The following is a 109,081-nucleotide window of genomic DNA, read 5'->3' on the forward strand; positions in this document are numbered from 1 at the left end:
CGTCCGCGGCGGCTTCGGCCCCGGCCTCAGTTCCGGCGACGACGGCGGCCGCGTCCCCGACGGTGGCGGCGACGCCGGTGGCCACGCCGGCCGCGACGAACGTGATCGCCTACACCGTGGTGCAGCCGAAGACGTTGCTCGGGCGGGCGCCCGCCACCGAGGCCGGCATCAAGGAGCAGGGTGCCAAGGTCGGCAATGCCTGGGACGCCGGGCCGAGCGCGACCAAGGTCTCCGGCGCCTACGGTACGACCGGCAAGAAGAACGTGATTCTCTTCGCCGCGGCGACGTCCGACGTCACCGACCCCGCCGCGTTCGTGGAGCAGGTGGCGACGCAGGGCTTCAGCCGGTACACCTTCCGGCCCGTCGACACGGGAGCGAAGCGCGGCGCGGCGCGGTGCGCGGACGCGTCCAGCGCGGCGACGCCGACCACGCTGTGCCTGTGGTCCGACCAGTATGACTCCGGCATCATCTACTTCTTCTTCAGCGCCGCGGCGGACGCGGAGAAGCTGCTGCCCCAGGCCTGGGGCGAGATCGAGGTCGACAAGAACAAGTAGCCGGATATTTCAATGCTGCACACCGTCGAGTGGACCGACGGGGCGGACGATGATGCGGTCCACCGGGAGGCGGGCGAGATCGTTGTGCACCAGCCCAGCGGCGGTTCCCGGATGAGAGCCTGGCGTTGCGACGGGAGCGAGATCTACATCGGTCCGGACTCTGGGCCCGAGGCGAACTGAGCACCGGAGTGGCGCGCTGCAGCGCCGGCGCGGGGCCGGCCCGCCTTCTCGGACGCCTGCGCGCAGATGGCCACGGCTATCCCCGGCGGTCCATCGTGGATTCCCCATCTGCGCGGACGCCGATCCGCGATCATGAACGACCTCACACCCCGGTGTCAGTGCCATCGGTGTCGCGCCCGACCTGGTGACTTAGGCCGACCCTCGCCCGCCATGGCGGCGTCCAGGTCACGTCAGGGAGCTCGCCCGGGACGCCGAGGCCGGCCCGTGCCGCCTGGTAGAACTGATGCCGAGACTGCTCGAATTCGCGCCATGCCAAGCGGAACTCGTCGCGATCATTGAGTTCGCCGCGCGCAAAGTGCTCCAGTTCCCAGAGGCACTGATGCCACGTCCTCGCGGCCAGGATCGTCTGGGGGTCGCCCAGGAGCAGGACCGATTCCCAGCGGGCGGTGCGCTCTGCGATGGCCGCGTTGAGTTCTGGCAGGAACTCCTCCGCTGGCAGCGGTGGCGTCAGATGTTGGAATCCGCGGGCCGCCGCCAGGCCGGTTGCCAGGTAGGCCACGCGTTTCACCGCGTAGCCACACCACCGACGATTACGCCGACCAGCGTCGAGAAGAGTTGAAGGACGACCGTCACCGTGCCCACCACCTTGGCTTCGTCGGCGCCTTGGCGCTCCCACGCTGGATGGTGGGAGCAGCGCCAGGGTAGGTGCCGTGTCAATCGGGAGAGGTTCTGCAACCTGGCTCGAGGACCGGTTTAGCGCCGGGTGCCGGCGCTGCATCGGCGATGACGATCGGATCGGTCTCGGGTCAGGCCGGCAGCCGCTGCGGCCAGCGTTCTTGGCGGTGTCACGGTCGTAGGTGAGCGTGAAGGACGGCGCCGAGGGCCATGATGCCGGGCGGCATGGCCCGGTCCCGCAGTTCGGCGGCAGTCCGGGACGGCGCTGCCGCTGAGGGCGAGGGCGACGCGGAGGTCGTGCGCGATGGCTGCTCCTCGCCGCGAGTCGGACCCGGTGCGGTCTTGAGGGGGCGTGGGTGGAGCGAAGCTCCCCCGCCTCTTTTGGGAGAAACAGTCTCGTCCGGGTAGCTCCCCTCGATGGGTACGTCCACGTTGCCGGAGAGGCAGGAAGCTCCGCCGTTCCATGCACTCTCCGTGGCCGAGGCGCTAGCCGCCGAGCACGTCGAGGCGCAGCAAGGGCTGGCCGCGGATGAGGTCGACAGGCGGAGGGCGCAGTACGGGCCCAACCGGTTCGCCGAGGCGCGCCGGGAGCCGCGGTTCAAGGCCTTTCTGCGCCAGTACGCCGACCTCATGCAGATCGTGCTGCTTGTCGCCGGCATCGGGAGCATCTATCCGCTCAAGCAGTACGGTACCGGGCTCCTCCTCATCGCGCTCACCCTGCTCAACGCCGTCCTCGGGCTGCGGCAGGAGGGCAAGGCGGCGGCCGCCGTCAGTGCGCTGCAGCAGGCGATGATCACCAAGGCGCGGGTCAGAAGAAACGAGACGACGGCTGAAGTTGCGGCCGAGGAACTGGTGCCCGGGGACGTGGTGCTCGTCGAGGCCGGGGACCGGGTGCCCGCCGACGGGCGGCTGGTGCGCAGCGCGCGGCTCGAGGTCGACGAGTCGGCGCTGACCGGGGAGAGTGTGCCGGCCGGGAAGGATGCCGGGGCCGTCGCGGCCGACAACGCCGCGCTCGGGGACCGGACCGACATGGCGTACATGCACACGAACGTCACCCGGGGGAGCGGGGAGCTGCTGGTCACCGCGACCGGCATGGACACCGAGGTCGGGCGGATCTCGGGGATGCTCGCCACCGGCAAGGAGGCGCCCACTCCGCTCACCCGGCAGCTGAGCCGGCTCACCAACCAGATCCTGCTCGTCGCCGGCATCGCGCTGCTGCTGTCGGTCGTGCTGAGCCTGGCCCGGGGCAACACGTTCCAGGTCGTGTTCACGGCCGCGATCGCGTTTGCCATCTCGGCCATTCCGACCGGGTTGCCGGCCGTCGTCACCACCATTCTGTCGCTCGGCACGCAGCTGCTCGCCCGGTCCAACGCGATCGTGAAGCGGCTGCGGTCGACCGAGACGCTCGGGTCCACGTCGGCCATCAACTCCGACAAGACCGGGACGCTGACACTCAATCAGATGACCGTGGCCGAGCTGGCGATTCCGGGGCGGCGGTACACGGTGACCGGCTCGGGCTACTCGTCCGAGGGTGACATCAAGCGGGTGGCGGGCGATCCCGACGTACCACTGGAGCCTTTTCTTCTGCCCATGGCCCTTGCCGGCGATGCGGTGGTGACCGATGGGCGGCTCGTCGGTGACCCGACCGAGGGTGCGCTCGTGGTGCTGGCCGAGAAGGGGCACCTCGACGTGGCGGCGACCCGGCAGCGGTATCCGCGCGTGGCCGAGATTCCGTTCGACGCCGCGTACAAGCTGATGGCGACCTATCACCGGATGACCGACGAGTCCGGCCGTGACGTGGTGCGCTGCTTCGTCAAGGGGGCGCCCGATCAGCTCCTCGCGCGGGGTGAGCTCGACGACGACAAGCGCGCGCGGTACCTGGCCGAGAACGAGCGGATGGCCGGGCAGGGGCTGCGGGTCATGGCGACCGCGCGGCGGGACTACGACCCCGCCACCTTCGATCCGAAGGGCGATCTGCTGGCGGAGCTGGACGGGCTGACGCTGCTCGCCCTCGCCGGCATCGTCGATCCGCCGCGGCCGCAGGCCAAGGACGCGATCGCCACCGCGCACAAGGCCGGGATCCAGGTGCGCATGATCACCGGCGATCACGCGGTCACCGCGGGGGCCATCGCCAAGCAGCTCGGCATCACCGGGCGGGCGATCACCGGGGCCGAGTTCGCGGCCATGGACGACGAGCAGGCGCTGCGCGAGGTCGACGACATCGGGGTGATCGCCCGGGTCACGCCCGAGCACAAGGTGCGGCTGGTCGAGATCCTCCGCCGGCGCGGCCACATCGTGGCCATGACCGGGGACGGGGTCAACGACGCGCCGGCGCTGAAGCGGGCCGACATCGGCATCGCGATGGGCATCACGGGCACCGATGTGTCCAAGGAAGCCGCGGCGATGATCCTCACCGACGACGACTTCGCGACCATCGTCAAGGCCGTGGCCATCGGGCGGGCGCTGTACGCGAACCTGAAGCGGTACGTCTACTTCCAGATGGGCGTGCTCATCGGCTTCATCGTCACGTTCCTCGGCGCGGGAATCTTCGGCGTGGCGGCGGGAGTGCCGCTGCTGCCGCTGCAGTCGCTGTGGGTCAACTTCTCCGTGCACCTGTCGCAGTCGATCGGGCTCGGCTACGGCCGCCCCGAGCCGGACCTCATGGACCGGCCGCCGCGCGCCGCCGACGAGCCGCTGCTGGCCGGGCGGACCCTCGCCTGGCTGGGCGTGCTCGGCGTGGTCATCGGCGCGATCACGCTCGCGGTGATCGCCTGGTCGGACGCCCGCCACGACCTCGACACCGCCCGCACCATGGGCCTCACGACATTTTCCCTGCTCAGCTTGTACCTCTCAGCCACCGTCCGCAGCGCCACCCGCTCGGTGTTCAGCCTCGACACGTTCGACGATCGCCGGTTCGTCATCACCAGCGGCATCTCGCTGCTCGCGATCATCCTGGCCACCGAGCTCGGCATCCTGCAGCGGCTCCTGCACACCGTCCAACTCGACCTGGGCCAGTGGGCCATCTGTGCCGTGGCGGCGGCCCCGGTCCTGCTCGTCACCGAACTGCAGAAGGCGCACCGGCGCCGGAAGGGAGCGCGCGATGGCCGAGCCACAGCCTGACCGCATCGCGGAGCTGATCGCCCCGCTGCGTATCGAACCGGGGGAGCGCGTGCGGCTGCGGCGCGACCACGATCCGGGGTACACCGCCGGGCTGGACCGCCACCGCGACGGCGAGGACCTGCTGCAGCGCGGGGTGGCGCTGCTCGCCGACCACCAGGCGCGGCTGGCCGCGCAGAGCACCCGCGGGGTCCTCGTGGTGCTGCAGGCCCTCGACGCGGCCGGCAAGGACGGCACCATCCGGCACGTGATGAGCGGGGTCAACCCGCAGGGCGTGCGGGTGCACAGCTTCAAGGTGCCCAGCGCCGAGGAGCGGGCGCACGACTTCCTGTGGCGGTACGGCAGCCACCTCCCCGCCCGCGGCGAGATCGCCATCTTCAACCGCTCGCACTACGAGGAGGTGCTCGTCGTCCGGGTGCACCCGCACCTGCTCGACGACGAGCACGTGCCGGCCGTACCGCGCGGGAAGGAGCTGTGGCAGCGCCGGTTCAAGGCCATCAACGAGTGGGAGCGGCACCTGACCGAGGACGGCTTCCACATCGTGAAGCTGTTCCTCAACGTCAGCAAGGACGAGCAGCGCAAGCGGCTGCTGTCGCGGATCGACGAGCCGGCCAAGAACTGGAAGTTCTCCGCCTCCGACCTCGCCGAGCGCCAGCACTGGGCCGACTACCAGCGCGCGTACGCCGACATGCTCGCCCACACCAGCACCGAGCACGCGCCCTGGTACGTCATCCCGGCCGACCACAAGTGGTTCGCCCGCATCGCCGCGGCGGCCGTCATCGCCGACACGCTCATCGGCATCGACCCGCAGTACCCGACCCTGGACCGCAAGGGCCGCCGGGAGCTGCGGCAGTTCCGCGGCGCGCTGGAGAAGGGCTGAGCATGCGCGGCCTGCAGCGGCTCGGGCGGGCCGGCTGGTCGGTGGCGGGCGTCATCGGCGGGGCGGCCCTCGCCGCGTTCGCCGCCGGCGTGCTGGTCCCGCTGCTCATGCCGCTGCTGCTCATGGTGGTCATCGCGGTCACCGTCCAGCCGCTCGTGGCCCGGCTGCGCCGCCTCGGCCTCAAGGCCGGCCCGGCGTCGCTGCTGGGTGCCCTCATGGTGCCGCTCGGCCTGGCCGCCGTCGCCGCGCTGCTGCTGTGGGTGGTCATGCTGCAGGCGGCCGACTGGCGGCCCGCCCTCGTCGCGGCCGGCAAGAAGCTGCGCGCGACGCTGGGCGCCGACCCGGTGCAGACGGTGCTGCACTCGGAGGTGTGGCGCACCGCGCTGCTCGGGGCCGGGTCCGCGGTCTCGCACGGCGTGATCGTCGCCGGCGAGGTCGCGATCGGGCTGCTGATCGGCGCGTACCTGCTGTACTACCTCCTGCGCGACGGCCCCCGCGTGGTCGCCGCGGTGGAGCCGCACGTGCCGGGCTGGATGGACTTCCCGCGGGCGGCGGTGCAGCTGCGGCGGTACATGGTCGGCACCGCGGTCGTCGCGGCCATGGACGCCGCCGTCATCACGTTCGGCGCGGCCGTGCTCGGGGTGCCGTTCCTGCTCACGATCGCCGTCGTCACCTTCGTGTCGGCGTTCGTGCCGTACCTCGGCGCCTGGGTCTCGGCCATCTTCGCGATCCTGCTGGCGCTGGGCTCGGGCGGGGTCGACACGGCCGTGTGGATGGTGGTGATCGTGCTGATCACCCAGAACGTGCTCGAGGGCATCCTGCGCCCGCTCGTCTTCGGCCGCGCGCTCAACCTGCACCCGGTCGTGGTCCTCGCCGCGACCGTGGTCGGCGCGGCCGTCGGCGGGCTGTGCGGCGTGTTCCTCGCCCCGCCGCTGGCCGCCATCGCCCGATCGTGGTGGGTCGCCCGGCGCGCGCACGGCACGGGCACCACGGTGACGGCGACCCCGAACGGGTGATGGCGCGGTCACCCCGCGGGGTCACGTTCGGGGGTATGGATGACCGGAACGCCTCCCCGATCGAGTGCCACGGCCTCATCGGCGACCTGCAGACCGCCGCGCTCGTCGCGCAGGACGGGACCATCGACTGGTTCTGCTCGCCGCGCTTCGACTCGCCGAGCGTCTTCGCCGCGCTGCTCGACCCCGAGCGGGGCGGGGAGTGCCGGCTGCGCTCGGAGCGCGGCGACGCCGTCACGCGGCAGCTGTACCTGCCGGGCACCGCCATGCTCATCACGCGCTCGATGACCCCCGAGGGCGTCGGCGAGGTGATCGACTTCATGCCGATCGCCGGGGACGAGCAGACCGACCGGCACCGCATCGTGCGGATGATGCGCGTGGTGCGCGGCCACGGCCGGTTCGTCTTCGACTGCCGGCCCGCCTTCGACTACGGGCGGGCCGAGACCACCGTCGACCTGCGCGGCCCGGGCGCCGTGTTCACCAGCGGCGACGGCGGACACGGCCAGGCGCTGACCCTGCATCCCGTGGGCGGCGACCTGCAGGGCCCGTTCGAGCGGGTCGGCGGCGGTGTCCGGCTCGTGGTCGACGCGGTCGAGGGGGCGGTGGGCGGGGTCGTGCTCACCACCGGGGAACCCGGGGAACCGCATGCCATTTCGATGCACGAGATGTGGCGGTTGTACCACCAGACGCGCGACTACTGGCGCACGTGGGCCGGGCAGTCGCAGTACACCGGACGCTGGCGGGAACAGGTCGAGCGCTCGGCCATCACGTTGAAGCTGCTCACCCACGCCCCGACCGGTGCGCCGATCGCGGCCGCCACCGCCGGGCTGCCGGAGCTCGTCGGCGGCGAGCGCAACTGGGACTACCGCTACACCTGGATCCGCGACGGGTCGCTGTCCGTGCACGCGCTGCTGGGCCTGGGCTACTGCGACGAGGCCGAGGCGTTCCTCAACTGGATGCGCACCCGGATCATCTCCGGCCAGCAGCGGATCATGTACCGCGTCGACGGCACCACGGACCTGCCCGAGTGCGACCTGGCGCACCTGCGCGGCTACCGCGACTCCAGCCCCGTGCGCATCGGCAACGACGCCAACGGACAGCTGCAGCTCGACATCTACGGCGAGGCCATGGACGCCGTGTACCGCGGCCACAAGGCCGGCCTGCGCCCGGCGTACGAGGGCTGGGTCCGCCTCGCCGAGGGTGTCGACCGGCTGTGCAGCACCTGGGACCAGCCCGACGACGGGATCTGGGAGTCCCGCTCGGGCCGGCACGACAACACGTACGGGCGGGTCATGTGCTGGGTCGCCTTCGACCGCGCCATCCGGGTGGCCCGCGAGCTCGGCCTGCCCGCCGACATCGCCTGCTGGACGGCGTCCCGCGACCAGGTCTACGAGCAGGTGATGACCCGCGGCTGGAACGAGGCCGCGCAGACCTTCACCCAGCACTACGACACCGACGTCGTGGACGCGGCCCTGCTCTACATGCCGATCGTGGGCTTCATCAGCCCGGACGACCCGCGCTGGCGCTCGACCCTGCGCGCGATCGACCAGCATCTCGTTTCGGACAGCCTCGTGTACCGCTACGACCCCCTCAAGTCCCCGGACGGCCTCGCCGGCGCGGAGGGCACCTTCTCGATGTGCACCTTCTGGTACGTCGACGCGCTCACCCGCTCCGGCCGGGTCGACGAGGCCCAGCTCACGTTCGAGAAGATGCTCACCTACAGCAACCACGTCGGCCTCTACGCCGAGGAGATCGGCCCGACGGGGGAGCAGCTGGGCAACTTCCCGCAGGCGTTCTCCCACCTCGGCCTGATCAACGCGGCGATCCGGCTGGACGCGGCCCTGGGCTGACCGCCGGCTGACTGGGAATGCCGGTACCACCCTGAGCGGCCCCGGCCGGGGAAGAATGATCCCATGCACGATTCCCCGGCCGAGCTCGGCGCCACCCTGCGGGCCTGGCGGGACCGGCTCACCCCGGCCGCGGTCGGGCTGCCCAGCGGCCGGGTCCGCCGCGCGCCGGGCCTGCGCCGCGAGGAGCTGGCCCAGCTCGCCGGGCTGTCGGTCGACTACGTGGTGCGCCTCGAACAGGGCCGCTCGACCACCCCGTCGCCGCAGGTGGTGGCCGCGCTGGCCCGGGCACTGCAGCTCGGCGACGGCGAGCGGGATCACCTGTACCGCCTGTCGGGCCTGGCCCCGCCCGCGGAGGGCGAGATCTCGGACCACATCACGCCGGGCCTGCACCGGGTGCTGAACCGGCTCGGCGACACCGCGGTGGCGCTGTTCGCCGCCGACTGGCAGCTGATCTGGTGGAACCGCTGCTGGGCGGCGCTGCTCGGGGACCCGTCGGCGGCCCCGGCCGAGCGGCGCAACTTCGCCCGCGCCACCTTCCCGGTCAACGGCGAGACGCCGGCCCTGAGCGACCGCGAGGTGCGCTCGAGCCGGCCCGACGCCGTGGCCGCGGCGATCGTGTCCGACCTGCGCCAGGCCACCGGACGGTTCCCGCACAGCCGGCGCCTGCTGCGGCTGATCCGGACCCTGGAGGAGGGCAACGAGCGGTTCGCGGCGCTGTGGGCGGAGGGTGCGGTCGGCGCGCACCGCGAGGACCACAAGGTCATCCACCACCCGTCGATCGGCCCGATCGAGCTGGACTGCGACGTGGTGACCGAGGGCGACGCCGACCGGAAGATCGTCATCCTGACCGCGGCACCGGACTCGGAGGACGAGATCAAGCTGCGGCTGGCCCTCCTCGCGGACGCGGCGGCGGGCTGAGTCCGCGTATAGCATTTGCCGCGTGACGTACCCGGGGGGACCAACCGATCCGCAGCAGCCCTACGGACAGCAGCCATATCCGCCTGTTCCGTGGTCGACGGAGCCGCCGAACACCGGCAGCACGCAGAAGGGCCTGAAGGGCGCCCTCATCGCGATCGGGGCGCTGCTCGCGGTCATCGTGCTCGTCGTCGGCGGGTACTTCGCGTTCCAGAAGGTGTTCACCGACTCGCCCAGCGAGGTGGTCTCGGCCTACATCGACGAGGCCCGCAAGGACCACCCCGACCGGCTGAAGATCGCCGGCATGCTGTGCCAGACCGAGGCCGACAAGCTGCGCAACCAGGTCGCCGGCGACGGTGACGCGGACAACGACTCGCTCGTCGACTGGCACGTGACCGGCGAGAAGATCACCGGCGACACCGCGACGGTCACCACGGAGTACACCGTGAAGACGATCGGCACCCAGACCAAGACCAGCAACCTCAGCCTGGCCCTGGTCAAGGAGCACCAGGAGTGGAAGATCTGCTCGTTCGCCGACTGATTCGACGCCACCCCGCCGGGTAGATCCGGCCGCATGCTTGCCACGATGCTCGGCCTGCGGCCGCCCGTGCCCGGCGAGGACCGCCGCCAGGGGGTGACGGTCGCCGCGCAGGCCCGGCCGGACCGGTGGTGGTTCGGGATGGGCCGGCCCACCCGCCCGATCGAGGACGGCGGGAGCGCCCCGGACGGGGGACGCCCGCAGACCACGCAGGGGTACGTGTGGGCGTTCACCGCCGACGAGGCCCAGCGGCACCTGTGGTGGGGGACCGCGTCCAACGCCACCGGCGGCGGGATGGCCACCCTGGCGACCGAGTTCGCCGGGGCCGGGCTCGGGGTGCCGGTCCGGCCCTGGGACGACCCGGGCAACGTCACCTGCGAGTTCGCCGAGTCCTACAACGCCGCGCAGGGAGTCGGCCCCGCCGAGGGGGTCGCGGGGGATGCGGTGGCGGCGCAGATCTGGCAGTACGACATCGGCAGCGGCACGACCGTGGAGCGGACGCCGACCGAGGACGAGTGTCCCGGCTTCGCGCGGCTGGCCGGGGTGCGGGCGGCCGGCTCGATCGGCGACGTGGTGCTGCTCGGCGGGATCGAGACCAGCCTCACGGCGGGCGCGCAGGCGGGCGGCACCGTGGTGCTGCTGGCCTATCACGTCGACGGGACGTTCCTGGGCTGGCGGCGCTTCGAGGACTGGGACAACATCAAGAACTTCGTCGTTGCCGGCGGGCAGCTCTACTTCGGCGTCGGGCTCGCCGGAGGGGCGGGCGGGAGCGTGCAGCGCTTCAGCGGTACCGCGAAACACCCCTTCCGCTTCGAGGAGGTCGGGCGGCTCGGGAACCAGCCGAGCTACTTCACCGTCCACGAGAACCGGATCGTCACGGGCACCTGGCGGGCCACCGGCAGCACCGAGCCGGCCGGGGTCTACCTCAGCCCGCCGCTGCACGAGCTCGGCCCGAAGTCCGTGCACGGCTGGCGGCTGGTGTTCAGCGCGGCCCAGCTGTTCCCGGACCCGCTGACCGCCGACGCGATGGTGTCCTTCGCGGTCACCTCCTACGAGGGCTGGGTGTACGCCACGTTCGGCATCCCGTCGGTCGCGCCCGCGCTCACCCACCACCTCGCGGCGTACCCGCAGATCCCGCGCGGGACGGTGCCGGAGCTGGCGCTGGCGTACCTGCGCAGCTCGCCGGGCGGTGTGGTGTACCGGATCAAGGACCCGGGCGCCCTGAACCAGCAGGTCGAGCTCCTCTACGGCGAGCGGCGGTACTGGTGCTTCGAGCCGGACACGGGGGAGTGGGCGCAGCGCGACAACCTGCTGCACCAGGACCCGAAGTTCGGCGGGGGCGGCTTCGGCACCCGGTTCAACGACTACGTCGGCTGGGGCGCGGGCGTGTTCCGGGGCAAGCTGTACGTCGGGACGTTCAACACGGAGAAGGTGCTGCGGGACATCACGCTGAACCCGGAGACCGGCGTGCTCACCCAGGTGCTGGGGCGGCCCGTGCCGGCCGTGGAGACCGCGGTGTGGCGGGAGCTGGCCTCGCGCCTGGTGTTCCGCGACCGCCGCACGGCCGGGCAGGTGTGGGTCTTCGACGACGCCGACAGTCCCGCCCGGCCGCTGACGACCACCGGGTTCAACAACGCGTGCAACTGGGGAATCCGGGGCATCCTCCCGGTCGGGGACGAGCACCTGTTCTTCGGGACGAATCAGGGCTGGCAGTACCCGACCGAGCCGCGCGACGACCCGCCGCGCCGCGCGGGGTGGCAGGTGCTCAGTATTCGGACGCGGAGCTCTGCATGACCCAGAGCGAGCCGCCGTTGGGCGACATGCCGTTGCCCTCGGTGGTGCTCTTGGGCTTCGCGTTGTATGCCAGCGTCAGGTAGTTGCCACCGGACGTCTCGACGCTCGACGGGTTGGCCTGGTCCGACGTGCCGGAGTTGTAGATGAGCACCTTCTTCGGCGACGTCGGCCACAGCGCGAGCGGGTTCTGGATGAGCACGCCGTAGGTCGGGCGCAGCGCCACCCCCTTGTCGCCGAACGTGAACAGCACCCGGTCGCCGTTCGGGCCGGACACCTTGGCCAGGTGATGGGAGCTCGCCCACACGTTGTCCAGCGCCTGCACGTCGTAGTAGCTGCCCGTGCCGGTGAACGTGTACGGGTTCCACTTCATGACCTTGACCGGCCGGCCGTTGGAGACGGTGCCGTTGTTCTGCTCGTGCCGGACCACGGCGATGACCGTACCGGCGACCTGGACGAAACTCGGCTCGGTGTAGGTGTCGGTGAACCCGTTGCCGGCCGCGGCGTTCGTGGCGAGCGGGAACGCGTCGGCGACCAGCAGCCGCGGGTCGGAGACCGGGCGCCAGGTGGCCCGGATGAACCACGCGCCGGCGCTGTTGTAGACCGGGATCAGCACCTGGCTGGTCTGGCCGCCCTGGTCGGCGAGGGCGAGCACGCCGCCGTGCTCGGCGAGCGCGCCACCCGTGATCTGGGCGGGGACCGGCAGCTTCACCGGGTCGGTGAAGGTGGTCCAGCCCGGCTTCCAGACCGAGTAGTACACCCCGTCACCCGGCACGAAGAACGTCAGCACCACGCTGCCGTCCTGCATCTTGCCGAGCTTCGGGTCGCGCATGTCCTTGTTCGCCATGGTGGCGGGGTGGGCGAGCGCCGGGTGCGGCGCATCCCAGTCCGTGCCGCTCTGGGCGCCGAAGGAGAGCTGGACCGTGCCGTCGGGGCCGGTGTGGCCCGTCGCGCGGTACCAGACGGCCATCAACCGGCCGTCGTCGAGCTTCACGATGTCGGGGAACCGGGCCTCGAAGTCGCCGGGCTCCTGGTAGAGCTTGTGCAACTGGCTGACCGCGGCGGCCGGGGACGCGAGGAGTCCCACTGCGACCGCCACGGAGGCCAGGACTGCGGCCATCCGTCGCATGGTGAACATGCTCGATATTCGTATTTGGAATATCGTTCCATGTCAACGGTGAGTGCGGTCTATTCGTCGGCGAAGTCGCCCGTCTCGGCGGCCGGGCCGCTGGCGTCGCTGGTTGAGCCCGAGGCGGGGGAGCGCATGCCGCCGGTCGTCGCGTCCCCGGTGGTCGTCGGGGCGGCGCCCGGGTTGGGGGCCCGGTGCGGGGCGCGTCCGGCACCGCCCGGCCCCGCGCTGGAGCCGGTCGTGGTGCGGATGCCGCCGCTCGCCGTCGGCCCGCCGTTGCGCCAGGTCTCGGCGGCGGCCTCCTCGTCGGCCTCGCGGTCGGCCCGTTCCTCAGGTGACATAAGGAGTGCTTACCCGGGGCGCAAGCCGCCTAACGCGCGAAACGGTTCTTTCGCCGCACACGGGGTAGGTGCGAGTCATGAACGTCTCCTTCCTGCGCCCGTTGTACGGGCGTCCCGGGCCGTGGGCGTCGGTCTACCTCGACGGGACGCGCAACAACGAAGACCCCGCCGGCACCGTGGAGCGGCGCTGGCGGGCGGCCCGCACGACCCTCGAGAAGGCCCTGTGCGAGCCGGAGAACCTCGACGCGCTCGAGCGCGCGCTGCTCGGGCACACGGAGGAGGACGGGCTCTACGGCCTGGCCGCCTTCGCCACCGGCGGCGAGGTGGCGCTGCTGCGGGTGCTGCCCGCGCCGCCGCGCCGGGACATCGCCGCGTACGGCCCGCTGCCGCACGCCATGCCGCTGCTCGCGCAGATGGGGGCGTCGATCCCGTACGTGCGGGTGCTCGTCGACCGCACCGGCGGCGACCTCGAGGCCGTGGACGCCGCCCAGCTCGTGCACGCCGAGCACGTGGAGGGGGCCGAGCAGTGGCCGCTGCACCGGGTCAAGCCGGGTGGGTGGGCGCAGCCGCGGTACCAGCGGGCGGCCCAGGTGACGTGGGAGCGCAACGCCGGGACGGTGGCCGCGGCGGTCGCCGACGCCGCCGAGCGCTGCGGGGCCGAGATCGTGCTGGTGGCCGGCGATCCGCAGGCCCGGCCGATGCTCATCGCGCAGCTGCCGGAGCACTGGCGGGAGCGGGTCGTGGAGACCAGCGGCACCACCGGCGAGGCGGTCCTCGAGGACGCCACGGTGCAGGCGATCGCGGATCTCGCCGCTGATCGCGTGCGGGACGTCCTCGACCGCTACCAGAGCCAGCGGGGGCGAGGTGCCGCCGCGGGGGACGGGTTGCCGGCGGTCGTCACCGCGTTGCAGCGCGAGCAGGTGAGCACGGTGGTGCTCGTGGACGATCCGACCTCGAACGAGGAGCTGTGGATCGGGCCGGAGCCCTCCCAGCTCTCGTTCGACCGGGCCGAGCTGCAGGCGATGGGCGTGCGCGACACCCGCCGCGTTCGGGCCGATGCGGCACTTGTACGGGCGATCGCCTGCTCGGACGCCGACCTGGTGTTCGCGACGGCGGACGAGGTGCCGGTCGAAGGGGGTGTTGGGGCGCTCCTGCGGTACGCCGATGCGGGGACCCGCCGGCGCTGACGGCTCGCTCGTTCGGTGCTCGGGTGTGATGTAAACCGCTGTTGACTTGGCCGTGGATCTCCGTCTACGGTCAAAGTCAACAGTCGTTTACATTATGAGAGGTACTCGTGACCACTACCGTCACGGAGTCGGTACGCACCGGCCGGCACTCCAACAGCACGCTCGTGGTGCTGTTCCTGTCGCTGGGCGGCCTGGCGTTCGCGGTGCTGCAGTCGCTCGTCGCACCCGCGCTGCCGATCATCGCGCAGGACCTGCACGCGTCGACGGGCGACATCAGCTGGATTCTCACGGCGTACCTGCTGTCGGCCTCGGTCCTGACGCCGATCCTGGGCCGCCTCGGCGACATGGTGGGCAAGCGCCGCGTGATGCTGGTGGTGCTGCTGATCCTGGCCGCGGGTACCCTCCTGGCCGCCCTCGCCCCGAACCTGGCCACCCTGATCGTGGCCCGGGCGCTGCAGGGCGCGGCCGGCGCGATCATGCCGCTGTCGATCGGCATCGTCCGCGACGAGCTGCCGCGCGAGCGCGTCGGCGTCACCGTCGGGCTGCTCTCGGCCATCTTCGGCATCGGCGCCGGCGTCGGCATCGTGGCCGCCGGCCCGATCGTCGACCACCTGTCCTGGCACTGGCTGTTCTGGCTGCCGCTGGTGGTCGTGGGGATCGCGCTGCTCGGCGTGTTCTTCGGCGTGCCCGAGTCGCCGGTCCGCGCGCCCGGCCGCCTCGACGTGCTCGGCGCCGCGATCCTGTCGGTGTCCCTGGTGTCGCTGCTGCTGGCCATCTCCAAGGGCCGCGAGTGGGGCTGGACCAGCGCGTCGACCCTCGGCCTGCTGCTCGGCGGGGTCGTGCTGCTCGCCGTGTTCGTGGTGGTCGAGCTGAAGGTCCGCGAGCCGCTGGTCGACATGCGGCTGATGGCCCTGCGCGGGGTGTGGGCGACCAACCTCGTCGCGCTCATCTTCGGCTTCGCCATGTTCGGCACGTTCGTGCTCGTGCCCACGCTGCTGGAGCTCCCGGCCGCGACCGGCTACGGCTTCGGCAAGTCGGTCTCCGAGGCGGGCCTGTTCCTGCTCCCGACCGTGCTCATGATGCTCGTGTTCGGCCCCCTCGCCGGGCTGCTCGACCGGCGCTTCGGCCCGAAGGTGCCGATGACCCTCGGCGCGATCGCGGTGACCGCGGCCTTCGCCCTGCCCGCGGTGGGCCATGGCGAGATCTGGCAGATCCTGGTCTCCGGCCTGTTCACCGGCGCCGGCATCGGCCTCGCGTTCGCCGCGATGTCCAACGCCATCATCGAGAGCGTCCCCGCGACCCACACGGGCGAGGCGGCGAGCGTCAACGCGATCGCCAGGACCATCGGATCCAGCATCGGTACCGCGGTGATCGCGGCCGTGATCGCCTCGAACACGACCGCGCGGGGGCTGCCGACCGACTCGGCGTTCACCGAGGGCTTCTGGCTCTGCACCGGGGTGGCCGTGATCGGCATCGTCGCCGCGCTGATCCTGCCCTCGGCCAAGCGCCGCCACGAGCAGGCCGTGCGCGTCGGCGTCGAGGACCTACCGGCGGATGCGGAGCGTTCGCTGACCTGAGTGGTGCGAGGGGGCCCGGCGCGGCCGGACCCCCTCGTGCGTTACGCGGTGCAGGTGAGCGTGGGCGCGGCGTTGGTGCCGCTCCACGTACCGGTGAAGCCGAAGTCGGTCGAGCCGTTGGCCGGGATCGTGCCGTTGTAGGCGGCGTTCGTCACCGTCACCGCGGAACCCGACGTGCTCAGCGTGCCGTTCCACAGCTGGGTGATCGTCTGGCCGTTCGCGAACGTCCACTTGACCGTCCACTTGGAGATGGCCGACGTGCCGGCCTTCACCGTCACCGCGCCCTGGAACCCGCCCGGCGAGCCGGGCCACTGGCTGGTGACCGAGTACGTCGCGGAGCAGGCCCCGGTGGCCGGCGGCGGGGAGCTGCTGGTCGGCGGCTGCGAGCTGCGCGGCGGCTGCGAACTGGTCGGCGGGCGGGAGCTGACCGGCGGCTGCGAGGTCGGGCCGCCGCCACCGACGGGCGGGTTCAGGTACGGGCCGATGATGTTCATCTTGGTCTGGTTGACGGTGTTCCAGTCGTCGCCGACGATGCCGCCGGTGTCGCCCGAGTCCGGGTTCCAGGACCAGTAGGTGAACGAGATGCCGTTGGTGCCCTGACCCATGTACGCCATCAGCTTGTTCAGCCACTGCGTGTCCAGCGGGTTCTGCAGCGTGCTGCCGAACTCACCGACGAGCACCGGGGCGATGTTCTGCTTGTACAGGTAGCCCCAGAAGTGGTCCCAGACGTCGGGCAGGTTGTTCGGGAAGTTCGGGTCGTTGAACCACGGCTGCCGGTCGTACACCGAGATGCCGTAGTCGTGCGCGGAGTACACGAGCCGGTTGGCCACGTTGAGGCGCACCGGGTAGGTGCCCGCCTTCGACAGGTTGCCACCCCACCAGTCGCACGCCATCGGATCGTCGGGCACGTTGTCGTACGGGTTCGGCGAGCCGCCGTTGCCGTCGCAGCTCACGCCCTCGACGAAGATCAGCCAGTTGGAGTTCGTCCCGAGGATCGCGTTGCCGATCCGCTCGGCCGCGAGCCGCCAGTCCTTGGCCGAGTCGCCGCAGCCCCAGCAGGACCCGGTCCCGTTGGGCTCGTTGCCCTCGGCGTGCGGCTCGTTGAACAGGTCGGCGCCGATCACCGTCGGGTTGTTCGCGTACCGCGACGCGAGGCTCTTCCAGTCCGCGATCTCGCTGGCCTCGCTGGCCGACGCGGTGTACCAGAGCGCGGTCTGTCCCGAAGCGGTCGGCCGGTGCCGGTCGAGGATGATGCGCATCCCCTTGCCCCCGGCGTAGTTGACCACCTTGTCGAGAATCTGCAACGGCGACAGCCCGACGAGATCCGGGTTGGTGTCGGTGTTGATACTCGTGGCGGTCGCCCCGGAGCGCAGCGAGTCCCCTGTGTATGGCACCCGGATCGTGTTGAACCCGAGCTGCGCCATGTGGTCGATCTGCTGCGTCCAGCTGGCCGGCTTCCCCGCCCACAGCCCATGGAAGGTGTGGTTGTCGGTCTCCATGCCGAACCAGTTGATGCCGGTGAGCCTTACGGTGGCCCCGGTCGAGTCGACAATCTTGTTACCGTTGGTGTGCAGATACCCGGTCCCGGTCCCCGCCGACGCGGTCCCGGCATTGAGCGTGACGGCGACAATCACGGTGGCCGCGGCGGCGACCAGCGCGACGGCCCCGCCGACGGCCCTTCTCGCTCTTGCTGTCATGCCCGCATCGTGGCGCCGCGAACACGCCCGCCGTCAATGGATGGTCGCCGCCCACGCTCCCGACCTTGGCTTTTGACCTGAAACTTTCCGGTCAGCGGTAGAGCGCCATCGCCGGCGCGGCGGCCACGACCAGGATCAGCCCAACCGCGGCTATTTGCTCAGCAGCAGGAGGAGCCGCGCCCGGCGGCGTTTGCGGTCGGCCTCGTCCTGTTGCTGGGCCACCACCGCGGCGATCGGGACCGTGGTGCCCGGGATGTGCATGCCCGGGACGTGCCCGGCGGGGTTCATGACTCCGCCGGGCGTTTGAACCAGAAGCACCGTTCGACGATGTACGCCCGGTCGTGGTAGGTCTCGTTCGCCGCCTGGTAGGTGTAGACGGCGTTGAGGTCGCTCGGGGTGCCGACCAGTTCCCAGCCCTCGCGGCCGAGGTCGTTGAGCGTCGCGGTGATGCTGCCCAGGATGCCCAGGTCGTGCCAGGAGGTCGTGCCCGGCAGGCCCAGCTGGCCGTGGAACTCGTACGGGTTCTTGCCGGGGTCACAGGTCAGTTGCAGGCGGGCGTACTCCCACGTCGTTCGCATCCGACCAACCTAGGAAACGGTGATCGACTGCGGCATCGGCCGGAACGGTGTCAGGAGGTGTACCGCAGGCCGTGGCCGAAGCGGAACGTCGGGTCCGGAGTGTCGAACGGGACGTCCGGGCGGCTCGCCTCCACCGCCGCCATCGAGGACGGGATGTCGAAGGGCAGCTTGCCCTGCGGCGCGGCCTCGCCGAAGAGGACCTGGACGCACGCCGACGGGGCGGCGCCGAAGTTCGCGGTCGCCGAAGCCGCCGCGCCCAGCACGTCGGCGAGGATGGCGGGGCGGTCGAGGTACACGTCGAGGATCGTCGGGACCGCCGCGCCGATCGCGGCGATGCGCTCCACCTCGGACGCCGGGAACGCGAGCGAGCCGGCACGGAAGAACGACTCGATCGAGCCGGCCTCGCCGCGCTGCTCGAATGGGGCCTGCAGGCGCAGGACGGCCACGTCGGCCTCCTCCGGCGTCGCGACGAGGGTGCCGCGGTCGCCCAGGTCGTCCGCCGTCAGGCCCTCCGCGTAGATGCGCAGCCCGCGGGCCAGCGGCAGCCGTGCGGAGCCGTCCGAAGCGTTCACCAGCAAGGTGTACGAAGCCGCCTGAACAGCGACGCCGAAAGCAAGGGCGTCCGGAGCGCCGACGACGGCGTCCGCGCGCGACGCGTCGACGTAGGGCTGGTCGAACAGGCCCAGGCGGAACTTCTCGCGCAGCAGGCGGCGGATCGACACGTCCAGGCGGGCCTCGCCGACCGCGCCCGACTTCACCAGGCCGACCAGGACGTCGGTGCGGAACTCGCCGCCGAACTGGTCCACGCCCGCGTCCAGGGCCTTGAGCATGCGCTGCTCGAAGGTCAGGTCCTCCACGCCCCAGCAGGTGTTCGACAGGATGCCCCAGTCGGTGCAGACGATGCCGTCGAAGCCCAGCTGCTCGCGGAGCAGGCCGGTGATGATCTGCTTGTTGAAGCCGAAGCCGACCTCCTCGTACTCGGTGCCGGCGGGCATCCCGTAGTACGGCATCATCTGGGCCGCACCGGCCGCGATGGCCGCCCGGAACGGCTCCAGGTGCAGGTCGAACCGGCCGCCCGGGTAGACCTGCTCGCGGCCGTAGGCGAAGTGCGGGTCCTCGCCGTCCAGCTGCGGGCCGCCGCCGGGGAAGTGCTTGACCATGGCCGCGACCGAGTCCGGGCCCAGCGTCTCGCCCTGCAGGCCGCGGATGTACGCCACGACGAGCGCGGCCGTCAGCGCGGCGTCCTCGCCGAAGGTGGAGCTCTGCCGGGCCCAGCGCGGCTCGGTGGCCAGGTCGATCTGCGGGTGCAGGGCGACCCGGATGCCGGCCGCGAGATACTCCCGGCGCACCAGGTCCGCGAACCGCTCGACCAGCTCCGGCGAGCGCAGCGCGGCCAGGCCGAGCGGCTCCGGGAACTGGGCGAACGGCCCGGCCAGCATCGCGGTCGCCGGGTTGTCGGTGAAGTGGTGCCGCGGGTCGGTGGAGATGGTGACCGGGATGCCGAGCGGGTGCCGGCGCGCCTCGTCCTGCAGCCGGTTCGCCCACTCGGCGATCTCCCGGGCGCCGGCGGCGAACAGGATGTTCATGTGGCTGATGCGCCGGTCGAGCAGGGACCGGGTCGACGGGGAGCCGAACAGGCCCGGAGCCGTGAGGTCGCCGACGCTGGCCATCGGCTGGAACATGAGGCCGGCCTTGTCCTCCAGGTCGAGGCGGGCGAGGAGGTCCTCGACGCGCTGGTCGACGGGGAGCGCGGGGTCCTGGTACGGAAACGTCATGAGCGGGTGCCTTTCTAGCGGACGGCCTTGATCGGGGCGACGGCCAGGCCGCCGAGGAGCATGAGCGCGATGGCGGCCGGGAACAGCGCGCTGTACCCGGCCGCGACGACCACCGCGCCGGCCACGGCGGGCGCCATGACCTGCGGCAGGGTGGCCGCGATGTTGACCACGCCGAGGTCCTTGGCGAAGTCCTCCCGGGCCGGGAGCACCTCGCTGACCAGGGCGGTGTCGACCGACTGGAACAGGCCGAAGCCGAGGCCGGTGACGACCGCGAAGAGCACCATGCCGGCCTTGGTGGGCAGCAGCCACGGGCCGAGGAGCCCGGCGGCGCACAGGACGGCGCCGGCGTAGATGAACGGCTTGCGGCGCGCGGCGCGGTCGGACAGCGGGCCGCTGACCGCGGTCGCCACCAGCGTGGCCAGCAGGGTCGCGACGCCGACCACCGGCACGAACGAGACGGCGTCGTCGCCGAGGCCGATGTAGTCCTGCAGGATGTAGAGCTGGTAGTTGGTGACCAGGAAGTAGCCCAGGTACAGCAGCAGCCGGCCGAGGAAGGCCCAGCCGAGGTCGGGGTGCCGGCGGGGGTTGAACCAGTAGCTGCGCAGGAGCCCGGCGGCGGAGAAGGCCGGCCGGGGCTCGCCGCGGTTGTCGCGGTCCGGGTTGAGCGCGACCAGCAGGCCGATCGCGACGAGCGCGAGCCCGGCGAACGTGAGGTAGCCGCCCCCGAGGTGATCGGCGAAGGCGGTGCCGACGACCTGGCCGCCGAGCGCGCCCGCCATCACCGCGAAGCCCGTGACGGCCGAGAACAGGCCGCGCCGGGCGGCCGGGACACGGTCGGGCATGACCGCGCTCAAGGGCCCCTGGACGAAGTTGTACGCGATCTGCACGATCGTCCACGCGACCGCGATCTGCACCAGGGTGTTCGCGGCGGCGATCCCGAGCAGCGCCAGCCCGCCGGCGAGGGCGCCGCCGACCATCCACTGGGCGCGCCGGCCGTAGCGGGAGCGGGTCCGGTCGGACAGGGTCCCGGCGAGCGGCTGGGCCAGCATCGCCGCGAACGCGCCGATCGTGGTCACCACGGCCAGGTTGGCCGCCTTGTCCGCCTCGTTGATCCGGGCGACCTGCAGCGGCAGCAGGATGCCGGGGACCGCTCCCCACAGCGCGAAGATGCTGAGGTTGGCGGGGAAGAGCGAGACCAGCAGCCGGCGCAGCGGGCCGCGCATCGGCGGCTTGGCCACGGCAAGGCGCACATCGTCGTCGACGGCCGTTGCAGTCATGGGAGGCTCCCTTCGCGGACAATTTCCCCCCGAGGGGAAAAATGTAAACCCGTGATTTCCGGCGCGTCAACGTTTATTTCCCACAAGGGGAAAAGGTTGGTACCGTCTGATGCGTGCGAGAGCCGAGTGCCAGCGGAGACGGCCGCCGGGGCAGGGGCCGCCCCCCGCGGATCTCCCGGGAGCGGATCGTGGCGGCGGCCCGGGAGCTCGACCCCGGTGCGCTGACCATGCGGGCCGTGGCCGAGCGGCTGGGCGTGGACCGCAAGGCGCTCAACTACCACGTCAGCGACCGCGACGGGCTGCTGGAACTGGTCGCGATCGACGTACTGCAGGACGAGATGCAGCAGGTCGCGCTGCCGGCCGGCGACTGGCGGGCCGCGGTGCGCCGCTTCGCCCGGGCCATGCGCGACGGGATGGCCCGCACCGGCGCCCTGTTCGACTACGTGAAGATGCCGATCGCCGGCGGCCGCACCGCCCTCGAGCCCGCCGAGCGCCTGCTGGGCATCCTGGTCGGGGCGGGATTCCGGCCCGAGGACGCGAGCCGGGTCCTCACCCTGGTCGCCGAGCTGATCGTCTCCAGCGCCCGCGACGTCGTGCTGACCGAGCGCCACGGCGTGCACCCGCAGGTCGCCGAGATCCAGCGGCTGCTCGACGACGAGCCCGCCGACGAGCTGCCGTGGCTGCGCCGCAGCGTGGCCGCCGGCCCGGCGCGGCTCTCCGGCGACCAGCTCGACTTCGACCTCGACCTCATCCTGGCGGGCATGGACACGCTGCTCGACCGGTCCGCCGAACCGCGATGAGCACCGCCAAGCCGACGAGCGCCGCCAAGCCGACGATCAGCGACGTGGCCGCGCGGGCCGGCGTCTCCCGCTCGACGGTCTCGCGGGTCATGAACAACGTGCCCGGCGCCGCGCCCGCCGTCCGCGAGCGGGTGCACCGGGCGATGGCCGAGCTCGGGTACGTGCCGGACCAGACCGCCCGCGCCCTCGCCTCCGGGCGGCAGCCGGCGATCGACGTCGTCGCGGTCACCGACGGCCCGGTCATCGGCTGGCTGGGCTCGCACCCGTACTACAGCCGGGTCCTGGCCGGGGTCACCTCGGCCGTGGAGGGCACCGACGTGCAGGTGCGCATCCAGGCCATCACCCGGCCCGGCGACTTCGCGGCGGTCGAGGCGATCGCGGCCCGGGCCAGCATGGGCCTCGTGCTGACCGACGTACCCGCCGCGATGACCCTGCGGTTCCAGCAGCTGTGCCGCCGGGTGGTCTCGCTCGCCGCCACCACGCGCTCGGTCGCCTCCATCGACGCCGACAACACCGGCGGCGCCTATGCGGCCGTCGAGCACCTGCACGGGCTGGGCCGCCGGCACATCGCCGAGATCCACGGCCCCGAGTTCAGCGCCGACGCCCGCGACCGGCGCACCGGCGTCCGGCAGGCAATACACGACCTGAACCTTCCCGTGTACTGCGACGGCGGCGACTTCCGCCGCGAGGTCGGGCACGCGGCGGCGGTGCGGCTGCTGGAGCGGTACCCCCAGATCGACGCGATGTTCGTCGCCTGCGATCTCATGGCCGCGGGCGCCGTGCAGGCCATCACCGCGACCGGCCGGACGGTGCCCGGGGACGTGAGCGTGGTCGGCTTCGACGACAGCATCGCCGCGGTGTGCGCCAACCCGCCGCTCACCACGATGCGCATGCCGGTCGAGGAGATGGCGGCGGCCGCGGCCCGGCTACTGCTCGAGGGCGGGGTCGGCAGCGAGTACCGGCGCTGCCTTCCGGTCGAGCTGGTCGCGCGGGGCAGCACGGCGGGCCATGACGGCCAGCCCGGCCACGGCGGCCAGCGCGAGCCCGGCCGGGATCAGGAACACCCGCGGTAGCCCGATCGCGGCCGCGCCGACGCCACCGGCCGCGCCGCCGAGGGCCGAGCTGATCGCGGTCGAGCTGAGGAAGATCGCGGAGGCGGTCGCGACCGCCGTGGGCAGCAGCCGCTGGGCCACGATGATGCCGAGCGCGGCGAACACGCCCCACACCCCGCCCATCAGGATCTGTCCGGTGAACAAGCCCGCGGTGGTACCCGTCGTGGCGAAGCAGATGTTCGCCGCCACCCCGAAGCCGGCGCCGAGCACCATCAGCCAGAGCATGCCGGTGCGGCGGGCCACGAGCACGGCCACCGGCATGAGCACGATCTCGACGAGCGGCTGGATGCCGATGACCGCGCCGCTCACCCCGGCCGGCAGCCCGAGCTGCGAGGTCATGTAGATCGGCAGGTACGCGTATTTGACCGACTCTCCGGCGTACACGAGCACGTACAGCCCGGTGAACGCGAGCAGCGGGAGCATCGCGCGCACATGCGGTACCGAATCCGCGGTCCTGGCAGGAAGGGCGGGCGGGGTCCGCAGCGTGCCGAGGGGGGCGATCTGGGCCAGCGTGCACAGCGCCGTGGCCAGCAGCATGACCCGCAGCGACGTGTGCGCCGCGAGGAACGCGCCGGCGACGGGCCCGACCACCCAGCCGCCGGTGAGCGCCATCCGCACCACTGCGACGACCCCGTCGCTGTCCGGGTCCGGGCGCGCGCTCAGCTCGTCGTGCAGCGCCGCGAACAGCTGCGAGCCGGCCGCACCGGCGAACCCGAGGGCGATCGCGCTGAGCACGAAGGGCATCCACAGCTGGGTCGAGCCGGCGATCCCGGCCCAGCCCAGGAAGCCGATCGCCGCGCAGATCCGGAACAGGCCCAGCCGCCGGCCGGTGCGGTCCGAGCGGGCGCCGACCAGGTAGCCGGCGATCGGCGCGGTCAGGTTGGTCAGGTAGAACAGCCCGGCCGCGGTGAGCGAGGCGCCGAGGTCGCGCACCAGGAACGAGGCGATCTGCGGCGCGGCGGCCGAGAAACCCAGGCCGGACAGGAACATGGCGATGGTCGCGCCCCGGTACAGCGGGTTCGCCAGCGTCAGCCGCAAAGCTCTCATGGCCCGGGGACGGTAGGGGCGGGAGCGGTTCCAGGGGAAGCATCTGAACGCTGAGTAACGAACTGGTGAGCGCCAAAATTCGCCCTTGGAGTGGCGGCGCCGGGCATTGATGATGGACGGCGTGACCCAGGTGGCACCGGGAATTCCGGCTGACACGGTCGGATCCCTCGCGCGGCCGGTCGCGGTGGTCGAGGCCACCATGCGCTGCGTCGAGCTGGACCTGCGCTTCCGCGGCGATCCGTCGCTACCGTGCGTAGCCGTCATGTACCTCGACGGCGGGCTCGGGCTGATCAGCCGCGAGCGGTTCGGGCAGCTGATGTCCGGGCCGTTCGGGTACGGCCGCGCGCTGTGGGAGAAGACGCCCGTCGGGCGGACCGCGGACCCGGCCCCGATGATCGTCGACGAGCACGCCCTCGTCGTCGACGTCTGCGAGCAGGTGAGCCGGCGCGACCGGGTGCGCCGCTACGACGACGTGCTGGTGCGCCGGGGCGACGGGCGGCTGGCGCGGGTGTCGGCGGCGCGGCTGTACGAGTCCCTCGCGGACCTGATGGCCATGCAGGCCGTCGTCGACCCGCTCAGCGGCCTGGCCAACCGGGCCCGCTTCCTCAACCGGCTCGCCACCGCCTGCCGCGACGCCGCCCACCCCGGCGTCGCCGTGGTCTTCATCGACCTGGACCGCATGAAGCAGGTCAACGACACGCTCGGGCACGCCGCCGGGGACCGGCTCATCGTCTCGGCCGCGCGCCGGCTGGCCGCCGCGGCCACCGAGGACGACGTCGTGGCCCGCCTCGGCGGGGACGAGTTCGCGGTGCTGACCCGGGTCGTCGGCGGGTACCAGCCGGAGCTCTCGGCGGCCGCGCTCGGCGAGCGCTTCCGGCTCGCCGTCGCCACCCCCGACGCGTCGCTCCCCGCGGGTGCGCACAGCTCGGCCAGCGTCGGGGTGGCGATCGGGGCCGCCGCGGCCGACCCGGAGACGCTGCTGCGGGAGGCGGACGCGGCGATGTACCGGGCCAAGCAGGCCGGCGGCGACAAGGTCCGGGTGGTCGTCGACGCCGGCGCCGCGGCCGCGCCCCGCCCCGGTGCCGGCGACGGGCTGCTGGCCGCCATCGACCGCGGCGAGCTGCGGCTGTTCTACCAGCCGATCGTCGGCGTCGACGACGGCCGGGTGTGGGCGGTCGAGGCGCTCATCCGTTGGCAGCACCCGCAGCACGGGCTGCTGACCCCGGGCCGGTTCCTGGCCGACGCGGCCCGGGCCGGGCAGACGCCGGCCGTGGACCGCTGGGTGCTCGAGCGGGCCTGCGCCGACCTGGCCGCCTGGGACCGCGTGCTCGGCGACAGCGCGCCCCGCAGCGTCAACGTGAACCTCACCGTCGAGACGCTGCGCGGCCCCGGCCTGGCCGGCGACTTGCTCGCCGCGATCCGCCGGGCCGGGCTGGGACCGGAGCGGATCCGGGTGGAGCTGCCGGAGTCGGCCGACCTGGCGCAACTGCAGGAGGCGGTCCAGCAGCTCGGCGAGCTGCGCGCGCACGGCGTCGGGATCGTTCTGGACGACATGGGCGCGGGCTCGGCCACCCTGCGCCACCTCTCGGCGCTGCCGGTCTCCGGCATCAAGATCGACCGCTCGTTCGTCGCGGGCATGCTCGACAACCGCAACGACCACGCGGTGGTGAAGCTGCTCGGCGAGCTGGGCCGCAGCACCGGGGTCAGCGTGACCGCCGAGGGCATCGAGGACGACGAGCAGCTGGCGGTGCTGCGGGAGCTGCAGGTGCCGTACGCGCAGGGCTACCACCTCGGCCTGCCCGCCCCCGCCGACCACCTCACCGCGCTGCTGCGCACGGGCCGCCCGCGTGGCGTGGCGGCGGTACCCTTGCAGGCGCTGGAACTTCCCGTCGAGGTGGGTCGGCACAGGGTGTGAGGGCATGGCCAGATATTCGCTCCGGCCGAGTCGCTCGCAGGCGGTCATCACCGCGGCGGCGCTGCTCTTCGCGGCCGTGTACTGGGCGGCGCTGGACGGCTCCGGGGTCTTCGCGGTGCTCGCGGTGCTGCTCGCCGGGGTCTGGCTGTGGAACGGCTTCCGCCCCCGCGCCGGTTTCCGGATGGAGGTCGACGACCGGACCGACCCGCCGACCGCCTGGGGCCTCCTGCTGGGCATGCGCAGCGAGCGGGTCGCGGACGGACGGTACCGGCTGCGCTCCGGCCGCACCGCCGCGGTCGTCACGGCGATCCTGACGGCGGGCGCCCTCGCGTTCGGCGCGTTCGTCGCGCACGCATGGGTGTTCCTGCCGTTCGCCGTGCTGCTGGTCGTCAACGCCGGGCTGCGGCTGTGGTCGGCGTTCGGGCGCGGCGCGGCCGGCCTGTCCACGCTTGAACGTTACAGCCGGGAAACGCATCGAAGCACACCGTAACGTCCGCGCCCCGTGCAATCCGCGCCGAGCAAAATGTAACGTCGGCGTTCCCGTTGGGGTAGGAGGCGCCCATGTCCGGCGATGTCGCTCGATGCACATGAATGCCGACCGGCTCGTCCTCCTCCTGGCCGAGCGGGACTACCTCTACGGGAGCGGCACCTTGACGCTCCGGGTCAGCGCCGTCGAACGCGACGCGCCCATCAACTACGACCACGAACTGTGGTACTACGTACACGGTATGCAGCTGGGCTTCGACGGCCGCGAGCTGGGCGACCGCGTGGTCGTCGTGCGCGGCCGGCGGCTGGTGGGCACCGGCGCCCTCAACTGAGCTCACCGCGGCCATGGGGCGATCATGGCGGGGTGAGCAGACTGCAGCGGGTACGCCTGGCACTGGTGCTCGGATCGCTCAGCGGCTTCGCCCCGCTCACGATCGACATGTACCTCCCGGCGATGCCCGGCATGGCCCGCGACCTGCACACCAGCGCGCCGGTCGTGCAGCTGTCGCTGACCGTGTTCGTGGTCGGGCTGGCGGTCGGTCAGGTCCTGGCCGGCCCGCTGTCCGACTCCTGGGGCCGGCGGCGGCCGCTGCTGGGCGGGCTGCTGCTGTACGTGCTCGGATCGGTCGGCTGCGCGCTCGCCCCGAACGCCGGCCTGCTCATCACCGCCCGCGCCGTGGAGTCCCTCGGCGCCGCGGCCGGCGTGGTGCTGGCCCGCGCGATCGTCCGCGACCTGTTCGAGGGCCCGGCCATGACCCGGTTCTTCTCCACGATCATGCTCGTCAACGGCCTGGCCCCGATCCTGGCCCCGGTCGCCGGCGGCCAGCTGCTCACCGTCGCCTCCTGGCGGGCCGTGTTCGTGGTCCTCGCCGCGATCGGCGCCATCCTGATCGCCGCGGTGACGTTCGCGCTGCCGGAGTCCCTGCCCGCCGAGCGCCGCCGCCCGGCCCACCTCGGCACCACCCTGCGGTCCATGGGCGCGCTGCTCGTCGACCGCTCCTACCTGCGCTACGTCCTCGCCGCCGCGCTCATGTTCGCCGCCGTCTTCGCCTACATCTCGGGCTCCTCGTTCGTCCTGCAGAACGTGTACGGCCTGAGCGCCCAGCAGTTCAGCCTCGTCTTCGGCGGCAACGGCCTCGGCATCGTCCTCCTCGCGCAGGTGAACGGCTTCCTGATCGGCCGCGGCGCCGCGGCGCACACCCTGCTGCGCGCGGCCCTCGCGGTCGCGGTGGCGGCCGCGGCCGGCGTCCTGGCGTGCACGGCGACCGGCGCCCCGCTGCCCCTGCTGCTCGGCTGCCTGTTCGCGGTCGTGTCGATGCTCGGCGTCATCCTGGCCGACGCCACCTCCCTCGCCCTGGGCCCGCACGGCGCCAACGCGGGTGCGGCCTCGTCCCTGCAGGGCCTGCTGCAGTTCCTGGTCGGCGGCGTGGCCACGTCGGTGATGGGCCTGGCCGGTCCCGGCTCGGCGGTCGCCATGGGCGCGACCATGTTCGTGTGCGCGGCCACAGCGCTGGGGACGCTGCGCCTCCTACGCTGAGCGCATGCTGTCGATCCGCCCGGCCGAACCCGCCGACCTGCCGGCGGTGGCCGCCATCTACGGGCACTACGCCACCGAGTCGCTCGTCACCTTCGACGAGGCGCCCCTGCCCCTCGACGCCTGGCAGACGCGACTGGCCGACCTGCGCGAGCGGGGCCTGCCGTTCCTGGTCGGCGAGGCCGACGGCACCGTTGCCGGGTATGCGTTCGCGGGGCCGTGGAAGCCGAAGCCCGCGTACCGGCACACGGTCGAGAACTCGGTGTACCTGGCCCCGCCGTGGGCCGGCCGCGGCTTCGGCACGCAGCTGCTGCAGGCCCTGCTGGACGAGTGCGCGCAGGCGGGCCTGCACCAGGTCATCGCGGTCATCACCGACACCGGCAGCGACGCCTCGGCCGCCCTGCACCGCCGGCTGGGCTTCACCGAGGCGGGGCGGCTGACGGGGGTCGGCTTCAAGCACGGCCGCTGGATCGACACCGTCCTCATGCAGCGCGCGCTCAGCTGAAGTCGACCCGCATGACGGCGCGGCGGGGGGTCGGGCGGCTCACTTCGGCGAAGCCGGCGGCGGCGAACATGCCGTGCGTGCCCACGTACAGTTCGGCGGTCGAGGCCGGCGGCTGCCCCGGCTCCGTCACGAGCGGATAGCCCTCGACCGCGCGGGCGCCCCGATCCCGCGCGTAATCGACCGCCGCGCTCGCCAGGGCCCGGCCCACGCCCCGGCGGCGGAAGCCGGTGCGGGTCACGAAGCACGGGACCGCCCACACGTCCTCGTCGTCGCGGTCCTCGGCGCGGCCGGTCCAGGGGATGCGCGCGGCGAGCAGCCGCCGGTACGCGGGCCGCGGCTCCACCGCGCACCACCCGGCCGGCTCGCCGTCGACCAGCGCGACCAGGCCGTTCGGCTCCGCGCGCAGGCGGGCCCGGCGCTCCTCGACGGGGCCGGCCGCCCAGCCGCGGCCGGTGGTCTTGAAGTACTGGCACTGGCAGCGGTGCGGTTCGCCGCGCTCGCCGAAGACCGCCTGCAGGTCCGCCCACGGCACCTCGGCGGCGGGCAGCACGGAAATGCTCACGCCCCAACTTCTACCATCCGGGTCAGGTATCCAGCGCGATGAACTCCAGCTGGTTGTTGTCGAGGTCGCGGAAGACCAGCGTGGAGTACACGAACGGCTCCTTGACGCTCTGGATCCCGGAGTGCGCGATGCCCAGGCTGTCCAGCCAGTCGGCCCACTCCTGCAGGCCCTGGCGGCCCTCGACGCGCAGGGACAGGTGGTCGAGGCCGGTGTGCGCCTCGTCCATCTCCTCGCCCAGGTTGTTGGTGTTGTGGTGCAGGCCGATCGCGAGGCCGGAGCGCGGCTCGACGACGAGCTCGGCGAAGCCGGTCCACTCCCGCCCGTAGTGGGGGAGCTTGCCGTTCACCAGGTCGCCGCGGAACACCTTCTTGTACCAGGCGATGCTCTGGTCGAGGTCGCGGACGGTGAGCCCGATGTGGTGCACGCCCTCGAACGACGGGGCCATGGTCTGGGTCATGGCGCGGCTCTACCCCCGCAGAAGCCGGTTACGCGAGGCGCAGCCTGGGATCCGACAGCTCCGCGACGCATCCGTTCCGGCGGTTGTCGCATGCGCGATCTTGGGGCTTCGCGGGGGCGGTACCGCCCCGACCATGGCTGGCATGCGTCGCTTGTTCACCGCCTCGGGCGGGTTGGTCATAGTCCTGTCGATTGTCGCGCTGCTCGGGTGGTGGGACCCGTGGAACCTGGTGCATCTGCGCTCGGCCGGGAGGTGGGCGCTGTGGCTCCTGCCGCTCGCGGTGGGCTTGCTGCTGCTGCGGCGCGCGATGTGGAGACTGCTGCTCGCCGTGGTGGTGCTGTGCGGTGCCGGTCTGGCGTGGCTGTTCGACGAGCCGGGGAAGCGCACCGTGGTGGGGAGTTCGACCGACGGGCAGTACCAGATCGTCGTGGTGAGAAGCGGTGACGGGCTGGGGGAGCGGCAGGAGGTGAAGGTGGTGCGCCCCGCCGGGTGGAACACGCGCGAGTCGCGGCGGCCGCTGCTGTGCGCGCGGGCGGAGTTCAACGATGCGCCGCCGATGCAGTACTCCTCCGTGGCGTTCACCGGCCCGCACGAGGTCGAGCTGACGCTGACCGACGGGGCGAGACACCGCATCGGGTTCGACCCCGGCACGGCCGAGCCGAGGCTGACCCTCGACGTGTGGTGTCACCTGAAGGGGGCAGGCGTGCGCACCCTCGCGTAAGGCGGGCCGCGCCGGGAAGAGGGCCGTGTGTCGTTCGAGGCCGGCCGGGTGCGGCTGCGGCAGCTGGAGATCATCGCCGTCATCGCCGGGCAGTGCGGGCTGGCCGCGGCGATCTCGTGGGAGGTGGCGCACCGGCTGTTCGACGTGGCGGCGCCGGTGTTCGCCCCCACGGCGGCGGTCGGGACCATCGTGGCCGCGCTCGGGCAGCGGGCGCGGCGCACGGTGGAGCTGCTCGTCGGGGTGGCGGGCGGCGTCCTGCTCAGCGACGCGCTGCTGTGGCTGATCGGGTTCGGGCCGTGGCAGACCGGGCTGGTCGTCGCGCTCGCGGTCGGGCTGTCGCTGTTCGCGGTCGGCAGCAGCAGCGCGCTGGTCGCGCAGGCCGGCAGCACGGCGGTGCTCATCGCGACGCTGTGGCCGGCGCAGCCGTCGGTGCAGTGGGTCCGGATCGAGGAGGCGGCGGTCGGCGGCGTCGTCGGGCTGCTCGTCGTCGCGCTGCTGCTGCCGGTGAACCCGATGCGCGTGCTGGACCGGGCGGCGGCGCCGCTCGTCGAGACGGTCGCCGGCGAGCTGGACAACGTGGCCCGGGCGCTCGCCGAGCGCGACGCCGACCTCGCGGCGCGGGCCCTCGACCGGCTGCGGGCGACCGAGCCGGACCTGGCCCGGGTGCACGAGGCGATGCACGGGGCGGAGGAGGTGGTGACGATCGCGCCGGCGCGGTGGGCGCGGCGGGGGGACGTGGAGCGGTACCGCCAGGCGGTCGACCACGTCGACGTCATCGTGCTGGAGTGCCGGGAGCTGGCCCGCTGGGCGACCGACGGGCTGCGCCGGGGCGAGCCGCTCCCGGAGCCGCTGCTGGGCGCCGTGGCCGGGCTGGCGGTGACGATCCGCGGGGCGCGGCGGGCCGGGCGGCGCGGCGAGCAGCTCGGCGCGGCCCGGGAGGCGGCGCTGGAGGTGGCGCGGCTGGCCGGGCAGGCGACGCACTGGGGGCTCGGGCAGTACGGCGAGGGCATGGTCACCCAGCTGCTGACCCTGTCCAGCGACCTCATCCAGGCCACGGGCGAGCGGTGGGAGAAGGCCGACCGGATGGTCCGCCACGCGGCGCGATGAGCCGGCCCAGCCGTGGTCCAGGGCTGGGCCGGGCGGGGGTCAGTCCCGCTCTTCGTCGCGGACGGGCTGCTCGCTGAGCAGGGTGAACTCGAACTCGACCTGGTTGGTGTCGGGCGCGTCCTCCGGGGTGACCAGGTACGACTCGACCCGGAAGCCCAGGTTCAGCGTCTCGGCCGCGCGGACGTGCTCGACGAGCTCGTCGACGGCGGAGAAGTACGCGGTGTAGATGATCGACGGTCCGGCGCCCGGCTCCTCGGCCTGCTCGACCGGCTCCACCGTCTCGGGGGTCTCAGCTGCGTAGTCAATGCTCACGAGCGGCGAGCCTACGACAGCCACCCAAGATCCGCGAGCGGAGCCGGGGGTGCGGGGTGGCGTACCGGTCCGGGGATGGGGTACTGCTGTGGGATGGCTCTGCGGTGGATCGCGCCGACGTTCGGCGGACCGGAAGTGCTCGAGCTCGTCGAGGCCGAGGTGCGGCCACCCGCGGCGGGCGAGGTGACGATCGACGTGCGGGCGGCGGGCGTGAACCCGGCCGACTACAAGCACATCGCGATGCACCGGGGCCAGGAGCCGCCGCTGCCGATCGGCTACGAGGTCGCGGGCGTGCTCTCCGCGCTCGGCCCGGACACCGAGATCGCCTCCGGCGGCGGGGCGGTCGGCGACGCCGTCGTGTCGTTCCGGATCGTCGGCGGCTGGGCCACGCAGATCACCGTGCCGGCCAGGGACGTGTTCGCCAAGCCCGCCGCCGTCGACTTCCCGGTCGCCGCCAACCTGCTGCTGGCCGGGACGACGGCCGCGGAGTGCCTGCACGTGACCCGGGTGTCGCCCGGCGAGACGGTGCTCGTGCACGGGGCGTCCGGAGCGGTCGGCATCAGCGTCCTGCAGCAGGCTCGCCTCAAAGGCGCCACCGTCATCGGTACCTCCAGTGCCCGCAACTTCGAGCTCCTCCGCCGCGCCGGGGCGCAGGCCGTCGAGTACGGTCCCGGCCTGCTGGACCGGGTGCGGGCGGCGGCGCCGGAGGGCATCGCGGCGGTGATCGACACTGTCGGTACCGGCGAGGCCATCGATGCTGTCGAGCAGCTGCTGCCGAACCCGGCGCGGGCCGTCACCATCGTCGCCTCGGACCGCTCGCGGGCCGTCGGCATCAAGGCGGTGGCCGGGAACCTGCCCGAGAGCGCCGCCTACCGCGACAGCGTCCGGGCCCGCCTGCTGGGCTGGGCCGGCGAGGGCAAGCTGTTCGTGCCGATGGCCCGGACCTTCCCGCTGGCCGCGGCCCTGGACGCGATCGAGCTGGTCCGCGGCGGCCACCCCGGCGGCAAGGTGGCGCTCATTCCCTAGCGTTCCTGTGGCCGGTACAGTGCGCGCGTGTCTCTGCTGCGTCTCTTCTGGTCGCTCGCGGCGGTCGCGGCGATCACCGCCTACGCCATCGGCGCGGACCACGCCGCGACCGGCGCCCCGCCGTCGGCCGCCAAGCTCGCCGCCCTGGCCGGCTGCCCCGATCCCGCGCCCCTGCACGCAACCGGCGCGTACGAGGCGCTGGGGTGCAAGGAGAGCGGCTACGACGTCGTCGTGGTCACGTTCGAGGACAACGCCCAGCGCGACCGCTGGTTCGACGAGCAGCGGACCACGATCTTCATGGCCCAGATGCAGGGCCTGCCGGCCGCCGTCGTGGCCGGCGACCGCTGGGGCATCCTGACCGACGACGTGGACCGCGCGACCGAGCTGAAGGCCGTGGCCAACGGGTGGTGGGTGTGAGCACCGCGGCCGCTCCCGCGCCGTTCCGCCGCGCGGCGGGTGGAGTGGCGGCCCGCGTGGAGTACGCCGCCTGGGTCCTCGCCGCCGTGGGCGCCGTCTACGTCCTGGTCACCGCGCTCGACCTGGCCGCCGTCGTGCGGGTCCGGGCCGCGCTGCCCACCCCGGACCTGGACGCGCTGAAGTCGGGCCAGGGCCTCGGCGTCGCCGAGGTCGTCCTCTTCATCGCCCTGCTGCTGACCGCCGTGGCCTGGCGCCTGCTGGCCGCCCGCACCGTCGACGAACTCCGGCTCGGTGAGGCGGCCGGCGACGTGCTGCGGTCGGGTTTCCTGCTCGTCTTCCAGATCGGCGTGGCCGCCACCGTCATCGCGGGCGGCGTCCTGCCCAGCGCCGACCTCATGGCCACCGGCGACTTCGACGTCCGGCTCCGGTGGATGATCCCGATCCTGGCGGCGCGGCTGCTGCTGGCCGTGGTCCTGGGCGTGGCCGTGTGGCGCGTGCGGGGCCGCATCTACGCGGCGCTGCTGCGCTCGGGCGTGGCCGCGGTACCGCGCGGTGGCGAGCAGCGGATGACGCTGCTGGAGCTGTCGAAGCGCGCGTCGGCCATCACGGTCCCGCCGCCGATGGCGGGCGACGACTGGTGGTCTTCGGTCTCCGAACGGCTGTCGTCGTCCTCGTCGTCGCGTGCCCTGCTCGAGGCGGTCGGCGACGAGCGGCACTGGCATGTGCTGGAACCGGGCGCGGACCTGGCGGCGGTGCGCGCCGCCCTGCGCCCGGGCGCGACGGTGACCCTGTTGGACGCGGTGGACGCGGACCCGTCCGACGATCCGGACGCGTTGAGCGCCGTCGTGCCGGGCTGATGTCTGCGCCGCCCCACGCCCGGCCCGCCCGCATCGTCTCGGCGCGCGACCCCGACTTCAGCGTGCGGGTGGCTGAGTTCGACGATCTCGTCGGTCTGCAGCGTGAGGCGGAGGAACTGGGGCTGAGCGCGCGCTGGAGCTCGCGGGCGGCGCTGGAGCGGCAGGTCGCCCCGGGCACGACGGTGATCCTGGCGCCGGCGCTGCGGCACACCCTGGAGTCGTACCGCTGCTTCATCTGGTTCGTCCCACGCGCCGCCGACCACGCGAGTGCGGTCTCGCTGTTCGACGTGACCGTGACGTCTTTTGATGCCCTGCGCGAGGTGACGGACCCGGCCAGGCTGCGGATGGTCGTCCATATGCTGCTGGATCGGATGCCGCTCTCGCCCATCGAGTAGCCAGTCGCCGCGCCGCATGTGTGCGGTCGGCCGTTGGCGCGATCGGGACGCCGGCAGCCAACGGCAGGGCATTGGTTACCGCGTTTCGTCCACAGTGGTCATCACTTCGGCCGCAGTCGGGCGCGGAACAGCAGGACCTGATCGTCCGCTCACGTGGCCAGGCGACCTCAACAGGTTGTTGACAAACAAGTTGTTGAAAGTCAGGCTGGCCGCATGGACGAGCAGGCCGCGCGCGAGCGGCTTCACGGGCGGGAGTTGCCGCGCCTGCCGTGGCTGGCCGAGTCCCAGCCGCACGACGCGTACACGCTCATCCGCCACGCCCTCTGGCGGGCGAATACCGATCCCGACGCGCTCGACCTCCCGGGTGACCTGCTCGCCGCGATCGCGCTGCTCGCTGCCGCCCGGGCTGAGCTCGATCAGGTCGAGGCCGGGCTGCTGTTCGTGGCCCGGGCCGAGGGGCTCACCTGGTCGCAGATCGCCCCCGCGCTCGGGCTCCGGACCGCGCAGGCCGCCCAGCAGCGCCACGAGCGGGTCCTGGGCCGGCTGGCGTGACCACAGAGCCGATCGTCGCCGGTGTGCCATGCAGCCCGGGACGAGCCCGCGGGCCGGCCCGCACGCTGCGCTCCCCGGACGAGTTCCACCGGTTTCAGCGCGGCGACGTGCTGGTCTGCCGCACCACCGACCCGGCCTGGACGCCGCTGTTCCGGCTCGCGGCCGCCGTCGTGACCGAGACCGGCGGGGTCCTCAGCCACGCCGCCATCGTCGCCCGTGAGTTCGGCATTCCGGCCGTCGCCGGGGCGCGCGATGCCACGGTGAAGCTGGCCGACGGCGTTGTTGTGACCGTCGACGGTACCGCCGGGGAGGTCCTGCCGTGATGCTGGTGCTGCACGCCGTACGACTGAAGGGCTTTGCCGACACGGAAGCCATCGCCGCGCGGTTCAACCTCGACCCCGGGCAGACCGCCGAGGACCTGCTCGACGCCGAGGCGTTCGGCTGGGTGGCCCGCGCCGAGTTCGCCAGGCTCGGCGGGTGGTCGCTCACCGAGCGCGGCCGCAGGCAGAACGAGGACCTGCTCCGCGCGGATCTCGGTGACGCCCGCGCGGCGGTCAGCGCCGTCCACGACCGGTTCGTGCCGCTCAACGCCGAGGCCAGCGCCGCGTTCACGGAATGGCAACTGGGCCGGGCCACCAGCACGGAGCCCCTCGAACGGCTCGCGGAAGCACTGCGCCAGATCGAAGCGGACCTGGCGCGGCAGCGAGCGCGCTTCACGGGGTACCACAGCCGCTTCACCAAAGCACAGCAAAATGGCGGGGCGTGGATCACCGGGGTCGAGGTCGACTCGTGCCATCGGGTGTGGTTCGAGTTACACGAGGACCTCATCGCCACGCTGGGGATTTCGCGCCAATAGGATCGCCGGGTGCGTATCGGAGTCCTGCTGCTGCCCGCCGACCCTTGGCAACAGACCCTCGAACGGGTGCGGCACCTGGAGGAGCTCGGCTACGCGCACCTGTGGACCTACGACCATCTCTCCTGGCGCCGGTACCGCGACCTGCCCTGGCACGCCACCATCCCCTGGCTCACCGGGGTCGCCGCGGCCACCTCGCGCATCCGGATCGGCACCATGGTCACGTCGCCGAACTTCCGGCATCCGGTCACGCTCGCCAAGGACGCGATGACCCTCGACCACATCTCGGACGGGCGGCTCACGCTCGGGATCGGGGCCGGTGGCACCGGGTTCGACGCGACCGCGCTGGGTGGCGACCCGCCCACGCCCCGCGAGCGCACGGCCCGGTTCACGGAGTTCGTCGAGCTGCTCGACGCGGTGCTGCGCGAGCCCGCGCACAGTCACCGCGGCCGGTACTACACCGCCGACGAGGCGCGCACGATCCCCGGCTGCGTCCAGCACCCCCGGGTGCCGCTGGCCATCGCCGCCGCCGGCCCGAAGGCGCTCGACCTGACCGCGCGGGTGGGTGACGCCTGGATCACGTACGGCGAGCCGAACGCCGCCGACCAGTCCGCCGCCGCCACCGAGGCCGCCGTCCGGGCCCAGGCCGCGCTGCTGGACGAGCGGTGCGCCGCGCACGGCCGCGACCCGGGCGAGCTGCGGCGGTACTTCCTGGTCGGCAACACCGACGAGCGGCCGCTCGCGAGCGCGGGCGCGTTCGAGGACTTCGTCGGGCGGTACGAGCGCATGGGTTTCACCGACATCGTCTTCCACGACCCGCGCCCGGGCGATCCGGTGTTCACCGACGACCCGAAGGTGGTCGACGCGATCGCGGAGCGTTTCTTCTAGAACACGCCGGGTTCGTGGCCTGACGTGGTCGGCGAGTTCGCGCCCAGGACCGGCTACGATTCGCGGCGTGCACGTGCTCGACCAGGCCACCTGGGCCGCGCTCACCGGCCCGCACGCCCGCCTCGCGGAGGGCACGGGCCTGGCCCGCCGCTACCCCGCCGACGTCTCGACGTTCGCCGCCCTCCCGCCGGACCCGGACGTGCGCGCCTGGGCCGACCTGGCGGCGCTGGCCGGCCCGGGCGGCACGGTCCTGCTGGCCGGCGACCGGCTCCCGGTCCCGCCCGGCTGGACGGCGATCGCCCAGGTCGACGGCGTGCAGCTGGTCGCGGCCGACGCGCTCAAGACCGAGCCGGACGTGGAGCTGGTCCCGCTCGGCGACGCCGACGTGCCGGAGATGCTGGACCTGGTCGCACGCACGCGCCCGGGCCCGTTCCTGCCCAAGACCCACCGCATGGGTGCCTATTCCGGTGTACGGCACGACGGCGCCCTCGTCGCCATGGCCGGCGAGCGGCTGCACCCGCCGGGGTACACGGAGATCAGCGCCGTGTGCACCGATCCCGCCTTCCGCGGCCGGGGCCTCGCGACGCGCCTGGTACGCGCGATCGCGCACGGCATCCGCGAGCGCGGCGAGACGCCGTTCCTGCATGCCTCGGCGGACAATGTTGGTGCGATCAGGCTGTACGAGACGATGGGTTTCGAACTGCGCCGGAAGGTCTGCTTCAACGTGCTGCGCGCGGCCGCCTGACCCACGCCTGCGGGGCGCGCCAGTGGCGGACCATGGCCACGACGCGGAACGCGAACACGAAGACCGCCGCGGCCGGTGCGGCCACCGTCATCGGCAGGTGCATCTTGTAGGCGGCGGCGACGAGGGCCGCGCCCACCATGGCCGGGATCGAGTACAGGTCGGTCTCGGGCCGGACCAGCGCGGGCGTCTGGCGGGCGATGATGTCGCGCAGCAGGCCGCCGCCGACCGCCGTCGTCACGCCGAGCACCGCCGCCTGGACCGCGCCGAGGCCGTGGTCGAGGGCCTTGAGCGTGCCGGTGACGCAGAACAGCCCGAGGCCGGCCGCGTCGAACAGCAGCACGCCGAAGTTGAGCCGCTCCACCACGGGGTGCAGGAAGAACGCGACACCGGCGGCGGCGAGGGGCACCAGGAGGTACCACACCTGCCGGAACGCGCCGGGTGGCGTCTCGCCGATGACGAGGTCGCGGACCACGCCGCCGCCGAGGGCCGTCACCTCGGCCAGCACCACGATGCCGACGGCGTCGAAGCCCTTCTGGATGGCCGTCAGCGCACCGGACACGGCGAAGACGAAGATGCCGGTGAGCTCCAGGGCGGCGAGGGCGGCGTGACTCGACATGCCCTCAGTCTCCATGATCGCTCCCGTTGTCCACGCGGCCGACGGGCGGCGCTCACCGGGGTGTACTCGCTGTGCTCACCGGCCTCTGGCTCCTCCACCGGCACGTTCGAAAGGCCCACGAGCACCCTCACCACGATCACGAGTCCTCCGGCAAGCGGCCCGCGGTCACGATGCTTCGCAGGGTCCACACATGGCAACATGTGTGGCCCGAACAGTCGTTGATGCCGACGGCCTCGAAATGGGTTTACACGGCTCTCGCCGCAGCCTCGCGTTGCGGCGGAGCGACAGGCGAGCGATGAGCCGGCCCATGCGCAGGTCACGCTCGTGCTGCTGACGTCTGGTCCGCGGGGTTGTCAGCTCCAGACCGAAAAGGTATGGCATCACGTTCGTCGCTCCTAGTCATCTGATGACCCCACTCAGGGTGCCGCCATCTGAACGTCGAAGCGGATCCCGCGTTTCTCGACATCACCGGAGGATGAGCACTCGCCGCACGGCCGGCGGCGACCTGGGGGTTACGCGATTTCGGCGTGGTCGTCGCTGGAGTGCTCCAGTGTCACCTGGACGCCTTCGGCGGTCAGGTGTTCGGCGAGGACCGTCATCTCTGCGGGCGTTCCGGTGAGTCCCGGGCCGGTGAGGGCTGCGTACGCGTCGGCGACCTCGGCGATCGTTGCGCCCTGCCTGCGGAACACTGTGAGCGTTCTGCGCCGTCGGTCGCGGTTTTCGCCTGGATCTGCGCGTAGCCGGGTCAGGCCGACCCGGGCCAGGAGGGTCCGCCGGGTGATGGCGGCGACGCGGTCGAACAGGGCCGGCGAGGCACGGTCCTGGCTGACGTAGTTGCAGTGAGTGCACCGTGATGTGGTCGTCCAGACGACTCGACCGGCTTCGATCGCCTCCGCAACATGGAATGCGGCCGCGGCGCCACACATCGGGCACGGGCCGCCTGGGTCGCCGCAGATCACCATCACCATGTTCACGGCACGGACGGTACGGCCTGCCGTCGATGAGGGCACGTCCGATTCTCGGTGGCCGCGCACTCCACGGCGATGACCTCAGCTCGTGGGCGCGCCGGATCGGGGTTCCGCTCATGCCGCGGCAAGCATCGCCGACCTCGGCGAAGAACACGGCCACCCAGGCAAGACGCCGATCCCGGAGGCACACGCCGGCCTTCGGCTCATGCCACGGGCAGGGCCGGCTCGCTGGTCTTCGCGGGTGCCGGTGCCTGGCCCGGCCGGAAGAAGGTCCGAGCCGAGGGGCTCCACAGGTAGACCAGCGCGGCGATCTCGAACAGGAAGGACAGGGCCTGCACGGCGATGATCCAGCCGCCGTAGCCGGGTAGCTCGCGGGTCACCATCGGCAGGGTGGCGTGTGCGGCGATCTGCAGTGTCAGTACCGCGGTCAGCACGGTCCGGCCGCTGCGGCGACCGCGGGTCAGGCGCAGCGCCCGTAGGGGCAGCAGGACGGCGAAGATCACGTGGGGCACCAGCGACTGCAGGAGGGCGGCCTTGGTCAGGGCGTCGATGTCGCCGCCGGGGTGCAGGGCGAGTTGGCCGGCGTGCATCGCGTCCCGGTGGGTCAGCAGCAGCACGATGGCGGCGACGTGGACCGTGGCGACCCCGAACACGGCGTACTGGCTACGGCGGATCGCGGTCGGAAGTGCGTTCGTCGTCATGTCTCAGGACGTTATGGGTTCTGCGGGCGGTGGGCCTTGCTCAAACCTCATCGATACGCCATGACGGATGTCATCCCGCCACGGTTCCACGGCGACGTCGGTGGAGCGTCAGGCGGGCGTGAGGAGGGTGACCCGGTAGCCGACGCGGACCGCTACCAGGGTCGTCACCGTGAAGGTGAGCTGCAGCCAGCGCATCTGGCCGCCGCGGGGGTCGGGGACGTAGGTGGCGGCGGCGTCGCCCACGCCGTAGCCGGCCTGTTTCTGGACGTTGCCGTCGATCACGATGCCGCACAGGTAGGCCTCGGCCTGGGCGACGACCGGGTTCTCGTGCGGTTCGATCGGGCGGGCGTCCGGGACGAACAGGGCGCACGGCTCGCGGGGGAGCATGCCGGTGATGATCCGCAGACCCGTTGACTGGGTGGCCAGGACCGCCTCGCCGGTGTGCACGCTCATCCGGCGGGGCTCGCCGGTGTCCGCGTCGGCTACCCGCAGTGCGAGCAGGGGTTTTGCCTTGACCTCCGCTACCTGGTACGGCATGGGCGTGATGGTAGCCGTCACCCGCCAGCCCGGGGGGCGGCGGCGGTGCGGTGGCGGCCGGGAGTCGTGCCCACCACGGCGGTGAAGGACGCGATGAAGCCGCTCGGGTTCGACCAGCCGCACGCGTGCGCCACGTGCGTCGTGGTGTGGCCCGCGGCCAGGAGTACCAGCGCATGGGCGATCCGGACCTGGGTGCGCCACTCGTAGAAGGTCATGCCCAGCTCGTCGTGGAACAGCCGGCTCAGGGTCCGTCCGCTCGCGCCCACCCGCCGGCCCAGGTCGGCCAGGCCCGAGGCGTCGGCCGGGTCGGTGTCCAGGATCCCGGCCACCGCGCGCAGCCGGTCGTCCCGCGGCTCCGGCAGGTGCAGCGGCTGCTCCGGCGCCGCCACCAGCTCATCCATCAGGACATGGCGCAGCCGGGAACTGGCGGCCGCGGAGAACCGGCGCTCGCCGGTCAGGGCCAGCAGCACCTCCCGCGCCAGGCCCGAGGCCAGGAACACCGCCGGACGCTCAGGTGCCCGCCGGGCCAGGGACGGCGGCAGGAAGACGATCCGCATGTCGGTCTCGCCGTGCGCGCGGTGATGGTGCCGCGACCCAGCCGGTACCCACGCCATCCGGTTCGCGGGGACGATCCAGATTCCGCTGCCGGTGTGGACGGTGAGGACGCCGCGGGCCGCGTACACCAGGTGGCCGCGCGCATGTGCGTGCGCCGGACTGGTCGCGCCGGACGGCCACAGGTGGACGCCGCCGCCCGGCCAGATCCGGGATTGGCGGGCTATGGGCATGACTTGGCATCGTACCGGTGGGCCGCCGCACCTACCGGCGGCAAGAGTGAAGACCATGAACACGACGATGCGAGCGGTGGTCTGCACGAAAGCCGGCGGGCCCGAGGTCCTGGAACTCCGCGAACTGCCCGTGCCCGAGGTGCGCGCCGGCTGGACCCTGGTGCAGGTCATGGGGGCGGGGCTGAACCGGGCTGAACTCCGTACCAGACAAGGCTTCTCACCCAATGTGCGCTTCCCCCGCGTGCTGGGGATCGAGTGCGTCGGCGTGGTCGCCGCCTCCAGCGATCCGGCGCTGGCCGAGGGCGCGACCGTCGCCGCCGTGATGGGGGAGATGGGGCGGGCGTTCGACGGGAGCTATGCCGAATATGTGCTGCTGCCCAACGAGCTGATCATGCCGGTCGCGACCACGCTGCCGTGGGCGGAGCTGGCGGCGCTGCCGGAGTCGTACCTGACCGCGCAGGGCGCCCTGGACGCGCTCGGGATCCGGGCGGGGGAGCGGCTGCTGATCCGGGGTGGGACGTCGTCGGTCGGGCTGGCCGCCGCGTCCATCGCGCACGCGCACGGGATCGAGGTCGCCGCCACCACCAGGCGGGCGGAAAGGAGCCGCGATCACGTAATTACGGACGATGGCGGGACGCTGCGCCTGCCGTGGGCGGACGGGCCCACGCACGTGCTCGATCTCGTCGGCGCGCGGACGGTCGCCGACTCGCTGCGGATCGTGCGGCGGGGCGGGACGGTGTGCGTGGCCGGGTCGCTCAGCGGGTGGCTGATCCCGGACTTCGAGCCGATCGCGATGATCCCCTCCGGGACGCGGCTCACCGCGTTCCACAGCGACGACGCCAAGGGCCGCGCGGGCGCCGCCGTCCTGCAGCGGGTGATCGAGGGCGTCGAGGCGGGCCTGTACAAGCCGAACCTCGACTCGGTCGTCGCGCTGGACGGCCTCGCCGCCGCCCACCGCCACATGGAGGCGGATCGGGCCGCCGGGAAGGTCGTGATGCTGCCGGGGCTAGTCTCGGGCGCGTGAAGCTGCTGCTGACCTCGAGCGGGCTGCGCAACCCGACCCTGACCGGCGCGCTGCGCGAGATGGTCGGCCGGCCCACCGCGGCGGCGAACGTCGTCTACGTGCCGACCGCGTCGCTCGCCGAGTCCGGGGACCACGGGTGGCTGCTCGCCGACATGGCCCGGGTGCACGGTCTGGGCTGGCGGGAGTTCGACGTGCTCGAACTCAACGGCCTGCCGCCGCGGGTGGTGCTCGACCGGCTCGCCCGGGCCGACGTCATCTACGCCGGCGGGGGCAACCACTACCACCTCGCGCGCAGCATCACCGGCAACGGGCTGGCCGCCGGCGTGCTGGAGCTGCTGGAGCGCCGGGTCTGGGTCGGGATGAGCGCCGGGTCGATGGTGTTCAGCCGGCACCTGACCCACGGTACGGCCGACATCTTCGACGACGCGGACGACCTGCACATGCTCGGGGCGACCACCGTCGAGCCGCCGTTCGGGTTGTTCGACTGGTATCTGAAGCCCCACCTGGACTCGCCCGACTTCCCGCAGCGCGACGACGCCTGGGCCGACCGGATCGCCGCGCGGGCGGACTTTCCGATCTACTTCATCGACGACGACACCGCCCTGCGCGTTGACGGTGCCGCGGTCGACGTCCTGACCGAGGGACGGTGGCGGTTGCACAACAGTCCTGGTCCCGACAGTCCGTGGCAATCGGATCGGCGGGCGCCTATCCAGTGACCCATGACACATACCAATGTGCGACATCCGCGAATTCGGACGGCGATCGTGGCCGTTCTGGTCCTGGTCGCGGGCGGTCTGGCCGCCGCGGGCAAGGCGACGGCGGCGACGGTGAGCGAGGAGGCGGCGTCCTTCGCCCGCGAGCGGGGGATCTCCGTGGCCGAGGCCGAGCGGCGGCTGGGCTGGCAGGTCAACGCGCCCGACCTGCTCGAGCGCCTCCCGGCCGAGCTCGGCGAGCGGTTCGGCGGCGTGTGGATCGACGGCCAGGATGGCGACCGGATCAAGGTCGGTGTCCTGGCGGCCGATCCCGCGACGACCGCGGCCGTCGATCAAGCCGCAAGAACGCTGGCCCTCACCGGCGCGTACGACCTCAAGGTCGTGGCCCGGTCGGCGGCGGCCCTCGACCGCAGCATGGACCGGCTCGGGCCCGAGATCGCCAGGGTCAACGCCGGCGCGCGCAACGGCCTCGCCGGGGGAGTCAGGCCCGATCTCAACGCGGTCTGGCTCGGCGTACCGGCCGAGGCGTCCCCGGACCAGCTCGCGCTCGTCGAGCAGGCAAGGCGCGACCTCGGCGCCGGGCTCGTGGTCGGGGCCGCCCCGGCCGGCGTGCACGCGCTGGCCTGCACCGGGCCGGAGTGCGACCCGCCGCTGCGGGGCGGCATCAAGATCACCCACACCGGCGCGTGGTGCACCGGCGGGTTCCTGGCCAAGTCCAAGGTGGACAGTGAGCTGTACCAGGTGACCGCCGGGCATTGCGGCGAGAACCGGACCGGCAACTGGAGCACGAAGTTCGCCGACGGCTCGTCGCACGTGATCGGGAAGGTGCACCACTGGGAGTACAACGGCAACGGTGACGCGGCGATCGTGAGTATCGTCAACGAGTCCGGCTGGTCACCGGCGCCCCGGGTGCGGGTCAGCTCCGGCGTGTTCACCACGCAGAACGACCTCTACGGCATCGCCGCCGACAAGCTCAGCGTCATGGGCCAGCGGGTGTGCACGACCGGGTCGAGGCAGTTCATGAGCTGGTGCGGGTTCGTGCTGCTGACCAACGTCAGCATGGACTACGACGGGCCGACCGTGCACCACCTGGCCTGGACCAACCTGTGCGCGGTGCCGGGCGACAGCGGCGCGCCGATCTACAGCATGCACAACGCGTACGGCATCCTCGTGGCCGGGGCCGACGACGGCTGCATCACGCTGTACCAGGAGATCCGGCGCGCGGAGACGCTGCTCAACGTCAACGTCCTGCACACCTGATCGAACGGGTCAGACGCGGGTCCAGGCGGTCCGCCCGACGGCCCGGTCGAACGCCGCGACCGGTGACGTGGCGGGCTCGTCCTGGCCCGCGCGCAGCAGGTCCCGATCGGGCCGGGTGGCCCGCCGGTGCAGCGCCGAGCGCAGCAGTGAAACGCCCGATACCACCCCGACCAGCAGCGTGGCGAGCAGCAATCCGAGCAACATGCCACCAGGGTACCGCCGGAGAAACTTTGCCGGCAGCCCGCGCGTGTAGTCATGTGCAGGCACTTCCGACCCACGACGGCAGGGCAGATGACGGCGGAGATGTTCGACGCGTTCTACCGCGGCACCGTGTCCAGGCTGACCCGGTACGCCTACGGCCTCACCGGCGACCCCGGTGAGGCCCAGGACCTGGTGCAGGAGGCGTACGCCCGGGCCTGGCAGCACTGGCGGCGGGTGAGCGGGTACGACGACGTCGAGGCCTGGCTGCGCCTGGTCATCGGGCGGCTCGTCAACGACCGGTGGCGGCGGCTGCTCGTGCGGCGGGCCCACGCGGCGCGCACGCCACCGCTGCCGGCCGTCGATCCGCCCTCCGAGGCGACCGTCCTGCTCGTCGCGGCGCTGCGGCAGGTGCCGTTCGAGCAGCGGCGGGCGATCGTGCTGTACCACCTCATGGACCGGTCGCTGGCCGACATCGCGGCGGAGACCGGCTCGAATCTCAGTACCGTCAAGACGCGGCTGACCCGCGGCCGGGCCGCCCTGGCCGCGCTGCTCTCGGTGGACACGGCGGCCAACAGCGGGGGGACCCATGTCCACGGAGCTTGATCCCTTCTTCGCCGCGCTGCGCCACGACGCCGAGGCGCTGCCCGCCGCGGCCCCGGCCCACGTCCGCGAACTCGGCCGGCGGCGCGGGCGGCGCCGGGCGCTCGCCGTCGGGGCGGCCGCGTTCGCCGCCGTCGCGGTCATCGCGCTCGTCATCGGGGTCGCCCTGCCGCACGGGCGGCCGCACGGCGGCGAGCCCGCCACCCCCGGCCCGACCTCGACCGAGGCGCCGCCGCGGTTCGAGAAGCTGACGCCGGTCGGCTCCGCGATCGCGCTCGGCGCGGCGGTCTCGAACCGGCTGGCCACCGTGCAGGTCCTGGGCGACCGCGCGTTCGTGTGCCTGCAGAACGAGGCGGGCGAGACCAGCGTCGTCGCCGTGGACCTGGCGACGGGGCGCAAGGTATGGGGGCCGCTCGTGGTGGCGACCTTCCGCGACACCGCCGTCATCCACTGGCACCCGCGCTTCGTGGTCCTCATGGGCCGCCACGACGACGGGACCCGGCCCGACGGCTCGGTCCTCACGCTCGACCCGGACTCCGGCAAGACGCTGCTGAAGGTCGACGTGGACGCCTTCGAGCAGGACGACATCGTGCTCGGCGAGTCCACGCTGGTGATCGGCTCGCGGGGGGAGGGCACGACCCGGGGGTACGACCTGGCGACCGGCCAGGTGCGCTGGACCGTCCCCGACCCGTCGGGCCGGATCGTGCACAGCCTGCCGATGCAGCTCCCGGGCGGCCCGGGCGCGGCCCCGCTGCGCAGCGCGTTCGGCGGCTCGTTCCTCGCGACCGGCCAGTTCGTGCAGTTCACCGGGGACGGCACGGCGATCGTCCGGGACGTGGGCACCGGCGCGGAGGCGTCCCGCCGGGCCGGCGTGCTGAGCCCGTCCGGGGCCGGCGGCGAGCACGACGACGGCGTGGCGGTGGGCGGCGTGCTGTACGCGGTCGACCACGGCACCGGCGCCACCGTCCGGGCCACCGACCTGACGAAGCCGGGCGCGGCCACGACGACGGTGTACACCGCCGCTCAGGGCGCCCGGATCGGCCAGGTGCTGGCGTGCGGACCCGGGCGGATCTGCCTCGCGGAGCAGTCGGACAACGGCATGCGGCTGGTCGACCTCGACACCGGCCGCCGCCGGGCCGTCTGGACCCGCGACGGCGTGACCCGCGACTGGCACGCCCTCGACGGCCAGGTCCTCGTCAACGGCCTCGACGAGCCGGGCGGGATCTACGACGCCGCCGGGAAGCAGCTGCTCAAGGAGCCGGGCCGGCGCCAGGGCTGGATCGACCCGCGCTCCGCGCTGGTGTTCACGCAGGACGACGAGGTGCTGGGCGTGACGCCGCTGAACGGCGATCCCGTGCGGCTGGGCGCCATCGGCGCCGCCCTCGGCTGGGGCTGGAGCCGCACCCACCTCATCGCCGTCGTGGGCGACGAGATCAAGGTGTGGCGGTTCGCGGCGTGAACGGGCGCACGCCGTAGCGCTCGGACTGGTTGATCACGTCCCACAGGACGTGCGGGGCGTTCGTGCCCTGCACGGTCTCGACGGTCTTGCGGTACCCGAGCCGGTACGTGACGGTCACCCGGTACGCGTACCGGTCGCAGCACGGGTTCCGCGGCTGGTACGAGCGGCGCAGCTGCTGGAACGCCCGGCTGCCCGCCATCCGCAGCGCCGGGCGGCCGCCCACCGTGGTGCGGTCCACGACGAACGAGGTCCGCTCGCCGGCGAAGCCGCCCGAGCGCTCGAGCAGGATCATCCGGGCCTGACCGGCGGGCAGGAGCGAAGGGGCGGCCGCGGCCGGTGCGGCCGACAAAAATACAGCGGCCGGTGCGGCCGGCAGCAACACGGCCGCGGTGAGCGTCAGGATGGCCGTTTGTGCGCGTTTGTACAGCATGGTGCACCCCCGTGCGACCGGGCGCCGGGGTTCGGCGCCGCTCATTCGAGCACACCACGCCACGGGAGCAGCCGTACGCGAATGCGCGTTCGCGCACCGAAGACCCCGCGGATGCACTTTGTGGAACATCCAACGCGACGGATCTGCGCACGGTCCGGCGGGCGAACACCCCGGCGTGACAATTCTCAAGAAGAGCGCCGCCGCTGCCCTCGCCGCAGCGGTCGTCATCCTCGCCGCACCGCCGGTGCACGCCGCCGCCACGAGCAAGGTGTCGGTCGTGCACGGCATTCCCGGCCAGCCCGTGGACGTCTACGTCAACGGCAAGAAGACCCTCGACAACTTCCAGCCGTCGACCGTGGCCGGGCCGCTGGAGCTCGCGGCCGGGAAGTACGACATCGTGATCGTGAAGCCCGGCGACCCGGTCACCAGCCCGATCATCAAGGTCGACCAGGCGGCCGTGCCCGGCGACGCGAACATCAGCCTCGTCGCGCACCTGACCGCCGACGGCAAGCCGACCCTGACGCCGTTCGTCAACGACACGTCGAAGCTGGCCGCGGGCAAGGCGCGGCTGGTGGTGCGGCACACCGCGGCCGCTCCGGCGGTCGACGTGCGGGCCGGGGGCCAGCCGGTGTTCAAGAACCTCAGCAACCCCAACGAGGCAAAAGCCGACCTCGCCGCCGGTACCGTCAGTGCCGACGTCGTCCTCGCCGGCACCACGACCGTGGCGATCCCCGCCGCGAACCTCAACCTCGCCGAGGGCACCTCGACGATCGTGTACGCGGTCGGTTCCGCCGAGGGCAAGACGCTCGGCGTCGTCGCGCAGACCATCACCGGCCTGCACGGCACGCCCGGCGGCGTCAACTCGGGCAGCGGCGGTACGGCCGACCAGGGCCCGTCGCCGTGGGTGTTCTTCGCCGGTGTCGGCGGCCTGCTCGTCGTGCTCGCCGGGGTCGTCGCGCTGCGCCGCACCCGCGCGGCCGCCGAGCGCTGATGCCGAGAACCCGAATGCTCGCGTGGACCGCCGTGCTCACCGGCACGGCGGTCGCGCTGGCCGCGGGCATCACCGCCTGCGCGGAGCAGCCGCCGCCCCCGGTCGGCTCCTCCGCGGTCCCCGCCGGAACCTCCGCGGCGGCGCCCGCGCCGACGACCGCCGCACCGCCGGCCCCGGTCGCCCCGGCCGGGCTGCGCATCGACAAGCTGGGCGTGGTCGCGCGGGTCGACCCCGTCGGCGTCGACCAGGCCGGTGACTTCGCGGTCCCGCCCAGCGTCGACGTCGTCGGCTGGTACCGCTTCGGCCCCGGCCTCGAGGCCACGGAGGGCTCGATCGTCATCGCCGGCCACGTGGACAGCGCGAAACAGGGCGGCGGCGCGTTCTTCCGCCTGCGCGACCTCGGCCCCGGCGACCCGGTTGCGGTCACCGGCACCGACGGCACCGTCCACCGCTTTCAGGTCAAGGCCCGGGAGGTGTACCCCAAGACGCGCATCCCCCTGGAGCGCTACTTCGCCCGCGACGGGCCGGTCCGGCTCACCCTGATCACGTGCGGCGGCCCGTTCGACAAGGCCACCGGCCACTACCGCGACAACGTCGTCATCACGGCGGAGCCGGCAGCCCCGTGAGCCGATCGCCATCCCGGCCCGCGCCCGCTCGAGATGCTCGCGGGCGCGGCCGGGATCGCGCACGCGGTCAGCTCACCGGGAAGGCGACGTCGAACACCTCGTCGCCGTCGGCCGCGTCGCCGAAGTCGGTCCAGTACGTCTCGCGCGGCGCCCGCGCCACCGCCAGCCCGTTGTCGGTGACCCACCGCTCGACCGCCTCGTACACCTTGCCGAGCTCGCCGCTGGTCACCACGCCCTTGGTCACCCGCTGGTAGGCCTCGCGGTGCGCCGGGACGGTCCGGTCCCCGCCGGCGGCGACGGTCGCGCACACCTCGACCTCGGTCGGCGCCTCGTTCGGGTTGCCCTCGTAGATGGCCAGGAACACCGGCTCGTCCGCGCCGGTGCGCTCCAGGAACGGCCAGTCGGCGGTGCCGAGCAGCCCGCCGGCCGCCCGCGCGCGCTCCGCGACCCGGGCCATCGCGCCCGGCAGCCACGCCTCCAGCTCGGCCTGGGTCACCACCCGGCGCTCGGCCACGACCTGCTGCTCCGGCACGTCCCGCAACCGAATCGCGTCCATCGACACCCCCACCTTCCCCCACGGCGGCCGGATTGCCACCGGGTGCCAGCCTGAAGGTTGACCCTGGGTGAAAGTCAACATCCGCCCCTGAGCAGCCCGAGCGTCACCCGGGCGGTCTGCCCGGCCCAGGCCACGTCGACGGGCAGGCACACCGGCCCGGCGATCGCGAACCCGCCCGGAAACGCCGTCTCGGCCGCGCCCGGGCAGCTCTCGAAGGTCGTGGTCGCGTCCTCGCCGGCCAGGTACAGCAGCCGCGCCCGCGCCCGGTGCTCCGCCGGGATGCTGATCGTGACCCGCGCGCCCGCCTGGACGAACAGCGCGACCTTGAGCTGGGTCCAGCCGGTCGCCGGCACCGAATAGCCGGGCGCCGGCTCGCCGAGGCGGATGTCGAGCGCGAAGAAGCGGGCCGGGCCGGCCGCCACACCACCCGGCAGGTTCATGGTCGTCGACTCGTCGCACCCGCGGATCTTCTCCAACGGGATGGGGCTGGGGGACGAGGACGGCACGGGCACCGGCACAGGCACGGGTTCGGGGTGGGCGGCGGAACAACCGGCGAGGAGCGCCGGCATCACCGCGAGGACGACGCTGCGCACGGCCACACCATAGCAACGCCGCCGGTGAGCGGTTCCGATCAGCTTCGGCCGGGGCCCTTGTTGCGCTCCGGGCGCCGAACCCACGATGTCCGCACAACACCACGGGCAGGGGGCGGCGATGTCGGGCAAACGGGCGCTCCTGGTGCTCGTCCTGGCTGTCGCGACCGCCGTCGCCGCGCTCGTCTGGCCGCGCGGCCACGATCGGCCCGCGGCGGCGCCCCGGCTGCACCTCGCGGCCATGCCCGCGCCCACCGACCGCGACGACGACCTGCTGGAGTGGGCCGAGCTGGTGCTGGCCGGGCGGTGCATGGCGGCCGCGGGCTACGAGTTCTCGGTCGACTGGGTGGTCGAGCACGGCAAGCCCGACTTCGTCCTGATGCCGTACGGCACCACCGACACCGCGCTCGCCGAACGCTACGGCTACGGCATCGGCCCGGCGCTGAGCGGACAGCTGCGCGGCGGGCACACCGACCCCAACCGGGCCTACGTCGCCTCGCTGTCGCGCAAGGAGCAGCAGCGGTACAGCGTCGCGTTCTTCGGCGGCGGCGCCGACCCGATCAGCGTCACCGGCGAGGACGGGTCGACGACCACCACGAACCGCGACGGCTGCCTGTCCGGGGCCCGCCAGACGCTCTACGGCGACCTCGCCCGCTGGGTCGCGCTGGACGTGTGGGCGAGCAACCTCGACGAGCAGCTCGTGCCCGAGGTGCTCGCGGACCCGGCCTACCGCACGGCGCTTGCCGCCTGGCGCTCGTGCATGGCCGCCGCCGGGCACCCCGCCGCGACCCCGGACGACAGCCGCACCGCGATCTCCGAGCTGTACCGCACCGCCGGCCACGCCGCCGCCTGGCCGGTCGAGCAGGCCACGGCCGTGGCCGACGCCCGGTGTACCGCCGGCACCCAGCTGCTCGCCGTCGCGGAGCGGCTGCACGGCGAGCACGCGCGGCGGCTGTTCGCCGGGCGGGCGGCGGACGTTGAGGAGTACCAGGCCCGCCGGACCGAGGCGGTGCGGCGGGCCCGGGACCTGTTGACCGAGCTGACCCGATGAGCGGGTCCGAGGAGAGGGTGCGTATGCGACACACCAAGTTGGGTGCGGCCCTGGCCGGCCTGGCCACCGCGGCCGTCGTGGCGACGACCGCCCAACCGGCGAACGCCGCCGCGCTGTACTACACCGAGTCCAGCACGCGCTGCCTGACGGCCGGCTACGCCTGCGCCTGGTACGACCAGTACGGCAACGGCACCGCCACCGCGTTCTACGACGACGCCTGGGACTGGTCCGCCATCCCGTCGCCCTACCGCAACATCAACAACCAGTCGAGCTCGTGGGAGAGCCACGGCACCAGCACCTACGGCAACGTGCGGTTCTTCAACTACGCGGGCGGTACCGGAGCCAACAAGTGCCTGAAGAAGGGCTATGCGCAGACGACCAGCGACGGGATGGACAACCTCGTCTCGGCCAACGTCTGGGTGAGCACCTGCTCGGGCTACACGCAGTTCTCGTACCAGATCCGGATCTGGTAGATGGGGCGGCCACCCCGGTCGGCCGTGCTGCTGCTCGCGGCCGGCGCGCTGCTGGCCGGGTGTGGCGCCGCCGGTCCGGCCCGGGACTCCCACCCGGCCCCGGCCGGCGGCGCGCCGGGCGCACCGGCCGGGGTGACCGCCGACCTCGACACGCAGACCTGGGACCTGCTGGCCCAGGTCCGCGCGGCCAAGGGGCGGGCGGTCGTCGCCTGCATGGAGCGCCAGGGCTTCCACGTGCACCCCAACGGCGACTCGGACACCCCGAAGGACCCGCCGGGGGAGCAGTACCCGTTCCGCGCGCCGCTGACGTTGGAGCAGGCCCGCACCGGCGGCTACCCCGGCATCGGCGAGACGGCGGCCGAGCCCGAGCCGAGCCGGTCCGCCGCCGACGACCCGTTCGCGCGGCTGCCGATCGAGGCGCAGCATCGGTACCTCGACGCGCTCGGCAAGCCCGCCACCTACACGCTGCCGGACGGCACCGTCGTCGGCCTCACCCGCGGCGGCTGCGACGAGCAGGTCATGCGCAAGCTGTACCCCGACCTCGACGCGTACCTGCTGGTCGAGTCCGTCACCCAGAACGCACCCAACGTGGTCCGCGACGAGACGCTGCAGGACGAGCGGGTGGCGGGCGCGCTGCGCGGCTGGTCGGCCTGCATGCGCGAACACGGCTACCCGGACCTGGCCACGTTCGACGACGCCGACGTGGCCGCGACCCGCTACTACTGGCCCCGCGGCGGCCCGTCGCCGACCCGGGAGCAGGCCCGGGCCAAGGAGATCGACCAGGCCGTCGCCGACGCCGGCTGTGCGGAGCAGAGCCATGCCGATGGTGTACTGCACGCGGCCTGGACCGACACCCGGCAGCGCTACCAGCGCAGCCACGAGCGCGACTTCGTGACCCTGCGCGAGCTGCTGGAGTCGGCGCTGCGGGCCGCGCAGACCCTGGTCGGGAACGGCTAGAGAATGGCGCGCACGGGCCGGGCGGTGCTGCTCGGGGTCACGGTGCTGGTGCTGCTGGCCGCGACCGGCGCGGCCTGGCTCGTGGGCGCGCGGGCCCGCACCCCCGGGCAGCGCGCCCTGGCCGCCACGCCTCCGCCGCCGTCGGTCGTCACCGCGCTCGTGAGCGGCGACCCGCTGGTCAAGGACCTCGTCCTGGACGGCGCCTTCGCCCGCGAGACGACCCTGCGCGTCGCGGGACCGCCCGCCGCGGCCGGCGCGACCCGGGTCGTGGTGACCGCCCTCCCGCTCGCCGCCGGTGCCGCGATCGACGCCGGCACCGTCGTCGCCGAGCTCTCCGGGCGCCCGCTCGTCGCGCTGCCCGGCGCCTTCCCGGCCTACCGCGACCTCGGCCCCGGCGACCGCGGCCCGGACGTGAAACAGCTGCAGCAGGCGCTGCGGCCGCGCTACGGCACCCCGGTCACCGCCGTGTACGACGCCCGGACCGGGTCCGACGTGCGCCGCCTGTACCGCGCGGCCGGCTACGACCCGGTGACCCGCGCGCCGGCCCCGGCCCCGTCGGCGACGGCCCCGCCGCCGGCCGACGTGGTGCTGCCCGCGGCCGAGGTGCTGTTCCTGCCGCAGCTGCCGGCCACGCTCGACAAGGTCCTGGCCCGGGTCGGCGACCCCGGGACGGGGCCGCTGCTGGCCGTCGGCACCGGCGGCCGGCGGGTGGTCGCCCCGGTCGACGGTCCCACCGAGACGATCCTGTCCCGGTTGCCGGCCGGGGCGGCGCCCGTCCTCGCCGGCGGGGCCTGCGACGGCCGCGCGGCCCCCCTCGCCGAGGTGCGCGACACGGCGGCCCCGGAGCCGGCCCCCGCGGAAACGGGCGCGGCCGGGGAGCGGCCGGCCGGGCGCGAGGCCGTGTTCGCCGTCGACGGCTGCGCGGCGGCCGGCAGCGACCCGCAGCAGGTGCGGGTCGTGCTGGCCCAGAGCCCGCCCGGCGCGGTCGTCGTGCCGGTCTCGGCGCTGTGGACCGGCCTCGACGGCCGCACGATGGTGACCGTGGCCGACGGGCCCGAGCGGCGCGACGTGCCGGTCGACGTGCGGCTCACGGTCGTCGGGCGGGCCGCGGTGACCGCGCCGGCCGGGGCGCTGCCGGCCGGGAGCCGGGTGGTGGTCGCCTACCGCGACGGGCGGCCCGGCGGTGGCTGAGGCGCTGATCGAGCTGGACGGGGTGACGAAGACCTACCCGGGGCCGCCGCCCGTGCCGGTGCTGCACGGCGTGAGCCTGGCCGTGCGGCCGGGGGAGCTGGTGGCGATCGTCGGGCCGAGCGGGTCGGGAAAGTCGACGCTGCTGAACATGCTCGGGCTGCTCGACCGTCCCACCGGCGGGATCCGGCGGGTGGGCGGCCGCGACACCGGCACGTTGTCCGAGCGGGAGGTGACGGCGCTGCGCAGTACCGTGCTGGGCTTCGTCTTCCAGGCCTTTCATCTCGTCGGGCACCTCGACGCGCGCGGGAACGTGCTGCTGCCCCTGGTCCATCAGGGCACACCGCGGGGCCGGCGGCGCGAGCGGGCCGACGCCGCGCTGGACCGGGTCGGGATGGGCCACCGGCGCCACGCCCGGCCCGCCACCCTGTCCGGCGGCGAGCAGCAGCGGGTGGCGATCGCGCGGGCCGTGGTCCACGATCCCGGGGTCCTGCTGTGCGACGAGCCGACCGGGAACCTCGACCGCGCCAACACCGCCGCGGTGCTGGACCTGCTGCGCGAGCTGGTCACGCCGGAGCGCGCGGTGGTCGTGGTGACCCACGACGCCGGGGTGCGGGACCGGGCCGACCGGGTCATCACGGTGACCGACGGCCATGCCGCGTAGGCCGCGCACCCCGCTGCTGGACGTGCTCGTCCAGGCCGGCCACGCGATCGCCGGGCGGCGCACCCGTTCGGCCCTGACCGCCACCGGGATCGCGCTCGGCATCAGCGCGGTGGTGGCCACCGTCGGCATCAGCGCGACCGCGGCCGGGGCCATCTCCGACCGGTTCGACGCGCTGAAGGCGACCCGGATCACCGCCCAGGTCCCGGCCCAGACGGCCCGGCCCACCCCGGCGAACGTGGCCGAGGTGCGGCGGCTCAACGGCGTCCGGGCGGCCGGCGCGCTGTGCACGGCCGAGCGGGAGGTCCGGCTGTCCCGGCTCGCCCCGCCCGCCGAGCCCGCCGCCGACCGGTACAGCCTCGTCGCCGCCCAGCCCGCCGCCCTGGACGTGCTCGGCGTGCGGATGGTGCAGGGGCGGGCGTTCGACGACGGGCACGGCGCGCGGCGCCAGCCGGTGGCGCTGCTGGACTCGGCGGCGGCCCGATCCCTCGGGGTGGCCGGCCTCGACGGCGGGCAGACGGTCTACCTGGCCGGGGTCGCGCATACCGTGCTCGGGATCTTCGCGGCGCCGGCGGACGAGCCCCGGCTGACCCAGGCGATCGTGGTGCCGTACGAGACCTGCCTCGACGCGCGCGACGACACGTTCGCCACCCCGCAGGTGGTGGTGCGGACCGACCTCGGGGCGGCCGACCAGGCCGGGCACGAACTGCCGCTCGCCCTGCACCCGGAGGACCCGGGCGCGGTCACCGTGCTGCTGCCGCCGGACCTGCGCTCGTTCCGGGCCGGGGTGGAGGGCGACACCCGGGCGCTGTTCCTCGGCCTGGCCTTCGTGTCGCTGGTCATCGCCGCCGTCGGGGTCTCCAACACCACGCTGGTCTCGGTGCTGGACCGGCGCGCCGAGATCGGCCTGCGCCGGGCCGTCGGGGCGTCCCGGCGGGCCGTTGCCGGGCAGTTCCTGGTCGAGAGCGGCGCCCTGGGGCTGGCCGGCGGCCTGCTCGGCACCGTCGTGGGCCTGGACGTCACGGCCGCGGTCGCGCTGGCCCGCGGCTGGCTCGTCACCCTCGACCCGGCCCTGCTGGCCGAGTGCCCTGCCCTCGGCCTCGCGGTCGGGATGCTGGCCGGGCTCTATCCGGCCTACGCGGCCGCCCGGGTCGCCCCCGCCGCCACGTTGCGCGGCGAGTAGCGACCCTCAGACGGCCGCGATCAGCGTCAGTGCCGCGGCGAGCACGGCCGCGCTGATCCGCGCGACCCGGGTGGCCAGCGGGCGCCGGCTCAGCATGGCCACGCTGATCCGGCCCAGGCGCTCCTCGCTCGTCGCCGCGAAGGCCGCGGCCACGCTCATGGCCAGCCGGGTCAGCCCGTACAGGCCCCACGCGGCCGCGCCGAGCCGCCAGTCGCCCAGCAGCACGATCCCGACCGGCACGAGGTACCACGTCCAGAACCCGATCCGGCTGGTGAAGCCCAGCCCGAGCTGGCCCGCGTTGTTCAGCGCCCAGCGGTACGGGCCCCGGTGCAGCAGCGTCTGGTCGGTCTCCCGGTTCAGCTGCGGCATCGGCAGGTCCAGCAGCGCCGCCGCGAGCACGCCGGCCGCCGCCACCATGGCGACCAGCGCGCGGGCCGGCGCCGGCAGCAGCCCGGCCACGAGCCCGAGCACGGCCCCGGCCAGCGCGCCCGCGCCGGTCGCGGCCAGGATCGACGTCAGCGACAGCATCGCGCGCGACGCCGTGCGTTGCCTGCTCCGGTGACCACCGAAGTCCGCGATCCAGGTCGCGGCGTTGGGGGCTCAAGGAATGGTCGCCTGCGCGAGGCCGGACAGCAGCGCCGCGCAGAACGTGAGGACGAGGACGAGCGAGCCCGTCAGCACATGTGACCCACGTAGAACCGGCAGATGCACGGGCTCGGGGACAGGTCCCAGCGGTCGCAGCACGCGTACGTGCGGCAGGCGGCGTCGTCGGACCAGTACCAGCAGCACTTGCCGGCGATGGTCGAGCCGCAGCCGGAGTCGCAGCCGGGGTAGCCGTAGCACCCCCGCGGGGTCGGGGCCGCCTCGGCCGACTTGGCCGCCATGAGCGTGGCCGCGCTCGCGCCGACGATGGCCGCGCCGAGCCGGGCGAGGGTGATCCGCCGGCCCGAGACGCGTTGCAACACCGAAAGATCGGACACTGTTCCTCCCAAAGGACGCTAGGACTGAGCCGGGGCCGCCATCGCGACCGGCCTGAGGAGGTCCTCGAGCGCCGCCGCCGACGACACGTACGCCTTCTCGACGACCTTCCCCTCCCGCAGGCGGAAGGCGAACGGGGTCGACTTGATGTTCAGGGCCTGCACCGCCTCGTGGGCGTCGGGGTCGGTGAAGAACGCGACCGTCGACGGGGCGAGCACGGCCCGCATCTGCTCCACCTTCTCGGTGTCCCGCCCGGCCGCGAGCACGATCAGCCGCGCCCCGGCCGCGGCCGGGGACTGGCTGAACGCCTCGACCCGCTCCTGGCACGGCTCGCAGGCACCCGAGACGAACAGCACGACGTGGTCGGCGGCCGGGCCCACGCCCTCGCGGGCGAACAGCTCCCGCACGCCCTCCGGCAGCGGCCGCATGAGCTCCGGGCCGTCCGAGGCGAAGTCGAACGGGTTGCCGGCCGCGATGCCGAGCATCGTCGCCTGCATGGAGCCCAGGTGGCGGACCACCGAGGCGAACAGCACCGAGAGCACCAGCAGCCAGACGGCCAGGACCACCAGCGCCGTCACCACGAATCCGTTCGTCACCCTCGACCGCCCTTCTGCGGCAGGTCGCTCTCGCCGAGCGACCAGTTCATCGCCAGCCCGTCCCAGTCGACGCGGCCGGTGTACTGCACGGCCATCCGCCGCAGCCGCCCAAGCGCCACGACGGCCAGGGGCACCCCGGCGAGCAGGCACCCGAGCACCGCCCCGGCCGCCCAGCCGCCGGGACCGGCCGGGTCAGCGGCGGACCCCGGCACGGCCAGCAGCACCGCGCAGCCGGCCAGCAGCGCCGCCGCCCGGGCGATCGTCAGCGGGCCGACCGGCTCGGCCGACGAGGACAGGCAACTGCACGGGAACGCCTCCCCGCGCCGGTACGCCCGGGCGGTGAGGAACGTGAACGCGGCCGACAGCACCGCGCATCCGGCCGCGCCCACCCGGGCCGTGGGCGGCGCGACGAGCGCGGCCCCGAGGAGCAGTTCGGCGGCGCCGAGGGCCCGGGCCGCCCCGGTGGAGGCGACGGCCGCGAGCCCGAAGTGCTCCAGCGACGCCACCGTGCCCGCCGGGCGGCGCAGCTTGTGCACGCCCGCCACGACGAACACGCCGCCGGCGGCCAGCCGGATCCCGAGCCCGAGGGACGGGTCGGCGAGCAGGTGCCACGCCCCGCGCAGCAGCGCCGCGAGCGCCGCCAGGCCGCCCACGCCGGCCTAGCCCCGCGCGGAGCCGTGCAGGATCAGGTACCGCTCGCCGGAGCGCGGGTCCTGCCAGGACAGCCCGGTGAGCGCGTCGCCGGCCCGGACCTTGGCCGACTCGTGGTCGTAGTCGGGCAGCCGGCCCTGCTCGAGGCGGATCTGCCCGGCCGACGTGTGGGCCCGGGCCCCGTCGACCGCGCTGACCGTGGCCGTGAGCGGGGTCAGCACGCTGCCGATCGCGGTCGCGGCGACGGTGTTGCGGCTGATCGCGCCCTGGGCCACGACCCGGTCGCCGACGACGAACGCGTCGACGGTCTCCACCCGGCCGCTCACGCCGCTGTACATGCGGGCGCCGGCGGTGGGGGTCACCAGGTAGTCGCCGTCGCGGGTGCGCACCCACAGCCCGTCGCCGGCGATCCGCTCGATGCGGCCGACCACGCCGGTGCCGGCCGCCTCGGGCGCCGCCTCGGCGCCGCCGGCGAAGGCCCCGACGCCGGCCGCGGCGCCGCCCGCCACCACGACGACCTTGAGCAGGGTGCGGCGCTCGACGCCCGTCGCGCCGGCGGTCTCGTTCACAGTGCTGGTCACGGCCGCTCCTTTGGAATGGAAGGGGATCCGCGCTCGGGCCGCCCGCGCCCGGCGTCCGGGGACACCGGTTCGGCCGGGTCGGCCGGAACGGCAGGGTTGGCAGGGTTGATCAAGCCGCGGCGCACGATCTCGGCGGCGAGGCTCGCCCGCGAGGAGGTGCGGGTGAACCTCTTCAGCTCCGCCAGCCTGCGCCGGACGGTGGCCTCGCTCAGATAGAACATCGCCGCGATCGTCGCGTCGGTCGCGCCGACGACGATCTGCGCGCCGATCTTGCGATGAAGATCTGACAGGCGTTGGAAATCCGTACTCTCCTCGGGCATCCGCTCCCCCATGAGACGAATGTCTGGCGTGCCGGAAGGTGAGGTCAGGGTGCGTGGCGGGCCGTTGACACGGGCCGTTGGTGTGTCGCATTCTTCGCCGCCCGTATAGGCATGTCAATCGATGGGAATTCGTCCATAAGCCTCGCTTCCGGGCGTCCGTCGCGCGCTGACCACGCGATTGAGCGGTTCCGTTCACCTTGTTGCAACTAATGTGCAAGTACGACATAGTGGCATCGTGGCAGCCGATCGAAGGAGTGCCCCGATGCGCCTGCTCGCCGCCGTCCTGGCGTGCGCCGCCGTGTCCGTGACCGCCGCCTGTGCCCGGGTGCAGCCCGGCGCGGCCGGCGCGACGATCGTGGTGGCAACGGCCGGGGAGCCGGACACGCTCAACCCGGTGCTCAACTACGGCGTCGACGGCGCCTCGCTGATCTTCGACGGCCTCGTGGCCCGCGACGCGGAGAACCGGCTCGTCCCGGCGCTCGCCCGGGAGCTGCCGAGCGTCTCCGCCGACGGCCGGACGGTCACCGCGAGGCTCCGCGAGGGTGTGACCTTCCACGACGGCTCGCCGTTCACCGCCGACGACGTCGTGTTCACCTACGAGGCCGTGCTCGACCCGAAGGTCGACTCCACGCTGCGCTCCGACCTCGACATGCTCGAATCGGTCAGCGCGCCCGATCCGTCCACTGTGGTCTTCGCGCTCAAGTACGCCTACGCACCCTTCGTCCAGCGCCTCGCCCTCGGGATCGTGCCGGCGAAGGCGCTGCGCGGACAGGACCTCAACAGGGCCGGGTTCAACCGCGCGCCGATCGGCACCGGACCGTACACTGTGGACTCCTGGACGGCCGGGGACCGGCTGGTGCTGCGGGCCAACGTGCGGTATTTCGGCGGCAGACCGGCGAACGAGCGCGTCGTGGTGGCGTTCGTGCCCGACGACAACGTGCGGGCCCAGCGCACCCGGGCCGGCGAGTTCGACGCCGCCGAGCTGCCGCCCAAACTGGCGAACGGCTTCAAGAACGAGACCGTGCACCGGGTGCCGACCGCTGACTACCGCGGCGTGATGCTCCCGATGGCGCACCCGGTGACCGGGGATCCGGCCGTGCGCAAGGCGCTCAGCCTCGGCGTCGACCGCGCGGCCATGGTCGCGGGGATCCTCGGCGGGGCCGGCGAGCCCGCGTTCGGGCCGATCCCGCCGAGCTCCGAGTTCGCCGACCCGGCCCTGAACGGCAAGGCGGGCGCCGACCCCGCCGCGGCCACCGCGCTGCTCGACGCGGCCGGCTGGATGCCCGGCGGCGACGGGATCCGGGCGAAGGGCGGGCAGCGGGCCGCGTTCACCGTGATGTACCCGGCGAGCGACAGCCTGCGCAAGGAGCTCGCGCTCGCGCTGACCGCCGACGCCAAGCGGATCGGGATCGAGGTGCGGCCGGAGGGGCTCACGTGGGACGCGATCGATCCCCGCATGCGCACCGACGCGCTCATCATGGGCTACGGCACCCCGTACGACCCGGACTTCGTCTCCTACAAGCTGTTCGGCTCCCGGTTCGCCGGCCAGGCGTACTTCAACCCCGGCTTCTACAGGTCCGCGGAGGCCGACCGGGCGCTGCAGGACGGCCGCGATCGCGCCGACCCGGCCGCCCGCAGGGACGCCTACGTCCGGTTCCAGCGCGCGCTCGCGGCCGACGTGCCGTGGGTGTTCCTCACGTACCTCCAGCACACCTACGTCGTGCGCGAGTCCGTCCGCGGCGTGCGGCCCCGCGTCGAGGCGCACGAGCACGACGTGGCCAACAGCCTGTGGTGGAACCTGCACACCTGGACCAAGGCGTGACCCGGCTGCTCGTGCTCATCGCCACCAGCATGGGCATGTTCGCGCTGGCCGCCGCGTCGCCGTACGACCCGGCCAAGCAGTACGCGGGGTCGGCCGCCTTCACCGCGAGCGAGGAGAACCTGGCCCAGCTGCGGGCGAACTGGGGCGTCGACGATCCGCTGCCGGTGCAGTACTGGCGCTGGATCACCAACCTGGCGCGGGGCGACCTCGGCTGGTCCACCACCCGGCACGAGCCGGTCGCCGACGTTCTGGCCGCCCGGGCCGGCTGGACGCTGCTGCTCGTCGGGCTCGCGCTCGCCCTGGTGCTGACGGCGAGCCTGGTGCTGGGCACGCTCGCGGCGCACCGGCGCGGCGGGCTGCTGGACAAGGGACTGCGCGCGGCCGCGTACGCCGTCGAGGCGATGCCGGTCTTCTGGCTCGCCCTCGCCGCGATCACCGTGTTCGCGCTCGTGCTGGGCTGGTTCCCGGCCGGCGGGCTCACCGACGTTGCGGCCGACGTCACGAGTTTCGGTGACGTGTCCCACCACCTGGTGCTGCCGGTCGCGGTCCTGGCCGTCTCGCAGGCGCCGTGGTTCCTGCTGTTCGTGCGGGACGCGGTGGCCGAGAGCCTGCGCGACGACTACGTGCTCGCCGCCCGGGCCCGCGGCCTGCCGGGCCGGATCGTGCTGTTCGGGCACGCCCTGCGCACCGCGCTGCTGCCGTTCCTCACCCTCGTCGGCACCCACCTGCCCGAACTCGTCGGCGGGGCGGTGCTGGTCGAGACCGTCTTCTCGCTGCCCGGCCTCGGCGCGGTGACCGTGCACGCGGCGATGGGCAGCGACTTCCCGCTGCTGGCGGCGATCACGCTGATCACCACCGCCGTCGTGCTCGCCGCGAACCTCCTCGCCGACCTGGCCTATCGCGCCGCCGACCCGAGGGTGCGCCTTGACTAAGCCCGCCGTTGTACTGGCCGTGCTCGTCGCGGCCGCGCTGCTCGTACCGGCGGCGTGGCCCCTCGACGAGAGCGCCGTCGCGCTGCACCAGACCAACGAGCCGCCGTCCTGGACCCACCTCGCCGGCACCGACGACCTCGGCCGCGACGTCGCCCACCGCACCCTCGCCGGGCTTCGCGTCTCGCTGATCGTCGGGGCGGTCGCCGCGCTCGTGGCCGCGGTGCTGGGCGGGATCGTGGGGGCTGCCGCCGGTACCATCGGGGGCTGGACCGACCGGATCCTCATGCGGGTCATCGACACCGTCTCGGCGCTGCCGCACCTGCTGCTCGGGATCTTCATCGTGGCGATGCTGCGGCCCGGGCTCGGCGCCGTCATCCTCTCCGTCGCGCTGACGCACTGGCTGTCCACGGCCCGGATCGTGCGCGCCGAACTGCTGTCGCTGCGCACCCGGCCGTTCGTCGACGCGGCGATCTCCGGCGGCGCGGGCCGCACCCGCGTGCTGACCCGGCACCTGCTGCCGCACGTGCTGCCCCGGCTGGCCCTGGCCACCACGCTCATGGTCCCGCACGCGGTGTGGCACGAGACCGCGCTGTCGTTCCTCGGCCTCGGCCTGCCGCCGCATCTCGCCTCGCTCGGCAACATGATCAACGACGGGCAGCGGTCGCTGCTGACCGGCGCCTGGTGGGCCAGCCTCGCGCCGGGCGCCGCGATCGTCGTGGTCACCCTGGCGGTCGCCGCGGTCGCCGCGCGCTGGCGGGACCGGCTCGACCCGCGCGTGCGGGCGGAGCTGCAGCTGTGACCGCCCTGACCGCCTTGACCACGCTGGCCGTCCGCGGGCTCTCGGTCCGCTTCCGGCGGCGCGACGGCGACGTACATGCGGTGACCGACCTCAGCCTCACGCTGCGCCGGGGCGAGCTCCTGGCGGTCGTCGGCGAGTCCGGCTGCGGCAAGTCCGTGCTCGCGCACGCGATCCTGGACCTGCTGCCCGCCAACGCCGTCGTCAGCGGGTCGGTGTCGTTCGGGGACGGGGTGCGGTTCGCGCGGGGCCGGGACATCGGCCTCATTCCGCAGAGCCCGGCCACGGCGCTCACCCCGGTGCGGACCGGGAGGTCGTTGCTCGCCGAGACGCTGCGCGTGCACGGCCGGCCCGGAGCGGACGCCGACCGGATCGCGACGGAGGCCGGGCTCGAGCCGGGCGACCTGGACCGGTACCCGCACCAGCTCTCCGGCGGCATGGCCCAGCGGCTCGCCACGGCCCTCGCGATCGCGCCCGACCCGGCGGTGCTGCTCGCCGACGAGCCCACCTCCGGCCTGGACCGGCCGCTCGTCGACCGGACCCTCGACCTGCTGCGGCGGCGCTGCGACGACGGCGGCGCGGTCCTGATCATCACCCACGACCTCGCGGCGGCCGAGCGGGTCGCGGACACGGTCGCCGTCATGTACGCCAGCCGCGTCGCCGAGCACCGCCCGGCCGCCGCGTTCTTCGCCGGGCCGGCCCACCCGTACGCCGCCGCGCTGCTCGACGCCCGGCCGGACCGCGCGTTCACGCCGATCCCGGGCCACCCGCCGATGCTCACCGCGCTGCCGCCGGGCTGCCCGTTCGCGCCGCGGTGCGCGCGGGCCGACGCCGGCTGTGCCACGCTGCCCACATGGACGGGAGGTGCCGCGTGCCACCATCCGCTGGCCTGAGCGCGCACGACGTCACCGTCGCCTACGGCGGCCGGACCGTGCTCGACCGGGCCACCGTCCGCGTCGAGCCGGGCGAGACCGTGGGGCTGCGCGGCCCGTCCGGCTGCGGCAAGTCCACCCTCGTGCGCGTCCTCGCCCTGCTGCACCGGCCCTCGCACGGGCACGTCAGCCTCGACGGCGAGCCGGTCGGCGGCGCGCGGCACCGGGCCCCGGTCGCCGCCCGGACGCGCATCGGCGTGCTGTTTCAGAGCCCGCGCGGCGCCGCCGATCCCCGCCTCAGCCTCGCCGACCTCATCGCCGAGCCGCTGCGCGCGGTGCGCCGCCCCGCGGAGGAGGTGCGGGAGCGGGTGGCGGAGCTCGCCGATATCGCCGGGCTGACCCCGGACCTGCTGCGCCGCCGGCCGCACGCGGTCAGCGACGGGCAGCTGCAGCGCGCCTGCCTGGCCCGGGCCCTGGCCCACCGGCCGGACTACCTGCTCTGCGACGAGGCGACGGCGATGCTCGACGCCTCCACCCAGGCGCACGTCGCCGCCGTCATCACCGGGCACCAGCGCCGCTTCGGCACCGGTGTCCTGCTCGTCACCCACGACCCGGCCCTCATCGCCCGCTGGGCCGACCGCATCCTGGAGGGGATCCCGTCATGACACTGTCCATCGTGGACGCCGCCGCGCTGCAGGAGAGCTGGGACCGCCAGCAGGAGGCGTACATGCCCGACCGGGAGCACCGCTTCACCGCGATGCTCGACGCCGTGGCCGCCACCGCCGGGCCGGGTCCCGTGCGGCTGCTCGATCTGGCCGGCGGTACCGGATCCATCACCCTGCGCGCCCTGCGCCGCTTCCCGTTCGTGGAGGCGGTCGTGCTCGACCTCGACCCGGCCCTGCTCGCCATCGCGGAGGGCAGCCTGGCCGGGCGGGCCGCCGTGGTCTCCGCCGACCTGTCCGGCCCCGGGTGGACCGCCGCGCTGCCGTCCCGCGAGTTCGACGCGGTGCTCACCTCGACCGCCCTGCACTGGCTCCCGGCCGAGCGGGTGCGGCGGTTGTACGGCGAGATCCGCGACCTGCTCCGCCCGGGCGGGGTGTTCGTCAATGCCGACCACATGCCCGACGGGAACCTGCCGACGCTCACCAAGAATCTGCTCGCGGCCGAGGAGGCGACCCGCAACGCGCGCTACGCCGCCGGGGCCGCCCTGTCGTGGAGCCGATGGTGGGAGCACGTGGCCACGGTGCCGGAGCTGGCCGACCCGGTCGCCCGCCGCCACGAGATCTACCCGTCCGGCCACGCGGCGGAGCACACCCCGCCGGTCGCCTGGCACCTCGAGGCACTGCGCGCGGCCGGGTACGCCGAGGCCGGCATCCTCTGGCGCGGCGGGCCGGACGCGGCGGTCGCCGGGGTGCGGTGATGCATAGGACGGCGGCGGCTGGGTAGTTCACGCTGGCAATAGACAGACGCTGATTTCCTCGCGCAGTCCGGGGGAGGGAGGCGGACATGAGCCAGCAGGCGGACCCGCACGAGCACCACTGGTTCGCCCCACCGTCGCGGCCGGTCACGTGGTGGTACGTGGCCGGCCTGGTCTTCGCCCAGTTCGTGTTCTACGTGGCGCTGCTCGGCCCGGCCATCGTCGGCATCGGCATCAAGGTGCAGCAGATCGTGCCCGACGCGCAGAAGACCTCCGCGCTGGGGACCGTGGCCGGGTTCGGCGCCCTGTTCGCCGTCGTCGGCAACGTGCTGTTCGGCCGGTTCTCCGATCGCACCACGTCGCGGTTCGGGCGGCGAAGGCCGTGGATCGTCGGCGGTACCGTCGTCATGACCGTGGCGTTGCTCGTGATGGCGCTCGGCCAGACCGTCGCCGTCGTCACCGCCGGGTGGTGCCTGGCCCAGCTCGGCGCCAACGCGACCCTCGCGCCGTTCATCGCCACCATCTCCGACCAGGTCCCGCAGTTCCAGCGGGGCAGCGTCTCGGCCCTCGTCGGCATCGCGCAGAACGTGGGCATCCTCGGCGGCACCTACATCGCCCAGCTGTTCCAGCACCAGATCGTCATCATGTTCGTGGTGCCGGCGATCCTGTCGATCGGGGCCATGCTGCTGTTCGCCGTGATCCTGCCCGATCAGCGGCTGCCGGTACGGCCACCGCCCATGAACGTCCAGGAGTGGCTCTCGACGTTCTGGCTCAACCCGGCCAAGCATCCCGACTTCGCGCTCGCCTGGGCGTCGCGGTTCCTCATCACGCTCGCCACGTTCATGTTCACCACGTTCCGGCTGTTCTTCCTGCAGGACGAGCTCGGGCTGAGCGAGGACGCGGCGCCGGCGGCGGTGACGATCGGCGTGCTCGTGTACACCATCGCGCTCGTCGCCTCCGGCTGGATCGCCGGGAAGATCTCCGACCGCACCGGCCGCCGCAAGATGCTCGTGGCCGGCTCGACGCTGCTGTTCGGCGTCGGCATCGTGGCCCTGGCGCACGTCACGACCGTCGGGCAGTTCTACGCCGTCGAGGCGGTCATGGGCGTCGCCTACGGCATCTACGTCGGCGTCGACCTGGCGCTCGTCGTCGACGTGCTGCCCAACCCGGACGACTCCGGCAAGGACCTCGGGGTGTTCAACATCGCCAACGCGCTGCCGCAGACCGTCGCACCCGTTTTCGGCGCGGCACTGCTGGCGGTCGGCAGCGCGACCAACCAGAATTACACCTTGCTGCTGTACAGCGCCGGGGTCGCGGCACTGGTCGGCGCGCTGGTGGTACTGCCGATCAAGAAGGTGAGGTAGCCCCCGATGACGAGCGAGGGCGAGCGGATCGAGGCGCTCCTGGCGGACCTGACGCCGGCGGAGAAGGCCGGGCAGCTGACCCAGTACTTCTACTTCACACTCCCCGGCGAGGCCGATCCGGCCCTCGGCGTCGACGCCGCCGCGCAGCCGCGCGAGGTCGAGGCCGCGCTGGCCCGCGGCGGCGTCGGCGCGCTGCTGTTCGTCACCGACCCGGCCGAGATCAACCGGCTGCAGCGCCTCGGCATCGAGGGCAACCCGCACGGCGTGCCGGTGCTGTTCGGCTTCGACGTCATCCACGGGCTGCGGACCATCTTCCCGGTGCCGATCGCGATGGCCGCCTCCTGGGACCTGGAGACGATCGAGCGCGGGCAGGCCATCGCCGGGCGGGAGGCGCGCGCCGTCGGCATCCACTGGACGTTCGCGCCGATGGTGGACATCGCCCGCGACCCGCGCTGGGGCCGCATCATCGAGGGCGCCGGCGAGGACCCGTTCCTGGGCGCCGCCGTGGCCGCGGCCCAGGTGCGCGGCTTCCAGGGCGGCGGGATCATCGCGGGGCCGAAGCACTTCGCGGGGTACGGCGCCGCACTCGGCGGGCGCGACTACGACGAGGCCAACATCTCCGAGTACGAGCTCTGGAACACCTACTTCCCGCCGTTCCGGGCCGCCGTCGAGGCCGGGGCCGGCAACATCATGACCGCCTACATGGACCTCAACGGCGTCCCCGCCTCCGGCAGCCACTGGCTGCTGACCAAGGTGCTGCGCGACACGTGGGGCTTCGAGGGCTTCGTGGTCAGCGACGCCAACGCGGTCAAGAACCTGGAGACGCACGGGTTCGCCGCCACCCCCGCCGAGGCCGCCGCCCGCGGGCTGCTGGCCGGGGTGGACCTGGAGATGGCGGTGTCGGAGCCGTCGTACGTGCACCTGCCGTCCGCGGGGGTCGACGCGGCGGTCGACGTCAGCGTGCGGCGGGTGCTGGCGGCGAAGCAGCGGCTGGGGTTGTTCGACGAGCCGTACGTGGACGAGGAGCGGGCCCGGGCGGTGCTGGCCGACCCCGCGCACCGCGAGGCGGCGCGGGTGGCGGCGCGGCGCAGTGCGGTACTGCTGCGCAACGAGGGCGACCTGCTGCCGCTGGACGCCGGGGCGCTCGGCTCCATCGCCGTGCTCGGGCCCCTCGCGGACTCCAGGCGCGACACGCTCGGGCCGTGGGTGTTCGACTTCGACCTCGGCGAGACCGTCACCGTCCTCGAGGGCATCCGCCGGGCGGCCGGCGACGGCGTGCGGGTCGAGTACGCCCGGGGCGTCGCGGTGAGCCAGCGGACGTATCCGTCCATGTTCGACATGTTCGGCGGCAACCGCCCCGAGGACCCTTCCGGCTTCGACGAGCCGGCCGAGTTCGCGCGGGCCGTGGAGCTGGCGGCCGGGGCGGACGTGGCGGTCGTCGTGGCGGGGGAGTACCAGAACATGATCGGCGAGGCGGCCTCGCGCTCGTCGCTGAAGCTGCCGGGCCGCCAGCTGGAGCTCATCCAGGCGGTCGTGGCCACCGGCACGCCGACGGTCCTGCTCGTCATGAACGGCCGCCCGCTCGACCTGCGCTGGCCGGCCGAGCATGTGCCGGCCATCCTGGATATCTGGTACCCCGGCAGCCAGGGCGGGCACGGCGTCGCCGATCTGCTGTTCGGGGCGGAGTCGCCGGGCGGGAAGCTGCCGTTCACGTGGCCGCGCACCGTGGGGCAGGTGCCGATGTTCCTCGGCCACACCCGCTCGCACGAGCCGCAGCACCAGTTCAAGCGCTACTGGGACGAGGAGAGCACGCCGCTGTTCCCGTTCGGGCACGGGCTCGGCTACGGGCGGTTCAGCTACGACGGGCTGACGGTGGAACCCGCGCGCGCCGGGCTGGAGGACACCGTGACGGTGAGCGTCGACGTCACGAACAGCGGACCGCGCTCGTCTCCCTCGCCGTCGCCGTCGCCGTCGCCGTCGCCGTCGCCGTCGCCGTCGCCGTCTCCCTCGCCCTCGCCCTCGCCCGAGGTCGTCCAGTTGTACCTGCACCAGCGGCACGGGCGGGCGTCGCGGCCGGTGCGGGAGCTGAAGGGGTTCGAGCGGATCGTGCTGAACCCGGGCGAGACGCGGCGCGTGTCCTTCACCGTCGGACCGGAGCAGCGGCGGTACTGGCACCCGGCCGTGCGGGACTGGGTGCTGGATGCCGCTGAGTTCGACGTCTGGGTCGGCGGCTCCTCGTCGGCCTCGCTGACAGCGTCCTTCGCTGTCTTGTCTGTCTTGGAGCCCTGATGCGTTGGGAATCCAGCGAACGTTGGGTTCGCGGCCGGCACGGTGACGTGACCATTGTGGACAGCCGGGCGCCGATCCTCGTGTGGGAGGACGACCGGCCCGTGCCGCGGTACGCCTTCCCCGACGCCGACGTGCGGACCGACCTGCTGCATCCGTCCGGGCCGCACTTCGACCTCGTCGTCGGCGACGAGCGGATCGCCCGGGCCGCGTGGCGCCATGCCGACCCGGAACTCGCCGGATACCTCGTGGTCGCGTGGAAGGCGGCGCGCTGGTACGAGGAGGAAGAGGAGATCTTCATCCACCCGCGCGACCCGCACAAGCGCGTGGACGCCATCGCCAGCAGCCGGCACGTGGTGGTCTCGATCGGCGGCACGGTCGTCGCGGACACCCACGCGCCGGTGCTGGTGTTCGAGACCTCGCTGCCGATCCGGTACTACATCCCGCCCGTCGACGTGCGCCTCGACCTGTTCGAGCGCTCGGAGCTGCGGACCGGCTGCCCGTACAAGGGGACGGCCGCGTACTGGACGCTGCGCGAGCCGGGGGACGGGCCGCGGGACGTCGCCTGGTACTACGACGAGCCGCTGCCGGCCGTCGGGGCGATCAAGGGCCTCATCGCGTTCTACAACGAGGCGGTCGACCTGACGGTGGACGGCTTGCCGCTGCCCCGGCCGCAGACGCCGTTCAGCAGCATTTTCGCGTGACTGCTGCGGTTTTTGTCACCTGCCTCCGCCGAACTGGAGCCGTCTGCGCGATTGACACGGAACGCGGTTGAAAACACCCTTAGCGGACGAAATTGTTCGTCTGCTCAGGGAGTCACCGCACGATGCCGTACCGTCACCGGCTCTGGATCGCCGCCGTGCTTGGGATCGCCGCGATCGTCGTGGTCGCGCTGGGGCCGGGAACCGCGCCGGTGTCCGCGGGTGCGGCCGCCGCGTCGCGGACCGTGGGCGGGGTGGCGCTGGTGAACGACGCCACGCACCGGCCGGTGCTGGGGTTGAGCCCGCTGACCGGCGGCACCGTGGTCGACCTGAGCCGGCTCTCGGGGCGCGACCTGGGCCTGCAGGCCGCGTCGACCGGCGCCGCGACGTTCACCCTGACCGGCGCGAGCGGGGCGAGCTTCACGGCCACCGGGCCGCAGGGCTATGTGGACTGCCCGTTGCTGGCGACGCCGGACGAGTACACCCTCACGGTGGTGACCGAGCGTGGCGAGCACTCCACTGTGCGTTTCACGGTGACCGACTCCGCGGCGTTGCCGGCGCCCCTCGACGTGCTGTTCGTCGGCAACAGCCTGCTCGGCACGTTCACCAAGGCGTCGGGCGAGAACACCCCGCAGCTGGTGCGCCACCTGGCCACGACCCGCGGCCGCACGCTGAACGTCACGCAGGTCATCCACTCCGGCTACACGCTGCAACACTCCTGGGACGACGGCCTGGCCGGCCCGGCCCTCGACGGAAGGAAGCGATACGACTACATCGTGTTGCAGGAGTACAGCACGTTCGTCGCGCTGAGCCCGGACGACGCCATGCGCACGCTGCTGCACACGTACGAGCCAACGTTCGCCCGCGCGCTGAAGCCGGGCGGGCGGGTGGTGCTATTCAAGAACTGGGCGCTGGTCGACCCGGACCCGTTCGCCTCGCGGGCGGCCGCGAAGACCGCCATCGACACCGGGTACGCCGCCCTGTCCTCGGCCCTGCGGACGCCGAACCTGCTCGCCCCGATCGGCGACGAGTTCGAGACGATCGCGGCCGAGCGGGGGCCGTCCTACCTGATCGTGCCGGACGGCAAGCACCCGAACGACCGGGCCATCTACCTGGACGCCGTCACGCTCTTCGGCATCCTCTTCCACGACTCGCCGCGCGACCTGACCGACCTGTACGTGGACCCGGCCGATGCCGCGTACCTGCGCTCGGTGGCGGCGGCCGCGATCGGTTACTGAGCGACCTTCACGTCGATCCGACCGGCGGCGCCTATCTGCGCTTCGGTGGCGGCGGGCGCGTTTGCCGGCGGCGTGCGTTTGCCGGCGGCCTGCGCTTTGGTGGCGGTGGGTGCGTTTGCCGGCGGCCTGCGTTTCGGTGGCGGCGGGGCGCGATCGTTTACTGAGCGACCTGGGCCGGGTTCGACCAGGAGGCCCACTGGCTGTTGCGCCGCTCCTCGGCCGAGCGGATGAACCGCTCGGTGCGCGGGTCGGCCAGGCCGGTCAGCGCGACGAGGGACGAGAGGACGCCGAGGAGGCACAGGGCGTACAACGCGATGCCGAGCGGGGCCGAAATCCCTCCGGCGTTGTAATAACGGCCCAGGGAGATGACCGTCGACTCCGGCGTCAGGCCCAGGGCCAGCCACTGCCCGACGAGCAGCACCGCCCCACCCCCGCGGGCGAGGTGCGCGGCGGCGATCCGCCCGCCGCGCGCGAACCCGGCCGCGACGGTGGCCACGATCCCGCCCGCGCCGATGAGCACGGCGAACAGCCCGAACACGAGCAGCGCACCGGGCCGGTCACCGAGGTACGGGTCGATCCGCAGCGCCACGATCAGCGCGCCGAGGCTCAATGCGGTGCCGACGCCGAGCAACCACACTGCGCGCTGCAACCTGCCGGGCGCGCGCTCGTTCGCCGAGTCCGCCTGCTCGACCACCGCATTCGCGCGCTCGGCCACCGTGTTCTTGCGCTGCGGCAAGCTGGACGCTCGTTCGTTCGCCGTGTCCGCGTGCTCGGCCACCACGTTTGCGCGCTGCGGCCGGCCGGACGCTCGTTCGTTCGCCGTGTCCGCGCGCTCGGCGACCGTGTTCGCGTGCTCGGCCACCGCGTTGGCGTGCTGCGATCGGCCGAGTGCGCGCCCGGGCATCGCGCTTGCGTGCTCGGGTGTGGCATTCGCGGGGTCGGTCAGGGCTTCGCGGATCGCCGGGTGTCCAAAGAGGACGGCCGCGGTCGCCAGGGCCAGCACGATGAGCGCGGTGACGGCGCCGCCGATCCAGGACGGCGGGCCGATCCAGAAGTCGTAGCCGACCGGCCACATGGCTTGGTGATAGGTGTACGACAGCAACAGCACCAGCGCGATTCCCGTGCCGCAGAGCCAGATCAGCCCGCTGCGGCCCGACGGGCGGCCGGCCAGCAGCAGCACCGCGCCGGCGAGCAGCAGGACCGCGAACGTGGTGCCCGAGATGGCCGCCACGAGCGCATCGGCCGAGGTCAGGTTGGACAGGTACGGCTCCACGCGAGCGTTGCGCACGCCGACGGCGAAGGCATAGAAGAGCGCCGTCAGGCCGCCGAGCGCGACAAGAACGGCGAGCAGGCCGAGCAGCAGTGGCACGCGCGAGGGTCGGGGCACCGGGGCACGGTACCGGATCTTGGATGGGCGTAGATGGGCCGATCGGGCAGGGCTGGCCGACCGGTCAGGCCCCGCTGCGGTGGACCGTCGGCCTCGCCTGGGGGAGCGAATCGTGGATCTGCCGCGCGGCGGATTCCGGGCCGCGGCACGTACGGTGAAAGCATGGGCGACGCCGGGGAGGGGCGTGCCGACTGACGGTCTGCGCCACTGCGCGCAGTTCTACCACGACGCCGAGCACCGCGGGTCCACCACTGCACGACGCCGCGCCCGACGCCACGCCCCTCGCCCGGACCGCTGCCGCCCTGCCCGGCCCGGCCCGGTGTGACCGTCGGCGCAAGGGCCCGCGTCGAGGCCGCCCACACCCGCGCCACCCTGCTGCACCGCCGCTACGAGCGCCCTTGAAGGACTGTCCTTGGATTAACCGGACGGGCGTTGGATTCGACGGGCGGGGCGTTGGGGTTGCCAAGCGGGCGTTGGATTCGACCGGCGGGCGGAGTCGATCCGGGCATCAGGGCGCGCCGGGGATGGCGAGGCCGGCGCTGTAGGCGATGACGACCAGCTGGGCCCGGTCGCGGGCGTGGAGCTTGGTCATGGCGCGGTTGAGGTGGGTCTTGGCAGTCACCGGGCTGATGGCCATGCGCGCGGCGATCTCGTTGTTGGACAACCCCTGCGCGGCCAGGGCCACCGCCTCGCGCTCGCGGGTGGTCAGGCGGTGCAGGACGGCGGGATCGGGGCGGGGCGGCTGGGTGACGTACCGGTCGATGAGCTTGCGCGTGACCGACGGGGCCAGCAGCGCGTCACCCCGCGCCGCGACGCGCACGGCGTGCAGGAAGTCCTCCGGCAGGATGTCCTTGACCAGGAAGCCCGCGGCGCCCGCGCGCAATGCGTCGAGGATGTACTCGTCCAGCCCGTAGTTCGTCAGCACCACCACGTGCACCGACTCCAGGGCCGGGTCGGCGGCGATGCGCCTCGTGGCCTCGATGCCGTCGACCAGGGGCATGCGTACGTCGATGAGGACGACGTCCGGGAAGTGCTGCCGGGCCAGGGCGACCGCCTCCGCGCCGTCGCCGGCCTCGGCCACCACGTCGATGTCGTCCTCGGCGTCCAGCAGGGCTCGGAATCCGCTGCGGATGAGGGGCTGGTCGTCCACCAGCAGGACCCGGATCACGGTACCCGGGTCGTGGGCAGTTCGGCGTGGACGGTGAAGCCGCCCTCGCGGCGGGGCTCGGCGCGCAGGCGGCCACCCAGTGCGGTCACCCGCTCGTGCATGCCTTGCAACCCCACGCCCGGGCTCGGCGGGTGCCGCGGGGTAGCGGTGCCGTCGTCGTCGACCTGGACCACCACGGTGCCGCCGGGGCGATAGCTGATCCGAACGGTGGCGGCGCCGGCCGCGGCGTGCCGGGCGACGTTGGTCAGGGCCTCCTGCACGATCCGGTACGCCGTGCGCTGTACCGCCGCTGGGACGTCGGTGCGCGTCCCCTCGATGGTCAGCGACGCCGCGAGGCCGGCCGCCCGGGCCCGTTCGACGAGGTCGGGAACCTGGTCCAGGCCCGGCGGCGGGGTGGTGTCGTCATCACGCAGGGCCTCCAGGGTCGCCCGCAGCTCGCGGGCCGCTTCCCGGCCGGCGTCGCGAATCGCCAGCAGGGCCGGGGATACCGGCTCGCCGCGCTTGCCGGCCAGGTGTACCGCGGCCTCGGCCTGCACCTTGATCACCGATATCTGGTGGGTGAGGGAGTCGTGCAGCTCGCGGGCGATGTGCAGGCGCTCCTCGCCGGCGCGGCGCAGGGCGGCCTCCTCGCGGGTGCGCTCGGCCTCGTCGGCGCGGCGCTCGGCCTGGCGCAGCGCCTCCCCAGCCGCGGCCGCGGCGATCAGCCAGGCCAGCTCCAGCACGTCGCGGGCCTCTACGAACGCGGCGCCGGCGGGCAGGCCCGAGGCCATCGCGGCGAGCGGCAGGCCCACGAGCATGGCCACGCTCACGGCGATCGTGGCGGCGCGATGACCGGCGCGCATCGCGGCGTACACCGCGACCAGGTACGCCACGGCGAACACGTTCAACCCGGCCGTGCGGTACCCCAGTGCACACACGCCCGCGACGATCAGCACGGTCACCGGGGCCCGGCGGTGCGCGACAAGGGCGAGTCCACCGGCGGCCAGCAGCGCGTACTCGACCGCGGTGACACCGCCGACCGGGTGCTCGGCGCGACCGGCGAGCACAAGGATGGCCGCGACGCCAAGCGCACTCGCCCCGTCCAGGACCCCGATGCGCGCACCGCCCATGCCGGTCACCCTAGCTGGACCGGTAAGCCCGGCGAATCGTGCGCTGGGACCGTTTCCGGCTGCTGCGGGCGCAGTAGATCGCGGTGCGCGGCAACAGGGATGCCGGCCCCGGCACGGTGCGCCGCGGCGGCGGACCGGGATGCCCCGCGATTCGTGCGCGTGGACGGTTTCGGGCTGCTGCGGGGGCAGTAGATCGCGGTGCGGCTGCCACGGCCACGGCAACCGCGATGCCACCCCTGGCACGATGCGCGCCGGCGGGCCGGGCGGCCACGATCGAGCGCATGCTGACACTCGACCGGATCGTGGCCACCGTGGCCGCACTGCTCGCACTCGCCGGCCTCATCGCCGGCTCCCTGGCCCTCGCCGGGCGCCTTGGCCGGTACCGCAAGGCGGGGCCCGCGGCGGCCGTCGGCGCCGGTGCCGCCGGACTGCTCGTCGGCGCCTGGGTGGTGCTCACCGCCGACGGCGGGTCGGGCACCGGCAACGGTGTCGTCGGTGGCTTCGCCGCCCTCGCCTTCGGACTGGCCGCGATCATCTGCGGTGCCCTGGCCCGGAATCGGCAGCGCGCCGCCGCATGAGGAGCGTGGTGAGCATGCCCGTGGGACGCCTGTAGCACCTGGCCTTCGGATTGGCCGCGATCGTGTGTGGCCCGGGCCCGGAACCGGCAGCGCGCCGCGGGGAAGGCGTGGCGGGCATGGCCGTGGGCCGCCTGCACCGCCTCACCGTCGGATCGGCCGCGCATCGTCTGCGGGACCGTGGCCCGGAACCGGCAGCGCGCCGCCTGGACCTCGCACTCACCGTGGGGGCGTCAGTAGCGTGGCGGGCATGCCTGTGGGTCGCCTGCATCACCTGATCTTCGACTGCCCTGAGCCGGCCGTGGCGGCGCGGTTCTGGAGTGGGCTGCTCGGCCGGCCGATCACGTACGAGACTCCGGACTTCGTGGTCGTCTCGGCCGACAGCACCACGTCGGGGCTGGCCTTCCGGCGGGTCGACGGGCACCGGCGGCCGACGTGGCCCGATCCGGCGGTACCGCAGCAGCTGCACCACGACGTGATGGTCGACGACCTGGCGGCCGCGACCGCCGCGGTCCTCGCGCTCGGGGCGGTGCGGCTGCCGGGGGACCACGTGTTCGCCGATCCGGCCGGGCACCCGTTCTGCCTGATCCCGCGGCCGGGCTGGGCGCCGCCGGTGGGGGACTGAAGCTCAGGCGTCGAGCAGCGAGACGGAGATCCAGGGTCCGCTGTACCAGTACCCCGCGCCCAAGCCGCGCAGCTTGCCCCGGCCCAGGTGGTCGGCGTACCGGCGGACGAACATCGACGGGTCGGCGATGAGCAGGCGGCCGCCCGGGCGCAGGACCCGCACCGCCTCGTCCAGGGCTCGGCGGCGGCCCTCGGGGGACTTGATGTTGTGGATGGCCATGGCGCTCGTGACGACGTCGAAGGAGGCGTCGGGGAACGGCAGGGCCGTCAGGTCGCCGGTGTGCACCTCGACCCGGTCGGCGACGCCGGCCGCGGCTGCGTTGGCGAGGGTCTTCTCGGGACGGTTGCCGCTCTGGTCGGCGGTCCACAGGTCCACGCCCACGGCTCGGCCGCGGGGGAGGCGTTGAGCCGCCGCGATCAGGACCGCGCCGCGGCCGCAGCCCAAATCCAACAAGCGTTCGTCGCCGGCCAGCCCGGTCCGGTCGAGGATGGATTCCCAGGCGCGCAGTTTGCCCCGCAGCGTGGTGTGCAGGTAGATCCCGGCGCCGGCCACCAGCACCGCGCCGGCCACCGCCAAGGGGATCCGGGCCGCCTGCCACCACACGGCGCCCGCGATCGCTGCCAGGCCTGCCGCGCCCAGGACCGCCGGGATCGGTGGGGCGTCGATGCCGTACTGAGGCCGCTCAATCTTTGACATGCTGTAAGGGTTAGTCGAACTCTTACACGTTGTCAAGGATTGGTGCGAACGGTATGGTGATCGCCGATGACCGATGCGCCCGCCCGCCGACGCCGTGCCGATGCCCAGCGCAGCGTCGACGCGATCCTCGCCGCGGCCCACACGGTGCTCGGCGCGCGGCCCGACGCCGGCATGGAGGAGATCGCGGCCGCCGCCAGCGTCACGCGGCAGACCGTGTACGCCCACTTCGCCTCGCGCGACGCGCTCATCGCGGCACTCATCGAGTCGGCGGGGGCCGAGACCGTCGGGGCCATCGCGGCCGCCGGGCTCGACACGCTCCCGCCGATCGAGGCGCTGCAGCGCTACCTCGAGCTCGGCTGGGACCTCATCCGGCGCCATCCGTACCTGCTGTCGACGGCCCTCAGCCGCAACCCGCCCGGCAGCGAGAGTGCCCACGCCGCCGGCACCGGGCACCTCGAACGGCTCATCGAGCGCGGCCGCCAATCCGGCGACTTCGATCGCACGCTGCCGGCCGCGTGGCTGGCCGCCGCGGTGATCGGGCTCGCGCACACCGCCGCCGACGAGCTGCGCGCCGGTCGGCTCGGCGCCGACGAGGCGTACGCCGTCTTCGCGGAAAGTGCCATGCGCGTGTGCGAGGCCGCCCGATGAGGACGCGCGCCGCCCTCGCGAAGAACGGGAACGTGAGCGCCGCAGGGTGGCCCCGCGAGGCCGCTCGATGAGGACGCGTGCCGCCCTCGCGAAGAACGGGAATGCGAGCGCCATACGGCGGCTCCGCGAGGCCGCCCGATGAGGGCCCGCCGCCTGATCGCGGCCCTCGCGCCGCTGCTCGTCATAGCGCTCGCCGGTTGTGACAAGGCGACGCGGGACGACAGCGAGGCCGCGAGAAATCCCCAGTGCCCGCGGGCGTCGGCGCCACAGGGCAAGGACGTGGTCAGCGAGCACCCCGAAGGCGTCACCGTCGCCGAGCGCGGGTTGAGCAAGGGCGGCAGCGGCCGGACCGTGTCGATGGGCGCGGTCATCGCCAACACCACTGACCGGGTCGCCTACCGCACGCGGGTCAGCCTGCATCCCCTCGACGCCAAGGGGAATTCGGTCCTGCGCACCGACACCTGGCTGCATTTCGAGATCCCCGTCATCCTTCCCGGCGAGGAGGCGGTCGTCGGGGCCGGCAGCGATGTCGACTTTGGACAGCCGGACCGGCTCGACGTCGAGGTGAACTGGACGCACCTCGTCGAGCTCGATCCCGGCAACCTGCTGCTGCGCCCGCTGCCCATCGGGGTGCAGAACATCAGCCGGGCCGGCGGCGCGATGACCGTGGATTTCGGCGTGGAGAACGGCGACGGATGCGCCGACGACCGCGTAGAGCGTGGCATCGCGGTGTTGTTCCGTGACACCGGCGGTACCGTCATCGGGGGCGGTTTCGACAACAGCAAGGTGGCCAACCGGTGCGCCGGGTCGAGCGATCGGCAGCAGGCCGTCGTCAAGGTCGTGCCGCCGGCCGCGGACCTGACGAAGACCCGGATCACGGCGTACTGCGACGTGGCCGATCCCCGCGGCACGGCGTCCCCGGAACCCGTGAACTGACGCTCGCCCGCGGCAGGCGAGGTTCCCGGCGCGCGGGCTCCCTACGTTCGGAGGGAGACGAGAGCGGGGAGACCACGTTGAAGAAGATGCGCGCAGCCAGGATGCACGACTACAAGCAGCCGCTGGTCCTGGAAGAGGTACCGGTGCCCGAACCCGGCCCCGGCGAGGTGCTCGTCAAGGTGGCCGCGTGCGGCGTCTGCCGCAGCGACTGGCAGCTCATGGACGGGTACTTCCGGTCCGGTGTCACGCTGCAGTTCCCGTACATTCCGGGGCATGAGATCACCGGCCACATCGACCGGTTCGGGGCCGAAATCCCACAGAACACCGGATTGTTCCAGGGCGACCTCGTCGTCGTGAACGCCGGCTGGGGCGACGGGACGTGCCGGCAGTGTCACGAGGGCAACGAGCAGCTGTGCACGGGCGGCGGCGGGTGGGTCGGCTTCGGCCCGCCCGGCGGATACGCGGAGTACGTGCTGGTCCCCTACCGTCACCTCATCAAGGTGGACGGCGACCCCCGGCCCGAATACCTCGCGCCGTTGACCGATGCGGGCCTCACGCCGTACCGCGGCATGAAGAAGCTGCAGGCGGCCGGCAAGCTCGGCGCGGGGCGCACCGTGGCCGTGCACGGGATCGGTGGGTTGGGCAGCTACGCCGTACAATATGCGAAACTGCTGGGCGGTGGGGCCACCGTCGTCGCGCTCGGGCGCAGCCACGACAAGCTGGCCGAGGCGGGCAAGCACGGCGCCGACCACGCCATCAACACCCGCGACAAGACCGCCGGGCAGGTGCAGGAGGAGCTGCGCCGGCTCACCGGGCGGCCGGACCTCGACGCGATCCTCGACTGCGCCGGCACCGAGTCGCTGAAGCTCGGCGCCGAACTGCTGGCGGCCGAGGGCGGCATGGTGTCGGTCGGGCTCATGGGCACCGAGACGAACCTGTCGCTGTTCTCCTTCGTGTCGGGTGAGCGCTGGTACTCCGGCTCGTTCTGGGGCAATTACAACGATCTCACCGAGGTGCTCGCGCTCGCCAACGCCGGGCACATTCACCACACGGTCACGCCGATCCGGTACGAGGACATCAACGACCGTCTCGAAGCGCTCGCTCGCGGCGACGTGGTGGGCCGCCAGGTTCTGGTGTGGGACTGACGATGGCCATTCAGCCGTACAACCCGTACGACCTGCTGCCCCCGCTCAGCTCGTTCACCGTCACGTCGGAGTCGTTCGACGCCGGCAGCGAGTTCGCGATGGATCAGGTCAGCGGGATTCTCGGGGCCGGCGGCAAGGACGTGTCGCCGCAGCTATCCTGGTCCGGGTTTCCGCCGAACACGCGGAGTTTCGCGGTGTCGGTCTACGATCCGGACGTACCGACGGCATCGGGTTTCTGGCATTGGGCGGTGGCGGACCTCCCGGTTTCCGTGACGCGGCTGGAGGCCGGCGCGGGCGACGGGCGGGCGCTGCCGGGCCACGCGGTGACGCTCGTGAATGACGCGGGCCAGGCGCGCTATCTGGGTCCGGCGCCGCCGCCGGGAAACGGGCCGGACCGGTATTTCATCGCGGTGCACGCCGTCGACGTGGAAACCCTGGACCTGCCGGACGGCGCGACCCCGGCGTACCTCGGGTTCGTGCTCTTCAGCCACGCCATCGGGCGGGCGGTCACGCACTGCGTGCACGAGCGCTAATCGAACCACTCCGGGCGGGTGCCGCCGCCCGGGTCGGCGCGGGCCAGGATGTGCTCGTTCGCGGCGCGCAGCCAGGCCAGTTCCCGCGCGCTGAGCGCGTCGATGACGAGGGCGCGCACCGCGGCCACGTGCCGCGGTGCCGCCTGCTTGACCGTGCGCAGGCCCTCGTCGGTGAGCACGGCCCGGGTGGCGCGGCCGTCGTCGGGGTCGGCCTCGCGCCGCAACAGCCCGCGCTGTTCCAGGCGCTTGGCCACATTGGACAGTCGCGACGGCGAGGAGCTGGTGAGCTCGGCGAGCCGGCGCATCCGCACCGCACGGTCGGGGCGCTCCGAGAGCATCGACAGCACGTGGTACTCGAAGAAGCTCAGCCCCGCGTCGCGATCGAGCTGCGCGTCGAGGGCCGCGGGCAGGACGGTGACCAGCCGCACGAGGCTCAGCCAGGCCTCGCGCTCGCTCCGGGTGAGCCATTTCGGATCTGCGTTGCGCGCCACACCGGCAGCTTAGTTCAAGCTTGAATTTTTGCGGTACATTTGGTTCAAGCTTGAATAACCCGGCAGTCAGGAGCACACCATGCCGATCGGACCGGTCCGCCTCAACCACGCGGTGCTGTTCGTCGCCGACCTCGCCCGCGCCGAGCGCTTCTACACCGAGGTGTTCGGCATGCTCGTCGCCGCCCGCGAGCCGCGCGGCAACGCCGTGTTCCTGCGCCTGCCGCGCTCGGGCAACCACCACGACCTCGGCCTGTTCGGCGTCGGCCCGTCCGCCCCGCCGCGCCGTCCGGGTGGCATCGGCCTGTACCACCTGGCCTGGCAGGTCGACACCATCGACGACCTCGAGCAGGCCCGGCTGGCCCTGGTGAACGCCGACGCGTACTCCGGCGAGTCCAGCCACGGCGCCACGAAGAGCGTCTACGGCGCCGACCCGGACGGCAACGAGTTCGAGATCATGTGGCTCCTGCCGCGCGACTCCTGGGGCGAGTACGAGCACGCCGCCCCGGTCGACCGCCTCGACCTCGCCGCGGAAATCCAACAGTGGAGCGGGGTCGCGACCGCATGACCACCCCTGTCGTGGCGTACGCCGGCAGCCCCGACCCGGCCGCCCCGCTCGTGATCCTGCTGCACGGCCGCGGCTCCGACGAGCGGCAGATCCTCACGCTCGCCGAACACCTGCCGGTTGGCCCGTCCTACGCCGCCGTGCGCGCCCCGATCGCGGAGGGCGGCGGGTTCGCGTGGTTCGCCAACCGCGGGATCGGCCGCCCGGTCGCGGAGTCGCTGCGCGCGGGCCTGGACTGGTTCCGCGCCTGGCTCGACGCGACCGCCCCGCCCGGCCGTGACGTGCTGCTCATCGGCTTCAGCGGCGGCGCGGCCTTTGCCGGCGGGCTGCTGCTCGACGATCCGTCCAGATACAGGGCAACGGCCATCTTGTACGGTACGTTGCCCTTCGACGCCGGCCTCCCCACCACGCCGGGCCGTCTGGCGGGCGCGTCCGTCTTTGTCGCGCAAGGTGAGCACGACAGCGTGATCCCGCGCGAGCTGCTCGACGCGACGTGGCGGTACACCCGCGAGGAGTCCGGCGCCGAGGTCCTCGCCCGGCGCGACCCGGTCGGCCACGGCATCGCGCTGGCTGCCCTGACCGCGCTGTCGGCGTGGCTCGAACAACAGCTCCCTCAGGTGCACTCGTAGCGGCGTTGCGGCAGCGCGACGCAGGTGTGCGCGCGTCTACCGCCGGGCCCGGTCGGTCACGGCATCGCGCCGGCCGCTCTGACCGCCCTGTCGGCGTGGCTCGAGCAACAGCTCCCTCAGGTGCGCTCGTAGCGGCGTTGCGGCAGCGCGACGCAGGTGTGCGCGGCGTCGACCGCCGGGACCCGGTCGGTCACGGCATCGCGCCGGCTGCCCTGACCGCCCTGTCGGCGTAGATCGAGCAGCAGCTCCCCGCCGCCCGATCGTAGAAGCCGACGCTCGCTGCTTCGTGAATCCAACGCCCGTTGGGTTAGGCCTTGCCGGCTGGGGAGGTGCGAGCTCGGGCCAGGAGCGCGGCGCTCGCACCGAGCAGCACCGCCAGTCCGCCCAGTCCGGCGCCGAGCGTTGCCGCGGCCGCGATGGCGCCGACCAGGAGCGGGCCGCCGGCGTCGCCGAACTCGCGGCCCACCTCGGCGGCGCCCATCGTCTGGCCGAGCCGTTCCTGCGGGGTGTTCGCGGCGAGGTGGGCGAAACCCAGCGGCGTCACCAGTCCCGTGCCCGCGCCGACGGCGAGGGCGGCCACCACCAGCGTGATCCAGCCCGTGACCTGCGAGTCCCCGGTGAATGCGGCGACTCCCAGTCCGGCCGCGGCGAGGAGCAGGCCGGTCGCCATGCCGGGGCCGTCGCCGATGCGGCCGGCGTCGCGGGCGCGGCCGGCCCACGGCTGCACGACGGCGGCGACCAGGGCCAGCAGTGAGACGACCGCCCCGGTGGCAAGCGGTGGCAGGCCGGCGTGGTGGCCGGCCACCGGCAGGAAGCCGACGCCGACGCTCAGCGCCGCCGTGGAGCCGGCGAGGGCCACGGTCGGGCGGACGAATCCAACGGCGGTGAGGCGGCGGGCGAGGTCGGCGATCGTCTGGCGGATTTTGGGGAGCGGAGGCGCCGACGGTACGGCCGCCGCGGCCCACACCGCCACCGCCAGCGCGAGAACGGCCAGGGTCGCGAACAGGAGCCGGTAGCCGCCGAGCGTCACGAGTCCACCGCCGAGCAGGGGGCCGGTCGTGTAGCCGAGGCCCTTCCACGCGCCGTACGAGCCGAAGGCCCGGCCGTGCCGCGCGCTCGGCTGGAGGCGGGCGACCAGCGCGCCGGCCGCGGGGGAGAAGGCCGCGGCGGCCGCGCCCTGCAGCAGGCGGGTCGCGCCGACCAGGGCGGTGTTGTCCGCGAGCACGAACGCGGCCGACGCGGCGGCGAAGGCGAGCAGCCCGCCGAGCAGCACCGGCCGCGGTCCGATGCGGTCGGCCAGGGCGCCGAAGACCGGTTTGAGCACGATCTCGGCACCGTCGTACACGGCCAGCAGCAGCCCCAGGGCCAGCAGCGACGCGTGGCCGGCCGCCGTGAACCCGCCCAGGCTCGCGGCCACGCTGTGCGCGCCGAACGCCGTCACGAAACCGGCCGCGAACAGCGGTGCCGCCCGACCGGGCCGGACCTGCTCGCTCACGTCCACCACCCCGCCGCCCCGCCGCCCCGCCGCCGAAATCCAACGCCCTCTGGCTATCCAACGCCATTTGCCCATCGAATCCAACGCCAGTTGGTTATCGGCTGCGACGGCCTGCGAGGTGCCCCGTGAGCTGGCCGCGCCCCGTGAGCCGGCCAGGAGCCCTGTGGGCTGGCCGCGTGCCTCGTGGGCTGGCCACGTGCCTCGTGGGCTGGCCACGTGCCTCGTGGGCTGGCCACGTGCCTCGTGGGCTGGCCACGTGCCTCGTGGGCTGGCCACGTGCCTCGTGGGCTGGCCACGTGCCTCGTGGGCTGGCTGCGTGCCCTGTGGGCTGGCCGCCACCGAAGTCCGTGCCGTGCCGCCCGCCCCCGGAAACGCTGCCCGATGGTCAGGTTCTCCCGCTGGGGTTGCGCTGCGGGCGTGGACGGCGGTCCCGGGCGACCAGGGCAGCGGCCACTCGGGCACCCGTTGGCCGGGTGCGCTCCACTGTGACGCCCGTTGGTCAGGCGTTCTCCGCCGGAGTGGCGCGGCGGGCGAGGACGAGGCCCCGGGCGGCCAGGGCAGCGGCCACTCGGGCACCCGTTGGCCGGGTGCGGTCCACTGTGACGCCCGTTGGTCAGGCGTTCTCCGCCGGGGTGGCGCGGCGGGCGCGGAGGAAGCCCCAAGCGACCAGCGCCGCGGCCACCGCGGTCAGGGTCAGGCCGGCGGTCGTGACCGCGTCGCGGAATTGAACGGTCTGGTGGGCGGTCCAGTTCGGGGCGGCGATGGTGCCGGTGAACAGGGCCGCGACGATGGTGCCGGTGACCGCGATGCCGGCGCCGGACGTGACCTCGGTGGCGGTGTCGGTGAGGGCGGCGCCGATGGTGGTGCGGTTCTGGGGCAGGCCGCGCAGGACGTTGACGCCCGCGACCACGCCGACCACGCGGATGCCCGCGGCGACGAGGATCAGGGCGAGGGCGACGAAGAGGTAGCCGTACCGGCTGAAGAGGGCGTAGACGGCGAGGCCCGCGACGACCGAGGACGCGCTCAGCCAGGCCGCGCGGTCCAGGCCTACCCGCTGGACGAAGGGGGTGATCAGGGCGCCGCCGGCCACCAGCACGACCACCTGGGGGAGCATGCCTACCGCGGCCAGCGTGGGGGACCAGCCCCAGTCGAGCTGGAGCTGCAGGGTCACCAGGTAGCTCAGGGCCGCCGTGGCCATGCCCGCCGCGGCCTTGAAGGCCAGGCCGCTCGAGACCAGGGGGCGGGCTACCAGGGCCAAATCCAACAGCGGGTAGCGGGCCGTGCGCTCGCGCAACACGAAGAGGATTCCGGCCAGGAGCGCGGCGGCCGTGAACGTCCAGGGGAGCCAGGAGCCGGTGCCCTGCTCGACGAAGAGGGTCGGGGCGATGAGGGCGAGGACGATTGTTGCGGTACCGATGACGGATCCGGCGACATCGATGGGGTCGCGGTGCAGGTCGGCCGGGTCGTCGGGGGCGATGCCGTAGCGGATGCCGGCGATGGCCAGGGCCGCGATCGGGACGTTGATGAGCAGCAGGACCTGCCAGGGGGCGAAGGCCAGGACGAAGCCGCCCGTGGTCGGGCCCACGGCCAGGCCGATCAGGCCCACCGTCGAGATGATCGTGGTGGCGCGCACGCGCAGGGCGTCGTCGTCGAAGAGGCGGAAGGCCAGGGCCATCGAGCCGGGGGTGGTCATCGCGGCGGCGACGCCCATTGCGGCGCGTACGGCGATGAGTTGGCCGGCCGTCGCGACGAACGCCGTGGCCAGGCTGGACAGGGCCAGCAGGACCAGGCCGACGATCATCAGTCGGCGGCGGCCGAAGCGGTCGGCCAGGGCGCCGAAGGTCAGCATCAGGCCGCCGAAGACGACGGCGTAGGCGCCGGTGACCCACTGCAGGGCGGTGGTGGAGGCGTGCAGGTCGCGGCCGATGGTGGGCAGGGCGACGTTGAGGATCGAGTTGTCGAGCATCTCGAACAGGAAGACCGCGGACAGCCCGGTCAGGGCCACCCACGAATCCCGCAGGGAGCGGCGCGCGCGGACGAGGGTGGTGGTCATGGCGTCGACGATAACCCTAACCGTTAGGGTTTCACAACCGCTATTGTTTCGAGACGGGTAGGGTGGAGCGCGTGAGTGAGCAGACGGGCCGGCGGGAGCGCAAGAAGGCCGCCACGCGCCAGGCGATCGCCAACACGGCGTTGGGGCTGTTTCTGGAGCGCGGGTACGACGCGGTGGGCATCCGCGAGGTCGCGCAGGCCGCCGACGTGGCCGTGACCACGGTGTTCGCGCACTTCGCGTCCAAGGAGGCCCTGGTCTTCGACCGGGATCAGGGACTGCAGGACAGGCTGATCGCCGCCGTGACCGACCGCGCGCCGGACCGGGCGGCGCCGGACGCGCTGCGGGCCGAGGTGCACGTGATCGTGCGCGACTTCGTGGTGTCGAGCGACACGCCGTTCTGGCGGCTGGTGGCGAGCTCGCCGGACCTGCGGGAGTACGAGGCGCGCATGTGGGCCCGGCACGCCGACGCCCTGGCCGTCGCGATCGCGGGCGACTTCGGGCGGGTGGAGGTGGGCGCGACGGATCGGGCGCTCGCGCGGTACGTGCTCGACGTGGTGCCGCTCTCGCGCGATGCGCCTGATCCGCCGGCTGCGGTCGACGAGCTGATGGATCTGGTCGCCGCTGCCTGGGGAGCGGCGCTGAGCCGCAAGTCCTGAAGGGCGGCCCGCGGTCGTCACGGGTAGTTGCCCGCGGTCGTCACGGTAGTTGCGCACGGGGTCGTCACTGCGGTGACCCGCGGGCCGTCACTGGGTCGTCATTGCGGTGTCCCGAGGGCCGTCACGGGGTCGTCGCGGCGATCGCCCGCGGGCCGTCACGGCGGTTGTCTGCGGTCGTGACGCTGGTTGCCCGCGGGTCATCACGGCGGTTGTCTGCGGTCGTGACGGTGGTTGCCCGCGGGTCATCACGGCGGTGGCCTTCGGTCGTCACGGCGGTCGTGCGCGGGTCGTCACTGCAGTGACCCGCCGGTCGTAATCCCGCGCTTGTTGGGGCTGATCATCGGTCGTGGGGCGGGGTCGGCGCACGATGCTTGTTGGGACCGGCCGACGCCTCTGGCGGAAGCGATCAGCGCACGACGTTTGCTGGAGCGGGTCAACGGCTCTGGGGAAGGGGTCAGCGCACGACGACCATCTTGCCGCCGCCCTCGCCGGACTCCATGACGCGGTGGGCCTCCTGGATGTCGTCGAAGCCGAAGACGCGTGAGGGATGTGCGCGCAGGCGGCCGGCGGCCACGTCGGCGGCGATCTCCTGCAGCGGGACGTCTGAGAGCGGGAAGCCGGGCCGGCCGAAGACGAAACTGCCGAAGAAGGTGAGGTACACGCCGCTGGCCATCTGCAGCAGCGGGTTGAAGTCGCGGATCGGGGCCAGGCCGCCGAGCCAGCCGGCCAGGCACGCCCGTCCGCCGCGGCGGAGCATGTCGAGCGAGTCCAGGATGGTGCTGTTGCCGACGAGGTCCAGTACCGCATCCAGGTTTTTGGATTCGACGATGCGCACCGAGAGGTCGGCCGCCTCGATCTCCACGCGGGCCGCGCCGAGTTCCTCCAGCATGGTGCGGCGGTCGCGGCGGCGGGTGGTGGCCAGCACGCGGGCGCCGGCGTTGCGGGCGAGCTGGACGGCCGCCTGCCCGAACGAGGAGGTGCCGCCGCGGATCAGGACGGTCTGGCCCGCCTCGAGTTCGAGGTTGCGGAACAGGCAGGTCCACGCCGTCGCATAGGTTTCCGGGATCGTGGCGAGGTCGGCCCACGGCAGGTCGGACTCGATGAGGGCCACATTCGAGACGGGCGGGCGGGTGTACTCCGCGTAGCTCCCGTTGATCGTCCGCCCGAGGCCGCCCATGAGCGCCGCGACCTTCGCCCCGATCGGGAACTCGCCGCCGGGGCAGGCTTTGACCAGGCCGACGCATTCGATGCCGCTGACCGGGGCGGCCTCGGCCCACTCGCCGCGGCGCATGTGCATTTCGGCGTGGTTCAGGCCGAACGCCTTGACCTCGATGACCACGTGGCCGGCGAGCGGTTCGGGCTCCGGCAGGTCCCGGTACACCAGGGACTCCGGACCCCCGAACCGCTCGATCACGATGGCGCGCATCGCGGCAGGCTGCCCGGCCGCGTGCGGGCTAAACGCGGCGGGCGGCGGGAGCGCGGTGGTGACCCTGGTACACGGTGGCGCGCAGCTCGTACAGGTGGCGGTGGCCGACCTGCTTGCACGTGGCCTTGTCCCAGTAGCCGCGCCGGACCCCGGTCCGTGCGTCGGACTGGCAGGCGTGCTTGCTGCGGTAGTGGTCGACCGTGAACGTGCGGGTCCGCTGCTGCACCTGGCGCACGTCGTGGTCGTGCCGCCCGTCGCGGCCGTGGTCGTCGCCCCGCCCGTTTCCGTCGTTGCCGTGGTCGTCGTGCCGGTTGTCCTGCTGGTTTCCGCGGCCGTTTCCGTCGTTGCCCCCGTTGTTGCCGTCGTTGCCGCGGTTGTCCTGCTGGTTTCCGCGGTTGCCGCCGTCGTTTCCGCGCCCGTTGCCGTCGTGGCCGTCGTTTCCGCGAGTGTTTCCGTCGTTGCCGCGGCTGTTGCCGTCGTTGCCTCGCGAGTTGCCGTCGTTGCCGTGAGAGGTCGGCTGGTTTCCGCGCGAGTTTCCGTCGTGTCCGCGCCCGTTGCCGTCGTCGCTGGGCGGGTTGCCGTCGTCGCTGCGCCCGTTGCCGCTGTCGTTGCCGCGGGAGTTTCCGGTGTCGCTGTGGGGGTTGCTGTCGTTGCCGTGCCCGTTGCCGTGGGAGTTTCCGGTGTCGCTGTGGGAGTTGCCGTCGTTGCCGCGGGAGGTCGGCTGGTTTCCGCGGGAGTTGCCGTCGTTGCCGCGGTCGTTGCCGACCGTGTTGCCGTCCGTGTCATCGCCCGTGTTGCCGTCCGTGTTGCTTGGCCTGGCGTGGTCGGTGTTGGCCGGCTTGGCGTGGTCGGTGGCACGGTCGGTGGCACGGTCGGCGGTGCGCTCGGTCTGCGTGGTCGCGGCGGCATGAGTGTCCGCGGTGGCGTGGGCCGACGTCGTGACCGGGACAGCAGATGCATCGGTCGGCGAGGCGGTGGTTGAAGCGGCCGAGGCGGCCGTCCCGCTCAAGCCGAGCGCGGCCCCCGCGACAACCCCCATGCCGACGATCGTGAGCGAGCGGCGAGTCCTGGCGTTCATCAACGTTTCCTTCCCCCGTACCAAATGGTGTCCCTGCACCGTATGGGGCGAAAACCGGCAAATATCAAGAAACCGCTCAGCGCTTCATTCCGAACCCAAGCGCCGTTCGGGCAGGCGGAAACGCCGGGTGGACAGGCCGCCCGGCGTCCCGACGGATGAACTCAGCCCCGCGTCAGCGCCGGCGCGCGGTCGGCCGGGGCGGTGGCGGAAGTAGCCAGCGACTTCGTCAGCTGCTCGCCCTCCACGTCCACGTTCGGCAGGATGCGGTTCAGCCAGCGCGGCAGCCACCAGGCCGAGCGGCCCAGCAGCGACAGCACCGCCGGCACGATGGTCATGCGGACCAGGAACGCGTCCACCGCCACGCCGAAGGCCAGGGCGAAGCCGAGGCTCTTGATGATCGTGTCGTCGGCCAGGATGAAGCCCGCGAACACGCTCATCATGATGAGCGCCGCCGCCGTCACCACTCGGGCGCCGTGGTTCATGCCGGTGACGATCGCCTCGTTGGGGGCGGCGCCGTGCACGTACTCCTCGCGGGTCCGCGTGACGAGGAAGACCTCGTAGTCCATGGCCAGGCCGAAGAGGATGCCGATGAGGAAGATCGGCATGATGCTCACGATCGGGCCGGTGGTCTCGATGCCCAGGAGGCTCGCGAGGTGGCCGTGCTGGAAGACGGTGACCAGCGCGCCGAACGCCGCCGCCACCGACAGCAGGAAGCCGACCGTGGCCTTGAGCGGCACGAGAATGCTCCGGAACACCAGCATCAGCAGGATGAACGCGAGGCCCACGACGATCGCCAGGTAGGGCACCAGCGCGCCGGAGAGCTTGTCGGAGATGTCGATGTTGACGGCGGTCGTGCCGGTGACGGCGATGGTGGCACCGGTGACGGTACCGGCGGCATGATCGCGGATCGCGAAGACCAGGTTCTTGGTCGCCTCGCTCGTCGGGGCGCTGCCCGGGATGACGGTCAGCAGTGCCGTGTCGCCGGACGGGTTGACCGTGGCCGGGACGACCAGGGCGACGTCGTCCAGCTTCGCGATGGTCTGCTGCACCTTGGCGGCCGCGGCGCCGGCCTGGCCGGTGCCCGCCTCGACGACCACGAGCAGCGGGCCGTTGAAGCCGGCGCCGAAACCGGAAGCGAGCTGGTCGTACGCCTTGCGCTGGGTCGAGGTGACGGCCGCCGTGCTGTCGTCGGGCAGGGCGAGGCGCAGGTCCAGCGCCGGCAGCGCGGCCACGACGAGCAGGCCCAGCGAGACGACGAGCGCGGGGATCCGGGCCTTCAGCACGCCCTGCGCCCAGCGCTGGCCGAACGGGACCTTGCCGGTGTGGCCGGCGACGGCGGGCGCGTTGCGGCGCTTCTTCGGCAGGACCCGGCGGCCGGCGAAGCCGAGAATGGCCGGAACCAGGCTCAGGGTGACGAGCACCGCCACGGCGACGGTACCGGCCGCGGCCACCCCCATCGCCGTGAGGAACGGGATGCCGGTGACGGCGAGCGCGACGAGGGCGATGATGACCGTGAGACCGGCGAAGACGACGGCGGATCCGGCGGTACCGATGGCGCGCCCTGCGGCTTCCTCCCCTGAACGGCCCGCGGTCAGCTCACCCCGGAACCGCGAGATGACGAAGAGCGCGTAGTCGATGCCGACGGCCAGGCCCAGCATCGTGGCGAGGGCCGACGTGCTCGAGGACAGGTCGAAGAAGCCGGTGGCGAGCTGGATGCCGAGCATGCCCAGCCCGACGCCGACCAGCGCGGTCAGCAGCGGCAGGCCGGCCGCGACCAGCGAGCCGAACGTGATGAGCAGGACGAACGCGGCCACGATGATGCCCAGCGCCTCGGAGGAGTGGCTCTCGGCGGCCGTCCTGGTGACCTCGCCGGAGTACTCGACGCCGATGCCGGCCTTCTTCGCGGTGTCACCGGCGGCCACGAGCGCCTCGCGGGCCTCGGTCGGCACGTCAGCGGCGGAGGCGTTGTAGGACACCGTGGCGTACGCGGTGTGCAGGTCCGGCGAGATCGTCTTGGCCTCGAACGGGTCCGCGACCGCGGCCACCTGCGGGGCCTTACGCAGTTGGGTGACGGCGGCCTCAATTGCGGAGCGCCGGTTGGTATCGGTGAGCTTGGCGCCGCCGGAGACGGAGAACACGACCTTGGCCGAGGCGGCGTCGGAGTTGCCGCCGAACTTCTCCGCGATGACGTCCATCGCCCGGGAGGACTCGGTGCCCGGGATGGAGAACGCGTTGCTCGTCGGGCCCGACAGCGTCGCCGCGCCGACGCCGACCACTGCCAGCAGCAGTACCCACAGTGCGAGCGTCAGCCCGCGCCGGCGGAACGAGAACCGGCCGAGCCGGTACAGCAGCGTCGCCATTGGAACCCCCCAGAGCTGTGCCGTCAGTTGTCCGATCGGCAAGGGAACGCTAGACCTTAACTAAGCCGCACGGCTAGTATTTAACTTAGCCAAGCGGCTTAGATCACACTTGCCGAGCGGCTTAGTCAGACAGTTGGTACGATCAACGCACCTACAAAGGGGAGTGATGGGTCAGCGCAAGCGCGGCGACGGGCGTGAGCAGCTGCTGGAGACCGCGCTGCGGCTGTTCGGCCGCGACGGCGTGGAGGCCACCTCGCTGCAGGACATCGCCGACGAGATGGGCGTCACGAAGGCCGGCGTGTACTATCACTTCAAGACCAAGGACGAGATCGTCCTCGGCGTCGTGGAGCCCGTGTTCGCGCGGCTGGACGCGATCCTCACCCGGGCCGAGGCGCACCGCGCCCGGTCGGCCCGCATCGAGGAGTTCGTGATCGGCCTCGTCGACCTGGTGCTCGACAGCCGCATCCGGTTCTCGGCGCTGATGGGCGACCCGTACGTCGCCAAGCTCATCGAGCAGCACCCGAACCTGATCACGTGGTGGCACCGGATTCGCATGCTCGTGGCCGGACCCGACCCGGATCCGGCCACCATGGTGCCCCTGCTGATCTTCCTGACCGGCCTCGGCGGCCCGCTCAACGACCCGCAACTGGCCGCGCTCGACAACGCCGTGCTGCGCGAGCACCTCCTGGAGAGCGGCCGCCGCCTCCTGCAGCTTCGCAAGCGCGCTGGCGCGGCGACGCCGCCCTGACCGGCGCCTGCTGCGCAGCGACGCCAGTCAGCGCGGCGACACCGCTCAGCGCGGCGACACCGCTCAGCGCGGCGATGCCGCCCGATATGTGAGCCAGCCGGCCATCGCGCGCACCCCGACGGCGATCGCCCGCTCGTCCGGGTCGAACGTGGCCAGGTGCGGGTAGGAGGTCTCGATCCCCTCGCCCGGCCGGCGCACCCCGAGGAACGTGAACGTCCCCGGCAGCCGCCGCAGAAACAGCGCGAAGTCCTCGCCGTTGAACGGTACGGCCGCGTGCAGCACCGCCACCCGCTCGTCCCCGGTACTCCAGCGCAGGTACCGCTCCAGCGCCCGCCCGTCCTCCTCGCGCACCACCATCGCCGGGAACGGATCGCCCGGGAACGCGACCGAGGCCGGCCCGTGCACCGTGGCCAGCCGCCCGATCTCGGCCCGGATCTCGGACCAGCGCGCCTCGGGCCAGGTCCGGTACGACGCCCGGACCTGCTCCCCGGCCGCCGAGGCCCGCATGAACACGAACCGCGCGAGCGGCCCGTCCGGGATCAGCAGGTCGTCGACGATCTGCCCGAGCCGCTCCGGCGGCGGGACGGTCACGGTGCCGAGCGCGTTGATCGCCGCCGCCAGCGCAGCCGCACGGTCGGCCGCGCCCTCGCCGGTGAGCGTGACGGCGGCTCTGTCCAGTCCGGGAAGGCCGTACCCCGGCATGACGGCCAGCTGCCCGGCCGGGAACGGGCCGCAGTGCAGCGCGTGGATCTCCGCGGGCCGGGTCGCCTCCAGCACGCCGCCGGCAATCATCGCGGCCGCGCCGGCCAGGGCCTCCTCGCCGGGCTGGAACAGGAAGACGACGCTGCCCTCGAGGTGCCGGCGCTGCTGGGCCAGCCGCTCGGCGATCCCGACGCCGATGGTGGTGTGCAGGTCGTGCCCGCACACGTGGGCGGCCGCGCTGCCGGGCGGGATCTGGCCCTCGGGCGGCACCGCGTCCATGTCGGCGCGATAGGCGACGGTCCGGCCGCGGTGGGCGCCGCGCAGCACCCCGACCACGCCGTGGCCGCCGACCCCGGTGGTCACCTCCAGCCCCGCGCGGCGCAGGCGGCGCGCGACGACCGACGCGGTGTACTCCTCCTGCCCCGACAGCTCCGGATGGCGGTGCAGGTCGCGGCGCAACGCGACCAGGTCGTGGGAATCGCCGCCCCCGGGGCCGAGCACGGGGACGAACGCGGACGCGGCGGCGGCACCGAGCACGGCGCGACGAGTGATGGCCATGCATACGAGCGTGGCCGAGCGCGAGCTCCGGCACAGGCCCGCCAGCACCCGTCCCGGCGATGGGGTTTTCCCTACCGCCGATCGCTCAGATCGGCCGCGCCTGATCCGATAACAGTGCCGTGTGGAATCATCGGCGCCTGCTGACGGCGGCCGGCCTGCTGTTCGCGGGCCTCGTGGCCGTCCGCCTCGCCGACCTGTTCGACACCAAGGCGGCCGGGATCTCGCTGTGCCTGCTGGAGACCGTCGCGCTCGGGTTCCACCTGCGGGCCGCGACGAGCCGGCGGCTGGCACCCGACGCGCGGCGGCCGTTCCGGTTCACCAGCGCCGCGCTCGCCCTGCTCGTCGTGGCCGGGGTCGGGTTCTCGATCGCGTTCACCACCGGCGACAAGACCTGGGGCCCGGCGACGGTACTCGCCATCGTGCCCCGCGTGCTCGTCACGCCCGTACTGCTGCTCGGCCTGCTCTCGTTCGCGGCGAAGCCGATGGACCGCCGGGCCCGCTGGAAGCTCGCCATGGACGTGGCCACCGTGCTCGGCGCGGGCGCGATGCTGATGTGGTACCTGGTGCTCGGCCCGGCCCTGCAGAGCGGCGGCCTGCTCGACCCGCTGCGCCTCGGCGCGGTCCTGTTCGCCGTCGGCGACGTGGTCCTGCTCGTCGGCGTCGGCACCGTGCTGCTGCGCGGATCGGTGCTCGCCGCCCGCACCCCGCTGGTGCTCCTGCTCGCCGGGACCGTCGGGTACCTCGTCGTCGACACGATCTTCCTGTACTCGACCGTGCGCGACATCGTGCAGGATGCGCTCGTACCGTCGCTGCTGCACCTGCCGATGTTTCTGATTCTGCTCGCGGCGCTCGTCCGGCAGACGGCCCGGGACGGCGCAGTGGTCGCCGACCGGCCGCTGCGACGGGTGTCCTGGCTGCCGTACCTCGCGCTGGCCGGCGGGTACGCGCTGCTCACCGTGGCCGCGATCCGGGCCGGGCTGTTCCCGTGGCTCGGGCTCATCGGCGGCGCGCTCGTGATGACGCTCGGCGTGGCCGCGCGCCAGATCGTCGCGTCGCGTGAGAACTACACGCTCGTCATCACCGACAGCCTCACCGGCCTCGCCAACCGCCTGCAGCTGCGCGGCGCGCTCGGCGCGGCCCTGGACCGGCACCGCCGCTCCGGCTCCCCGCTGGCCGTGCTGCTCATCGATCTCAACGGCTTCAAGCAGGTCAACGACGCCTACGGGCACGAGGTCGGCGACCAGATGCTGACCGCGTTCGCCGACGTCCTGCGCCGCAGCGTGCGCGACGGCGACGTGCCGGCCCGGCTCGGCGGCGACGAGTTCGCGGTCGTCCTGCCCGACGTGCACGGCACGGCCGGCGCGATCGCGGTCGCCGAGCGGATCCTGGAGGCCTGCCGCCCGCTGGTGCACCTGTCCGGGCACACGCTGCGGCTGCGGCCGAGCATCGGGGTCGCGCTCGCCGCCCGCGACGCCGACCAGAGCGAGGTCCTGCACCGGGCCGACCTCGCCATGTATGCCGCCAAGCGCCGCGACGAACCCAGCTGGACCCTCTACAGCGCCGCGGCCATGGACGCCGAGCGCGCCGAGACCGTCCTGGCCCGCGAGCTCGCACTGGCCGTGCAGGAGCAGCAGTTCATCCTCTTGTACCGTCCGATCGTCGAACTTTCCACCGCGACCGTCACCGGCGTCGAGGCCCAGGTCCGGTGGCGCCACCCGGCCCGCGGGCTGCTGGAGCCGGCGGCGTTCGTGCCGGTCGCCGAGGCCACCGGACTGATCCACGACATCGGCTCCTGGGCCCTGCGCACCGCCTGCCGGCAGGTCGCCGAGTGGCGTCTGCAGGGGCAGCGGTTGTACCTCACGATGCCCATGTCCCCCGCCCACCTCCGCCGCGAGGCCCTCGGCGACGACGTGCTGCGCGTGCTGGGCGTCACCGGCCTCGACGCGGAGGGCCTGGTCCTCGGCGTGGGGGAGAGCGCCCTGCTCGGCGACCCGGCGGCGGTGACGCACCTGGAGCGGCTGCGCACACACGGGGTGCGGATCGCGCTCGACGAGGTCGGCCCCGGCTACGCGGACCTGCCGGTCGACCTGCTCCGCCTGGACCGCAGCTTCCTGGCCGAGCTCAACGGCGGCGGGCTCAGCCAGGTCCGCGTCAACGACGTGTTCAGCCCGGTCGAACTGCCGGTGGCCGCCCCGCACGCGTAAAGCGGGACGGCGCCGGAGTTGAACTCGGCCGGCGTCAACGGTGGCCGCCCCGCTCGCGTGACTCGGGGCGGCGCCGGAGTTGAACTCGGCCGGCGTCAACGGTGGCCGCCCCGCTCGCGTGACTCGGGGCGGCGCCGGAGTTCAGCTCGGCCGCCGTGCCGGTGGCCGCGCCCCGCGCGTGTGAAGCCCGACGGCGCTGGGGTTCAGCTCGGCCGCCGTGCCGTGGCGGTCCCGCACGTGTGACTCGGGGCGGCGCGGGAGTTCAGCTCGGCCGCCGTGCCGGTGGCCGCCCGCCGGCGTCCACGATGGCCGCGCCGCGTGCGTGACTCGGGGCGGCGCTGGGGGTTTCAGTTCGGCCGCGCGGTCGGTGGCCGCCCGCCGGCGTGAACGGCGGCTGCCCTGCGGTGTGGAGCGGGGCGGCGCCGGACTCAGGCGGGCTGCTCGGCCGGGGCCGAACGGGACAGCACCAGGATCACGGTGACGGCGGTCAGGATGACGACCCCCGAGACGAGGGCGACGACGGCCGGCGCCACGCCGGTGGCGAAGAGCCCGGGCACGGCCGACAGGGCCGAGAGGATCCGGGTGGCGGCGACGACCCGGGCCGCCGTCCGGTTGGCGGTACGCCAGGTGACGACCACGGCGAACAGCGTGGCCAGGCCGAGCACGGCGTCGGCGACCAGCACGGCCATCGGCGGCCCGACCTCGTCACTGGCGGCCGGCCGGCCGCCCATGAGGATCGGCCCGGCCAGATCGAGCAGGCCGAAGACGGCGGCGAGGACGAGTCCGATTTTGTTCTTGACGGTCAGCATGGGATCCATTCCCTGGCGGTGATCCGGAGGAGCGTACGCGGACAGCCTGTGCGCCGCTGCGCCCCGGGCACACGGGTGCGGGTTCCCGCGCCGGGCGGGAAGTTTCACCGCAGAACCGGGAAAACGGCGGGTGTTGCCGCGGCGCGCCGGTCGGCGATGATCACGGTCATGCTGAACGCTCCGCTGCGGGTGCTCGTGGCCGACGACCACCTCGTCGTGCGGCGCGGGATCGGCGCGCTGCTCGCCTCGCTGGACGGGGTCGAGGTGGTGGCCGAGGCGACCACCGGGGCGGAGGCGTTGCGGGAGGCCCAGCTGACCCGGCCCGACATCGTGATCATGGACCTGCAGATGCCCGGGATGGACGGCCTGGAGGCGACCCGCCGCCTGGCCGCGCTGATGCCGGGCGTGGCGGTGCTCGTGCTGACGATGTTCGAGGACGACGCGAGCGTGCTCACCGCGATGCGCGCAGGAGCGCGGGGCTATCTGCTCAAGGGCGCCGGGCAGGACGAGATCCTGGCCGCGCTGCGCTCGGTGGCGGGCGGTCAGCTGGTCGTCGGGCCGGGGGTCGCCGAGCGGCTGCTGGCCCACCTCGACCCGCCGGCCGAGCGCGACCCGTTCCCGCAGCTGACGCCGCGCGAGCGGGAGATCCTCGGGCTGGTCGCGCGCGGGCTGGCCAACACCGCGATCGCGGCCCGGCTGGGCGTGGCGGTCAAGACCGTCGGCAACGCCGTCTCGGCGATCCTGGTCAAGCTGCGGGTCGCCACCCGGGCCGAGGCGATCGTCCGCGCCCGCGAGGGTGGCCTCGGATGAGCCGGCTCGCCGTGGTGCGGCCGCCGGCAGGGTTCCCGTGGTTCGTCGACCAGCTCGGCCTCGAAGCTCCAGCAGGCCGTCTCGGAGCCCCGCCGCGACCTGGTCGCGGCGATGCGCGGCGAGCGCAGGTCGCATTACGTGATGGTGGCCGCGAATGAGGTGGCTCGGCGCGATGCTGCCGGCCGTGGGGTTCGCGTGGTGTATCGACGGGCTCGGCCTCGAAGCTCCAGCGGGCCGTCTCGGAGGCCCGCCGCGAACTGGTCGCGGCGATGCGCGGCGAGCGCGAGTCGCATTACGTGACGGTGGCCGCGAATGAGGTGGCTCGGCGCGATGCTGCTCGCCGCGGGGTTTCTGGCGCCGTGGTTCGCGGACCGGCCCGACCCTGCGCGTGAGGTGATCTGGCAGCTGGTGATGGGCACTGGGTGTACAACCGCGGCCTGGATCTTGAAGCAGGGGCTGGTGGCGCGGCTCATGGCGGTGTCCGGGGGCGCCCTGGCCGGGGTGCCGGTGCTGACCGCGGCCGGACTGCCGGAGCTCGGCGCCGGGCTGTTCGTCGCGGCGGTGACGCTGGCGCTGCCGGCCGCGCTGCTGGCGATCGGGCCGCGGGTGCGGGCCCTCGAACCGGCGATCGCGGTGGCCGGGGTGGTGGCGAGCGTGGCCGCGGTCGTCGGGGCGGTGCCGGTCGAGGCGCTGGCCGTCACGGGCGGGGCGCTGTTCGTGCTCTGCGCGGCGTGGGTGCAGTTCGAGCGGACCGCGGGTGTCGCGCGGCGGCGGCTGCTGTGGGTGTTCCTCGGCGTGATCGTCAGCGTGCCGACGTCGATCCTGCTCATGATCGCGGTCGGTACGACCGGGCTGCCCGCGACCGCGCTGACGATCGCGGCCGCGGCGACCGCGCTGACGCTGCCGGTGACGGCCGCGATCGCGGTGCTGCGGCCGGACCTCGCCGACGTGCGCACGATCATGCACCGGCTGGTCGTCGGGCTGGTGATGTTCGCCCTGGCCGCGGCCGCCTTCGAGGGCACCCAGAGCGCGATCCTGGCCGTCACCGGGGCGCCGGCCGGGCGGGGTACCGGCGCGCTCATCGCCGTGGCGATCGCGGCGGGCTTCCATCCGGTGCTGCGCTGGGTCCGCACGAGCATGCATGAGCTGCTGTTCGGCGGGCCGGCGGACGCGGTCGGCACGATGATCCGGCTCGGTTCGGAGCTGTCGGCCGGATCGGCGCCTCCACAGTGGATCGACACGCTGCGGTCGGCGGTCGGCGTGCCGCAGCTGGTGCTGCGGTGGAACGGGGACGAGGTCGCGGTCAGCGGCGCGGCGCCGCCGGAGCGGCCCCGGCACACGATCGAGCTGCAGGCCGGCAGCGACGGGACCGGCGAGCTCGTCGTCGCGGTGCCGGCCGGGCATCTGCACCTGGCCCCGAAAACGGCCGCCGTCCTGCGTCTGGTCGCCGCGCCGCTGGCCCAGGCCCTGCACGCGGGGCAGCTCGCGGCGGAGGTACGCGAGTCCCGGGGCTGGGTCGTGGCCGCCCTGGAGGAGGACCGCCGGCGGATGCGCCACGACCTGCACGACGGGCTCGGCCCGACGCTGACCGGCGTCGCGTACGGCGCCGACGCGGCGGCCAACCTGGTGCGCGCCGACCCCGACGCGGCCCTGCAGGTGCTCGCCCAGCTGCGCCGCGACACCTCCGACGCGATCGCCGAGGTGCGCCGGATCGTCTATGGGCTGCGCCCGCAGGCCCTGGACGACCTCGGCCTCGAGGCCGCCCTGCGCCAGCAGCTGGCCGGACTGCGGGCCCGCGGCGGCAACGCACTGCAGATCACGTTCGACGTCGCCGCGCTGCCGCGGCTGCCCGCCGCCGTTGAGGTGGCCGCGTACCGGATCGCCGTCGAGGCCGTCACCAACGTCGCCCGGCACGCCGCCCGGCCGGTCGCCGACGTCGAGCTGGGCATCGCCGAGGGACCCGCGCTGCGGCTGTGCGTGCGCGACCGGGAGCCGCACGGCGCGCCCTGGACGCCCGGCGTCGGCCTGGAGTCCATGCGGGAGCGCGCCGAGCAGATCGGCGGCACGCTGAGCGTCGAGCACGGCGCGGCGGGCTCGACGGTCACCGCCGTGCTGCCGCTGGAGTTTCCCGAGTCATCCGGGCAGATTCCCGGCCTCGCCGGGAACACGCCCGGTCCATGATCGCTTAGCTTGCTGCGCATGAGCGACAAGCGACGGCGCGCGGTCTGGGCCATGGTCATCTTGGGTGTGCTGCTCGTCGGGCTGGGGCTGTACCAGCTGCGCACCCTGACCTGGCAACCGGCGACCGGCACCGTGGGGGCGTGCAGGTTCCAGGCGCACCGCGACCTGAACGGCAGCACCAGCCGGCACTACACCAAGTCGTGCGCGGTGACCTGGACCGACGCGGCGGGCACACACACCGACGACGGGGTCGGCTTCGGCGACGCGGACGTCGAGCCGGGCAAGCCGGCGCAGATCGTGGTCAGCGGCGACAGCGCGGAACCGGCCGGCACCAGCTCGGAGGCACCGCTGTACGCGGGCGGGGGCGTGCTCCTGCTGATCGGCGCGGTCGTGTTCCGGGTCCGGGCGGCCGCCCGCTGAGGTTCCGCGGACCAAACTTCAGGTCCGCTGAGGTTCCGCGGACCAAGCTTCACAGGTCCGCTGCGGTTCCGCGGACCGGAAACCTCAGCCGGACAGGCCCTCCGGTGGCAGCCCGGCGAGGGTGAAGCGCTCCTGGAGCCAGGGGAGCAGGTGGTCGTACGCGGTGATGGTGTTCGGCTGCCCGTTGTCGTGGGAGAGCACGATCGAGCCGGGGCGGACGTGGTGCTGCACGGCGTTCACCACCCGGGCGATGTGCGCGGAGGCGTTCGCGTCGTGGGTGTGCTCCCAGTCGCGCGGGTCGACGTCCCAGGAGATCGAGTCCATGCCGAGCGACTTGGCCTTCGCCACGAGTTCGGGCGTGAAGTTGCCGCCGGGCGCGCGGAAGTACTTGATCGGTGCGTCCGCCCCGACGGCCGCGTGGATCATGTCGTTGGTGTGCCGCAGGTCCCAGTCGAGGTACGCCGGGTCGCGCTTGGCCAGGTCCAGCAGGTGCTGCCACGAGTGGTTGCACAGGGTGTGCCCGTCGGCGTAGATCTGGCGCACCAGGTCGGGCCGGTCGCGGACCCGGAACCCGACCATGCAGTACGTGGCGTGGATGTGCCGCTGGCGCAGCAGGGCCAGCAGCTTCGGCGTGTTGATCGGGTCCGGACCGTCGTCGAACGTGAGGGCGACCGCTTGTGTACCGGTCGTGGAGAACGATCCCGCCACCCCGTCCCCGGGCCGCACCGGCAGCGACGGGGCCGGACTCACGGACGGCGAGGCGGACGGCGACGGCGACGGCGCGGCCGGCAGGGCGATCGGGGCCGCGGGCGCCTGGGCGGGGTTCGCGGCGCGGGTCACGCGGTCGCTGTCGCGGGCGGCGGTACCCAGCAGGAGCAGCACCGCCACGACGAGCAGACCGGCCAACGGCGGCTTCTTGATCCCCAGGCGCACATCATCCAGACGGCCGAGCCCCGGGAACAGGTTGCACCGTGTCGGATTACCGCCGCGCGCGGAGCCCGAAAACGATCAGCGCCGCGACGCCGGCGACCGCCCCGCCGAGCACCGCGAGGGGCACCGGCCGCCGCAGCCTCGGATCGCGAACGGCCGTAGAAACGCTGCCGGCGGCGGCAACCGCGCGCGCCTTCGCCACGTCGGCGGCCGCGAGCGCGCGGGACTTCGTCATGTCGGCGGCCGCGAGCGCGCGCACCTTCGTCACGTCGGCCGCCGCGAGCGCGCGGGCCTTGGTGCGGTCGGCCAGCTCGCCGGTCGCGTCCTTGACCCTGGCCTTCACGTCGGCCTTGGCGGCGAGCGCCTCGACGGTCTCGCCCAGCGCGGCCCGCGTCCGGACGATCTCGGCGCGCAGTTCGTCGGCGCTGAGCGCAGGGTTGGCGGTGGTCGTCATCGCGTCCGTCCTTCCGCGCCGGCCTCCGCCGGGCATATACCGCGATAATTCCCTACGCGCCCGCCCTGAAACCAGGTGGCGCAATGCAATCAGGCAGGGCGTCACGCCTTGGTGCGCAGGGTGGCCCAGACGACCTTGCCGTGGACGGTCAGGTCGGCGCCCCACGCCGTGGCCGCCGCCGCCACCAGGCGCAGCCCGGCTCCGCGCTGGGCCAGCGGCGCGTCCGGGTTCATCGACCACAGCCGCAGCCGGGGCAGGCGGGGCAGGCCGTCCTCGACCGCCAGGTGGACCAGGTCGGTGCGGCGGCGGGTGACGGTGACCGTGAACGGGCTGCGGGCGTGCTCGACCGCGTTGGTGGCCAGTTCCGAGACGATCAGGCGGGCCGGGTGCAGCAGGGCCACGAAGTTCCAGGCCAGGCAGGTGTCGCCGACCAGGTTGCGGGCCTCGGCCGGGGCGAACGGGCCGGGCTGCAGGCGCACGCGGGCCTGGCCGAACTGGGGGGTGGTGCCGGCCATCGCGCTCAGGGCGGCGCTGCGGGTCGGGTGGATCGGCATGCGCGCCGCCAGGCCGCTGGCCTGCAGGCGGAACAGCTGCGGCTCGCGCGCCACCACGACGAGCGGGACCGGCGGGTGCAGGGCGGCGCTCTGCTCCTCGGCCAGCAGCAGGGAGGCGGTCAGCGTCCGCTCCGCCTCCTCGAGGCCCGTCACGTCGAGCAGGACGGCCCGGGGGCGCTGGGCCAGGGCCTTGCGGAAGGCGGTCATCAGGTCGACCCGGATCTGCCAGGTCCACCGGCCGGTTGCCGCGATCTCGACGACGGCCAGGTCGACGTTGTCGCGCACGGTGATCGCGGTGTCCAGCATGTCGGCTTCCCTGCCCGGTGCCGTCGGATTCTGCTGTGCGGGTCCTACGCGCAGTCTCGGACCCTGTTCGCTCCGCTGTCAATGCTCGTGAATGCGGTTGGCAGGGATGTCGCTGGTCAGACCGTTGTCCGGGGACAACAGATGGGCCGTTCGGCGAGGCGTGGTCTTCGTTCGATGGACAGCGAATCGGTGATGCCGCAGGTGGCGATCCGCGCTATGGCGAAAAGCGCATGCCGAGCGGTGCGTTTTGCGGCCACCTCATCGCGGTACCGTAGCTGCCGTGGCGTCTGAACACCGGTCGCTGCCGGGGCTGCTCGCGGTCGCCGCCGGGTCGGTGGCCGTCGTCGCCGGTCTGGACACCACCGGCGCGCTCGACCCGTGGTGGTCACTGTTCGTCGACGATCTCGCCCAGACGCTGGCCGCCCTGGCCGCGGTCCTGGCCTGCTGGATCACCGCGGCCCGGCACGCCGGCCGGCAGCGGTGGTGGCGGCTGTGGATGGGTGCCGGGGCGTTCGGCTGGCTGCTCGGGCAGCTGGTCTGGTCGTGGTACCAGCTGTGGGAGAACGTCGGCCTGCCCACGCCCTCGCTCGCCGACGCGGGCTATCTCATCCTGCCCGTGCTCGCCCTCGCCGCCCTGGTCGCGCTGGCCGCCGACCGGCCCGTGCACGGGATGCCGCGGCACCTGCCGGGGCGGGTGGCGATGGTCCTGGACGGGCTGGTCATCGTCGGCGCGCTGTTCGTGATCAGCTGGGCCACGGTGCTCGGCCCGGTGGTGCGGGCCGGCGCGGCCAGCCGGGCGGAGTACCTCATCGCCCTGGCCTATCCGATCACCGACCTCGTGCTGACCGTGATCGTGGTGCTGCTCATCGGCCGGGCCAACCAGGTGCAGCTCTCCGTGCTCGGCGCCGGGCTGTTCTTCCTGTCCCTGGGTGACAGCGTCTTCGCCTACCAGGTGGCGATTGGCGCCGACTCGATGCCCGCGGCGGCCGACCTCGGCTTCGTCGCCGGGTTCGCGCTCGTGGCGGTGGCGGCGATGACGGCGCCGGGGGACGCGCCGGTGTGGGCGATGCGCCCGGAGCCGCGCTGGGGACGGCTGCTGCTGCCGTACCTCCCGGTCACCGCCATGGGCGCGGTGCTCGTGGGCCAGCGGCTCGGCGGCACCCCGGCCGACACCGCGGTCACCGCCGTCGCCACGCTGGTGCTGGCGCTGCTGGTGATCCGCCAGGCGGTCACCCTCGCGCAGATCGCCGGGCTGGTGGCCTCCCGCGCCCGCCTCGTGCTGGCCACCGACGAGTCCCGCCGGGAGCTGGAGCGCAACCTGCACGACGGCGTCCAGCAGCGGCTCATCTCCCTCGCCCTGGACATCCGCCGGATCGAGGCCGACGTCCCGCCCGAGTGTGCCCGGGTGCGCCGCGAGCTCGCCGACGTCGTGCAGGGCATCAACGGCACGGTCGACGAGGTGCGGGAGCTCTCGCGCGGAGTACACCCGGCGATCCTCACCCAGGGCGGCCTGCGCCCCGGCCTGCGCGCCCTGGCCCGGCGCTCGGCCGTGGCCGTGGAGCTCGACGTGCACCTCGACGGCCGGCTGCCCGAGCCGGTCGAGGTCGCCGCCTACTACGTGGTGGCCGAGGCGCTGACCAACGCGGCCAAGCACTCCGACGCCGAGCTCGTGCGGGTCGGGGTGCAGGTGAGGGGCGGCGGCCTGTACCTCTCCGTGGACGACGACGGCCAGGGCGGGGCCAACCCGCGGCGCGGCACCGGCCTGCTGGGCCTGGCCGACCGCTGCGAGGCCATCGGCGGCACCCTGGTGGTCGACAGCCCGCGCGGCTACGGCACCCACCTCTCGGCAGAGCTACCGCTGGAGCGGGCCTGAACAGGCATTGGCCGCGCCTATCGACTGATGGACGGTACGTCTTTGTGCCCAGGGCCGGGCAGGGGCTGTCATGAGAGCGTGGAAATCCGTGATGCGGTCATCGTCGACGCCGTCCGTACCCCGATCGGCAAGCGCAACGGCGCCCTCGCCCCCTGGCACCCGGTGGACCTGGCCAGTGAGGTCCTCACCACCCTGGTCACCCGCACCGGCATCGACCCGGCCGACGTCGACGACGTGATGTTCGGCTGCGTCAACCAACTCGGTGACCAGTCCACCAACGTCGGGCGGATGGCCGCGCTGGCCGCCGGCTTCCCCGAGGCGGTGCCCGGCGTCACCATCGACCGGGCCTGCGGCTCCAGCCAGCAGGCGCTGCACTTCGCGGTGGCGACCGTGCTGTCGGGGATGGCCGACCTGGTGATCGCCGGCGGCGTGGAGATGATGTCGCGGGTCCCGCTGGGCTCGGCGCGGGCCACCGGCATGCCGTACGGCCCGCGCGTCCTGGCCCGCTACCGGCGCGAGTCGTTCAGCCAGGGCGAGGGCGCGGAGATGCTCGCCGAGCAGTACGGCCTGTCCCGCACCGCCCTGGACGAGTTCTCGGTCCGCTCGCACACCCTGGCCGCGCAGGCCACCGACGCCGGCGCGTTCGCCGGGCAGCTCGTCACCCTGCCGGACACCCCGCTCACCGCCGACGAGGGCATCCGCCGCACGTCGACCGTGGAGACCCTCGCGGCACTCAAACCAGCCTTCCGCGAGGACGGCGTCATCCACGCCGGCAACGCCTCGCAGATCTCCGACGGCGCCGCCGCCCTGGTGGTCACCACCAGCGAGCGGGCCCGCGCGCTCGGCCTCACCCCGCTCGCCCGCTTCCACAGCGGCTCGGTCATTGGCGCCGACCCGGTGGTCATGCTGGGCGCGCCGTGGCCCGCCACGCACAAGGTCCTCGCCCGGGCCGGCCTGGGCATCGACGACATCGGCGCGTTCGAGATCAACGAGGCGTTCGCGTCCGTGCCCCTCGCCTGGCTCGCCGAGACCGGGGCCAAGCCGGAGCGGCTCAACCCGCTCGGCGGCGCGATCGCCGTCGGCCACCCCCTGGGCGCCTCGGGGGCGATCCTGATGACGAGGCTGCTGCATCACATGCGAAACCACGGCATCCGGTACGGCCTGCAGTCCATGTGCGAGGCCGGCGGCATGGCCAACGCCACCATCGTCGAGCTGGCCGGATGACCGGACTCGAAGGGCGCCGGGTCCTGGTGACCGGCGGCTCCCGCGGCATCGGCCGGGCGATCGTCGAGGCGGCCGCGGCGGCGGGCGCGCACTGCGCGGTGCTCTGCCGGCACCCCGAGGCCGCCGCCGACCTGCCCGCCCGTTCCGTACATGCGGCCGACATCACCGATCCGGAGGGCTGCGAGCGGGCGGTCGCCGGCGCCGCGGCGGCGCTGGGCGGGCTCGACGTCGTGGTGAACAACGCGGCCCGGGTCTCCGGTGGGGTGCCCGACGGCCTGTTCACCACCACCGAAACCCTGCTGCGCTCCGACTTCGACGAGAAGGTCGTGAGCTACCTGCGGGTCGTCCGGGCCGCCGCGGAGCACCTGCGGGCGAGCGGCTCGGGGCGGGTGGTCAACGTCGGCGGGGAGGCGGCCCGGATCGCCCGGCACAACGTCAGCTCCGGGGTTCGCAACGCCGCGCTCGTGCACCTCACCCACTCGATGGCCCGGGAGCTCGGCCCGGACGGGATCACCGCGAACGTGGTCCAGCCCGGGGTGGTGCTCACCGCCGAGGTGCGGGCGATGCTGCTGGCGGGGGCCCAGGACGGTACCGATGCCGAGGAGAAACTGCGCAGGCTGGCCGCCCGGCAGTCGCTGCGCCGGTTCGTGGAGCCGGCCGAGGTTGCGGCCGTCGTCATCTTTCTCGCCTCCGCCGCCGCCTCGGGGCTGACCGGCCAGGTGCTGACCGTCTCCGGCGGGACATCGTCCGCGGTGCATTACTGACACAATGCCGCGGTGGAGTTCCCCGCGCTGCTCCGGCTGATCGACGAACGTTCGAAGGCCTTCCACGCCGCGATCGCGGCCGCTCCCAGCCTCGGCGTGCCGGTCCCGACGTGCCCCGGCTGGACGCTGTTCGACCTGGCCCAGCACCTGAGCGAGGGACGCCGCAAGTGGGCCGGCATCGTCGACGCCGGGCCGTCCGGCGAGCCCGTGACCCCGTCGCCGACGCCGGCGCCCCGGATCCGCGAGGCGCTGCTGTTCTGGCTGGACGCGACGACCCGGGAGCTGCTGCACTCGCTGGAGCGGGCCGGCCCGGAGCGGGGCTGCTGGACCTGGTGGGAGTCCTCGGAGACGCCCCAGAACGCCGGCTCCGTGGCCCGCCGCCAGCTGCACGAGGTCGCCGTGCACACCTACGACGCCCAGGCCGCGATCGGTGCGCCGCAGCCGCTGCCGGAGGCGATCGCGCTCGACGGCGTCGACGAGTTCCTGGCCACGTGCTGCGCCGGCGCGTACCACTGGCCGCATCCGCCGGCCGCGCTCGACTACCGCGCCACGGAGGGCCGCTCGTGGCGCCTGGCCCTGTCTGCGGACGAGGTCCAGCTCATCCGGGATCCTTCACCCGACAGCCCCGCCGACGCCACCGTCCGGGGCGCGGCGAGCGAGCTGGTCCTGGTCCTCTACTGCCGCATCCCGATCGACGCCGTCCAGGTCGAGGGCGACCGCCGCCAGTTCGACCTACTGATCGACTGGGAGCCGGACGCGTAGCACCACCTACTGATCGACCGGGAGCCGGACGCGTAGCACCACGTCGATGCGCTTGGCCGCGAACACCAGGCCGCCGTGCCCGGCCCGCACGACGGCGTCGCGGTAGCGGCCCCAGGTCTGCTGGATCGAGCCGTCCGGCTGCCGCGAGACGGCGTGGAACAGCGACCGGACCTCGTCCCCGAGCAGCTCCACATTGGACACCAGGTGCAGCACCGGGCCGGGGTTGCGCGCCCAGTACCGGTCGAACACGCCCATGAAGCCGTCCACACCGAAGTTGCGGACGCCGTCCGCACCCACGATCTCCACGTCGTCGGCCACGAGCGAGCGCAGCAGGTCCGGGTCGCGGTCGTCGACGCCCCGGCAGTACCGCGCCTGCAGCGTCGTCACCTCCTCCAGCAGCGAACTCATGCCCCGTCCTTCCGCAGCGAGAGAGCCTCGGCGGGGGTGAGCACCGGCGTGACGCACGCGTCGACCCCGTCGAACGCCGCCTCCCACTCGGCCCGGGTCCGGGTCGCGAAGACGCGGGCGAGCTCGGCGCGCTGGGCCGGCCAGCGGTCGCGGTCGTGCTGCGGCCACGCCGCCGGGTCGAGGCCGAGCGTGGCCAGCAGCGCCCGGTGGAACGCCGGCTCGATGGCGCCGACGGCGACGAACCCGCCGTCGGCCGTCCGGTAGGTGCGGTAGAACGGGGCGCCGCCGTCGAAGATGTTCGACTCGCGCTCGTCGCACCACAGCCCCGCCGCCCGCATGTCGTGCAGCAGCGTGGTCAGCGAGTGCACGGCGTCCACCATGGACACGGACAGGACGGTGCCGCGGCCGGTGCGGGTGCGTTCGAGGAGCGCGGCCAGGACCCCGATCACCAAATACGTGCCGCCGGCCCCAAAATCGGCGAGGAGGTTCAGCGGCGGCAGCGGCGGGCGGTCGGCCGGGCCGGTCGGGAACAGCGCCCCGGCGATCGCCAGGTAGTTGATGTCGTGCCCGGCCCGCTGCGCCCACGGCCCGCCGTGCCCCCAGCCGGTCATGTGCACGTAGACGAGCGCCGGGAACTCGGCGCACAGCGCGTCCGCGCCGAGCCCGAGCCGGTCCACGACCCCGGGGCGGTAGGGGTCGACGAACACGTCCGCCTCGGCGAGCAGGGCGCGGACCGTGGCGAGCCCCGCGGCCGACTTGAGGTCGGCGGTGACCGTCCGGACGCCGTGGTACCGCGAGTCGAGCGCGACGGGCAGGCCCGAGACCCCGTCGCCGGCGCCCGGCCGGTCGATCCGGACCACCTCGGCCCCGCGCTCGCGCAGCAGCATCCCGGCGAACGGCGACGGCCCCGCGCCGGCGAGCAGCACCACCCGCACGCCGGCGAGGGGACCGCTGGGACGGCTCACGGCAGGCGCAGCGACAGCAGCGGCACGAACTGGGCCGCGCTGTCCAGGTCGGTGTCGTCGGGGCCGCCGGCGATCGTCCGGCGCGGCAGGGTCACCTTGATGGCGTTGGCCGCCGGGTAGTCGATGACCTGCACGGTGGCCGGGTCGACCTTCAGCAGCGCGGCGACCGCCTCGGCGTTGATGGCGCCGGAGTCGCGCCACCTCACGTACGCCTCCTCGGTCTTGAACACCATGTCGGCCGAGACCAGGAAGGCGCCCGCGTTGCGCGTGCGGAACGTGCTGCACTCCGAGCGGATGTCGCTCATACCAGCTCCTTGACGGCAGCGGAGGAGTCGGAGACCTCCAGCGTGAACGGCTCCATCGGGTGGTCGAGCGCGGCCGCGTGCCAGACGCTCCAGTTGAACACCGGCCCGACGTCGACCACGGAGGGGGCGTAGGCCAGGGCGCCGTTGGCCGAGTTGGCCACGCCCGGCACCCGCACGCCGTGCATGAAGAACGGCATCGCCCCGGAGACGATCTCGTGCGCGAGCTCCTGCTCGGCCGCGACCGCCTCGGCGACCAGCCCGATCTCGTAGCAGCCCTGGTAGCCGGTAGCCGCGTTCGGTTCGGCGTCGCCGAGCACGGCGTCGTAGCCGTACCGGCGGAACCCGAACGTGTAGGAGCCCTCGTCGAGGCCGTAGCGGTCGCGGGCGGTGCGGTGCACGAGGTCGGTGATGGCGCTCGTGTACTCCCGCACGCTGCCCACCACCGCGGGGTCGCGCACGCCGAAGAGGCACATGCTGCGGTACCCGAGCCGCTCCACGCCCTCCAGCCGCACGCTGTACGGCTCCGGGGTGAACGTCGCCCCGACCACGCGCACGGTGTGCTCGTCGACCTGGATGTACCGCGCGTTCGACGTGTCCAGCGTGCCCGGCGGCTCGCGCAGCAGGTACGGCGTCGCGTTCTCGTACAGCATCTGCGCGGCGACGGACCGCACGGTGCAGCGGGACTTGCCGCCGACGGGCCGGACGGTGAAGCCCTCGTCGTCGACCTCGCCCACGATGCACTCGCCGGCGCCGATCGGCTCCTCGATGGCGTACCCGCACTCGACCGTCTTGCCCATGTGCCAGGCGGGGCCCGGGGCGATGCCACGCATGAGCGGTACCGCGGCGTAGATGGCGGCGTCGGAGGAGCGCCCGGCGAGCACGATCTGCGCCCCGGCGTCGAGGGCCTCGGCGTAGGGCTCCGGGCCCATCATGGCCACGATCCGCGCCGCGTTCTCGACGCCCTCCTCGGTCAGCTCGGGCCGCCCGTCCAGGCCCCACGTCCGTCCACTGCGGACCTTCCCGAGCACCCAGTCCTTCGGCTGCTCGGTGCGGATGGTGGCGATCCGGGCGGTGCGCCCGTGCGCGGCCAGGATGTCGGTGACGATGCCGCGGAACCAGGTGAGCCCGGCGTCGCTGCCGGTGAACCCGGCCGAGCCGATGAGCAGCGGCGCGCCGATGTCCAGCGCGCCGAGCACCATCCGCTCCAGGTCGCGGCGGGTCTGCCGGTAGCCGGCCCAGCTCGCGGCGGCGCCGAGGTAGTACGGGCCCCAGTCGGTGCTGCCCGCGTCGCAGGCGATGAAGTCGGGCTTGGTCTCCAGCGCCGCGCGGAAGGACCTGGTGGAGAAGCCCCCGCCCATGACCGCGGCGGGCGCTACGAACCGGACACTGCTCATGCTCACTCCTCGTCGACCAGCGCGAACAGGGCGCGCCGGTGCTGGTCCGGGGTCCCGGCGAGCACCGCGGCGGCGTGCGCGCGGCGCAGCAGGACGTGCGCGGGGTACTCCCAGGTGAAGCCGATCCCGCCGTGCAGCTGGATCGCCTCGGTGGTGATGGTCACGGCGGCCTCGGACGCCTTGACCGCCAGGGCGTGCGCGGCGCGTTCAAGGCCGGCACCGCCACCGGCACCGCCACCGGCGTCGGCGCCGGCGCCGCGCACCGCGAATTCGGCCGCCGAGCGGGCCACCTCCAGGGTCACCGCGAGGTCGGCGAGCTTGTGCTGCATCGCCTGGAACGCCCCGATCGGCCGGCCGAACTGGTGGCGGGTCTTGGCGTGCTCGACGGTGAGCTCGAGGGCGTGCCCGGCGACCCCGACGCACTCGGCGCCGAGCGCGATCCAGGTGGCGACCTCGGCCCGGCGGACCGCGGCGGCGACCTGGGGCCCCTCAGCCAGTACAACCGCGGGGGTTGCCTGGAACTCGACCCGGAACGCGGGCCGGCTGAGATCGAGTGAGGGCAGCCGGGAAAGCGTGAAACCGTCCGTAACCAGCAGCAGGCGGTCGCCGACCGGGACGAGCAGGGGGCCGTCCGCGGCCAGGATCGGCCCGACCACCCCCGTGATCCGGTCGTCGCCGTCCACTGTGGATGGGCGGAACGGCACGTGCGCGAGGGTCGTCGCGGTGGCGGGCGGGAGGTCGAGTGTGGACAGTACCGTGGCCGCCGTCACCGCGGACGGGATGAACGGGCCGCCGACGACCGCCCGGCCGAGCTCGGACGCGACCGCGATCAGCTCGGCGGTGCCGAGGCCGAGGCCGCCGTGCGCCTCCGGGACGAGCAGCCCGTCCAGGCCCAGCTCGTCGCGCAGGCGCGGCCACAGCGGGTCGGCGCCCTCGACGGGCTTGGCGTGGGCGGCCAGGAACTCCCGCAGCGCGGAGCCCAGCTCGGCGGCGACCGTCATGCCGGTTCCTCGATCCCGCAGATCTTGCGGGCCAGCCCCTTCGCGTGGTGCATGTCGTAGTGCTTCTCGACGATGAGCCGCTGCGCGTGCAGGCCGCCGCCGCCCTGCAGGATCGTGACGCTCTGCCAGCCGCCGAAGGTGTCGGCGGTGAAGTCGCGGATGCCGTGGAACAGCCGCATCCGGTGCTCGGCGTCCACGCCCGGCATGGTGCGCATGTACTTGGCCACGAAGTCGCCGGTCTCGGGGTTCTTGAGGTCGTCGAGCATCGGCGCGGTGAGCACGCTGCCGCCCGCGATGTCGTGCAGGTTGCGCACCATCTCGGCGTAGTTGGCGGCGGCGAAGTACTTGGCCGCGTTCGTCATCAGCTCGTCCGGCGACGCCCAGCCCTCGGGGGTGAAGCCGGCGTTGTTGACCGCGGCCTCAAGTCCGGCCCGCACCATCGTGGCGTAGTTGATGAGCTCGGCGATCTTCTGCCGGATGTGCGGCACCCGCTGCAGCCCGTTGGCCTCGGCGATGAGCTGGGCCATGCCGACCAGCGTGTCGGCCATCTCGACGTAGTGCGCGACGCTGCCGATGCGCTCCCACAGCCCCAGCGAGTGGGCGAAGGTGGCCGAGTGCTCGACCTCGCCGTCGAGGAAGACGCGGTCG

116 protein-coding genes and 1 pseudogene (2 of these 117 cut by a window edge) are annotated in these 109,081 nt (G+C 73.3%); 69 read left to right on the plus strand and 48 right to left on the minus strand.

What is annotated here, in order from left to right; all coding sequences use genetic code 11:
* Positions 1-554 carry the 3' portion of a hypothetical protein gene (locus ACQPZ4_RS20865; protein WP_433063632.1) on the plus strand. 73 nt of this gene lie to the left of the window's left edge, so 554 of the gene's 627 nt are visible here — the last part of the coding sequence; its start codon lies beyond the left edge, outside the window; the stop codon is at positions 552-554.
* 322 nt (positions 555-876) lie between these two features.
* Here the strand turns inward: ACQPZ4_RS20865 and ACQPZ4_RS20870 are convergent, their stop codons facing one another.
* A complete protein-coding gene (locus ACQPZ4_RS20870) occupies positions 877-1,293 on the minus strand; it encodes a hypothetical protein (protein ID WP_433063634.1) in 417 nt (138 codons plus the stop codon).
* A 533-nt stretch (positions 1,294-1,826) separates the two neighbouring features.
* On the opposite strand from ACQPZ4_RS20870, the gene ACQPZ4_RS20875 reads away from it, so the two are divergent.
* The 7 genes from ACQPZ4_RS20875 to ACQPZ4_RS20905 all read left to right on the plus strand — a co-directional run bounded on the left by ACQPZ4_RS20875 (position 1,827) and on the right by ACQPZ4_RS20905 (position 11,516).
* Positions 1,827-4,529: a cation-translocating P-type ATPase gene (locus tag ACQPZ4_RS20875; RefSeq protein ID WP_433063637.1), complete on the plus strand. Its 2,703-nt coding sequence runs from the start codon at positions 1,827-1,829 to the stop codon at positions 4,527-4,529.
* Complete coding sequence (locus ACQPZ4_RS20880; RefSeq protein WP_433063640.1) at positions 4,510-5,406, plus strand: PPK2 family polyphosphate kinase; 897 nt, start codon at positions 4,510-4,512, stop codon at positions 5,404-5,406. The genes ACQPZ4_RS20875 and ACQPZ4_RS20880 overlap by 20 nt, the downstream gene beginning before the upstream one ends.
* Positions 5,407-5,408: 2 nt before the next feature.
* The gene (locus ACQPZ4_RS20885) at positions 5,409-6,422 is read left to right on the plus strand and encodes an AI-2E family transporter (RefSeq protein WP_433063644.1); all 1,014 of its coding nucleotides are present in this window, start codon (positions 5,409-5,411) and stop codon (positions 6,420-6,422) included.
* Between the two features lie 35 nt (positions 6,423-6,457).
* Entirely contained in the window at positions 6,458-8,269 is a 1,812-nt protein-coding gene (locus ACQPZ4_RS20890) for a glycoside hydrolase family 15 protein (RefSeq protein ID WP_433063646.1), read from the plus strand.
* Positions 8,270-8,332: 63 nt separating this feature from the next.
* A complete protein-coding gene (locus tag ACQPZ4_RS20895) occupies positions 8,333-9,187 on the plus strand; it encodes a helix-turn-helix transcriptional regulator (RefSeq protein ID WP_433063649.1) in 855 nt (284 codons plus the stop codon).
* A gap of 22 nt (positions 9,188-9,209) precedes the next feature.
* Positions 9,210-9,725, plus strand: coding sequence for an Rv0361 family membrane protein (locus ACQPZ4_RS20900; RefSeq protein WP_433063652.1), 516 nt, complete (start codon positions 9,210-9,212; stop codon positions 9,723-9,725).
* A 33-nt stretch (positions 9,726-9,758) separates the two neighbouring features.
* Positions 9,759-11,516: a hypothetical protein gene (locus ACQPZ4_RS20905; RefSeq protein ID WP_433063654.1), complete on the plus strand. Its 1,758-nt coding sequence runs from the start codon at positions 9,759-9,761 to the stop codon at positions 11,514-11,516.
* Here the strand turns inward: ACQPZ4_RS20905 and ACQPZ4_RS20910 are convergent.
* On the minus strand, positions 11,488-12,633 hold the full coding sequence (locus ACQPZ4_RS20910) for a sialidase family protein (RefSeq protein ID WP_433063657.1): 1,146 nt from the start codon (positions 12,631-12,633) through the stop codon (positions 11,488-11,490). The two genes, ACQPZ4_RS20905 and ACQPZ4_RS20910, sit on opposite strands and share 29 nt — an antisense overlap.
* A gap of 68 nt (positions 12,634-12,701) precedes the next feature.
* Complete coding sequence (locus tag ACQPZ4_RS20915) at positions 12,702-12,983, minus strand: hypothetical protein (RefSeq protein WP_433063660.1); 282 nt, start codon at positions 12,981-12,983, stop codon at positions 12,702-12,704.
* Between the two features lie 77 nt (positions 12,984-13,060).
* Between ACQPZ4_RS20915 and ACQPZ4_RS20920 the strand changes: the two genes are divergently transcribed.
* Both ACQPZ4_RS20920 and ACQPZ4_RS20925 read left to right on the plus strand, forming a co-directional pair.
* Entirely contained in the window at positions 13,061-14,170 is a 1,110-nt protein-coding gene (locus ACQPZ4_RS20920) for a Vms1/Ankzf1 family peptidyl-tRNA hydrolase (RefSeq protein ID WP_433063662.1), read from the plus strand.
* Between the two features lie 107 nt (positions 14,171-14,277).
* The gene (locus ACQPZ4_RS20925) at positions 14,278-15,747 is read left to right on the plus strand and encodes an MFS transporter (RefSeq protein WP_433063665.1); all 1,470 of its coding nucleotides are present in this window, start codon (positions 14,278-14,280) and stop codon (positions 15,745-15,747) included.
* 41 nt (positions 15,748-15,788) lie between these two features.
* Here the strand turns inward: ACQPZ4_RS20925 and ACQPZ4_RS20930 are convergent, their stop codons facing one another.
* From ACQPZ4_RS20930 to ACQPZ4_RS20950, 5 genes are all read right to left on the minus strand, one after another.
* Positions 15,789-17,444: a cellulase family glycosylhydrolase gene (locus ACQPZ4_RS20930; protein ID WP_433063667.1), complete on the minus strand. Its 1,656-nt coding sequence runs from the start codon at positions 17,442-17,444 to the stop codon at positions 15,789-15,791.
* 150 nt (positions 17,445-17,594) lie between these two features.
* Positions 17,595-17,732, minus strand: coding sequence for a hypothetical protein (locus tag ACQPZ4_RS20935; protein ID WP_433063669.1), 138 nt, complete (start codon positions 17,730-17,732; stop codon positions 17,595-17,597).
* Complete coding sequence (locus ACQPZ4_RS20940) at positions 17,729-18,022, minus strand: hypothetical protein (RefSeq protein WP_433063672.1); 294 nt, start codon at positions 18,020-18,022, stop codon at positions 17,729-17,731. Before ACQPZ4_RS20940 ends, ACQPZ4_RS20935 begins: the two co-directional genes overlap by 4 nt.
* Before the next feature lie 50 nt (positions 18,023-18,072).
* Positions 18,073-19,797: a glycoside hydrolase family 3 protein gene (locus tag ACQPZ4_RS20945; RefSeq protein ID WP_433063674.1), complete on the minus strand. Its 1,725-nt coding sequence runs from the start codon at positions 19,795-19,797 to the stop codon at positions 18,073-18,075.
* Positions 19,798-19,811: 14 nt separating this feature from the next.
* Positions 19,812-21,074, minus strand: coding sequence for an MFS transporter (locus tag ACQPZ4_RS20950; RefSeq protein WP_433063676.1), 1,263 nt, complete (start codon positions 21,072-21,074; stop codon positions 19,812-19,814).
* A gap of 113 nt (positions 21,075-21,187) precedes the next feature.
* Here ACQPZ4_RS20950 and ACQPZ4_RS20955 point away from each other — a divergent pair, with 113 nt between their 5' ends.
* Together ACQPZ4_RS20955 and ACQPZ4_RS20960 are read left to right on the plus strand one after the other, a co-directional pair.
* Positions 21,188-21,874: a TetR/AcrR family transcriptional regulator C-terminal domain-containing protein gene (locus ACQPZ4_RS20955; protein WP_433063678.1), complete on the plus strand. Its 687-nt coding sequence runs from the start codon at positions 21,188-21,190 to the stop codon at positions 21,872-21,874.
* Positions 21,875-21,963: 89 nt separating this feature from the next.
* Entirely contained in the window at positions 21,964-22,947 is a 984-nt protein-coding gene (locus ACQPZ4_RS20960; RefSeq protein ID WP_433066591.1) for a LacI family DNA-binding transcriptional regulator, read from the plus strand.
* Here the strand turns inward: ACQPZ4_RS20960 and ACQPZ4_RS20965 are convergent.
* Positions 22,900-24,234: pseudogene (locus ACQPZ4_RS20965) on the minus strand (MFS transporter); the annotation flags it as partial. The gene ACQPZ4_RS20960 and the pseudogene ACQPZ4_RS20965 sit on opposite strands and share 48 nt — an antisense overlap.
* Between ACQPZ4_RS20965 and ACQPZ4_RS20970 the strand changes: the two are divergent.
* From ACQPZ4_RS20970 to ACQPZ4_RS20990, 5 genes are all read left to right on the plus strand, one after another.
* Positions 24,155-25,948: an EAL domain-containing protein gene (locus ACQPZ4_RS20970; protein WP_433063680.1), complete on the plus strand. Its 1,794-nt coding sequence runs from the start codon at positions 24,155-24,157 to the stop codon at positions 25,946-25,948. The pseudogene ACQPZ4_RS20965 and the gene ACQPZ4_RS20970 overlap by 80 nt on opposite strands.
* A 4-nt stretch (positions 25,949-25,952) precedes the next feature.
* Positions 25,953-26,438: a hypothetical protein gene (locus tag ACQPZ4_RS20975; protein WP_433063683.1), complete on the plus strand. Its 486-nt coding sequence runs from the start codon at positions 25,953-25,955 to the stop codon at positions 26,436-26,438.
* 91 nt (positions 26,439-26,529) lie between these two features.
* Positions 26,530-26,766: a hypothetical protein gene (locus ACQPZ4_RS20980; RefSeq protein WP_433063684.1), complete on the plus strand. Its 237-nt coding sequence runs from the start codon at positions 26,530-26,532 to the stop codon at positions 26,764-26,766.
* A gap of 32 nt (positions 26,767-26,798) precedes the next feature.
* Positions 26,799-27,971: a multidrug effflux MFS transporter gene (locus ACQPZ4_RS20985; RefSeq protein WP_433063687.1), complete on the plus strand. Its 1,173-nt coding sequence runs from the start codon at positions 26,799-26,801 to the stop codon at positions 27,969-27,971.
* A 4-nt stretch (positions 27,972-27,975) separates the two neighbouring features.
* Positions 27,976-28,473 (plus strand): N-acetyltransferase family protein, encoded by a 498-nt coding sequence (locus ACQPZ4_RS20990; protein ID WP_433063690.1) that lies wholly within the window; start codon positions 27,976-27,978, stop codon positions 28,471-28,473.
* Here the strand turns inward: ACQPZ4_RS20990 and ACQPZ4_RS20995 are convergent.
* On the minus strand, positions 28,466-29,035 hold the full coding sequence (locus ACQPZ4_RS20995; protein WP_433063693.1) for an N-acetyltransferase family protein: 570 nt from the start codon (positions 29,033-29,035) through the stop codon (positions 28,466-28,468). The two genes, ACQPZ4_RS20990 and ACQPZ4_RS20995, sit on opposite strands and share 8 nt — an antisense overlap.
* 22 nt (positions 29,036-29,057) lie before the next feature.
* Positions 29,058-29,492, minus strand: a complete 435-nt coding sequence (locus tag ACQPZ4_RS21000) for a VOC family protein (RefSeq protein WP_433063695.1) — start codon at positions 29,490-29,492, stop codon at positions 29,058-29,060.
* Between the two features lie 142 nt (positions 29,493-29,634).
* Between ACQPZ4_RS21000 and ACQPZ4_RS21005 the strand changes: the two genes are divergently transcribed.
* Positions 29,635-30,213: a hypothetical protein gene (locus ACQPZ4_RS21005; RefSeq protein WP_433063697.1), complete on the plus strand. Its 579-nt coding sequence runs from the start codon at positions 29,635-29,637 to the stop codon at positions 30,211-30,213.
* A gap of 27 nt (positions 30,214-30,240) precedes the next feature.
* Positions 30,241-31,320, plus strand: a complete 1,080-nt coding sequence (locus ACQPZ4_RS21010) for an FUSC family protein (protein WP_433063700.1) — start codon at positions 30,241-30,243, stop codon at positions 31,318-31,320.
* Positions 31,321-31,359: 39 nt separating this feature from the next.
* Here the strand turns inward: ACQPZ4_RS21010 and ACQPZ4_RS21015 are convergent, their stop codons facing one another.
* Entirely contained in the window at positions 31,360-31,632 is a 273-nt protein-coding gene (locus ACQPZ4_RS21015) for a hypothetical protein (RefSeq protein WP_433063703.1), read from the minus strand.
* 93 nt (positions 31,633-31,725) lie between these two features.
* Between ACQPZ4_RS21015 and ACQPZ4_RS21020 the strand changes: the two genes are divergently transcribed.
* The 9 genes from ACQPZ4_RS21020 (at position 31,726) to ACQPZ4_RS21060 (ending at position 37,365) form a co-directional block, all read left to right on the plus strand.
* Positions 31,726-32,658, plus strand: coding sequence for a quinone oxidoreductase family protein (locus ACQPZ4_RS21020; RefSeq protein WP_433063706.1), 933 nt, complete (start codon positions 31,726-31,728; stop codon positions 32,656-32,658).
* A 27-nt stretch (positions 32,659-32,685) separates the two neighbouring features.
* Complete coding sequence (locus ACQPZ4_RS21025; RefSeq protein ID WP_433063709.1) at positions 32,686-33,075, plus strand: hypothetical protein; 390 nt, start codon at positions 32,686-32,688, stop codon at positions 33,073-33,075.
* Entirely contained in the window at positions 33,072-33,932 is an 861-nt protein-coding gene (locus ACQPZ4_RS21030) for a hypothetical protein (RefSeq protein ID WP_433063712.1), read from the plus strand. The genes ACQPZ4_RS21025 and ACQPZ4_RS21030 overlap by 4 nt, the downstream gene beginning before the upstream one ends.
* Complete coding sequence (locus tag ACQPZ4_RS21035; protein WP_433063713.1) at positions 33,932-34,327, plus strand: hypothetical protein; 396 nt, start codon at positions 33,932-33,934, stop codon at positions 34,325-34,327. Before ACQPZ4_RS21030 ends, ACQPZ4_RS21035 begins: the two co-directional genes overlap by 1 nt.
* 213 nt (positions 34,328-34,540) lie before the next feature.
* Positions 34,541-34,879 carry a DNA-binding protein gene (locus ACQPZ4_RS21040; RefSeq protein ID WP_433063716.1) on the plus strand — a complete coding sequence of 113 codons (339 nt, stop codon included), beginning with the start codon at positions 34,541-34,543 and terminating at the stop codon, positions 34,877-34,879.
* A complete protein-coding gene (locus ACQPZ4_RS21045) occupies positions 34,876-35,202 on the plus strand; it encodes a PEP-utilizing enzyme (protein ID WP_433063719.1) in 327 nt (108 codons plus the stop codon). Before ACQPZ4_RS21040 ends, ACQPZ4_RS21045 begins: the two co-directional genes overlap by 4 nt.
* Entirely contained in the window at positions 35,202-35,735 is a 534-nt protein-coding gene (locus ACQPZ4_RS21050) for a transcriptional regulator (protein ID WP_433066594.1), read from the plus strand. Before ACQPZ4_RS21045 ends, ACQPZ4_RS21050 begins: the two co-directional genes overlap by 1 nt.
* A 9-nt stretch (positions 35,736-35,744) precedes the next feature.
* Positions 35,745-36,620, plus strand: coding sequence for an LLM class flavin-dependent oxidoreductase (locus ACQPZ4_RS21055; RefSeq protein WP_433063722.1), 876 nt, complete (start codon positions 35,745-35,747; stop codon positions 36,618-36,620).
* A gap of 67 nt (positions 36,621-36,687) precedes the next feature.
* Positions 36,688-37,365, plus strand: coding sequence for a GNAT family N-acetyltransferase (locus ACQPZ4_RS21060; protein WP_433063725.1), 678 nt, complete (start codon positions 36,688-36,690; stop codon positions 37,363-37,365).
* Here ACQPZ4_RS21060 and ACQPZ4_RS21065 read toward each other — a convergent pair.
* The 5 genes from ACQPZ4_RS21065 to ACQPZ4_RS21085 all read right to left on the minus strand — a co-directional run bounded on the left by ACQPZ4_RS21065 (position 37,340) and on the right by ACQPZ4_RS21085 (position 40,972).
* Positions 37,340-37,996: a trimeric intracellular cation channel family protein gene (locus tag ACQPZ4_RS21065; RefSeq protein WP_433063727.1), complete on the minus strand. Its 657-nt coding sequence runs from the start codon at positions 37,994-37,996 to the stop codon at positions 37,340-37,342. The genes ACQPZ4_RS21060 and ACQPZ4_RS21065 overlap by 26 nt on opposite strands.
* A gap of 497 nt (positions 37,997-38,493) precedes the next feature.
* Positions 38,494-38,955 (minus strand): hypothetical protein, encoded by a 462-nt coding sequence (locus tag ACQPZ4_RS21070; RefSeq protein ID WP_433063729.1) that lies wholly within the window; start codon positions 38,953-38,955, stop codon positions 38,494-38,496.
* A 197-nt stretch (positions 38,956-39,152) separates the two neighbouring features.
* Complete coding sequence (locus ACQPZ4_RS21075) at positions 39,153-39,650, minus strand: hypothetical protein (protein WP_433063732.1); 498 nt, start codon at positions 39,648-39,650, stop codon at positions 39,153-39,155.
* A 108-nt stretch (positions 39,651-39,758) separates the two neighbouring features.
* Positions 39,759-40,187, minus strand: coding sequence for a hypothetical protein (locus ACQPZ4_RS21080; protein WP_433063735.1), 429 nt, complete (start codon positions 40,185-40,187; stop codon positions 39,759-39,761).
* Between the two features lie 17 nt (positions 40,188-40,204).
* Positions 40,205-40,972 carry an AraC family transcriptional regulator gene (locus ACQPZ4_RS21085; RefSeq protein ID WP_433063738.1) on the minus strand — a complete coding sequence of 256 codons (768 nt, stop codon included), beginning with the start codon at positions 40,970-40,972 and terminating at the stop codon, positions 40,205-40,207.
* Positions 40,973-41,027: 55 nt separating this feature from the next.
* Between ACQPZ4_RS21085 and ACQPZ4_RS21090 the strand changes: the two genes are divergently transcribed.
* From ACQPZ4_RS21090 to ACQPZ4_RS21100, 3 genes are read left to right on the plus strand one after another with little or no spacing between them, the layout of a single operon-like run.
* Positions 41,028-41,996 (plus strand): zinc-binding dehydrogenase, encoded by a 969-nt coding sequence (locus tag ACQPZ4_RS21090; RefSeq protein ID WP_433063740.1) that lies wholly within the window; start codon positions 41,028-41,030, stop codon positions 41,994-41,996.
* A complete protein-coding gene (locus ACQPZ4_RS21095; RefSeq protein ID WP_433063743.1) occupies positions 41,993-42,712 on the plus strand; it encodes a Type 1 glutamine amidotransferase-like domain-containing protein in 720 nt (239 codons plus the stop codon). Before ACQPZ4_RS21090 ends, ACQPZ4_RS21095 begins: the two co-directional genes overlap by 4 nt.
* A gap of 48 nt (positions 42,713-42,760) precedes the next feature.
* Positions 42,761-43,969, plus strand: a complete 1,209-nt coding sequence (locus ACQPZ4_RS21100; RefSeq protein WP_433063746.1) for a S1 family peptidase — start codon at positions 42,761-42,763, stop codon at positions 43,967-43,969.
* 9 nt (positions 43,970-43,978) lie between these two features.
* Here the strand turns inward: ACQPZ4_RS21100 and ACQPZ4_RS21105 are convergent, their stop codons facing one another.
* Complete coding sequence (locus ACQPZ4_RS21105; RefSeq protein WP_433063749.1) at positions 43,979-44,173, minus strand: hypothetical protein; 195 nt, start codon at positions 44,171-44,173, stop codon at positions 43,979-43,981.
* Between the two features lie 87 nt (positions 44,174-44,260).
* Between ACQPZ4_RS21105 and ACQPZ4_RS21110 the strand changes: the two genes are divergently transcribed.
* Both ACQPZ4_RS21110 and ACQPZ4_RS21115 read left to right on the plus strand, forming a co-directional pair.
* Positions 44,261-44,773, plus strand: coding sequence for a SigE family RNA polymerase sigma factor (locus ACQPZ4_RS21110; protein ID WP_433063751.1), 513 nt, complete (start codon positions 44,261-44,263; stop codon positions 44,771-44,773).
* Positions 44,757-46,229: a hypothetical protein gene (locus tag ACQPZ4_RS21115; protein ID WP_433063752.1), complete on the plus strand. Its 1,473-nt coding sequence runs from the start codon at positions 44,757-44,759 to the stop codon at positions 46,227-46,229. Before ACQPZ4_RS21110 ends, ACQPZ4_RS21115 begins: the two co-directional genes overlap by 17 nt.
* Here the strand turns inward: ACQPZ4_RS21115 and ACQPZ4_RS21120 are convergent.
* Positions 46,204-46,659, minus strand: coding sequence for a hypothetical protein (locus ACQPZ4_RS21120; protein ID WP_433063755.1), 456 nt, complete (start codon positions 46,657-46,659; stop codon positions 46,204-46,206). The genes ACQPZ4_RS21115 and ACQPZ4_RS21120 overlap by 26 nt on opposite strands.
* 175 nt (positions 46,660-46,834) lie before the next feature.
* Here ACQPZ4_RS21120 and ACQPZ4_RS21125 point away from each other — a divergent pair, with 175 nt between their 5' ends.
* Both ACQPZ4_RS21125 and ACQPZ4_RS21130 read left to right on the plus strand, forming a co-directional pair.
* On the plus strand, positions 46,835-47,650 hold the full coding sequence (locus ACQPZ4_RS21125; RefSeq protein ID WP_433063758.1) for a DUF4397 domain-containing protein: 816 nt from the start codon (positions 46,835-46,837) through the stop codon (positions 47,648-47,650).
* On the plus strand, positions 47,650-48,276 hold the full coding sequence (locus tag ACQPZ4_RS21130) for a class F sortase (RefSeq protein WP_433063761.1): 627 nt from the start codon (positions 47,650-47,652) through the stop codon (positions 48,274-48,276). The genes ACQPZ4_RS21125 and ACQPZ4_RS21130 overlap by 1 nt, the downstream gene beginning before the upstream one ends.
* A 67-nt stretch (positions 48,277-48,343) precedes the next feature.
* Here the strand turns inward: ACQPZ4_RS21130 and ACQPZ4_RS21135 are convergent, their stop codons facing one another.
* Both ACQPZ4_RS21135 and ACQPZ4_RS21140 read right to left on the minus strand, forming a co-directional pair.
* The gene (locus tag ACQPZ4_RS21135; protein ID WP_433063763.1) at positions 48,344-48,832 is read right to left on the minus strand and encodes a hypothetical protein; all 489 of its coding nucleotides are present in this window, start codon (positions 48,830-48,832) and stop codon (positions 48,344-48,346) included.
* A 74-nt stretch (positions 48,833-48,906) separates the two neighbouring features.
* Complete coding sequence (locus ACQPZ4_RS21140; protein WP_433063766.1) at positions 48,907-49,425, minus strand: hypothetical protein; 519 nt, start codon at positions 49,423-49,425, stop codon at positions 48,907-48,909.
* Positions 49,426-49,543: 118 nt separating this feature from the next.
* Between ACQPZ4_RS21140 and ACQPZ4_RS21145 the strand changes: the two genes are divergently transcribed.
* The 6 genes from ACQPZ4_RS21145 to ACQPZ4_RS21170 are packed head-to-tail and all read left to right on the plus strand — an operon-like array spanning position 49,544 to position 54,935.
* Positions 49,544-50,473 (plus strand): hypothetical protein, encoded by a 930-nt coding sequence (locus ACQPZ4_RS21145; protein ID WP_433063769.1) that lies wholly within the window; start codon positions 49,544-49,546, stop codon positions 50,471-50,473.
* A gap of 23 nt (positions 50,474-50,496) precedes the next feature.
* The gene (locus tag ACQPZ4_RS21150) at positions 50,497-50,946 is read left to right on the plus strand and encodes a hypothetical protein (RefSeq protein ID WP_433063771.1); all 450 of its coding nucleotides are present in this window, start codon (positions 50,497-50,499) and stop codon (positions 50,944-50,946) included.
* The gene (locus ACQPZ4_RS21155; RefSeq protein ID WP_433063774.1) at positions 50,947-51,903 is read left to right on the plus strand and encodes a hypothetical protein; all 957 of its coding nucleotides are present in this window, start codon (positions 50,947-50,949) and stop codon (positions 51,901-51,903) included.
* Between the two features lie 3 nt (positions 51,904-51,906).
* Positions 51,907-53,094: a hypothetical protein gene (locus tag ACQPZ4_RS21160; protein WP_433063776.1), complete on the plus strand. Its 1,188-nt coding sequence runs from the start codon at positions 51,907-51,909 to the stop codon at positions 53,092-53,094.
* Positions 53,087-53,755, plus strand: a complete 669-nt coding sequence (locus tag ACQPZ4_RS21165) for an ABC transporter ATP-binding protein (protein ID WP_433063779.1) — start codon at positions 53,087-53,089, stop codon at positions 53,753-53,755. Before ACQPZ4_RS21160 ends, ACQPZ4_RS21165 begins: the two co-directional genes overlap by 8 nt.
* Complete coding sequence (locus ACQPZ4_RS21170; protein WP_433063781.1) at positions 53,745-54,935, plus strand: ABC transporter permease; 1,191 nt, start codon at positions 53,745-53,747, stop codon at positions 54,933-54,935. Before ACQPZ4_RS21165 ends, ACQPZ4_RS21170 begins: the two co-directional genes overlap by 11 nt.
* Before the next feature lie 6 nt (positions 54,936-54,941).
* On the opposite strand, the gene ACQPZ4_RS21175 is transcribed toward ACQPZ4_RS21170, so the two are convergent.
* The 6 genes from ACQPZ4_RS21175 to ACQPZ4_RS21200 form a co-directional block, all read right to left on the minus strand.
* Entirely contained in the window at positions 54,942-55,463 is a 522-nt protein-coding gene (locus tag ACQPZ4_RS21175) for a hypothetical protein (protein WP_433063783.1), read from the minus strand.
* A gap of 146 nt (positions 55,464-55,609) precedes the next feature.
* Complete coding sequence (locus ACQPZ4_RS21180; RefSeq protein WP_433063786.1) at positions 55,610-55,915, minus strand: hypothetical protein; 306 nt, start codon at positions 55,913-55,915, stop codon at positions 55,610-55,612.
* Positions 55,916-55,933: 18 nt separating this feature from the next.
* Complete coding sequence (locus tag ACQPZ4_RS21185; protein WP_433063788.1) at positions 55,934-56,509, minus strand: hypothetical protein; 576 nt, start codon at positions 56,507-56,509, stop codon at positions 55,934-55,936.
* Positions 56,506-57,162, minus strand: coding sequence for a MauE/DoxX family redox-associated membrane protein (locus ACQPZ4_RS21190; RefSeq protein WP_433063791.1), 657 nt, complete (start codon positions 57,160-57,162; stop codon positions 56,506-56,508). The genes ACQPZ4_RS21185 and ACQPZ4_RS21190 overlap by 4 nt, the downstream gene beginning before the upstream one ends.
* 6 nt (positions 57,163-57,168) lie before the next feature.
* On the minus strand, positions 57,169-57,741 hold the full coding sequence (locus ACQPZ4_RS21195; protein WP_433063794.1) for a hypothetical protein: 573 nt from the start codon (positions 57,739-57,741) through the stop codon (positions 57,169-57,171).
* Positions 57,738-58,073 carry a hypothetical protein gene (locus ACQPZ4_RS21200; protein ID WP_433063796.1) on the minus strand — a complete coding sequence of 112 codons (336 nt, stop codon included), beginning with the start codon at positions 58,071-58,073 and terminating at the stop codon, positions 57,738-57,740. Before ACQPZ4_RS21200 ends, ACQPZ4_RS21195 begins: the two co-directional genes overlap by 4 nt.
* Positions 58,074-58,323: 250 nt before the next feature.
* Between ACQPZ4_RS21200 and ACQPZ4_RS21205 the strand changes: the two genes are divergently transcribed.
* The 10 genes from ACQPZ4_RS21205 to ACQPZ4_RS21250 all read left to right on the plus strand — a co-directional run bounded on the left by ACQPZ4_RS21205 (position 58,324) and on the right by ACQPZ4_RS21250 (position 69,489).
* A complete protein-coding gene (locus ACQPZ4_RS21205) occupies positions 58,324-59,883 on the plus strand; it encodes an ABC transporter substrate-binding protein (protein WP_433063799.1) in 1,560 nt (519 codons plus the stop codon).
* Positions 59,880-60,815, plus strand: coding sequence for an ABC transporter permease (locus ACQPZ4_RS21210; RefSeq protein WP_433063802.1), 936 nt, complete (start codon positions 59,880-59,882; stop codon positions 60,813-60,815). Before ACQPZ4_RS21205 ends, ACQPZ4_RS21210 begins: the two co-directional genes overlap by 4 nt.
* On the plus strand, positions 60,808-61,614 hold the full coding sequence (locus ACQPZ4_RS21215) for an ABC transporter permease (protein ID WP_433063805.1): 807 nt from the start codon (positions 60,808-60,810) through the stop codon (positions 61,612-61,614). Before ACQPZ4_RS21210 ends, ACQPZ4_RS21215 begins: the two co-directional genes overlap by 8 nt.
* On the plus strand, positions 61,611-62,504 hold the full coding sequence (locus ACQPZ4_RS21220; RefSeq protein WP_433063808.1) for an ABC transporter ATP-binding protein: 894 nt from the start codon (positions 61,611-61,613) through the stop codon (positions 62,502-62,504). The genes ACQPZ4_RS21215 and ACQPZ4_RS21220 overlap by 4 nt, the downstream gene beginning before the upstream one ends.
* Positions 62,483-63,148: an ABC transporter ATP-binding protein gene (locus ACQPZ4_RS21225; protein ID WP_433063811.1), complete on the plus strand. Its 666-nt coding sequence runs from the start codon at positions 62,483-62,485 to the stop codon at positions 63,146-63,148. The genes ACQPZ4_RS21220 and ACQPZ4_RS21225 overlap by 22 nt, the downstream gene beginning before the upstream one ends.
* The gene (locus tag ACQPZ4_RS21230; RefSeq protein WP_433063814.1) at positions 63,145-63,903 is read left to right on the plus strand and encodes a class I SAM-dependent methyltransferase; all 759 of its coding nucleotides are present in this window, start codon (positions 63,145-63,147) and stop codon (positions 63,901-63,903) included. The genes ACQPZ4_RS21225 and ACQPZ4_RS21230 overlap by 4 nt, the downstream gene beginning before the upstream one ends.
* Positions 63,904-63,989: 86 nt before the next feature.
* Entirely contained in the window at positions 63,990-65,264 is a 1,275-nt protein-coding gene (locus ACQPZ4_RS21235; RefSeq protein ID WP_433063817.1) for an MFS transporter, read from the plus strand.
* Between the two features lie 6 nt (positions 65,265-65,270).
* Positions 65,271-67,553 carry a glycoside hydrolase family 3 N-terminal domain-containing protein gene (locus tag ACQPZ4_RS21240; protein ID WP_433063820.1) on the plus strand — a complete coding sequence of 761 codons (2,283 nt, stop codon included), beginning with the start codon at positions 65,271-65,273 and terminating at the stop codon, positions 67,551-67,553.
* Positions 67,554-67,600: 47 nt separating this feature from the next.
* Complete coding sequence (locus ACQPZ4_RS21245) at positions 67,601-68,254, plus strand: DUF427 domain-containing protein (RefSeq protein ID WP_433063822.1); 654 nt, start codon at positions 67,601-67,603, stop codon at positions 68,252-68,254.
* A 122-nt stretch (positions 68,255-68,376) separates the two neighbouring features.
* On the plus strand, positions 68,377-69,489 hold the full coding sequence (locus tag ACQPZ4_RS21250; RefSeq protein ID WP_433063824.1) for a hypothetical protein: 1,113 nt from the start codon (positions 68,377-68,379) through the stop codon (positions 69,487-69,489).
* A gap of 157 nt (positions 69,490-69,646) precedes the next feature.
* On the opposite strand, the gene ACQPZ4_RS21255 is transcribed toward ACQPZ4_RS21250, so the two are convergent.
* From ACQPZ4_RS21255 to ACQPZ4_RS21265, 3 genes are all read right to left on the minus strand, one after another.
* Positions 69,647-70,858 (minus strand): hypothetical protein, encoded by a 1,212-nt coding sequence (locus ACQPZ4_RS21255; RefSeq protein WP_433063826.1) that lies wholly within the window; start codon positions 70,856-70,858, stop codon positions 69,647-69,649.
* A gap of 526 nt (positions 70,859-71,384) precedes the next feature.
* The gene (locus ACQPZ4_RS21260; protein ID WP_433063827.1) at positions 71,385-72,044 is read right to left on the minus strand and encodes a response regulator; all 660 of its coding nucleotides are present in this window, start codon (positions 72,042-72,044) and stop codon (positions 71,385-71,387) included.
* A complete protein-coding gene (locus ACQPZ4_RS21265; RefSeq protein WP_433063830.1) occupies positions 72,041-73,153 on the minus strand; it encodes a histidine kinase in 1,113 nt (370 codons plus the stop codon). Before ACQPZ4_RS21265 ends, ACQPZ4_RS21260 begins: the two co-directional genes overlap by 4 nt.
* Before the next feature lie 281 nt (positions 73,154-73,434).
* Here ACQPZ4_RS21265 and ACQPZ4_RS21270 point away from each other — a divergent pair, with 281 nt between their 5' ends.
* Together ACQPZ4_RS21270 and ACQPZ4_RS21275 are read left to right on the plus strand one after the other, a co-directional pair.
* On the plus strand, positions 73,435-73,731 hold the full coding sequence (locus ACQPZ4_RS21270; protein WP_433063833.1) for a DUF6223 family protein: 297 nt from the start codon (positions 73,435-73,437) through the stop codon (positions 73,729-73,731).
* A gap of 247 nt (positions 73,732-73,978) precedes the next feature.
* A complete protein-coding gene (locus ACQPZ4_RS21275) occupies positions 73,979-74,353 on the plus strand; it encodes a VOC family protein (protein ID WP_433063836.1) in 375 nt (124 codons plus the stop codon).
* Between the two features lie 3 nt (positions 74,354-74,356).
* Here ACQPZ4_RS21275 and ACQPZ4_RS21280 read toward each other — a convergent pair whose 3' ends face one another.
* Positions 74,357-75,049: a class I SAM-dependent methyltransferase gene (locus ACQPZ4_RS21280; protein ID WP_433063838.1), complete on the minus strand. Its 693-nt coding sequence runs from the start codon at positions 75,047-75,049 to the stop codon at positions 74,357-74,359.
* A 66-nt stretch (positions 75,050-75,115) separates the two neighbouring features.
* Between ACQPZ4_RS21280 and ACQPZ4_RS21285 the strand changes: the two genes are divergently transcribed.
* From ACQPZ4_RS21285 to ACQPZ4_RS21300, 4 genes are all read left to right on the plus strand, one after another.
* The gene (locus tag ACQPZ4_RS21285) at positions 75,116-75,697 is read left to right on the plus strand and encodes a TetR/AcrR family transcriptional regulator (RefSeq protein ID WP_433063841.1); all 582 of its coding nucleotides are present in this window, start codon (positions 75,116-75,118) and stop codon (positions 75,695-75,697) included.
* 138 nt (positions 75,698-75,835) lie between these two features.
* On the plus strand, positions 75,836-76,633 hold the full coding sequence (locus ACQPZ4_RS21290) for a hypothetical protein (protein WP_433063844.1): 798 nt from the start codon (positions 75,836-75,838) through the stop codon (positions 76,631-76,633).
* An 86-nt stretch (positions 76,634-76,719) separates the two neighbouring features.
* On the plus strand, positions 76,720-77,778 hold the full coding sequence (locus tag ACQPZ4_RS21295) for an NAD(P)-dependent alcohol dehydrogenase (protein ID WP_433063846.1): 1,059 nt from the start codon (positions 76,720-76,722) through the stop codon (positions 77,776-77,778).
* 2 nt (positions 77,779-77,780) lie between these two features.
* Positions 77,781-78,311: a YbhB/YbcL family Raf kinase inhibitor-like protein gene (locus tag ACQPZ4_RS21300; RefSeq protein ID WP_433063849.1), complete on the plus strand. Its 531-nt coding sequence runs from the start codon at positions 77,781-77,783 to the stop codon at positions 78,309-78,311.
* On the opposite strand, the gene ACQPZ4_RS21305 is transcribed toward ACQPZ4_RS21300, so the two are convergent.
* Positions 78,308-78,802, minus strand: coding sequence for a MarR family winged helix-turn-helix transcriptional regulator (locus tag ACQPZ4_RS21305; protein WP_433063852.1), 495 nt, complete (start codon positions 78,800-78,802; stop codon positions 78,308-78,310). The genes ACQPZ4_RS21300 and ACQPZ4_RS21305 overlap by 4 nt on opposite strands.
* A 79-nt stretch (positions 78,803-78,881) precedes the next feature.
* Here ACQPZ4_RS21305 and ACQPZ4_RS21310 point away from each other — a divergent pair, with 79 nt between their 5' ends.
* Both ACQPZ4_RS21310 and ACQPZ4_RS21315 read left to right on the plus strand, forming a co-directional pair.
* Positions 78,882-79,367, plus strand: a complete 486-nt coding sequence (locus ACQPZ4_RS21310) for a VOC family protein (RefSeq protein WP_433063854.1) — start codon at positions 78,882-78,884, stop codon at positions 79,365-79,367.
* A complete protein-coding gene (locus tag ACQPZ4_RS21315; protein WP_433063856.1) occupies positions 79,364-79,993 on the plus strand; it encodes an alpha/beta hydrolase in 630 nt (209 codons plus the stop codon). Before ACQPZ4_RS21310 ends, ACQPZ4_RS21315 begins: the two co-directional genes overlap by 4 nt.
* 307 nt (positions 79,994-80,300) lie before the next feature.
* On the opposite strand, the gene ACQPZ4_RS21320 is transcribed toward ACQPZ4_RS21315, so the two are convergent.
* Positions 80,301-81,488: an MFS transporter gene (locus ACQPZ4_RS21320; protein WP_433063859.1), complete on the minus strand. Its 1,188-nt coding sequence runs from the start codon at positions 81,486-81,488 to the stop codon at positions 80,301-80,303.
* Between the two features lie 613 nt (positions 81,489-82,101).
* Positions 82,102-83,541, minus strand: coding sequence for an MFS transporter (locus tag ACQPZ4_RS21325; protein ID WP_433063861.1), 1,440 nt, complete (start codon positions 83,539-83,541; stop codon positions 82,102-82,104).
* A gap of 71 nt (positions 83,542-83,612) precedes the next feature.
* Between ACQPZ4_RS21325 and ACQPZ4_RS21330 the strand changes: the two genes are divergently transcribed.
* On the plus strand, positions 83,613-84,197 hold the full coding sequence (locus tag ACQPZ4_RS21330) for a TetR/AcrR family transcriptional regulator (protein WP_433063864.1): 585 nt from the start codon (positions 83,613-83,615) through the stop codon (positions 84,195-84,197).
* A gap of 454 nt (positions 84,198-84,651) precedes the next feature.
* On the opposite strand, the gene ACQPZ4_RS21335 is transcribed toward ACQPZ4_RS21330, so the two are convergent.
* The 3 genes from ACQPZ4_RS21335 to ACQPZ4_RS21345 form a co-directional block, all read right to left on the minus strand.
* Entirely contained in the window at positions 84,652-85,623 is a 972-nt protein-coding gene (locus ACQPZ4_RS21335) for a zinc-binding dehydrogenase (RefSeq protein ID WP_433063866.1), read from the minus strand.
* A gap of 28 nt (positions 85,624-85,651) precedes the next feature.
* Positions 85,652-86,701, minus strand: coding sequence for a hypothetical protein (locus ACQPZ4_RS21340; protein ID WP_433063868.1), 1,050 nt, complete (start codon positions 86,699-86,701; stop codon positions 85,652-85,654).
* 161 nt (positions 86,702-86,862) lie between these two features.
* Positions 86,863-89,061 (minus strand): MMPL family transporter, encoded by a 2,199-nt coding sequence (locus ACQPZ4_RS21345; RefSeq protein WP_433063871.1) that lies wholly within the window; start codon positions 89,059-89,061, stop codon positions 86,863-86,865.
* 166 nt (positions 89,062-89,227) lie between these two features.
* Here ACQPZ4_RS21345 and ACQPZ4_RS21350 point away from each other — a divergent pair, with 166 nt between their 5' ends.
* A complete protein-coding gene (locus tag ACQPZ4_RS21350) occupies positions 89,228-89,809 on the plus strand; it encodes a TetR/AcrR family transcriptional regulator (protein WP_433063873.1) in 582 nt (193 codons plus the stop codon).
* 63 nt (positions 89,810-89,872) lie between these two features.
* On the opposite strand, the gene ACQPZ4_RS21355 is transcribed toward ACQPZ4_RS21350, so the two are convergent.
* On the minus strand, positions 89,873-91,069 hold the full coding sequence (locus ACQPZ4_RS21355) for a M20/M25/M40 family metallo-hydrolase (RefSeq protein WP_433063876.1): 1,197 nt from the start codon (positions 91,067-91,069) through the stop codon (positions 89,873-89,875).
* A 119-nt stretch (positions 91,070-91,188) separates the two neighbouring features.
* On the opposite strand from ACQPZ4_RS21355, the gene ACQPZ4_RS21360 reads away from it, so the two are divergent.
* On the plus strand, positions 91,189-93,273 hold the full coding sequence (locus tag ACQPZ4_RS21360) for a putative bifunctional diguanylate cyclase/phosphodiesterase (RefSeq protein ID WP_433063879.1): 2,085 nt from the start codon (positions 91,189-91,191) through the stop codon (positions 93,271-93,273).
* A gap of 428 nt (positions 93,274-93,701) precedes the next feature.
* On the opposite strand, the gene ACQPZ4_RS21365 is transcribed toward ACQPZ4_RS21360, so the two are convergent.
* Positions 93,702-94,082 (minus strand): hypothetical protein, encoded by a 381-nt coding sequence (locus ACQPZ4_RS21365; protein ID WP_433063882.1) that lies wholly within the window; start codon positions 94,080-94,082, stop codon positions 93,702-93,704.
* Positions 94,083-94,250: 168 nt separating this feature from the next.
* Between ACQPZ4_RS21365 and ACQPZ4_RS21370 the strand changes: the two genes are divergently transcribed.
* The 3 genes from ACQPZ4_RS21370 (at position 94,251) to ACQPZ4_RS21380 (ending at position 97,493) form a co-directional block, all read left to right on the plus strand.
* On the plus strand, positions 94,251-94,892 hold the full coding sequence (locus ACQPZ4_RS21370) for a response regulator (protein WP_433063884.1): 642 nt from the start codon (positions 94,251-94,253) through the stop codon (positions 94,890-94,892).
* A gap of 312 nt (positions 94,893-95,204) precedes the next feature.
* Complete coding sequence (locus ACQPZ4_RS21375) at positions 95,205-97,073, plus strand: sensor histidine kinase (protein WP_433063887.1); 1,869 nt, start codon at positions 95,205-95,207, stop codon at positions 97,071-97,073.
* An 18-nt stretch (positions 97,074-97,091) separates the two neighbouring features.
* Entirely contained in the window at positions 97,092-97,493 is a 402-nt protein-coding gene (locus ACQPZ4_RS21380; protein WP_433063889.1) for a hypothetical protein, read from the plus strand.
* 84 nt (positions 97,494-97,577) lie between these two features.
* Here ACQPZ4_RS21380 and ACQPZ4_RS21385 read toward each other — a convergent pair whose 3' ends face one another.
* The 3 genes from ACQPZ4_RS21385 to ACQPZ4_RS21395 form a co-directional block, all read right to left on the minus strand.
* Positions 97,578-98,399: a polysaccharide deacetylase family protein gene (locus tag ACQPZ4_RS21385; protein WP_433063890.1), complete on the minus strand. Its 822-nt coding sequence runs from the start codon at positions 98,397-98,399 to the stop codon at positions 97,578-97,580.
* A gap of 73 nt (positions 98,400-98,472) precedes the next feature.
* Positions 98,473-98,877 carry a DUF3618 domain-containing protein gene (locus ACQPZ4_RS21390; RefSeq protein WP_433063893.1) on the minus strand — a complete coding sequence of 135 codons (405 nt, stop codon included), beginning with the start codon at positions 98,875-98,877 and terminating at the stop codon, positions 98,473-98,475.
* A gap of 101 nt (positions 98,878-98,978) precedes the next feature.
* Positions 98,979-99,737 (minus strand): ATP-binding protein, encoded by a 759-nt coding sequence (locus ACQPZ4_RS21395; RefSeq protein ID WP_433063896.1) that lies wholly within the window; start codon positions 99,735-99,737, stop codon positions 98,979-98,981.
* Between the two features lie 280 nt (positions 99,738-100,017).
* On the opposite strand from ACQPZ4_RS21395, the gene ACQPZ4_RS21400 reads away from it, so the two are divergent.
* From ACQPZ4_RS21400 to ACQPZ4_RS21415, 4 genes are all read left to right on the plus strand, one after another.
* The gene (locus tag ACQPZ4_RS21400) at positions 100,018-101,610 is read left to right on the plus strand and encodes a sensor histidine kinase (RefSeq protein WP_433063899.1); all 1,593 of its coding nucleotides are present in this window, start codon (positions 100,018-100,020) and stop codon (positions 101,608-101,610) included.
* Between the two features lie 84 nt (positions 101,611-101,694).
* On the plus strand, positions 101,695-102,834 hold the full coding sequence (locus ACQPZ4_RS21405; protein WP_433066597.1) for a thiolase family protein: 1,140 nt from the start codon (positions 101,695-101,697) through the stop codon (positions 102,832-102,834).
* Complete coding sequence (locus ACQPZ4_RS21410) at positions 102,831-103,598, plus strand: SDR family NAD(P)-dependent oxidoreductase (RefSeq protein ID WP_433063901.1); 768 nt, start codon at positions 102,831-102,833, stop codon at positions 103,596-103,598. Before ACQPZ4_RS21405 ends, ACQPZ4_RS21410 begins: the two co-directional genes overlap by 4 nt.
* A 12-nt stretch (positions 103,599-103,610) precedes the next feature.
* On the plus strand, positions 103,611-104,360 hold the full coding sequence (locus ACQPZ4_RS21415; RefSeq protein ID WP_433063903.1) for a maleylpyruvate isomerase family mycothiol-dependent enzyme: 750 nt from the start codon (positions 103,611-103,613) through the stop codon (positions 104,358-104,360).
* 6 nt (positions 104,361-104,366) lie between these two features.
* On the opposite strand, the gene ACQPZ4_RS21420 is transcribed toward ACQPZ4_RS21415, so the two are convergent.
* The 6 genes in view from ACQPZ4_RS21420 to ACQPZ4_RS21445 are tightly spaced (at most 2 nt apart) and all read right to left on the minus strand, a layout consistent with a single transcriptional unit that may run on beyond the window.
* The gene (locus ACQPZ4_RS21420) at positions 104,367-104,768 is read right to left on the minus strand and encodes a nuclear transport factor 2 family protein (protein ID WP_433063906.1); all 402 of its coding nucleotides are present in this window, start codon (positions 104,766-104,768) and stop codon (positions 104,367-104,369) included.
* On the minus strand, positions 104,765-105,733 hold the full coding sequence (locus ACQPZ4_RS21425) for a CaiB/BaiF CoA transferase family protein (protein ID WP_433063909.1): 969 nt from the start codon (positions 105,731-105,733) through the stop codon (positions 104,765-104,767). The genes ACQPZ4_RS21420 and ACQPZ4_RS21425 overlap by 4 nt, the downstream gene beginning before the upstream one ends.
* A complete protein-coding gene (locus tag ACQPZ4_RS21430; protein WP_433063911.1) occupies positions 105,730-106,038 on the minus strand; it encodes a DUF4387 family protein in 309 nt (102 codons plus the stop codon). The genes ACQPZ4_RS21425 and ACQPZ4_RS21430 overlap by 4 nt, the downstream gene beginning before the upstream one ends.
* Entirely contained in the window at positions 106,035-107,432 is a 1,398-nt protein-coding gene (locus ACQPZ4_RS21435; protein ID WP_433063914.1) for an acyclic terpene utilization AtuA family protein, read from the minus strand. Before ACQPZ4_RS21435 ends, ACQPZ4_RS21430 begins: the two co-directional genes overlap by 4 nt.
* Positions 107,433-107,434: 2 nt before the next feature.
* A complete protein-coding gene (locus ACQPZ4_RS21440) occupies positions 107,435-108,433 on the minus strand; it encodes an acyl-CoA dehydrogenase family protein (protein ID WP_433063916.1) in 999 nt (332 codons plus the stop codon).
* On the minus strand, positions 108,430-109,081 hold the 3' portion of the coding sequence (locus tag ACQPZ4_RS21445) for a 4-hydroxyphenylacetate 3-hydroxylase N-terminal domain-containing protein (protein ID WP_433063919.1). The gene runs 734 nt beyond the window's last position; only the last 652 of its 1,386 coding nucleotides appear in the window; the start codon falls outside the window, past its right edge; the stop codon is at positions 108,430-108,432. Before ACQPZ4_RS21445 ends, ACQPZ4_RS21440 begins: the two co-directional genes overlap by 4 nt.

This window comes from Dactylosporangium sp. CS-033363 (assembly GCF_050942475.1).
Classification (GTDB): domain Bacteria; phylum Actinomycetota; class Actinomycetes; order Mycobacteriales; family Micromonosporaceae; genus Dactylosporangium.

Bases quoted from the DNA above. Each gene is read 5' to 3' on its own strand.
- ACQPZ4_RS20875 (WP_433063637.1), top strand. From the start codon at position 1,827: ATGGGTACGTCCACGTTGCCGGAGAGGCAGGAAGCTCCGCCGTTCCAT.
- ACQPZ4_RS20880 (WP_433063640.1), top strand. From the start codon at position 4,510: ATGGCCGAGCCACAGCCTGACCGCATCGCGGAGCTGATCGCCCCGCTG.
- ACQPZ4_RS20885 (WP_433063644.1), top strand. From the start codon at position 5,409: ATGCGCGGCCTGCAGCGGCTCGGGCGGGCCGGCTGGTCGGTGGCGGGC.
- ACQPZ4_RS20890 (WP_433063646.1), top strand. From the start codon at position 6,458: ATGGATGACCGGAACGCCTCCCCGATCGAGTGCCACGGCCTCATCGGC.
- ACQPZ4_RS20895 (WP_433063649.1), top strand. From the start codon at position 8,333: ATGCACGATTCCCCGGCCGAGCTCGGCGCCACCCTGCGGGCCTGGCGG.
- ACQPZ4_RS20905 (WP_433063654.1), top strand. From the start codon at position 9,759: ATGCTTGCCACGATGCTCGGCCTGCGGCCGCCCGTGCCCGGCGAGGAC.
- ACQPZ4_RS20910 (WP_433063657.1), bottom strand. From the start codon at position 12,633: ATGGCCGCAGTCCTGGCCTCCGTGGCGGTCGCAGTGGGACTCCTCGCG.
- ACQPZ4_RS20915 (WP_433063660.1), bottom strand. From the start codon at position 12,983: ATGTCACCTGAGGAACGGGCCGACCGCGAGGCCGACGAGGAGGCCGCC.
- ACQPZ4_RS20920 (WP_433063662.1), top strand. From the start codon at position 13,061: ATGAACGTCTCCTTCCTGCGCCCGTTGTACGGGCGTCCCGGGCCGTGG.
- ACQPZ4_RS20930 (WP_433063667.1), bottom strand. From the start codon at position 17,444: ATGACAGCAAGAGCGAGAAGGGCCGTCGGCGGGGCCGTCGCGCTGGTC.
- ACQPZ4_RS20935 (WP_433063669.1), bottom strand. From the start codon at position 17,732: ATGAACCCCGCCGGGCACGTCCCGGGCATGCACATCCCGGGCACCACG.
- ACQPZ4_RS20940 (WP_433063672.1), bottom strand. From the start codon at position 18,022: ATGCGAACGACGTGGGAGTACGCCCGCCTGCAACTGACCTGTGACCCC.
- ACQPZ4_RS20945 (WP_433063674.1), bottom strand. From the start codon at position 19,797: ATGACGTTTCCGTACCAGGACCCCGCGCTCCCCGTCGACCAGCGCGTC.
- ACQPZ4_RS20950 (WP_433063676.1), bottom strand. From the start codon at position 21,074: ATGACTGCAACGGCCGTCGACGACGATGTGCGCCTTGCCGTGGCCAAG.
- ACQPZ4_RS20960 (WP_433066591.1), top strand. From the start codon at position 21,964: ATGAACAACGTGCCCGGCGCCGCGCCCGCCGTCCGCGAGCGGGTGCAC.
- ACQPZ4_RS20975 (WP_433063683.1), top strand. From the start codon at position 25,953: ATGGCCAGATATTCGCTCCGGCCGAGTCGCTCGCAGGCGGTCATCACC.
- ACQPZ4_RS20980 (WP_433063684.1), top strand. From the start codon at position 26,530: ATGCACATGAATGCCGACCGGCTCGTCCTCCTCCTGGCCGAGCGGGAC.
- ACQPZ4_RS20990 (WP_433063690.1), top strand. From the start codon at position 27,976: ATGCTGTCGATCCGCCCGGCCGAACCCGCCGACCTGCCGGCGGTGGCC.
- ACQPZ4_RS21000 (WP_433063695.1), bottom strand. From the start codon at position 29,492: ATGACCCAGACCATGGCCCCGTCGTTCGAGGGCGTGCACCACATCGGG.
- ACQPZ4_RS21005 (WP_433063697.1), top strand. From the start codon at position 29,635: ATGCGTCGCTTGTTCACCGCCTCGGGCGGGTTGGTCATAGTCCTGTCG.
- ACQPZ4_RS21020 (WP_433063706.1), top strand. From the start codon at position 31,726: ATGGCTCTGCGGTGGATCGCGCCGACGTTCGGCGGACCGGAAGTGCTC.
- ACQPZ4_RS21035 (WP_433063713.1), top strand. From the start codon at position 33,932: ATGTCTGCGCCGCCCCACGCCCGGCCCGCCCGCATCGTCTCGGCGCGC.
- ACQPZ4_RS21040 (WP_433063716.1), top strand. From the start codon at position 34,541: ATGGACGAGCAGGCCGCGCGCGAGCGGCTTCACGGGCGGGAGTTGCCG.
- ACQPZ4_RS21050 (WP_433066594.1), top strand. From the start codon at position 35,202: ATGCTGGTGCTGCACGCCGTACGACTGAAGGGCTTTGCCGACACGGAA.
- ACQPZ4_RS21065 (WP_433063727.1), bottom strand. From the start codon at position 37,996: ATGGAGACTGAGGGCATGTCGAGTCACGCCGCCCTCGCCGCCCTGGAG.
- ACQPZ4_RS21075 (WP_433063732.1), bottom strand. From the start codon at position 39,650: ATGACGACGAACGCACTTCCGACCGCGATCCGCCGTAGCCAGTACGCC.
- ACQPZ4_RS21080 (WP_433063735.1), bottom strand. From the start codon at position 40,187: ATGCCGTACCAGGTAGCGGAGGTCAAGGCAAAACCCCTGCTCGCACTG.
- ACQPZ4_RS21085 (WP_433063738.1), bottom strand. From the start codon at position 40,972: ATGCCCATAGCCCGCCAATCCCGGATCTGGCCGGGCGGCGGCGTCCAC.
- ACQPZ4_RS21090 (WP_433063740.1), top strand. From the start codon at position 41,028: ATGAACACGACGATGCGAGCGGTGGTCTGCACGAAAGCCGGCGGGCCC.
- ACQPZ4_RS21105 (WP_433063749.1), bottom strand. From the start codon at position 44,173: ATGTTGCTCGGATTGCTGCTCGCCACGCTGCTGGTCGGGGTGGTATCG.
- ACQPZ4_RS21110 (WP_433063751.1), top strand. From the start codon at position 44,261: ATGACGGCGGAGATGTTCGACGCGTTCTACCGCGGCACCGTGTCCAGG.
- ACQPZ4_RS21115 (WP_433063752.1), top strand. From the start codon at position 44,757: ATGTCCACGGAGCTTGATCCCTTCTTCGCCGCGCTGCGCCACGACGCC.
- ACQPZ4_RS21120 (WP_433063755.1), bottom strand. From the start codon at position 46,659: ATGCTGTACAAACGCGCACAAACGGCCATCCTGACGCTCACCGCGGCC.
- ACQPZ4_RS21130 (WP_433063761.1), top strand. From the start codon at position 47,650: ATGCCGAGAACCCGAATGCTCGCGTGGACCGCCGTGCTCACCGGCACG.
- ACQPZ4_RS21135 (WP_433063763.1), bottom strand. From the start codon at position 48,832: ATGGACGCGATTCGGTTGCGGGACGTGCCGGAGCAGCAGGTCGTGGCC.
- ACQPZ4_RS21145 (WP_433063769.1), top strand. From the start codon at position 49,544: ATGTCGGGCAAACGGGCGCTCCTGGTGCTCGTCCTGGCTGTCGCGACC.
- ACQPZ4_RS21150 (WP_433063771.1), top strand. From the start codon at position 50,497: ATGCGACACACCAAGTTGGGTGCGGCCCTGGCCGGCCTGGCCACCGCG.
- ACQPZ4_RS21155 (WP_433063774.1), top strand. From the start codon at position 50,947: ATGGGGCGGCCACCCCGGTCGGCCGTGCTGCTGCTCGCGGCCGGCGCG.
- ACQPZ4_RS21160 (WP_433063776.1), top strand. From the start codon at position 51,907: ATGGCGCGCACGGGCCGGGCGGTGCTGCTCGGGGTCACGGTGCTGGTG.
- ACQPZ4_RS21170 (WP_433063781.1), top strand. From the start codon at position 53,745: ATGCCGCGTAGGCCGCGCACCCCGCTGCTGGACGTGCTCGTCCAGGCC.
- ACQPZ4_RS21175 (WP_433063783.1), bottom strand. From the start codon at position 55,463: ATGCTGTCGCTGACGTCGATCCTGGCCGCGACCGGCGCGGGCGCGCTG.
- ACQPZ4_RS21200 (WP_433063796.1), bottom strand. From the start codon at position 58,073: ATGGGGGAGCGGATGCCCGAGGAGAGTACGGATTTCCAACGCCTGTCA.
- ACQPZ4_RS21205 (WP_433063799.1), top strand. From the start codon at position 58,324: ATGCGCCTGCTCGCCGCCGTCCTGGCGTGCGCCGCCGTGTCCGTGACC.
- ACQPZ4_RS21230 (WP_433063814.1), top strand. From the start codon at position 63,145: ATGACACTGTCCATCGTGGACGCCGCCGCGCTGCAGGAGAGCTGGGAC.
- ACQPZ4_RS21235 (WP_433063817.1), top strand. From the start codon at position 63,990: ATGAGCCAGCAGGCGGACCCGCACGAGCACCACTGGTTCGCCCCACCG.
- ACQPZ4_RS21240 (WP_433063820.1), top strand. From the start codon at position 65,271: ATGACGAGCGAGGGCGAGCGGATCGAGGCGCTCCTGGCGGACCTGACG.
- ACQPZ4_RS21250 (WP_433063824.1), top strand. From the start codon at position 68,377: ATGCCGTACCGTCACCGGCTCTGGATCGCCGCCGTGCTTGGGATCGCC.
- ACQPZ4_RS21265 (WP_433063830.1), bottom strand. From the start codon at position 73,153: ATGGGCGGTGCGCGCATCGGGGTCCTGGACGGGGCGAGTGCGCTTGGC.
- ACQPZ4_RS21270 (WP_433063833.1), top strand. From the start codon at position 73,435: ATGCTGACACTCGACCGGATCGTGGCCACCGTGGCCGCACTGCTCGCA.
- ACQPZ4_RS21275 (WP_433063836.1), top strand. From the start codon at position 73,979: ATGCCTGTGGGTCGCCTGCATCACCTGATCTTCGACTGCCCTGAGCCG.
- ACQPZ4_RS21280 (WP_433063838.1), bottom strand. From the start codon at position 75,049: ATGTCAAAGATTGAGCGGCCTCAGTACGGCATCGACGCCCCACCGATC.
- ACQPZ4_RS21285 (WP_433063841.1), top strand. From the start codon at position 75,116: ATGACCGATGCGCCCGCCCGCCGACGCCGTGCCGATGCCCAGCGCAGC.
- ACQPZ4_RS21290 (WP_433063844.1), top strand. From the start codon at position 75,836: ATGAGGGCCCGCCGCCTGATCGCGGCCCTCGCGCCGCTGCTCGTCATA.
- ACQPZ4_RS21295 (WP_433063846.1), top strand. From the start codon at position 76,720: ATGCGCGCAGCCAGGATGCACGACTACAAGCAGCCGCTGGTCCTGGAA.
- ACQPZ4_RS21300 (WP_433063849.1), top strand. From the start codon at position 77,781: ATGGCCATTCAGCCGTACAACCCGTACGACCTGCTGCCCCCGCTCAGC.
- ACQPZ4_RS21310 (WP_433063854.1), top strand. From the start codon at position 78,882: ATGCCGATCGGACCGGTCCGCCTCAACCACGCGGTGCTGTTCGTCGCC.
- ACQPZ4_RS21315 (WP_433063856.1), top strand. From the start codon at position 79,364: ATGACCACCCCTGTCGTGGCGTACGCCGGCAGCCCCGACCCGGCCGCC.
- ACQPZ4_RS21325 (WP_433063861.1), bottom strand. From the start codon at position 83,541: ATGACCACCACCCTCGTCCGCGCGCGCCGCTCCCTGCGGGATTCGTGG.
- ACQPZ4_RS21335 (WP_433063866.1), bottom strand. From the start codon at position 85,623: ATGCGCGCCATCGTGATCGAGCGGTTCGGGGGTCCGGAGTCCCTGGTG.
- ACQPZ4_RS21340 (WP_433063868.1), bottom strand. From the start codon at position 86,701: ATGAACGCCAGGACTCGCCGCTCGCTCACGATCGTCGGCATGGGGGTT.
- ACQPZ4_RS21345 (WP_433063871.1), bottom strand. From the start codon at position 89,061: ATGGCGACGCTGCTGTACCGGCTCGGCCGGTTCTCGTTCCGCCGGCGC.
- ACQPZ4_RS21350 (WP_433063873.1), top strand. From the start codon at position 89,228: ATGGGTCAGCGCAAGCGCGGCGACGGGCGTGAGCAGCTGCTGGAGACC.
- ACQPZ4_RS21355 (WP_433063876.1), bottom strand. From the start codon at position 91,069: ATGGCCATCACTCGTCGCGCCGTGCTCGGTGCCGCCGCCGCGTCCGCG.
- ACQPZ4_RS21365 (WP_433063882.1), bottom strand. From the start codon at position 94,082: ATGCTGACCGTCAAGAACAAAATCGGACTCGTCCTCGCCGCCGTCTTC.
- ACQPZ4_RS21370 (WP_433063884.1), top strand. From the start codon at position 94,251: ATGCTGAACGCTCCGCTGCGGGTGCTCGTGGCCGACGACCACCTCGTC.
- ACQPZ4_RS21375 (WP_433063887.1), top strand. From the start codon at position 95,205: ATGAGGTGGCTCGGCGCGATGCTGCTCGCCGCGGGGTTTCTGGCGCCG.
- ACQPZ4_RS21380 (WP_433063889.1), top strand. From the start codon at position 97,092: ATGAGCGACAAGCGACGGCGCGCGGTCTGGGCCATGGTCATCTTGGGT.
- ACQPZ4_RS21390 (WP_433063893.1), bottom strand. From the start codon at position 98,877: ATGACGACCACCGCCAACCCTGCGCTCAGCGCCGACGAACTGCGCGCC.
- ACQPZ4_RS21395 (WP_433063896.1), bottom strand. From the start codon at position 99,737: ATGCTGGACACCGCGATCACCGTGCGCGACAACGTCGACCTGGCCGTC.
- ACQPZ4_RS21410 (WP_433063901.1), top strand. From the start codon at position 102,831: ATGACCGGACTCGAAGGGCGCCGGGTCCTGGTGACCGGCGGCTCCCGC.
- ACQPZ4_RS21420 (WP_433063906.1), bottom strand. From the start codon at position 104,768: ATGAGTTCGCTGCTGGAGGAGGTGACGACGCTGCAGGCGCGGTACTGC.
- ACQPZ4_RS21430 (WP_433063911.1), bottom strand. From the start codon at position 106,038: ATGAGCGACATCCGCTCGGAGTGCAGCACGTTCCGCACGCGCAACGCG.
- ACQPZ4_RS21435 (WP_433063914.1), bottom strand. From the start codon at position 107,432: ATGAGCAGTGTCCGGTTCGTAGCGCCCGCCGCGGTCATGGGCGGGGGC.
- ACQPZ4_RS21440 (WP_433063916.1), bottom strand. From the start codon at position 108,433: ATGACGGTCGCCGCCGAGCTGGGCTCCGCGCTGCGGGAGTTCCTGGCC.